Source organism: Terriglobus albidus, from assembly GCF_008000815.1.
GTDB lineage: Bacteria > Acidobacteriota > Terriglobia > Terriglobales > Acidobacteriaceae > Terriglobus > Terriglobus albidus_A.
In genome coordinates, this window is sequence record NZ_CP042806.1 from 4,608,784 (window position 1) to 4,724,126 (window position 115,343).

Annotated in this window: 99 protein-coding genes, 2 tRNA genes and 1 pseudogene (1 of these 102 running past the window's edge); 45 read left to right on the forward strand and 57 right to left on the reverse strand. The window is 58.0% G+C overall.

Annotated elements, in window-relative coordinates:
- Positions 1-376: 376 nt before the first annotated feature.
- The 4 genes from FTW19_RS18395 (at position 377) to FTW19_RS18410 (ending at position 2,943) form a co-directional block, all read left to right on the forward strand.
- Positions 377-1,006, forward strand: a complete 630-nt coding sequence (locus FTW19_RS18395) for a phospholipase D-like domain-containing protein (RefSeq protein WP_147649050.1) — start codon at positions 377-379, stop codon at positions 1,004-1,006.
- Between the two features lie 85 nt (positions 1,007-1,091).
- Positions 1,092-1,694, forward strand: a complete 603-nt coding sequence (locus FTW19_RS18400) for a cytochrome P460 family protein (RefSeq protein WP_147649051.1) — start codon at positions 1,092-1,094, stop codon at positions 1,692-1,694.
- A 13-nt stretch (positions 1,695-1,707) separates the two neighbouring features.
- Positions 1,708-2,160, forward strand: coding sequence for a tRNA adenosine(34) deaminase TadA (tadA, locus tag FTW19_RS18405; protein ID WP_147649052.1), 453 nt, complete (start codon positions 1,708-1,710; stop codon positions 2,158-2,160).
- Between the two features lie 15 nt (positions 2,161-2,175).
- The gene (locus FTW19_RS18410) at positions 2,176-2,943 is read left to right on the forward strand and encodes an SDR family NAD(P)-dependent oxidoreductase (RefSeq protein WP_147649053.1); all 768 of its coding nucleotides are present in this window, start codon (positions 2,176-2,178) and stop codon (positions 2,941-2,943) included.
- A gap of 258 nt (positions 2,944-3,201) precedes the next feature.
- Here the strand turns inward: FTW19_RS18410 and FTW19_RS18415 are convergent, their stop codons facing one another.
- The 6 genes from FTW19_RS18415 to lnt form a co-directional block, all read right to left on the reverse strand.
- Entirely contained in the window at positions 3,202-3,591 is a 390-nt protein-coding gene (locus tag FTW19_RS18415) for a YybH family protein (RefSeq protein ID WP_147649054.1), read from the reverse strand.
- Entirely contained in the window at positions 3,588-5,702 is a 2,115-nt protein-coding gene (locus FTW19_RS18420; RefSeq protein ID WP_246153381.1) for a protein-disulfide reductase DsbD family protein, read from the reverse strand. Before FTW19_RS18420 ends, FTW19_RS18415 begins: the two co-directional genes overlap by 4 nt.
- 30 nt (positions 5,703-5,732) lie before the next feature.
- Positions 5,733-6,143 carry a CoA-binding protein gene (locus tag FTW19_RS18425; protein ID WP_147649055.1) on the reverse strand — a complete coding sequence of 137 codons (411 nt, stop codon included), beginning with the start codon at positions 6,141-6,143 and terminating at the stop codon, positions 5,733-5,735.
- A 13-nt stretch (positions 6,144-6,156) separates the two neighbouring features.
- The gene (locus FTW19_RS18430; protein WP_147649056.1) at positions 6,157-6,642 is read right to left on the reverse strand and encodes a DinB family protein; all 486 of its coding nucleotides are present in this window, start codon (positions 6,640-6,642) and stop codon (positions 6,157-6,159) included.
- Between the two features lie 99 nt (positions 6,643-6,741).
- A protein-coding gene (gene prfB / locus FTW19_RS18435; RefSeq protein ID WP_147649057.1) for a peptide chain release factor 2 occupies positions 6,742-7,882 on the reverse strand; the annotation gives its coding sequence in 2 pieces (ribosomal slippage) (positions 6,742-7,812 and positions 7,814-7,882; 1,140 coding nt in all).
- A gap of 4 nt (positions 7,883-7,886) precedes the next feature.
- A complete protein-coding gene (gene lnt / locus FTW19_RS18440; protein WP_147649058.1) occupies positions 7,887-9,485 on the reverse strand; it encodes an apolipoprotein N-acyltransferase in 1,599 nt (532 codons plus the stop codon).
- A 43-nt stretch (positions 9,486-9,528) separates the two neighbouring features.
- On the opposite strand from lnt, the gene FTW19_RS25885 reads away from it, so the two are divergent.
- The 3 genes from FTW19_RS25885 (at position 9,529) to FTW19_RS18450 (ending at position 12,562) form a co-directional block, all read left to right on the forward strand.
- The gene (locus FTW19_RS25885; protein ID WP_187143052.1) at positions 9,529-9,693 is read left to right on the forward strand and encodes a hypothetical protein; all 165 of its coding nucleotides are present in this window, start codon (positions 9,529-9,531) and stop codon (positions 9,691-9,693) included.
- 111 nt (positions 9,694-9,804) lie between these two features.
- Complete coding sequence (locus FTW19_RS18445) at positions 9,805-12,165, forward strand: APC family permease (RefSeq protein ID WP_246153382.1); 2,361 nt, start codon at positions 9,805-9,807, stop codon at positions 12,163-12,165.
- 145 nt (positions 12,166-12,310) lie between these two features.
- Positions 12,311-12,562, forward strand: a complete 252-nt coding sequence (locus FTW19_RS18450; protein ID WP_147649059.1) for a hypothetical protein — start codon at positions 12,311-12,313, stop codon at positions 12,560-12,562.
- Positions 12,563-12,613: 51 nt separating this feature from the next.
- On the opposite strand, the gene FTW19_RS18455 is transcribed toward FTW19_RS18450, so the two are convergent.
- From FTW19_RS18455 to FTW19_RS18465, 3 genes are all read right to left on the reverse strand, one after another.
- Positions 12,614-13,330 (reverse strand): metal-dependent hydrolase, encoded by a 717-nt coding sequence (locus FTW19_RS18455; RefSeq protein ID WP_147649060.1) that lies wholly within the window; start codon positions 13,328-13,330, stop codon positions 12,614-12,616.
- Between the two features lie 67 nt (positions 13,331-13,397).
- Positions 13,398-14,030 carry a class I SAM-dependent methyltransferase gene (locus FTW19_RS18460; RefSeq protein ID WP_147649061.1) on the reverse strand — a complete coding sequence of 211 codons (633 nt, stop codon included), beginning with the start codon at positions 14,028-14,030 and terminating at the stop codon, positions 13,398-13,400.
- Positions 14,031-14,051: 21 nt separating this feature from the next.
- Positions 14,052-14,444, reverse strand: coding sequence for a bactofilin family protein (locus FTW19_RS18465; RefSeq protein WP_147649062.1), 393 nt, complete (start codon positions 14,442-14,444; stop codon positions 14,052-14,054).
- Between the two features lie 114 nt (positions 14,445-14,558).
- Here FTW19_RS18465 and FTW19_RS18470 point away from each other — a divergent pair, with 114 nt between their 5' ends.
- Entirely contained in the window at positions 14,559-15,398 is an 840-nt protein-coding gene (locus FTW19_RS18470) for a hypothetical protein (protein ID WP_147649063.1), read from the forward strand.
- 238 nt (positions 15,399-15,636) lie between these two features.
- On the opposite strand, the gene menC is transcribed toward FTW19_RS18470, so the two are convergent.
- From menC to mazG, 3 genes are read right to left on the reverse strand one after another with little or no spacing between them, the layout of a single operon-like run.
- A complete protein-coding gene (menC, locus tag FTW19_RS18475) occupies positions 15,637-16,746 on the reverse strand; it encodes an o-succinylbenzoate synthase (protein WP_147649064.1) in 1,110 nt (369 codons plus the stop codon).
- A 17-nt stretch (positions 16,747-16,763) separates the two neighbouring features.
- Positions 16,764-17,519 carry a GNAT family N-acetyltransferase gene (locus FTW19_RS18480; RefSeq protein ID WP_147649065.1) on the reverse strand — a complete coding sequence of 252 codons (756 nt, stop codon included), beginning with the start codon at positions 17,517-17,519 and terminating at the stop codon, positions 16,764-16,766.
- Positions 17,516-18,310, reverse strand: a complete 795-nt coding sequence (gene mazG, locus FTW19_RS18485) for a nucleoside triphosphate pyrophosphohydrolase (RefSeq protein ID WP_147649066.1) — start codon at positions 18,308-18,310, stop codon at positions 17,516-17,518. Before mazG ends, FTW19_RS18480 begins: the two co-directional genes overlap by 4 nt.
- Before the next feature lie 66 nt (positions 18,311-18,376).
- On the opposite strand from mazG, the gene FTW19_RS18490 reads away from it, so the two are divergent.
- Complete coding sequence (locus FTW19_RS18490) at positions 18,377-18,577, forward strand: DUF3311 domain-containing protein (protein ID WP_246153383.1); 201 nt, start codon at positions 18,377-18,379, stop codon at positions 18,575-18,577.
- A 10-nt stretch (positions 18,578-18,587) separates the two neighbouring features.
- Positions 18,588-19,838, forward strand: coding sequence for a mechanosensitive ion channel family protein (locus FTW19_RS18495; RefSeq protein ID WP_147649067.1), 1,251 nt, complete (start codon positions 18,588-18,590; stop codon positions 19,836-19,838).
- A 215-nt stretch (positions 19,839-20,053) separates the two neighbouring features.
- Here the strand turns inward: FTW19_RS18495 and FTW19_RS18500 are convergent, their stop codons facing one another.
- Positions 20,054-20,806, reverse strand: coding sequence for an OmpA family protein (locus FTW19_RS18500; RefSeq protein ID WP_147649068.1), 753 nt, complete (start codon positions 20,804-20,806; stop codon positions 20,054-20,056).
- A gap of 216 nt (positions 20,807-21,022) precedes the next feature.
- Here FTW19_RS18500 and uvrC point away from each other — a divergent pair, with 216 nt between their 5' ends.
- Complete coding sequence (gene uvrC / locus FTW19_RS18505; RefSeq protein ID WP_147649069.1) at positions 21,023-22,975, forward strand: excinuclease ABC subunit UvrC; 1,953 nt, start codon at positions 21,023-21,025, stop codon at positions 22,973-22,975.
- A 54-nt stretch (positions 22,976-23,029) separates the two neighbouring features.
- Positions 23,030-23,842, forward strand: a complete 813-nt coding sequence (locus FTW19_RS18510; RefSeq protein ID WP_147649070.1) for a metallophosphoesterase — start codon at positions 23,030-23,032, stop codon at positions 23,840-23,842.
- A 299-nt stretch (positions 23,843-24,141) separates the two neighbouring features.
- Here FTW19_RS18510 and FTW19_RS18515 read toward each other — a convergent pair whose 3' ends face one another.
- Together FTW19_RS18515 and ypfJ are read right to left on the reverse strand one after the other, a co-directional pair.
- Complete coding sequence (locus FTW19_RS18515; protein WP_147649071.1) at positions 24,142-24,981, reverse strand: SGNH/GDSL hydrolase family protein; 840 nt, start codon at positions 24,979-24,981, stop codon at positions 24,142-24,144.
- A gap of 142 nt (positions 24,982-25,123) precedes the next feature.
- The gene (ypfJ, locus tag FTW19_RS18520) at positions 25,124-26,026 is read right to left on the reverse strand and encodes a KPN_02809 family neutral zinc metallopeptidase (RefSeq protein WP_147649072.1); all 903 of its coding nucleotides are present in this window, start codon (positions 26,024-26,026) and stop codon (positions 25,124-25,126) included.
- An 83-nt stretch (positions 26,027-26,109) separates the two neighbouring features.
- Between ypfJ and FTW19_RS18525 the strand changes: the two genes are divergently transcribed.
- The 3 genes from FTW19_RS18525 to FTW19_RS18535 all read left to right on the forward strand — a co-directional run bounded on the left by FTW19_RS18525 (position 26,110) and on the right by FTW19_RS18535 (position 29,127).
- Positions 26,110-27,702: an ArnT family glycosyltransferase gene (locus tag FTW19_RS18525; protein WP_147649073.1), complete on the forward strand. Its 1,593-nt coding sequence runs from the start codon at positions 26,110-26,112 to the stop codon at positions 27,700-27,702.
- Between the two features lie 135 nt (positions 27,703-27,837).
- The gene (locus tag FTW19_RS18530; protein ID WP_147649074.1) at positions 27,838-28,473 is read left to right on the forward strand and encodes a LysE family transporter; all 636 of its coding nucleotides are present in this window, start codon (positions 27,838-27,840) and stop codon (positions 28,471-28,473) included.
- Between the two features lie 18 nt (positions 28,474-28,491).
- The gene (locus FTW19_RS18535; protein ID WP_147649075.1) at positions 28,492-29,127 is read left to right on the forward strand and encodes a LysE family translocator; all 636 of its coding nucleotides are present in this window, start codon (positions 28,492-28,494) and stop codon (positions 29,125-29,127) included.
- A gap of 88 nt (positions 29,128-29,215) precedes the next feature.
- Here FTW19_RS18535 and FTW19_RS18540 read toward each other — a convergent pair whose 3' ends face one another.
- On the reverse strand, positions 29,216-30,244 hold the full coding sequence (locus tag FTW19_RS18540) for a metallophosphoesterase (protein ID WP_147649076.1): 1,029 nt from the start codon (positions 30,242-30,244) through the stop codon (positions 29,216-29,218).
- Positions 30,245-30,408: 164 nt separating this feature from the next.
- On the opposite strand from FTW19_RS18540, the pseudogene FTW19_RS18545 reads away from it, so the two are divergent.
- Positions 30,409-31,812: pseudogene (locus FTW19_RS18545) on the forward strand (APC family permease).
- Positions 31,813-31,906: 94 nt separating this feature from the next.
- Here FTW19_RS18545 and lysA read toward each other — a convergent pair.
- From lysA to FTW19_RS18565, 4 genes are all read right to left on the reverse strand, one after another.
- The gene (gene lysA, locus FTW19_RS18550; protein ID WP_147650730.1) at positions 31,907-33,223 is read right to left on the reverse strand and encodes a diaminopimelate decarboxylase; all 1,317 of its coding nucleotides are present in this window, start codon (positions 33,221-33,223) and stop codon (positions 31,907-31,909) included.
- Between the two features lie 5 nt (positions 33,224-33,228).
- Positions 33,229-33,561: a PspC domain-containing protein gene (locus tag FTW19_RS18555; protein ID WP_147650731.1), complete on the reverse strand. Its 333-nt coding sequence runs from the start codon at positions 33,559-33,561 to the stop codon at positions 33,229-33,231.
- A 123-nt stretch (positions 33,562-33,684) separates the two neighbouring features.
- Positions 33,685-35,067, reverse strand: coding sequence for a polymer-forming cytoskeletal protein (locus FTW19_RS18560; RefSeq protein ID WP_147649077.1), 1,383 nt, complete (start codon positions 35,065-35,067; stop codon positions 33,685-33,687).
- Between the two features lie 139 nt (positions 35,068-35,206).
- Entirely contained in the window at positions 35,207-35,737 is a 531-nt protein-coding gene (locus tag FTW19_RS18565; RefSeq protein WP_147649078.1) for a hypothetical protein, read from the reverse strand.
- Positions 35,738-35,870: 133 nt separating this feature from the next.
- Between FTW19_RS18565 and FTW19_RS18570 the strand changes: the two genes are divergently transcribed.
- Positions 35,871-35,947 (forward strand) — tRNA-Met (locus tag FTW19_RS18570).
- A gap of 209 nt (positions 35,948-36,156) precedes the next feature.
- Here FTW19_RS18570 and FTW19_RS18575 read toward each other — a convergent pair.
- Positions 36,157-36,630 carry a DinB family protein gene (locus FTW19_RS18575; protein WP_147649079.1) on the reverse strand — a complete coding sequence of 158 codons (474 nt, stop codon included), beginning with the start codon at positions 36,628-36,630 and terminating at the stop codon, positions 36,157-36,159.
- A gap of 84 nt (positions 36,631-36,714) precedes the next feature.
- Positions 36,715-37,659 (reverse strand): carboxypeptidase-like regulatory domain-containing protein, encoded by a 945-nt coding sequence (locus FTW19_RS18580; RefSeq protein ID WP_246153384.1) that lies wholly within the window; start codon positions 37,657-37,659, stop codon positions 36,715-36,717.
- A gap of 317 nt (positions 37,660-37,976) precedes the next feature.
- Here FTW19_RS18580 and agaR point away from each other — a divergent pair, with 317 nt between their 5' ends.
- Positions 37,977-38,768 carry a transcriptional repressor AgaR gene (gene agaR, locus FTW19_RS18585; protein WP_246153385.1) on the forward strand — a complete coding sequence of 264 codons (792 nt, stop codon included), beginning with the start codon at positions 37,977-37,979 and terminating at the stop codon, positions 38,766-38,768.
- Between the two features lie 110 nt (positions 38,769-38,878).
- Here the strand turns inward: agaR and FTW19_RS18590 are convergent, their stop codons facing one another.
- The 3 genes from FTW19_RS18590 to FTW19_RS18600 are packed head-to-tail and all read right to left on the reverse strand — an operon-like array spanning position 38,879 to position 41,928.
- Positions 38,879-39,925, reverse strand: coding sequence for an amidohydrolase family protein (locus tag FTW19_RS18590; RefSeq protein WP_147649081.1), 1,047 nt, complete (start codon positions 39,923-39,925; stop codon positions 38,879-38,881).
- A gap of 15 nt (positions 39,926-39,940) precedes the next feature.
- Complete coding sequence (locus FTW19_RS18595) at positions 39,941-40,879, reverse strand: carbohydrate kinase family protein (RefSeq protein WP_147649082.1); 939 nt, start codon at positions 40,877-40,879, stop codon at positions 39,941-39,943.
- 2 nt (positions 40,880-40,881) lie between these two features.
- On the reverse strand, positions 40,882-41,928 hold the full coding sequence (locus tag FTW19_RS18600) for an SIS domain-containing protein (protein ID WP_147649083.1): 1,047 nt from the start codon (positions 41,926-41,928) through the stop codon (positions 40,882-40,884).
- Positions 41,929-42,118: 190 nt separating this feature from the next.
- Here FTW19_RS18600 and FTW19_RS18605 point away from each other — a divergent pair, with 190 nt between their 5' ends.
- Both FTW19_RS18605 and FTW19_RS18610 read left to right on the forward strand, forming a co-directional pair.
- On the forward strand, positions 42,119-43,816 hold the full coding sequence (locus FTW19_RS18605; protein ID WP_147649084.1) for an MFS transporter: 1,698 nt from the start codon (positions 42,119-42,121) through the stop codon (positions 43,814-43,816).
- Between the two features lie 533 nt (positions 43,817-44,349).
- On the forward strand, positions 44,350-45,468 hold the full coding sequence (locus FTW19_RS18610; protein WP_147649085.1) for a hypothetical protein: 1,119 nt from the start codon (positions 44,350-44,352) through the stop codon (positions 45,466-45,468).
- Positions 45,469-45,528: 60 nt separating this feature from the next.
- Here the strand turns inward: FTW19_RS18610 and FTW19_RS18615 are convergent, their stop codons facing one another.
- Both FTW19_RS18615 and FTW19_RS18620 read right to left on the reverse strand, forming a co-directional pair.
- Complete coding sequence (locus tag FTW19_RS18615; RefSeq protein ID WP_246153386.1) at positions 45,529-46,296, reverse strand: glycerophosphodiester phosphodiesterase; 768 nt, start codon at positions 46,294-46,296, stop codon at positions 45,529-45,531.
- Positions 46,297-46,390: 94 nt separating this feature from the next.
- Positions 46,391-49,777, reverse strand: a complete 3,387-nt coding sequence (locus FTW19_RS18620; RefSeq protein ID WP_246153387.1) for a carboxypeptidase regulatory-like domain-containing protein — start codon at positions 49,775-49,777, stop codon at positions 46,391-46,393.
- A 350-nt stretch (positions 49,778-50,127) separates the two neighbouring features.
- On the opposite strand from FTW19_RS18620, the gene FTW19_RS18625 reads away from it, so the two are divergent.
- From FTW19_RS18625 to FTW19_RS18640, 4 genes are all read left to right on the forward strand, one after another.
- A complete protein-coding gene (locus FTW19_RS18625; protein ID WP_147649088.1) occupies positions 50,128-50,892 on the forward strand; it encodes a DeoR/GlpR family DNA-binding transcription regulator in 765 nt (254 codons plus the stop codon).
- Positions 50,893-50,934: 42 nt separating this feature from the next.
- The gene (locus FTW19_RS18630; protein ID WP_147649089.1) at positions 50,935-52,395 is read left to right on the forward strand and encodes a galactokinase; all 1,461 of its coding nucleotides are present in this window, start codon (positions 50,935-50,937) and stop codon (positions 52,393-52,395) included.
- A 74-nt stretch (positions 52,396-52,469) separates the two neighbouring features.
- A complete protein-coding gene (locus FTW19_RS18635; protein WP_147649090.1) occupies positions 52,470-53,432 on the forward strand; it encodes a DMT family transporter in 963 nt (320 codons plus the stop codon).
- Between the two features lie 139 nt (positions 53,433-53,571).
- Entirely contained in the window at positions 53,572-54,036 is a 465-nt protein-coding gene (locus FTW19_RS18640; RefSeq protein WP_147649091.1) for a GNAT family N-acetyltransferase, read from the forward strand.
- Between the two features lie 3 nt (positions 54,037-54,039).
- On the opposite strand, the gene FTW19_RS18645 is transcribed toward FTW19_RS18640, so the two are convergent.
- The 3 genes from FTW19_RS18645 to FTW19_RS18655 form a co-directional block, all read right to left on the reverse strand.
- A complete protein-coding gene (locus FTW19_RS18645; RefSeq protein WP_147649092.1) occupies positions 54,040-55,374 on the reverse strand; it encodes an APC family permease in 1,335 nt (444 codons plus the stop codon).
- Between the two features lie 89 nt (positions 55,375-55,463).
- A complete protein-coding gene (locus FTW19_RS18650; protein WP_147649093.1) occupies positions 55,464-56,912 on the reverse strand; it encodes a sulfatase-like hydrolase/transferase in 1,449 nt (482 codons plus the stop codon).
- A 16-nt stretch (positions 56,913-56,928) separates the two neighbouring features.
- A complete protein-coding gene (locus FTW19_RS18655) occupies positions 56,929-60,552 on the reverse strand; it encodes a TonB-dependent receptor (protein ID WP_147649094.1) in 3,624 nt (1,207 codons plus the stop codon).
- Positions 60,553-60,914: 362 nt separating this feature from the next.
- On the opposite strand from FTW19_RS18655, the gene FTW19_RS18660 reads away from it, so the two are divergent.
- Positions 60,915-62,072: a ComEC/Rec2 family competence protein gene (locus tag FTW19_RS18660; RefSeq protein ID WP_246153389.1), complete on the forward strand. Its 1,158-nt coding sequence runs from the start codon at positions 60,915-60,917 to the stop codon at positions 62,070-62,072.
- Positions 62,073-62,129: 57 nt separating this feature from the next.
- On the opposite strand, the gene FTW19_RS18665 is transcribed toward FTW19_RS18660, so the two are convergent.
- Positions 62,130-63,005: a TIM barrel protein gene (locus tag FTW19_RS18665; protein WP_187143053.1), complete on the reverse strand. Its 876-nt coding sequence runs from the start codon at positions 63,003-63,005 to the stop codon at positions 62,130-62,132.
- A gap of 52 nt (positions 63,006-63,057) precedes the next feature.
- On the opposite strand from FTW19_RS18665, the gene FTW19_RS18670 reads away from it, so the two are divergent.
- The 3 genes from FTW19_RS18670 to FTW19_RS18680 all read left to right on the forward strand — a co-directional run bounded on the left by FTW19_RS18670 (position 63,058) and on the right by FTW19_RS18680 (position 66,357).
- A complete protein-coding gene (locus FTW19_RS18670; protein ID WP_147649096.1) occupies positions 63,058-63,840 on the forward strand; it encodes a c-type cytochrome in 783 nt (260 codons plus the stop codon).
- Complete coding sequence (locus FTW19_RS18675; RefSeq protein ID WP_147649097.1) at positions 63,837-65,414, forward strand: acido-empty-quinoprotein group A; 1,578 nt, start codon at positions 63,837-63,839, stop codon at positions 65,412-65,414. Before FTW19_RS18670 ends, FTW19_RS18675 begins: the two co-directional genes overlap by 4 nt.
- A 142-nt stretch (positions 65,415-65,556) precedes the next feature.
- Entirely contained in the window at positions 65,557-66,357 is an 801-nt protein-coding gene (locus FTW19_RS18680) for a 3-keto-disaccharide hydrolase (protein ID WP_147649098.1), read from the forward strand.
- Between the two features lie 15 nt (positions 66,358-66,372).
- Here FTW19_RS18680 and FTW19_RS18685 read toward each other — a convergent pair whose 3' ends face one another.
- The 6 genes from FTW19_RS18685 to FTW19_RS18710 all read right to left on the reverse strand — a co-directional run bounded on the left by FTW19_RS18685 (position 66,373) and on the right by FTW19_RS18710 (position 71,829).
- A complete protein-coding gene (locus FTW19_RS18685) occupies positions 66,373-66,828 on the reverse strand; it encodes a hypothetical protein (protein ID WP_147649099.1) in 456 nt (151 codons plus the stop codon).
- Between the two features lie 201 nt (positions 66,829-67,029).
- Positions 67,030-68,577, reverse strand: a complete 1,548-nt coding sequence (locus FTW19_RS18690; RefSeq protein ID WP_147649100.1) for a sensor domain-containing diguanylate cyclase — start codon at positions 68,575-68,577, stop codon at positions 67,030-67,032.
- Positions 68,578-68,698: 121 nt separating this feature from the next.
- The gene (locus FTW19_RS18695; protein ID WP_147649101.1) at positions 68,699-69,460 is read right to left on the reverse strand and encodes a hypothetical protein; all 762 of its coding nucleotides are present in this window, start codon (positions 69,458-69,460) and stop codon (positions 68,699-68,701) included.
- Between the two features lie 28 nt (positions 69,461-69,488).
- Positions 69,489-70,073, reverse strand: coding sequence for a hypothetical protein (locus FTW19_RS18700; RefSeq protein ID WP_147649102.1), 585 nt, complete (start codon positions 70,071-70,073; stop codon positions 69,489-69,491).
- Positions 70,070-70,669, reverse strand: a complete 600-nt coding sequence (locus FTW19_RS18705) for an RNA polymerase sigma factor (protein ID WP_147649103.1) — start codon at positions 70,667-70,669, stop codon at positions 70,070-70,072. Before FTW19_RS18705 ends, FTW19_RS18700 begins: the two co-directional genes overlap by 4 nt.
- A 188-nt stretch (positions 70,670-70,857) precedes the next feature.
- Positions 70,858-71,829, reverse strand: coding sequence for a helix-turn-helix transcriptional regulator (locus FTW19_RS18710; protein ID WP_147649104.1), 972 nt, complete (start codon positions 71,827-71,829; stop codon positions 70,858-70,860).
- A 95-nt stretch (positions 71,830-71,924) separates the two neighbouring features.
- Here FTW19_RS18710 and FTW19_RS18715 point away from each other — a divergent pair, with 95 nt between their 5' ends.
- Together FTW19_RS18715 and FTW19_RS18720 are read left to right on the forward strand one after the other, a co-directional pair.
- Complete coding sequence (locus tag FTW19_RS18715; RefSeq protein WP_147649105.1) at positions 71,925-72,410, forward strand: DinB family protein; 486 nt, start codon at positions 71,925-71,927, stop codon at positions 72,408-72,410.
- Between the two features lie 158 nt (positions 72,411-72,568).
- Entirely contained in the window at positions 72,569-73,540 is a 972-nt protein-coding gene (locus tag FTW19_RS18720; RefSeq protein WP_187143054.1) for a quinone oxidoreductase family protein, read from the forward strand.
- Positions 73,541-73,811: 271 nt separating this feature from the next.
- Here FTW19_RS18720 and FTW19_RS18725 read toward each other — a convergent pair whose 3' ends face one another.
- Positions 73,812-74,261 (reverse strand): hypothetical protein, encoded by a 450-nt coding sequence (locus tag FTW19_RS18725; RefSeq protein WP_147649106.1) that lies wholly within the window; start codon positions 74,259-74,261, stop codon positions 73,812-73,814.
- A 203-nt stretch (positions 74,262-74,464) separates the two neighbouring features.
- Between FTW19_RS18725 and FTW19_RS18730 the strand changes: the two genes are divergently transcribed.
- The gene (locus FTW19_RS18730) at positions 74,465-75,274 is read left to right on the forward strand and encodes a C1 family peptidase (RefSeq protein WP_147649107.1); all 810 of its coding nucleotides are present in this window, start codon (positions 74,465-74,467) and stop codon (positions 75,272-75,274) included.
- Between the two features lie 118 nt (positions 75,275-75,392).
- Here FTW19_RS18730 and FTW19_RS18735 read toward each other — a convergent pair whose 3' ends face one another.
- Both FTW19_RS18735 and FTW19_RS18740 read right to left on the reverse strand, forming a co-directional pair.
- Positions 75,393-77,927, reverse strand: coding sequence for a hypothetical protein (locus FTW19_RS18735; protein WP_246153390.1), 2,535 nt, complete (start codon positions 77,925-77,927; stop codon positions 75,393-75,395).
- Complete coding sequence (locus tag FTW19_RS18740) at positions 77,924-79,801, reverse strand: GMC family oxidoreductase (protein WP_147649108.1); 1,878 nt, start codon at positions 79,799-79,801, stop codon at positions 77,924-77,926. The genes FTW19_RS18735 and FTW19_RS18740 overlap by 4 nt, the downstream gene beginning before the upstream one ends.
- A 153-nt stretch (positions 79,802-79,954) precedes the next feature.
- On the opposite strand from FTW19_RS18740, the gene FTW19_RS18745 reads away from it, so the two are divergent.
- Positions 79,955-81,241 carry a hypothetical protein gene (locus FTW19_RS18745; protein WP_147649109.1) on the forward strand — a complete coding sequence of 429 codons (1,287 nt, stop codon included), beginning with the start codon at positions 79,955-79,957 and terminating at the stop codon, positions 81,239-81,241.
- Between the two features lie 16 nt (positions 81,242-81,257).
- On the opposite strand, the gene FTW19_RS18750 is transcribed toward FTW19_RS18745, so the two are convergent.
- The 3 genes from FTW19_RS18750 to FTW19_RS18760 form a co-directional block, all read right to left on the reverse strand.
- Positions 81,258-83,243 (reverse strand): ATP-binding response regulator, encoded by a 1,986-nt coding sequence (locus tag FTW19_RS18750; RefSeq protein ID WP_147649110.1) that lies wholly within the window; start codon positions 83,241-83,243, stop codon positions 81,258-81,260.
- Positions 83,240-85,195, reverse strand: coding sequence for a PAS domain-containing protein (locus tag FTW19_RS18755; protein ID WP_147649111.1), 1,956 nt, complete (start codon positions 85,193-85,195; stop codon positions 83,240-83,242). The genes FTW19_RS18750 and FTW19_RS18755 overlap by 4 nt, the downstream gene beginning before the upstream one ends.
- 208 nt (positions 85,196-85,403) lie before the next feature.
- On the reverse strand, positions 85,404-86,546 hold the full coding sequence (locus FTW19_RS18760; protein ID WP_147649112.1) for a phosphatidylinositol-specific phospholipase C1-like protein: 1,143 nt from the start codon (positions 86,544-86,546) through the stop codon (positions 85,404-85,406).
- Positions 86,547-86,738: 192 nt separating this feature from the next.
- Between FTW19_RS18760 and FTW19_RS18765 the strand changes: the two genes are divergently transcribed.
- From FTW19_RS18765 to FTW19_RS18795, 7 genes are all read left to right on the forward strand, one after another.
- Positions 86,739-86,823, forward strand: a tRNA-Leu gene (locus FTW19_RS18765).
- Between the two features lie 26 nt (positions 86,824-86,849).
- Positions 86,850-87,161, forward strand: coding sequence for a DUF3467 domain-containing protein (locus FTW19_RS18770; RefSeq protein ID WP_147649113.1), 312 nt, complete (start codon positions 86,850-86,852; stop codon positions 87,159-87,161).
- Entirely contained in the window at positions 87,162-88,748 is a 1,587-nt protein-coding gene (locus tag FTW19_RS18775) for an ArnT family glycosyltransferase (RefSeq protein ID WP_246153392.1), read from the forward strand.
- 92 nt (positions 88,749-88,840) lie between these two features.
- Positions 88,841-90,433, forward strand: coding sequence for a tetratricopeptide repeat protein (locus tag FTW19_RS18780; protein ID WP_246153393.1), 1,593 nt, complete (start codon positions 88,841-88,843; stop codon positions 90,431-90,433).
- Positions 90,433-90,864, forward strand: coding sequence for a hypothetical protein (locus tag FTW19_RS18785; protein WP_147649114.1), 432 nt, complete (start codon positions 90,433-90,435; stop codon positions 90,862-90,864). The genes FTW19_RS18780 and FTW19_RS18785 overlap by 1 nt, the downstream gene beginning before the upstream one ends.
- A 34-nt stretch (positions 90,865-90,898) precedes the next feature.
- Complete coding sequence (locus tag FTW19_RS18790; RefSeq protein ID WP_147649115.1) at positions 90,899-91,555, forward strand: hypothetical protein; 657 nt, start codon at positions 90,899-90,901, stop codon at positions 91,553-91,555.
- A 97-nt stretch (positions 91,556-91,652) separates the two neighbouring features.
- Positions 91,653-92,390, forward strand: coding sequence for an SPOR domain-containing protein (locus FTW19_RS18795; RefSeq protein WP_187143055.1), 738 nt, complete (start codon positions 91,653-91,655; stop codon positions 92,388-92,390).
- Between the two features lie 85 nt (positions 92,391-92,475).
- Here FTW19_RS18795 and mpl read toward each other — a convergent pair whose 3' ends face one another.
- From mpl to FTW19_RS18830, 7 genes are read right to left on the reverse strand one after another with little or no spacing between them, the layout of a single operon-like run.
- Complete coding sequence (mpl, locus tag FTW19_RS18800; RefSeq protein WP_147649117.1) at positions 92,476-93,915, reverse strand: UDP-N-acetylmuramate:L-alanyl-gamma-D-glutamyl-meso-diaminopimelate ligase; 1,440 nt, start codon at positions 93,913-93,915, stop codon at positions 92,476-92,478.
- On the reverse strand, positions 93,916-94,839 hold the full coding sequence (locus tag FTW19_RS18805; protein ID WP_147649118.1) for a S66 peptidase family protein: 924 nt from the start codon (positions 94,837-94,839) through the stop codon (positions 93,916-93,918).
- The gene (gene dapF, locus FTW19_RS18810) at positions 94,836-95,636 is read right to left on the reverse strand and encodes a diaminopimelate epimerase (protein WP_147649119.1); all 801 of its coding nucleotides are present in this window, start codon (positions 95,634-95,636) and stop codon (positions 94,836-94,838) included. Before dapF ends, FTW19_RS18805 begins: the two co-directional genes overlap by 4 nt.
- 9 nt (positions 95,637-95,645) lie before the next feature.
- Entirely contained in the window at positions 95,646-97,331 is a 1,686-nt protein-coding gene (locus tag FTW19_RS18815; protein WP_246153394.1) for an ArnT family glycosyltransferase, read from the reverse strand.
- Positions 97,315-98,256 carry a PfkB family carbohydrate kinase gene (locus FTW19_RS18820; RefSeq protein WP_147649120.1) on the reverse strand — a complete coding sequence of 314 codons (942 nt, stop codon included), beginning with the start codon at positions 98,254-98,256 and terminating at the stop codon, positions 97,315-97,317. The genes FTW19_RS18815 and FTW19_RS18820 overlap by 17 nt, the downstream gene beginning before the upstream one ends.
- A gap of 48 nt (positions 98,257-98,304) precedes the next feature.
- Positions 98,305-99,168: an S-methyl-5'-thioadenosine phosphorylase gene (mtnP, locus tag FTW19_RS18825; protein WP_147650739.1), complete on the reverse strand. Its 864-nt coding sequence runs from the start codon at positions 99,166-99,168 to the stop codon at positions 98,305-98,307.
- A 5-nt stretch (positions 99,169-99,173) separates the two neighbouring features.
- On the reverse strand, positions 99,174-100,712 hold the full coding sequence (locus FTW19_RS18830; RefSeq protein ID WP_147649121.1) for a hypothetical protein: 1,539 nt from the start codon (positions 100,710-100,712) through the stop codon (positions 99,174-99,176).
- 56 nt (positions 100,713-100,768) lie between these two features.
- On the opposite strand from FTW19_RS18830, the gene FTW19_RS18835 reads away from it, so the two are divergent.
- The 6 genes from FTW19_RS18835 to FTW19_RS18860 all read left to right on the forward strand — a co-directional run bounded on the left by FTW19_RS18835 (position 100,769) and on the right by FTW19_RS18860 (position 106,831).
- On the forward strand, positions 100,769-101,749 hold the full coding sequence (locus FTW19_RS18835) for a YgfZ/GcvT domain-containing protein (RefSeq protein ID WP_147649122.1): 981 nt from the start codon (positions 100,769-100,771) through the stop codon (positions 101,747-101,749).
- Between the two features lie 13 nt (positions 101,750-101,762).
- Positions 101,763-102,398, forward strand: a complete 636-nt coding sequence (locus FTW19_RS18840) for a DUF1844 domain-containing protein (RefSeq protein ID WP_147649123.1) — start codon at positions 101,763-101,765, stop codon at positions 102,396-102,398.
- A gap of 3 nt (positions 102,399-102,401) precedes the next feature.
- A complete protein-coding gene (locus FTW19_RS18845) occupies positions 102,402-103,220 on the forward strand; it encodes an MBL fold metallo-hydrolase (RefSeq protein ID WP_147649124.1) in 819 nt (272 codons plus the stop codon).
- The gene (locus tag FTW19_RS18850) at positions 103,217-104,170 is read left to right on the forward strand and encodes a bifunctional riboflavin kinase/FAD synthetase (protein WP_147649125.1); all 954 of its coding nucleotides are present in this window, start codon (positions 103,217-103,219) and stop codon (positions 104,168-104,170) included. Before FTW19_RS18845 ends, FTW19_RS18850 begins: the two co-directional genes overlap by 4 nt.
- Before the next feature lie 305 nt (positions 104,171-104,475).
- On the forward strand, positions 104,476-105,558 hold the full coding sequence (locus FTW19_RS18855; protein ID WP_222705456.1) for an IS110 family transposase: 1,083 nt from the start codon (positions 104,476-104,478) through the stop codon (positions 105,556-105,558).
- A gap of 349 nt (positions 105,559-105,907) precedes the next feature.
- Positions 105,908-106,831 (forward strand): hypothetical protein, encoded by a 924-nt coding sequence (locus FTW19_RS18860; protein ID WP_147649126.1) that lies wholly within the window; start codon positions 105,908-105,910, stop codon positions 106,829-106,831.
- Between the two features lie 187 nt (positions 106,832-107,018).
- Here FTW19_RS18860 and FTW19_RS18865 read toward each other — a convergent pair whose 3' ends face one another.
- The 7 genes from FTW19_RS18865 to FTW19_RS18890 all read right to left on the reverse strand — a co-directional run.
- Positions 107,019-109,544 carry a penicillin-binding protein 1A gene (locus FTW19_RS18865; RefSeq protein WP_348641827.1) on the reverse strand — a complete coding sequence of 842 codons (2,526 nt, stop codon included), beginning with the start codon at positions 109,542-109,544 and terminating at the stop codon, positions 107,019-107,021.
- Between the two features lie 92 nt (positions 109,545-109,636).
- A complete protein-coding gene (locus tag FTW19_RS18870; RefSeq protein ID WP_147649127.1) occupies positions 109,637-110,839 on the reverse strand; it encodes a S41 family peptidase in 1,203 nt (400 codons plus the stop codon).
- A 379-nt stretch (positions 110,840-111,218) separates the two neighbouring features.
- Positions 111,219-111,371, reverse strand: a complete 153-nt coding sequence (locus FTW19_RS25890) for a hypothetical protein (protein ID WP_187143056.1) — start codon at positions 111,369-111,371, stop codon at positions 111,219-111,221.
- A 245-nt stretch (positions 111,372-111,616) separates the two neighbouring features.
- Positions 111,617-111,817 carry a hypothetical protein gene (locus FTW19_RS18875; RefSeq protein WP_147649128.1) on the reverse strand — a complete coding sequence of 67 codons (201 nt, stop codon included), beginning with the start codon at positions 111,815-111,817 and terminating at the stop codon, positions 111,617-111,619.
- Positions 111,818-111,945: 128 nt separating this feature from the next.
- On the reverse strand, positions 111,946-112,260 hold the full coding sequence (locus tag FTW19_RS18880) for an L-rhamnose mutarotase (RefSeq protein WP_147649129.1): 315 nt from the start codon (positions 112,258-112,260) through the stop codon (positions 111,946-111,948).
- A gap of 106 nt (positions 112,261-112,366) precedes the next feature.
- Positions 112,367-113,863, reverse strand: a complete 1,497-nt coding sequence (locus FTW19_RS18885; protein ID WP_147649130.1) for a GH39 family glycosyl hydrolase — start codon at positions 113,861-113,863, stop codon at positions 112,367-112,369.
- 76 nt (positions 113,864-113,939) lie between these two features.
- Positions 113,940-115,343: the 3' portion of an arabinose isomerase gene (locus FTW19_RS18890; protein ID WP_246153395.1), read on the reverse strand. It continues 33 nt past the right edge of the window; only the last 1,404 of its 1,437 coding nucleotides appear in the window; its start codon lies off the right edge, out of view — the gene reads right to left on this strand; the stop codon is at positions 113,940-113,942.

Consider the following 115,343-nt stretch of genomic DNA (forward strand, 5'->3'; position numbering starts at 1 on the left):
CATCCGATGTGAGCATCAGGAAGAATCAGAGAGGCGTTACCTCAGCGGCTGAAGCCGCATTCCTTTTGCCTTCGGTACGGCATGGCTAAAGCCATGCCCTTAAGCAAAACGGATCGAGCCGAGCTCGATATTCCATCTCACGTTATGCGTAACTCTGTAGAGAAGAGTCGTCGACTTCGGTTGCATCCGACTTGTCTCCCGGTTCGCGCGTAGCGCGAATGTCTTGCTTAAGGGGACGGCTTCAGCCGTCCCATATTACGGTCTCAAAAATGCGGCTTCAGCCGCTGAGGGCAAGACTGATGACAGCACAACGCCCAAACCCAGCTCCACTTTTCCTCAGTTCATTCCTGCCGCAAAGCAATACACTCGTCGAAGCATGAATGCCCGTTGCACGCTATTTCTCCCACTCGTTCTTCTCACAGGCTGCACGCAACTCTCCGGGGTCACGCCAACCCCGACGAACATCCCCGCTGAGATTCACTACTCCCCCGCCGAGAACCTCGAGCACCTCGATGTCGATCTGATTGGTCAGGCACGCAAGAGCATCGACATGAATGCCTATGCCCTCACCGATCTCGCAATTGCGGATGCTCTGGTAGCTGCCGCGAACCGTGGCGTACGGATCCGCATCTATCGCGACAACACCCAGACCGACGGGGAGCTCGCCCGCGCGAACAAGGTCAAGAACTCTCGCGCTCGCAATACCGACAATGATGAGGACAGCGACGACACCGGCGATGCCAACTCTGCCCTGCTGCGGCTGGCGCATACGTCGAACGTACAGGTGCTGGTGAAGCATTCACGGACGCTCATGCACCTGAAGGCTTACTGCGTGGACGGCCGGTTTGTCCGTACCGGTTCCGCCAACTTCTCCCCTACAGGTGAGAAGCGCCAGGACAACGACCTCATCATCCTTCGCGACGGCGCCAGCATCCAGCACTTCCAGAACAACTTCAATACGTTGTGGGCGCGGCCAGATAACGAGTCTCTTCCGGCACAGCCCTAGCCCGAGAAAATCTGGAACAAATCTGCGGTATGTCCCGTATCATCCCGGCATACCGCAATCATTTTTTTGTTCTGGAGACCGTGCCATGCTTCGCCGTGCTGTTCTCGCTTCCAGCCTTCTGCTCACCGCAGGCGCCCAGACCACTGCTCCCACAGACGTGCCCACCTATACCGCGGAAGGCAAGCTGGTTATGCCGGTTAACTACCGTGAATGGATCTACCTGACCTCCGGCATTGACATGACCTATACGCAGCCCACCAGCGCTACCGCGGCGCCGGCGGCGCACTCCATCTTCGATAACGTCTTCGTCAATCCGAGCGCCTATCGCAGCTTCCTGCAGACCGGCACGTGGCCTGACAAGACCATGCTCGTCCTCGAGGTGCGCACCGCGGAGAACCCCGTCTCCATTAACAAAACTGGGCACACGCAAAGCACCGGCGTGCGGAACGTCGAGGTTCACTTGAAGGACAAGAACGAGTGGGCGTTTTATGTCGGCGGCAAGCCGGGCGGGACACCGGCGTCACGCGTTCCGCAGACAGCGAGTTGCTACACCTGCCATCAAGCCCACGGAGCCGTAGACACGACCTTCGTGCAGTTCTATCCCACCCTTCTGCCCCTCGCCACCGAGAAGAAGACTCTGAGCAAGGAGTATCTGAGCGAAACGCCGGCTCCGGAAGCGACGAAGTAGTACAACAGAAGCTGTGCCAGAGGATCTCGAATACCTGAATGCAGCCATCGAAGAGGCCCGCGCTGCGGAACTGGGCGGCGAAGTCCCCATTGGCTGCGTTGTCGTTTCCTCAACGGGAGAGATCGTCGGACGCGGGCAGAATCGTGTATTGCGCGACCAGGACCCCACTGCTCATGCTGAGATCGTCGCCTTGCGGGAAGCGGGTAGAACGCTAGCCAACTATCGCCTGAGCGGATGCACGCTCTACGTCACTCTGGAACCCTGTGCCATGTGCGCCGGCGCTATTTTGCACGCCCGCATCGCCCGACTGGTCTACGCCGCACCCGATCCGAAGGCAGGCGCATGCGGTTCTGTTCTCTCGGTCATGAACCACCCTCAGCTCAATCACCGTGTGGATGTGGTATCGGGCCAGTTGGCGGCGGAGTGTGGCGAAATTTTGCGCAGCTTCTTCAAAGCGAGAAGATAGCATCCAAGGCAGGTAATGCGTCTTCAGGACAAAGTCGCCATCGTTACCGGTTCCTCCTCGGGCATCGGGCAGGATATCGCCATCCGCCTGGCCGCGGAAGGAGCGGCGGTCGTTATCAACTACAGCGGAAATGCCGAAGGCGCCGAAGCAACACAGTTCCAGATCGAGCAGGCCGGCGGCCGTGCGTTCATCGTCCATGCCGATATGTCGAAGGTATCCGACACCCAATCTCTGATCGAAGAAACCTGGGCGCACTTTGGCGGATGCGACATTCTGGTGAATAACGCCGGTGTTGAAAAGGGCGCCGACTTCTGGAATGTCACCGAGGAAGACTACGACAAGGTGCTCGACGTCAATCTCAAGGGAGTCTTTTTTACGACCCAGGCCTTCGTGCGCCGCCTGAGGGACGCAAAAAGGCCCGGACGGATCATCAACATCTCCTCCGTCCATGAAGACATGGCCTTTCCTCATTTCTCGACATACTGCGCCAGTAAAGGCGGTTTGCGCATGCTCACCCGCAATCTTGCCGTAGAGCTCGGCCCGCTCAATATCACGATCAACAACATTGCACCTGGAGCGATCGTCACGCCGATCAATCGTTCCCTGCTCGCAGACAAACCCAAGCTGGACGCACTGTTGCGGAATATCCCCCTCAACCGCCTTGGGGCGACCGACGATGTCGCAGCTCTGGCTGCTTTTCTGGCTTCAGACGAAGCAGGCTATATCACCGGCAGTACGTATGTGGTCGACGGCGGCCTGATGGTGAACTATCACGAGCAGTAGGACACCGGCGATTTCGCGGATCTTCCTTTTGTCATTTCGTAGCGAAGCGGAGAAATCTGCTTCTCTACGAAAATGCCCTGGCACTTGTAATGAGGATAGAAAGGCGCGTCGCGCTCCGCGCGATATCTTCATTCTTCGCTGTCAGCGAAGAATGAAGTAACAAGCAGATTTCTCCGCTTCCCTTCACCCCAGCCAGCGAAGCTGGCCGGGGACCCCGGTCGCTGCGAAATGACAAAAAGTAAGCTCTACCTGCCGCGGCTACGGCATCATGTTCGCGTCACGCATCAGACGCCACTTGCCATCCTCGCATTTGCGATAGATTCCCATCGTCCTGCCCTTCATGACGACCGGCTCTTTTCCTTCCATGACGACGTTCACAGTCAGCTCCTGCCATAACCAGCCGAAATCTCCCTCAACCTGGACCTCCTTGATCTCAGCCTGAGGAACAATCCGCGCCTTACCGACCATCTCGCGGGTTCCCTTCTCGAACTCGGCTTTGGTCATTGGCGGAAACTTCGTTGTCAGAAAGAGCATGTCGTCGGTCATCAGGTCCATCAGCTCATCGACCCGCTCTTCCACGGTGAATTGGATCCAATCGGCGACCACCTGCCGTATCGCCAGCTCATCTGCGCTCTTGTTTGGGCTCATTTCAGGTCCTTATCCAGTGCGTCGATCACAATGCTCTTGCTCAACAGCTCCGGCAAAACATCAGGCTTTGCCGTGCCGCCCGCAGGATAGATCACATACGTTGGAACACCGCTGCGTCCCACCGCATGCAATGCTTCCGTAATGGCGGGATCGTATTTGGTCCAGTCTGCCTTCATCAGGACCACATTGCCCTTCTTGAAGCGAGCCTGCACTTCGTCAGAGTTCAATGCAACGCGCTCATTCACCTGGCAGCTAAGGCACCAGGCGGCGGTGTAGTCCACAAAGACCGCCTTGCCTTCAGTATGAGCCTGCTGTACGGCCGCCTCGCTCCAGGGAGCCCAGCGAGCCTTCTCTTCCTCCGCGGCCTTCTGACCTGTGAGAGGAATCGCTACACCCCCAATAATCAGCAGCACGGCAATAGCGACACCGAGCCACTTGCCCTGCCAGCGGCGCATGGCCCAGCCGGCGACTGCAATCAACAAAAGCCCGGCGAGCAGACGCACGGCGCGATCTACGCCATCCTCACCGAAGAGCCGGCCGAAGACCCAAACCAGCCACACCACGGTGCCGAAGAGAAGGAGGGAGGTGAACTCTTTCAGGGTCTCCATCCATGCCCCTGGCCGCGGCAGAATGCGCGTCCAGGCGGGCTGCAGGCACAGCAGCATGTACGGCAGTGCCAGTCCCAGCGCTACCGCGGTAAAGATCGCGAAGGTGATCCAGGCAGGCTGCGCCAGGGCAAATCCGATGGCCGCGCCCATCAAGGGAGCCGTGCACGGCGTAGCTACAACCGTTGCCAGAACGCCTGTGAAGAAGCTTCCAGCGTATCCCTGTTTTGCCGCCAGTCCTCCACCGACGCTCGTCAGCGACAAGCCGATGTCGAACATCCCTGCCAGCGACAGGCCAAAGAGGAAGAGGAAGGCCGCCAGTACCGCGACGAACACTGGCGACTGCAACTGGAAGCCCCAGCCGAGCTGACTTCCGCCCTCGCGCAGCAATAGCAGGATCGCCACGATCGCCCAGAAGGAAACAACGATGCCGGCGGTATACGCCACACCGTGTGAGCGCTGACGCTTCCGCTCTTCGCCGGCGCTCTGCACCAGGGCCAAAGCCTTCAGGAACAGTACCGGGAAGACACACGGCATCAGATTCAGGACGATGCCGCCCAGAAACGCGAGGCCGAGAAAGCCCCAGATCTCCGCAGTAGCTCCGCCATTCGCCGTGGAACCCGCCGCCCCCGGAATCGCCGCCGCGGCTGCCGTGCTTACCGGCACGCGGAACTCGTAGCCCCATCCGTCATCAAGCTTGATGAGGCCATGCAGCTCCGCCGGATTCTTCGTGAGTTCCTCAGCCTTTGCCAGATGAATGCGTACGCCACCGGGGAAACTCTCAACCCGCTGCGTTGCGGCGTTCTTGATCTGCTCCTGGTCGAAGGGATAGAACTCCCAAACCTCGCCTTTGTCGGGCGAATGCAGCGTGACCAGGAACTCCGTTGGTGTCGCATTCACGGAGACCTTCGCGCCATCCGGCAATGGCGTCGGCAGGCTCTTCAGCGCCGAACCAATCGCTCCCACCGGCTCCTCGCCAGTCTTCTCCTCGGCAGGCTTAGCCGGCAGAACGTCCAGATCCATGCCCAGAACGGCCTTCCCAGGAAGGCAGACCTGTGCGCAGACCAGCCAGTCCACCTTTGCTTCGATGTGGGTCTTACCAGGCTTCGCTTTCTCGGTCGCTTTCAGCGTGAAGGGGAAGGTCACGCCCTCCTCGTATCCGAAGTCCATCAGCGGGCCCAGAGGCAACCGCTGCGGAACCGGGAACTTCAGATCGGTGGCGGTAATACCGGCCGGCATGGTCCATTTCGCATGAGGAGGCTCGCCGGAGTCGCCGGCGTTCAGCCAGTAGACATGCCAGCCCTCTTCAAGAGTGAAGACCAGACCGGCGTTGAACTCACCGCTCGGATAGACATAGGGGTGCTGGGTGACCAGCTCCACCGTAAGATGCTGTGCTTTCAACGGCCCAGGGGTCTTACCATCGCCCACGGGCTCAATCTGCGCGTATCCAGACGCGCACACTACTGCCCATAGGGCGAGCAACCGGCCGAGCCATTTCATATCCATCTATTGTAGGACTCCCTCAGGCGAGAAGGGTTACGCAACTCGTCGCCTGTGCTCCACCATGATGCAGCGATCCATGACTACCCGGACGCCGCCTTCCTCGGCCTTTCCTGCGGCATCGAGATGCACGATTCCCTGCTGCACCCACAGATTCGTCAATCCGAGCTCCAGCATCTCGTCGACGATACCGGGAATGAAGCTGGGGACACGAAAGACGTTCACGACGTCCGGTTTGCCCTCGGACGCCACCAGGTCTGTCAGGCTGGGGTAGCTTTTCTCTCCGAGAACAGATTGAATACCGGGGTTCACCGGCAGAATCCGGAAACCGGCTCGCTGCATGTATTCGGAGACATAGTGGCTGGGCTTCGCCGGATTGTCACTCAAGCCGACGACAGCGATCGTCTTTGCATCCAGCATTCCGCGCAGGACCTCTGGCTCGTTCATCCCCGATCTCCTGTTACTTCCAGATTCCCAGCAGCCGCCGCAGCATAATCAGCTCACCCACATGGTATGCGGAGTGATCTGCGACCAGCAGCACCTCCCGCAGAAGGTTCTGTCCCTGCCCCCAGGGAAACGGAGTGTGCAGATCGCCTTTTTCGACCAGCTTCTCGAACTCGCCCAGATCTTCTTTGATCGCGGTGATGCTCTCATCCCAGGCCTTCGCGGTAGAAGGCTCGGCCTCTTTCGGCCAGTAGCCCTCCGGCCACTTCAGCTCCTCGTAATGACCATCCTCATTGGTGCTGAACTCGAGGATGTCCCGCTGCGCAATCCGCAGGTGTTCCAGTAATTGCCAGGCGGAGTACGGCAGCCCTTCCGGAACGACACCGCGTTTCGCCGCAGGAAAGTCCGCAATGGCATCGTCAAAGGTTGCGTGTGCCTGTGCTTCTTTCAGCAGCGCCAGAAGCTGTTTCCGAAGGTCCTTCTCTGCATTCACAGTCGCCATGGTGAGTGTTGGATGCGTGAAATCTTACCCAGTTGCTCCAGATTTACCCCACCAAAGCAAAGAGCCTGCGTAACGCAGGCTCTTCTGCCAGGGTGCGCCCTACAGATCGTCGTCGTCCGTAATCGGCACCGGGACGCCACCCTCGCGCCGCATCTTCAGGTAGCCCGCGATAAAGATCTCCAGGTCGCCATCCAGCACGGAGTCCACGTCGCCGGTTTCCACGCGTGTACGCAGATCCTTGGCAATGCGATACGGCTGCAACACATAGTTGCGGATTTGCGAGCCGAAGTTGATATCCAGCTTCGAGTCTTCGAGCTTCTTGCTCGCGGCCTTCTTCTTTTCCAGCTCGAACTCGTATAACCGCGAACGCAACATCTTCATCGCTTTTTCGCGGTTCTTATGCTGCGAACGCTCGTTCTGACAGGCCGCCACGATTCCAGTGGGAATGTGCGTGATGCGCACAGCCGAATCTGTCGTGTTGACGTGCTGGCCGCCCTTACCACCGGAGCGGTAGGTATCCGTCCGGATCTCGTCGGGCTTGATCTCGATGACGATGGAGTCATCGATCTCTGGAGAGACGAAGACGCTGGCGAACGAGGTATGGCGGCGCTTTGCGGAGTCGAAGGGAGAGATACGCACCAGGCGATGGACGCCCGTCTCTCCGCTCAGCAGGCCGAAGGCGTATTCGCCCGTCACGGTAAAGGTCGCGGACTTGATGCCGGCCTCGTCACCATCCTGCAGTTCGTTGATCTCGGTCTTGAAACCCTGGCGCTCTGCCCAGCGCAGATACATGCGCAGCAGCATCTCTGCCCAGTCCTGGCTCTCGGTACCGCCGGCCCCCGGATGGACAGTGACGATCGCATTCAGAGGATCGGTCTCGCCACCCAGCAGGGTCTTGGTCTCGAGCTTTTCGGCAAATTCGCTCAGACTGTCGACCTCGCGCTTCAGGTCGGCGAGCAGTGACTCCTCGTCGCCGCCTTCCCTGGCCAGCTCGAAGTAAGCTCCGATGTCGTCCGACCGGCGCGCCAGCTCCTCATCATCGGCCAGCAACCCCTCAAGCCGCTTGCGCTCGCGCATCAGCGGCTGTGACTTCGCCGCATCGGCCCATACCGCCGGATCGGCTACTTTTTCTTCAATGTCAGACAGTTCCCGCCGCAGACGGGCGGCGTCAAAGATACTCCCGCAGGTCGCGCACCTTCTCACGCACCGGGGAGTAAGCAAACTCTAGATCAGCAAGCATGCCGTTATTCTAATGCGCCAGGGGCGGTTGCGCCGGAGGCAGTCTGTCTCTCTCGAAACGCACCATATCCGAGCAAAGTAATCACCACCAGAGAGCATCCGTAGGCGAATAGATCGCCGAACTGCGTATAGAAGGTCATCTCGTCCGAAAAGTCGAAGCCTACCGCAATCGCGGTTCGGATATGCCGCGAGGCCTGTTCGCGAAGGTGGCCGTAGGGATCAATGGCGCCTGTTACGCCAGTGTTGGTATCGCGCAAGACCCATCTGCGATTCTCGATGGCCCGCATCCGCGCCATGTTCAGGTGCTGCCACGGCGCGCTGGTGTCTCCATACCATCCGTCGTTGGAGATATTGACCAGCACCTCGGCGCCTCCCTTCACAAACTGGCGCACTTCATCCGCGAAGATCGACTCGTAACAGATAAACGTGCCATAGCCATGGCCATCGGGACGAAAGACCGTACGGAAGTGACCAGGATCAGATCGCCCAACCTCAGCGACAAGTCCACCGGCAAACTGAAAGAGCGACGGAAACGGAAGATACTCACCGAACGGAACAAGATGAACCTTGTCGTAATGACCGCGATAGCTTCCATCGGTGGCGAAGAGCGCCGCGGAGTTATAGGCCTTATAGCCGCCGGGCGCAGCACTATCGAGCTCGATCCCTTCCGCACCGATGATGGAAGCACTATTCACTTCTTGTGTCATCGTTCCGATCGTTTGCCGAAACTTAGGATCGCTGGTGGTGAATGGAGCAGGTGATTCGGGCCAGATGATGACCTGCGGACGCAAATCGGCCTTACCAAGCGACAGTTGCACAAACGCAGTCAGCAGCGAGTCGGCATCGCCGTTCCGTGGAGCCTCCGGACCAGATTCTGCCAGGTTTCCCTGCAACAACACGGCGTGTTGCTTCGGCAGCGGAAGAGAGCGCAGATGACCTTCATCGCGCCTCTCTTTCGCCCATCCACCGACCTGTACCGCGGTTGCAACACACACACCTGCTACGACCGGCTTCCACGAATGTTTCTCCAATACCCACCAGGAGGCCACCAGGGCATTCACTGCCGCGATGACGAAGCTCATCGCATACACCCCTCCCCACGGTGCGAGCAGTGTCAGCAGAGGATTGTCTACCTGTGCAACACCTAACTGGTCCCAGGGAAAACTTGTAATGCGGGCTCGCGCCAGTTCTACCGCTACCCAGACAAATGGTGAGGCAAGAAGTACGTAGCCGGCACTCCAGAAACGGCGCAGAAGGCCGATCAGTACGCTGAAGAGCGCGTGATATAGCCCCAGGTAAAGTGCAAAGAGAAGCAGGATGCCAAAGCCGGCAGGTTTACTCATGCCACCGTAGAGATACATCGTCGGCATGACCCAGTAACAGCTTCCCAGGTACCAAAGGACGCCGCAGCCATATCCAAGGACACCAAACTCTCGCATCTTCAGCGGCTTGGCGTCGAGCAACGCTACCAGTAGTGGAGCCAGCGCCAGCCAGCACAACACAGCTCGCCACGCAGGCACCGGACCCGCCATCGGAAAGATGAGCACCTGTAATACCCCCGACACAAGCGTGAGCGCCCATCTCTTTCCCGAAACTGCCTGCATGCATCCTCCGCTCGGGAAAGTCTAACAACCATACAGGCGTACAATGGTGTTCGTGGTCGACCTGTTCATGCACGGACTTTCGCATCTGCTGGTGCCGATGTTCTTCTTCGGCCTTGTCGGTTCTGCTTTCGTTGTCGTCATCAGTACGGCGCATGATCTGCTGGAAGTCTTCACTCCAGATGAAGAGCCGAACGAGGCAGAGCTATAGTGATACTGTTCCACCCATTGACCTTGCCCAATCACAGGTCTAGACTCTTCGATGGGCGTCAGTTTCGTTGAAGGACGGATTGTAAAGTCCTCAAAAGGCGCTACCATTAAGATGGCCTCTAAACCCACGGTCACCGTTCCGCAATCGAACCGAGTTCGGCTCGTCGTAGCCTCCTCGGTTATGCTCACCTTCATTTCCTTCTGGCGAGCCGCCGCCATCGTTCTGAACGACCTTGGCTCGTCGGCCTTCTACGCTGGAGGCATCTCAGAAGAGGCTGTCGGTAAATCTGCGCCCTGGTTCATCATCGGCGTGATGCTCTTTTCCTATGCGGTGCGCTCGGTCTATGTCGAGAGTTGTTCGATGTTTACCCGAGGCGGCGTTTACCGCATCGTGAAGGAAGCGCTCGGCTCCACCTTCGCCAAGGTTTCGGTCTCAGCGCTGATGTTCGACTATGTGCTGACCGGACCAATCTCAGGCGTCTCTGCCGGGCAATACATCGTCGGCATGATGAATGACCTGGCGAGGCTGTGTGTCGAAAAGTATCACTGGCCTGCATGGGCGGCGCCGCAGTTGAACGTCAACTATGCATCTGCCGTCTTTGCCATTGTCATCACCATCTATTTCTGGTGGCAGAACATCAAGGGCATCGAAGAGTCCAGCGAAAAAGCCCTGACCATCATGAAGATCACCACGGTCATGGTGATCCTTCTTCTGACCTGGGGCACACTGACCGCAGTCCATCGCGGAGCTCATCTTCCACCGCTGCCCACGCCGTCGAATCTTCATTTCTCTGACTCCGCGCTCGGCTTCCTCAAGGGTACCCACTTCGCCCAAACTCTCGGCCTCTTCGGCATCCTGATGGCCTTCGGCCACTCCGTGCTGGCTATGTCCGGCGAGGAGTCCCTGGCACAGGTCAACCGCGAGATCGAGCACCCCAAGCTCAAGAACCTGAAGCGCGCCGCGATGGTTATCGCCATCTACAGCCTGCTCTTCACGGGCATTGGATCGATGCTGGCAGTCATGATCATTCCGGATGACGTTCGCGTCTCCGTCTATCGTGACAACCTTATTGCCGGTATGGCGATGTATATGGTCGGCCCTGAGTTTTTACGGCTGGCCTTCCGCGCCTTTGTCGTGATCGTCGGCTTCCTGATCCTCGGCGGAGCGGTCAACACAGCTATCGTAGGCTCCACCGGCGTGCTGATGCGCGTTGCCGAAGACGGAGTTCTCACGGATTGGTTCCGCAGGCCGCATAGAAAGTTCGGCACCAGCCACCGCATCGTGAATCTGGTTACCGGCATGCAATTGCTGGTGATTGTCATCACGCGCGGCGACGTCATACTGATTGGTGAAGCGTATGCCTTCGGCGTGATCTGGTCGTTCACCTTCAATGCCCTGGCCATGCTGGTGCTGCGCTATCGTTTCCGTGGGGAACGCGGCGCGAAGGTGCCGCTGAATCTGCATATTGGCCGCACTGAGATCCCGGTGGGCCTGATCAGCGTCTTCTGTGTATTGCTGACCACGGCGGTAGTAAATCTCTTTACCAAATCGGTCGCGACTGTCTCCGGCGTTATCTTCGCCGTCGCCTTCTTCATCATCTTTTCGCTTTCAGAGCGGGATAATAAGCGCCGTCATGCACTGGCTGAGCGGCAGATGAAAGAGCACTTCCAACTCGAACACTCCGATGACATTGGCGCGGAAGAGTTGAAGATCCGTCCCGGCTGCGTTCTGGTTACCATGCGCGATGCGGCGAACCCTTTCGCCTTAAAGTGGGCGCTGGCGCGCACCGATACCGATGAACAAGATGTCGTCGTACTCGCCGCCCGCATGATGGGCGTGGGCGGCCCAGAGTATGTCGACGCCAGTGAACAACTCTTCTCTGAGCATGAGCAGATGCTGTTTACCAAGGCAGTCTCCGTCGCAGAAGGCTTTGGCAAACATATCTCACTGCTTGTTGTTCCGGCCGGTGACATCTTTGCCGCGATCGTCAAAACGGCTACCTCATTGGAAGCCGCTGCTGTAGTCTCCGGCCTCTCCAGCAAGCTCACTGCGCAGGAGCAGGCCTATCACGTCGGCCAGGCGTGGGAGACACTTCCGGAACCGAAGCGGCAGTTCACGTTCTACGTTGTACCGCAGCAGGGCGAGGCCGAAAGCTTCCATATCGGACCGCATGCACCCACAATTCCCGCGGAGGATGTCCAGTTGGTTCATCGCCTCTGGTTGAATCTCCGCCGCAATCCCAATATGCAGCATCTGCATCACAGCGACATCGTGACTTATGCGTTAACACGGCTATCCTCGGAATATTCCAAGGATCGCGATGCAGTCGTGCATGGCCTGCAGGAATGCATCGCACATACACAGCATCATCAGGCTCTTGGGTCTCCTGCTCGTTACGACTCGGTGGAAGGGGCCGGGCCGGGACTGTCTTTACAGGCTCCTAAACCAACTCCTGCTACAACCACCAAGTAACTGCGGTATAATTTCAAGAATTTGCAGGTATATTATCTGCTGGGTATCCTTGTTACTTAGAAGATTTCATTGATCCGCGGATCCTTGCACGCTCAGAGTTATTCTGGATCCCCCAACCGCGGACATATTCAACGGAGGCAATTTCGTGGAAGTTTCTCGCATTATCGCCGAAATCGATGCACAGATCTCCAAATTACAGCAGGCACGCGCCCTGCTCGCGGGTGCGGCAGCTGTAGGCGGCCGTCGTCCAGGCCGCCCCAAAGGCACAACTGCTGCAGCAAAAACCAGCGTCTCTCGCAAACGCGCCAAACGGGTTCTTTCGCCCGACGCGCGCAAGAGAATCGCCGATGCGCAGAAGCGCCGCTGGGCCGCACACCGCAAGGAAAGCGACAAGTAAATAAAAAAGCCCCGATCCACTCCGGGGCTTTTTTCGTATTCTGCAAAACTTCTATGCCGTCGGTTCTCCAATCGTAAGTTCCAACACATCAATCCCTTTTCCTTCCAATGCCTCTCGCAGAGTATCGGGCCTGCCGCGTAGAACGGGGAAGGTACCGAAGTGAATCGGGATCACCGTCTTCGCGCCAATCCATTCGGCGGCGATTGCGGCGTGTTTCGGCCCCATCGTGTAGAAGTCGCCAATCGGCAGAACGGCAACCTCAGGGGCATAGAGCGCCTTGATGAGCTTCATGTCGCCAAAAAGCGAAGTGTCTCCGGCGAAATAAATCACCGGGCCATTCGCAGGTTTAACAATAAGACCTGCCGGCGGGCCGGCATAAACGGGCTTGCCGTCGATCATATAGCTGGACGAATGGCGCGCTTCCACCATCGAGATTTCGAGGTCTTCGACATGTGTCGTTCCTCCAAGGTTCATCGCAACAAGCTTCCTGCTTTTCAAGCCCTGAGCTTCGAGTAGATCACCGAGTTCCACCATGCAGACCACTGCGGGATTATGCTGCTCTGCAACGTCCAGGGCAGAGCCCGTGTGATCCGAATGCCCGTGGGTCAGCAGCATGACATCGACTTTGTCGAATTTCTTTTTATCGGCGGGATAGACAGGATTTCCGTCAATCCATGGGTCAATCAGAATGGATGTCCCTGCGGCTGTCTCCAGATGCAGGGTTGCATGTCCGAGCCACGTCAACGTGATCCCGCCAAGTCTGCTCATCGTAACCTTCCTTTTTCTGTTGCGGTTGTGCGATTCGGGCGAATTTACCTGTAGGTAAGACGCCGCACTAGCGCGTAATGACCACTTCCCGAAGGTTATCTTTTGCCAGGAAGAACTTATAGGAGCTGTAGCTCTCAAACATGCGCTCCACCTGGCGGTTGGTCCACACCTGCAGCAACTTGCGGTCGGCGACACGCTGCATATTGATCATTTCGTTTTCCGTTAGGTGATATCGATAGAAACTGGTGTCGCTATCTTCCTTTTTCGTGTGGAAAAACGCCAAGATCAACCCACCGGGGTTGAGCACTTCGTGCAGACGGGCAATCACTGCCTTTAGCAGCGGCTCAGGAAGATAATCCGCAACATCCCAGAGCAGCACGATATCGAAGGTACGTCCGGCGAAATCGAAGTTCTCTGCCATGAAGCGATCCACATCGAAGCGCTCGCCTTCACTTTCAGTGGCGGGCAGTGTCCAATGAGGCTTCGCGGCCTCTTCGGCGAGATCGGCCATATAAACGCCATGTCCAAGACCGGTAAGGAAATTGATGTTTCCCGATGAGGTAGCGCCTATATCCAGGACACGCAGCCCCTCGCTCGCTTTCAACTGTTTCACAACATGAGTCCAACCACTGGAATGACGCGGAATCACTCCGCGCGATCCACTCGCCTGCTCGCTTCCACCGAAGAAACCTCGTAACACAGCGCTGATCCCTACTCCTGGTTACTTATGCTGAAACAGCGAGGACTCTTCTACAACAGGAGCGGCATCTTCTGCCTTCTCCTCAGGTCCACGCAGGTCTACATGGCCACGTAAGACGGCGCCCTCTTCCACCGCCAGGCGGATGGCAAGAATATCGCCCCTCATAGTCGATTTGTCCCGTAGCTCTACTTTCCCCTCAGAGCGCAGATTGCCATTAAGTTCACCCATCACAGCGACTTCGGGCGCCTGCACGTCCGCCGTGAGCCTGGCGTTTGGCCCAACCGTCAACCGGCCTGCGGCCAGGGTGACCGTTCCTTCGATGGATCCATCCACGTACAGATCTTCGCTTCCGCTGACTTCGCCGCGAATGACCAGAGAACGGCCAATCAGCGTACCGGCACCCAAAAGGCTCATATCCGGAATCTCTCTCCTTTTGCAACATGTGGGACTTGCCCGAAGTCTATCCGACCAAAGGTTATCCGGCAAACGGCAAAACTTTCCTGATAAGCTGAGCGTCTACTTCAAAAGGTGCGCGCTCTCCTCTTTACGCTTTTGACAGCCATCACACTGCCGGCCTCCGCGCAGACGGCAGACCTTTCGCAGTCGCCACGGGACTGGGTCGTCGCCACCGTCAAGACCGAACTTCCGGTCGTCACCCGCGACAACTTATACCTGCGATATCTTTCACGCCGCGTTGATGAACGCGGCGACGTGGTACGCGACACCATTGAAGCCAAAGAAGGCGCGGTCGCACGTCTTGTCAGCAAGGAAGGCCGTGCCCTCACCAAGGAAGAGAACGAGGCTGAGTGTGCACGTCTCAATGCCACATTGGAAGACCCGAGCGGCTTTTTGAAACACCACAAACGGGACCGATCGAATATTTCGTTGACCGCGGAACTGATCAAGCTCATGCCGGATGCAATGCTCTGGACCTACGTCCCAGGTCAACCGCAACTGGCAGGGCGGTCGCCGCAGCAAGTCGTTTTGGACTTCCACCCGAACCCGGCTTTTCATCCGTCCGGCATGGCCCAGGGCGCCCTCGGCTCCCTTGAGGGTCGCATCTGGATCGATGCGCAGAGCCATCACATGATGCGCATGGAGGGCCATATCTTTCGCGATGCCAACCTCGGGTGGGGCCTGATCGCAAAGATCTATGCGGGCGGCAACCTCGAACTCGATCAGCGCGATTTTGGCAACGGGCTCTGGACCTACAGCCGGCTCACCATGGACATCACCGTCCGTGAGGTGCTGGTGCATACCGTCAAAGTGAAATCGCTGTTCGAGGCAACGAATGTAACGCCGATGCCCGCCGCACTTTCCTGGCAAGACGCCATCAAAGTGCTTCTTACTGCCCCCCTGCGGCCATAGAGCACGCCTTCAGAGCTTACCTGCCCGGGTGCCCCGCCCTCGCAACGCTAGGGCGGGTAGGGAATACCCCAAATTCATGACAAGCTCAAATCATTTTTTGGATATGCCCTAGTGTGGTGAGTCTAAAGTTCGCGACATAAATCATGAATAGCGTTGCCATCCGAAGCGTTGGAAAGCAGGTCCTTCACCACCTTGGATGACAACATTTACGACAAGAACTTCAGACTCAGGACACTGGCTACTTCGTGATTCGTTCTTCGCGGACGGTAAGCTTCTGGATGAGACCGGTCTTCACCTCAAAGCCGCGTCCCGGTGTTGTCGGCACCGTGATCTCACCGGTGCTGCTTACTTCGACCGCCGGCTCGATGATGTCCTCTGCCCAATAGCGCTTCGAGGCGCTAACGTCACCCGGCAGCCGGAAGTTCTCCAACGACGACAAGGCGATGTTCTGTGCACGACCAATGCCGGTCTCAAGCATGCCGCCGCACCACACCGGAATCCCTCGCTCTGCGGCGACGTTGTGGACCGCAATCGCTTCGCTGAAACCGCCCACACGCCCGACCTTGATGTTGATGATGCCGCAGCTTCCCATATCGATGGCCGCCAGGGCATCGCGCCGGTTGCGGATGGACTCGTCCAGGCAGATGCGTGTCTTCAGGCGTGACTGCAGCTTTGAGTGGAAGTAAAAATCGTCGTACCAGAGAGGCTGCTCGATCATGAGCAGGTTGAAACGGTCCCATGACGCGATGTGATCGGAGTCTTTCACCCGGTAAGCCGAGTTTGCGTCGCAGCTCAGAAGAATCTGCGGCCAGCGCTTGCGGACCATCTCGAAGATCTCAATATCCCAGCCCGGCTTACATTTCAGTTTGATGCGCTGATAGCCTGCGGCGAGCTCCGTCTCGATCTTTTCCATCAGCTTCTCAGGAGTAGGCTGAATGCCGATGGAGACACCGCAAGGAATCGAGTCACGGACGCCGCCAAGCAACTGGGCAAGAGGAACCTTCTTCAGAATCGATTCCAGCTCCCAAACGGCATTTTCCAGAGATGCCTTCGCCATGCGGTGCCCGCGCACCTGTTTCAGCAGATCGGGGACTTTGCCGCCATTCTCGATCTCGACACCTACCAGGCGAGGCGCCAGCTCCGTCTTCGCGATGATCCAGGCGGTATCGATCATCTCGTCGGAGAAGTAAGGATGCTCTCCAGCGACACACTCACCCCAGGCCGTCGTTCCCTCGGCCTGCAGTTCTACGAGCATGATGCGGCGCATCGTGGTCAGCCCGAAGCTGGTTTCAAACGGGTGAGCCAGAGGCATCTGGATCTCGCGCAACACTATGGCATCAATCTTCATTCGTCTCTCTTTTCCTTCTAAACCAACAGATCTTCATCCCAACGGCCCAGCAGGAATCTGCCAGTCCCATCCGCATCGCGCTCATAGCCGATCACCGAGAGCCCCTGGGCAAACGCCGCCTCCAGGGCTTCGCGATTCGAGGCCTGCAGGGCGGCTGCTTTGTCGCGGTCCGCTTCGTTTGCCTTCCACTCATAAATAGCAGCAGGCACCTCTACGGAGCGTTCTATCTCCATCCGAGGCTTCCCGCCGGCGAGAGCTGTCTTGACGCGATCGCTCTTGAGCCACCATTCGGCATACAGACGGTCGGTGGGGAGGCCTCCCTGCAACGGCGAGGTGGAGGAGCCGTAGAAGTCAGCCTTGTACCGTCTGGAGATGGCGCCGAGCTTCGTGATGTTGAGGTAGGCGTTTTTGATCTCCAGCGGATCGTAGGTCCATTCCATCAGGTCGAAGCCTTTGGCGAGCGCGCCGTCGCGCTGTGCGAGCTTAAGACGGCGTCCGACACCGCCGTTACGGTACTCGGGCAGAACCGCCAGCATGTGCGAATGCAGATAGCTGTGCCCGTTACGGAAGCCTGGCAGGCCCATGGCGAAGCCGATCATGCGGTCCCCATCATAGGCTCCGAGAACCTGCCCTCCGATGCGGTAAGCGACGAGGAAGACGCGGCGCGGAATCAGGTCCTGCTGCGAGTAATTCCATACCGTCAACTGCAGATCGACACACAGGTCGAACTCACTGAGCTCTGACAGCTCACGGATCACGATCTCCGTACTCAAGCCTTCTTTGCCTCCGACCACAGCTCTTCGAGCCGGGTTGCGGAGAGACCCTCCAGGGAGCCTCCCGCTAACTGTTCCATCGCGGCAAACCGCCCGCGGAACTTTGCATTTGCCAGACGCAACGCCTGCTCGGCATCTACCTTCAAATGCCGAGAGAGGTTGACTGCAGTAAACATCAAGTCGCCAAACTCTTCTTCTACCTTCGCACGATTCCCTGCGGCTACCTCTGCGGCGAGTTCTTTTGACTCCTCCTCGATCTTGCCGACAAGACCCTGTATGTCCGGCCAGTCGAAGCCGACCTTGGCGGCCTTCGAGCCCAGCTTTGCTGCTTCGACAACAGCCGGCATGCTGCGAGGTACCTCGCCCAGCAAACCACCCTCACGAGCCTTTCCGGCCTTCTCTTCCTTCTTGATGGCCTCCCAGTTGCGGAGGACAGTATCCGCATCGTCGGCGGTGACCTCTCCGAAGATGTGAGGGTGCCGCCGGATGAGCTTGGAGTTCAGACCATCCACAACCTCAGTGATGGAGAAGTAACCGGCCTCTTCCGCCATCTGAGCGTAGAAAAGCACCTGCAGCAGAAGATCGCCGAGCTCATCTTTGAGCTCCGGCCAGGCGCGTCGTTCGATAGCGTCGAAGACCTCGTAGGTCTCCTCCAGCGTATGCCGCTTGATCGTGTCGAAGGTCTGCTCACGGTCCCAGGGACAGCCATCCGGGGCTCGCAACCGCGCCATGATGCCCACCGCCTCAGCGAACCGTTCGGCCGCCAGGTCCGGGGTCTTCTTCGAATCCATGGGTTAAGCATAACGAACGAGATGGGCAGGGTACGACCCTAAGGTCGTGCTACCATCAACCCCATCGTGCCCACACCGACCAAGACGCGCATTTCGCCCTGGGCTTTGCTTCTGGTTCTGCCCTATCTGGCGCTCTGCTTTCCGAGCCTGTACAACCGGATGACGCCGGATCTGATAGGCTTTCCGTTCTTTTACTGGTACCAGTTGGCGTGGGTAATCATCGCGTCGGCCATCATGCTGTTCGTTTATAGGAAGCTGAAGTCCTGATTCGCACACCATGCACGTTCTTCCCGCACTGCTCGCTGAGATCCCTTTCTGGAAGAATCCCGATTACCTGAAGCGCGCCGCGATCACGCTGCTGATCCTGGTAACTGCATTCCTCCTCTGGCGCCTGCTGCGCCGCGGACGAGCCCGTCTGGATGATCTGCTGCAGAGCAAGCGGCGCACCGTACCGCCGCTGCATATTCGCGGTCTGCAGCTTCTGACCGGTTCACAGATCGTGTCTGCACTGAGCCTGCTAAGCCTCACCCTTTTCTACGGGCTCGCCCTGCTGAACGTGATCGTCGCCCTGCTGCTGACCTTCAGCCAGTTCCCCGCCACCGAGCGTTATGTCAACCTGGTGCTCGGCTGGGTCCTCACCCCTCTGCACGACCTCTACTACGGCTTCCTTGCGTCGTTACCGAACCTCATCACCATCCTGGTCATCGCCATACTCACGCGCTTCATTCTGAAGGCGGTGAGCTTTCTGTTCACCAAGGCAGATGAGGGCGCCATCAACCTCTCGCCGTGGGTGCACCGTGATGTAGCGCTGCCTACCGGCCAGATCGTCCGGGCTGTGATTATCTTGATCGCGCTGTTCCTGATCGCACCACGGATTCCAGGCACAGGATCGGAGGCTGCGAAGGGCCTGTCGGTCGTCATCGGCCTAATGGTCTCGTTTGGCTCAAGCTCAACCGTAGGCAATGTCATCGCCGGCATCGTGCTGACCTACATGCGTCCATTTCGCGTTGGAGATCGGGTACAGATCCAGGGAACAACCGGTGACGTTATGGAGCGGACGTTCCTCTACACCAAGCTGCTGACGCCGAAAAATGAAGAGGTGCTGATTCCCTCCACCAAAGCGCTGGATGGCAACATCACCAACTACTCGGCACAGGCACGTTCCGGAAACCTGATCCTCTATACAACGGTCACGATCGGCTATGACACGCCGTGGCAGACAATACATCAGCTTCTGATCGATGCGGCGTTGAAGACGGAGATGGTCGAGCCGAATCCGCAACCATTCGTGCTGCAGACTGCGCTCGACGATTTCTATATTCACTATCAAGTGAACGCCTTTACGGCGCATGCCGAGGCCATGCCGCGCATCTACAGCGAACTCCACAGGAATATTCAGGACGCGTTCAATGCGGCGGGCATGGAGATCATGTCACCGCATTACACGCAGCTTCGGGATGGGAACCAGTCGACAGTCCAGGGGCCGTTGAAACCAAAAGCTACACGGTTTCGAGTAGCGATGGACTGACACTTCCCTAAACGGGTGCCTCGCCCTCGCGGAGTGTGGGCAAGCAGCCCCAAATTATTTCAAGAGAAAAAGGCGGTTGAAAAGAAGCTGGCGGAGCCACATAGAGTGCTGGGCTCCGCCGCCTTTTGGGGGTGAGTAGTGAGACTGGCAGCACACCGGTCTCACTACTGGAGGGTGGGTACTTCACTTGCAGTGACTACTGAGGAAGGAAACCTCTACTTGGTACCGCTCGGAGCGGACGTGTCGGCCTCATCCTTCATGTTCGACATCAGGCGAACAGCGACGCGACGGTTCTGCTTGCGACCGGCGGCCGTCTTGTTGGACGCGACTTCCTGATCCTTACCGATACCGATGAGATAGAACTTATGAGGAGCAACGTTGTACTTGGTCTGTAAATAATTTACGACCGCATCTGCACGACGCTGACTGAGGTCGTAGTTGTACTGCGGATCGCCGGTGGAGTCAGTGCCTCCGGTGACCTCGAGAATGTAGTGACGGGCGCCGTCAAGCTTGGCGGCGAACGAGTCGAGGTCCTTCTTGTCGCTGGCAGTCAGCGTAGCTTTGTCGAAGCCGAAGGTCACGGTCACATCCGCGAGCGGCGTGTAGTGATCCAGGTTGGCGACGACACCCGTCAGCGAGTCGACACGATTGTAGGCTTCCTGGGCGCTCTTACCGGCCGAGTCCGCAGCGGTTCCGGCGGCCATAGCATGTTGATCAGCCGTATCGGCAGCACCCTGGGCGCGGGCAATACCGGCCTGAGCGCGCTGATCCGTATCAAGAATCGTGCGATGGTCCTGTGCCGTCTTCGCATCCAGATCGTTCGTATTCTGGATGAGCGGAGCAGTCTGCGAGCGAACATAGTTCTTTGTGGAGCAACCCACCGTCAGGAAAAGAATGCCAGCCGCAGCCACCGTGGTAGCAATAGCGGCTCCAAGATTCTTGCGTGCAAGGCGGAAATCGTTCGTCATGGTGACTCTCCTATTGTTTGGCCCGGCAAACAGGGCCTCTGTTACGCCTTATCAGATGCAAGCTACGCACCAAATGTAAACCTCCAATGTTTTCAATATTTTGCGAGATCTTCCAGGCTTAAATAGGGAAAAATTTTCCTACCATCTCTTCCGACGATGTCCGGCTGTAGAGCGGAGTAATCTAATAATTTGCGCTCTGAAAAGGCGCCTCCTCTGATGGATCTGCTTGCGAAAATCCGGACACTGCCGACGAAACCCGGCTGTTACCTCTACAAGAACGCCGAGGGAGAGGTGATCTATGTCGGGAAGGCGAAGAATCTGCGGGCACGGGTTCGCAGCTACTTCCTCGCCGCCAGCCAGGCGAATGCCAAGACCGGCTCCCTGATGCGCGAGGCGGTCGACATCGATTACATCCAGGTCGCGAACGAGCACGAAGCTCTGGCGCTGGAAAACAACCTGATCAAACAGCGGAAGCCGCGGTTCAACATCCTGCTGCGGGATGACAAGACCTACCCGTATATCAAGCTGACCCTGGGCGACCGCTATCCGAAAGTCTTTGTCACGCGACGACTGAAGAAAGACGGGTCAGCTTACTTCGGGCCGTACTTTCCCGGCAATCTGGCATACCGCCTGGTAGATCTGATTCATCGCAGCTTTCTGATTCCGTCGTGCAAGGTTGATCTCTCCCGCTATCACTCACGCGCCTGCCTGCAGTACTACATCAAGCGCTGCCTTGGACCGTGCGTCGAAGGTTTCACAACACCGGAGGCCTATCGCGAGGCTGTACGCGACGTGCAGCTCTTCCTCGACGGAAAAGAAAGCGAGTTAGAAGGACGTCTGCGAGAGCGCATGGCCGAAGCCGCTGCCGCAGAACAGTATGAGCTTGCCGCACGGATGCGTGACCAGCTCATCACCGTGCAGCAATTGCAGGAGAAACAGCGCATTGCCAGTACGGAAAACGAGGACGCGGACGTCTTCGGCTTCCACTTCGAGAAAGAGATGCTGGCGGTCAACCTCTTCCATATGCGGTCGGGCAAGATCGTGGATAAGCGCGACTTCTTCTGGGAAGACCTGCCTGACTTCAGTTTTCTGGCGGAAGACCCGGAGGAGAGTGACGAGACGGAGGACATGGAAGCGCTCGGCCCCGGAGGCGCTCCAGAAGCAGCTGTGGAGGCAACGATCGAACGGCCCGCGTTCTCTCCGTCAGCCTTCTTCTCTGCCCTATTGAAGCAGGTGTATCTCGATCAACCGTATGTTCCCAAGCATATCTACGTCCCGGTCGATTTCCCTGACCGCACGGCGCTGGCCTCCCTGCTCTCAGAGCGGACTGGGCACAAGATTGAGCTGGCCGCACCGCAACGCGGAGACAAGCGTTCATTGGTCGATCTGGTATGCCAGAACGCCAAGCAGGCTTATGATCAACGGTTCCGCACGCTGCAGCCGACCAACAAGGCCATTGCGGAAGCATTGCAGGATGCACTGAGCCTGGAGGAACCACCGCGGCGTATCGAGTGCTTCGACATCTCCCACATCCAGGGAGCGGAGACGGTTGCCAGCATGGTGGTGTGGGAAGACGGCGCGATGAAGAAGTCGGACTACCGCAAGTTCAAGGTTAAGACCGTGAGCGGTGTCGACGACTTCGCCTCCATGCGCGAGATTGTGCATCGCCGGTACTCACGCCTGCTGGAAGAGAAGAAAGACCTTCCATCGCTAATCCTGATCGACGGCGGCCTGGGACAGCTTCACGCAGCCTATGCCGCACTGGAACAGCTCGGGCTAACGCTGCAGCCGCTGGCCTCCATCGCGAAGCGCGAAGAGATTGTCTATGTCTATGGTCAGGAGGATGAGCCAGTGGTGCTGGACCGGCGTTCTCCAGTTCTGCATCTGATCCAGAAGATCCGCGATGAATCGCACCGGTTTGCGATTACCTACCACCGCAAACGCCGCGAGATGCGTGACCGCGATTCGGAGCTGCTGGCAATCCCGGGTGTTGGTCCACGGACACGCCAGCGGCTGCTGGAGCACTTTGGATCGCTGCGCGGCATCAAGCAGGCCGGCCCGGATGCCTTGTCGGCCGTCGTGAGTCCAGCGACTGCGGAGAAGATCCGGAATTACTTCCAAGCGGAGAACGAAGCAGCTGTCGATACGGCGCTGCGGGTCATTCAGTAAAACTGCCTCTCTGGGCCACGTACCTGAGCCGCCCAAAATCGATATTCTTAGAGTGTGAGTACTGCTGCTGAGCTTCATGCCGAATCGATCTCCTTTCAGGATCACTCCGAGAACTCCGGCCCCTTCGATATCGTGGGCGATGTTCACGGATGTATCGATGAGCTGAGGGAGTTATTGGGAACGCTTGGATACCAGGTGGGCGATGATCTCTCCATCACATCCCCGGACAAGCGCAGGCTGATCTTTGTCGGCGACCTCGCGGATCGCGGCCCGGGAATCCCGGAGGTCTTTCGTCTGGTATCCACGGCGATGGCACAGGGCAAGGCCTTCTCTGTCGCCGGAAACCACGATGTGCGGCTCGCGACAGCTCTGTGCGGCAAGACGCTGCCTTTGACCTTCGGGCTGGCCGATTCGCTGGAACAATTCGGCCGGCAGTCGCCGGAGTTCACAAAGCAGATGGCGATCTTCATCAAGCGGCTGCCGGGGCATCTGATCTTCGACCATGCCAGGCTTCTGGTCGCTCACGCCGGCCTGAAGGAATCCATGCATCGCGCCGCCACCATCCAGGCGCGGGAGCTGGCAATTCATGGAGAGAAGACCGGAGTCCGCGATCAGTGGGGCGAAATCCGTTATCCGTGGGCGGCAGAGTACAAAGGGGACCCGCTAATCGTCTTCGGGCATACTCCAGTGGAGAGCCCTGTGATCCTGAACAACACCATCAACATCGACACCGGGTGTGTCTTCGGCGGCAGATTAACGGCGCTGCGTTATCCGGAGTGTGAGTTTGTCTCGGTTCCGGCGAAGCGTAAGTACTACGAACCGACGCGACCATTTCTTCCGGACGATCCCCGGCTGCTGGTTGGGTAAAGACTGGTGGGAGCAGCGGGCTTCAGCCCGCTGATAAAGTGTGAAAAGAAGATGGGCTTCAGCCCTGGGCTCTCTTCCTTGATTGAGGAAAAGCCCCAGGGCTGAAGCCCTTTTCGTGTGTTGAGCCGATAGACCGTGGGCTAAAAGCCCACGTCTATACCCAGCCAGTGAAGCTGGCCGGGGACCCCGATGCTTCCACCGGATTCGAGCGAAGCTCGAATGTCCCACTCACGCTACGCGTGAATGGGGCACCCAGTGAGTTGGCACATCGACTTGCACGCCAACATTCAACTTGCAGCTCAACGAGCCGAAACCTTCTTCGCCTCTTCCGCCAGCATGCCTCCTGCAACCTCGTGAGCCCGTGTCGACGGATGCCCTTCGTGATAGAAGAAGTACTTCTCCGGGCTCGCGCACGGTGTGGGGTCTTCGTTACGGAGCACGCGGCCGGCGCAGCGGTCCGTCGTATTCGTAATGCCGTACTTCGCGGGGTTTGTAATCACCTCATCAAGAAATGCGCCCCAGTTGCTGGTGGCAATCTCGATGTCGGCATGGCGACGCTTCATCTCATCCGGGATACCGCGCAGTGCCGGGTTGACGCGGATACCCTGCTGCGCGAACTGCGGAATCTTCTCCGGAAGAATCGCCACCGTGAAGCGTCGTGCGCCCAGACCATAGAGCGTCTCGATCTCATCCTCAATGTCCTGTGCGCTGGTATCGATGGGCAAGGTCCTATCATTCAAACCGCCTGCGAAGAAGAACATCGTCCGCTTCGGATCGAAGGTGACGAGACCAGCTTGCATCAATTCGCGGAACTGCCCCACCTGGAGTTGCATGCCGTAGCCGATGATCTCGCCGTGCTTATCGATACGGCCGAGTCCGCCATCGGTACGGGCGCCACTGACGGCAAAGTTCACGCTTGCCCCGGCCCACGACTTGAGCGGTATCACCAGGTCGATACCGAGATCTTTGGCCATGTACCAGACCGCCGTGGGGCCGTTGCCGTCAACATATCCGGCTCCGGTATCGGAGTAGCTGTCACCGAAGACAAAGAGCTGGTCATACGGGCGAGACGCCTTTTGCGCCTGAAGCGCAACGGGGCCAAGACAGAGCAGGAGAGCAAGCTTCCGGAGTGCATGCATGCGGCCATGCTACGACAGCAGCGTGTCAGTAGAACATTTTCCCTGTAGGTGTAGTGTAGGGCTTCCACATCTATGGGCGTTTTCCGCAATGAAAACGCCACTGCGCCCCTCTTCCGGCATACCCAGTAACAGGGAAAATGCTCTAGTCCTGGTTGTCCGCGTCGCTGAGATTTTTGAAGGTATTGCAGGCGCCTATAGCGCCATCCTGCAGGCCGCGCTCTAACCACTGCTGCCGCTGCGCGGAAGAACCGTGCGTGAACCGCTCAGGGCTGACGGCCCGGCCGGCCATCTTCTGGAGATGATCGTCGCCTACCGCTGCCGCGGCCTTCATGCCGTCCGCAATATCACTCGTATGAACGTGGCCGCGCTGTTCGGCGGAGTGCGCCCACACGCCGGCGAAGCAGTCCGCCTGTAGCTCCAGCGCGACGGAAAGTTGGCTCCGCTGCTCCGGACGCGCATACATCAGGCGCTGCACATTGCTCTCAATTCCCAGCAACCGCTGTATATGGTGGCCGATCTCGTGCGTGACAACGTAAGCCTCCGCGAACTCGCCGGTGCCACCGCCGAAGCGCTGGAGCTCATCCCAGAAGCTGAGATCGATATAGACCTTCTGATCGACCGGGCAGTAAAAGGGGCCGGTGGCTGCCTGCGCCGTGCCGCAGCCGGAGTAGGTGGTATCGCGGAAGAGGACAAGCTTCGCATGCCGGTAGGTCTTGCCGTTCTGCTGGAAAATCTGCTCCCAGGTCTTCTGCGCATCGTCCAGGGTCCAACTGATGAGCTGCACACTGTGCTTCTCCGCCTGAGTCTCCTCGATCGGCCCTGCGGAACGCCTCTCGGAGGGCTGCGAGGGAGCATGACCGCCGCCGAAGAAACCACCAAGGAAGTTACGGCCTGTGACCAGGCTGAGGATCAGCAGCAGGACAAAGCCGCCAATGCCGAGACCTCCCCCCATGCCTCCGAAACCGAAGCCGCCTCCGCCGCCGCCCGAGTCATCGCCTCGCCGGTCTTCGATATCGTCACTGGTGCCGCCAGGTGTCCAGTCCATGATCGTCCCCTATTCCGTAATCTTAGATGCTGAGGGTGTGTCGCAAGGAACCGCAACACGATTCCTTGCGTATCCTTAGGCGCATGGCAGCATCCGTGATCGTCCGCCCCGCTGACCCTACACTCTTGCAGGCCATAAGGCTTGCAACGATCTTCGCCCTCATCAAGCTGGCCATCCACGTCGGCACTAACCTGCTGGAGCCAGCGATAGGCTACGGCTACTTCCGCGACGAGTTTTATTACCTGATCTGCGGCCGGCATCTCGCGTGGGGATATGTGGACCATGGGCCCGTAGTCGCGGTACAGGCGCGGCTGGCGGAGTTGCTCTTCGGGCATTCCCTGGCGGGCATCCGCATGTTCTCAGCCCTGGCGGGAGCGGCTCGTGTTTTTCTGACGGGCCTGCTGGCCTGGGCGCTTGGCGGACGCCGGCCGGCGCAGGGCCTGGCGATGCTGTGCGTGTTGTGTGCGCCACAGTACCTGGGCCTCGACAGCTTTCTCTCGATGAATTCTTTCGAGTCGATGTTCTGGATGACCTGCCTGCTGGCGCTGATCCTGCTGCAGCGGAATCTCTGGCCACCGCAACGGGCGTGGATCGTCCTCGGCGTCTCGGCAGGGCTGGGGCTCCTGAACAAACCCTCGATGATGTTCTTCCTGATCGCTGTCGGGCTGGCACTGCTGTGCACACCGCAGCGGAAGCTGCTGTTCACGCGTCATGCGGCGATGGGCATTGCCCTGCTGCTTCTGATCGCGAGCCCGAACGTCATCTGGCAGGCAGTTCATCACTGGCCAACATTGGAGTTTCTGGAGAATGGACGCAAGGGTGGCAAGAATATCTCACTCGGCTTTCTGGCCTTCTTCCTGGCGCAGTTCAAAAACGTGAATCCAGTGGCTGCTTTCGTATGGATTCCCGGAGTCGTTTTTCTACTGCGCCGCGCACAGTGGCGCTGGCTGGGGCTGACCTGGGTCTTTACCTACGCCATGATGTTTGTCCTGCATGCGAAGGACTACTACCTGGTGCCGGTCTATCCCATCGCCTTTGCCGCCGGTGGTCTGGCATGGGAGGCACGCTTTGCGACACGCAAGGCAGTCCACTGGGACTATCCCATCGCCTTCCCCATACTGTCAGGCTTGATTGCGCTGATCGCCATCATCTCGTTGCCGATGGCGATCCCGGTGCTTCCGGTGGAATCATGGCTGCGCTATATGAAGGCGACGCATCTCTACGACAGTTCCACCAATACTGAGACGGACAGTTCCGGAATGCTGCCGCAGTTTTATGCAGACCGTTTTGGATGGGACGAGCTCTCCGCGAAGATACGAGCTGCCTATCAGTCATTGCCTCCGGAAGACCAACGGAAGGCTGTGGTAACTGCTGGCAACTACGGCGAGGCGAGTTCCCTGCTCTTTCTCAATAAACCAGGTGAGATTCCTCCTGTAGTCAGCGGCCACAACACCCATTTCCTGTGGGGGCCACAGGGCGCTACCGGAGAGGTAGTCTTTTCCATCAATGCAGCAAAGCTTCCGGCCATGCTGGAGTACTACCAAAGCTGCACCGTGGTCGGACATCTGGATCATCCGTACGCGATGCCATTTGAGAACCGGCGAAACATCTACCTCTGCCGGAACAGGAAGAAAAACCTGACGGAGGATTGGGCAAGCTTCAAGCTCTACTACTAAAACAGTTAAAAAGTTGAAAGTTAAAAGTTGAAGAGGTATGGCAGTGGTTAGATGAAATGCTTGCCTGCCTTATAACAAGAGCTGGCTGGCGCTTGCCAATCGTTGGTGGAACTCTGTAGCGTCCTTGCTGTCCCCATGTCTTACATCTTTGCGCTTGCCGCGTTTGCGGGAATCCATTTTCTCGGTATGGCCTCGCCCGGGGCTTCATTTGTGAATACACTGCGGGCCTCGACGCAGTACTCGCGCGGAGTCGCTCTGTTTCATGCTCTGGGGTTGGCCGGCGCTGCCTTCGTCTGGGCGCTCGCGGCCGTGCTGGGTTTGCAGAGTGTTTTGACGACCGTGCCCGGACTCTTTCGCGGGCTGCAACTCTTTGGCGGCGTCTACCTCATGTGGCTGGCGGTGAATGCGTGGCGTCATGCCAACGTTCCCGCACACCAACGTGCCTCGCTCGAGCTGGGTTCAACCACCACCGGATTTGCTCTGTTCCGGAGAGGTCTGCTGACCAACCTGGGAAATCCGAAGGTGATGATCTTCTTTGCCAGCGTCTTTGCCGCTGTGTTGCATCCCGAATGGCCGATGTGGATACGGTTTGCGGCAGCACTACTGGTCTTTGTCGATGAGTTCACCTACTACACGAGCCTGACACTGCTGCTCTCCACACGTCGTGCGCAGCAGGCCTACCGGCATGCCAAGCCCGTCATCGACCGCGTCGCGGGAACGGCCCTGCTGCTCTTCGCGATGCGGCTCTTCTATCGAGCGCTCGAAAGCTGATTCCGTACACTGGAACACATGCATTATGCTGCCGCACTGCTTGCACTGGCCGGCGTTCATCTGCTCGCCGTCGCCTCGCCCGGACCCGCCTTTGTCGCCACCATGCGCGTCTCCATGCAACACCGCCGGCCGGTGGCCGCTGCACATGGCTTTGGATTAGGCTTTGCCGCGTTTCTATGGGGCGCGGCTGCTGTCTTCGGCGTGCAGATCATTCTGGCCAAAGCGGAGTGGCTCTACCGCATCATGCAGTTCGCCGGCGGAATATATCTCTGCTACATCGGCGTACAGTCGTGGCGTCACGCAAAGTCGAAAACATCGAATGGCGCCATCTCGGCTGCCCCCGATATGTCAGCCGGTACTGCCTTTCTACGCGGGCTTACGTTGAACCTTGCCAACCCGAAGGTCATTGTCTTCTTTGCCAGTATCTTCACGGCGGTGCTGCAGCCTTCGTGGCCACTGTGGCTGCGCGGCATCGTGCTGGCGATCGTCTTTGTAGACGAAGCCGGATACTACATCGGGTTGTCGCTGCTGCTCTCCACCCAGAAGGCACAGGCAGCATACCGGCGCGCCAAGACCGGCATTGAACGCACTGCCGGTACGGCGATGTTTATGTTCGGCGGGAAGCTGATCTACTCGGCAACGAGCAAAGGTTGAAAGTTGCAAGTTGAAGGTTGAAGACGTACGGCATGGGTAGGTGAAGCAATTGCCTACCCATTGCCTTTGTGCCGAAAAGCAAGTGTGTTCAACCTGCGAACGGAGTCAGCACTTCGACCGCTCCGCCGACATGGCGGCGGAAGCTGTGCAGCTCTTTTGCGTTCTGGTCGAGGAGGCGAACGATAATGGCGTCGTCCTTCGCTTCAAAGTCCGTAAAGCCGAGAACCTTGCTGCCCCACGGACCGCGCTTCTTTGGATCGGTCGTCCAATCAACGAGCTCAGCTCCACCGCCTCCCGAGATGACAAACGATGTTGGATGTCCGGCAAACTCCAGGTGTTGCAGGTCGTGGTCGTGGCCGGTGAGGTAAAAATCGACTTTGGCGTCGCGTAGCAGGTCGTCCCAGCGCTTGATCAGCAGATGGTTGTCCTTATGGATACCATTGCTGAAAAGTGGATGATGCGCGACGACGGCGACGAAGGGTGTGGTGCGCGGTTTGGCGAGCTCCTGTTTGAACCATGCCTCCTGCTCGTCCCGGTGCTCGCGTTTCATCGTGAAAGACCATGGCCATGGATCGCTCTTCGTTCCCGGCAGGTTTGAGTCCAGGCAGATGAAGGTCACGATCGGCTTCTCCTGGGGCCAGGTAAAGGTGTACCAGCGCGACGGCATGTACCATCGGGTTCCCTCGTGGCGCGAGGCGTAGCGGAGCTCCATCTCAACCTTGTTGCCGATCTTGTACTCGTAGTCGTGGTTGCCCAGCACAGCGTAGGCAGGCCCTGGAAAATGCGACTTGGGATACATCTGCTCGAACTGGCTCTGCCAGCGGGGCGAATCGTCACTGAGCGTACCGTACCAGTTATCGCCCAGCATAAACAGGCTCTCCGGGTGAATCTGACGGACGTCGACGTAGCTCTTCATCCCGTTGGCCGTGGCCACCTGCTGTTCGAGATACTTATCAGTACCCCAATCGCCGAGCATCAGCATGTGGGCGGCATTGCGATCCGGAGCGGGTGACGGAAGCTGGCCAAAGACGGCGCGCGGCTGGATCGCCGCCAATGCGGAGAAGGCCACCGTCTGCTTTAAAAACGATCGCCGGGATATGGAACCAGTCTTGCCCATCACTTCCTCATCAGACGCAGAAAACGGCCGGCGCGTCACCTTTAAATTGCCGGTTGGCCCATCTCACCATTGGAAGAGAAAGGCCTTAAGTGCCACTTAAGGCGGAGGGAGAACTGAGGCGATCCGATAACCTCCGGGAGGGCGTGCTACCCTCACTTCAACCCATGCCATCGCAGACCGCACCGCCAGCCGTCCACGCCGAATTGCCTCGTGTACTTGAAGCATCGCATGCCACAGCGCTGGTGATCGGCATCATCATCGGCTCAGGTATCTTTCTTGTACCGTCCGAGATGATGCGGGCCGTGGGCTCCTCGGCGATGGTGTACGTAGTCTGGATCGTCGGCGGCATCCTCTCACTCTTCGGAGCCATGACCTACGCGGAGATCTCCGCGACCCGCCCGCGCTACGGCGGCGAATACGCCTATCTGCGCGAGGCCTACGGCGACCTGACCGGCTTCGTCTTCATGTGGACGCAGGTGACAATCGCAAAGCCCTCGTCGATCGCATCGATTGCAAGCGGCGTTGTACGTGTGCTGGGAAACTTTGCCGTCTTCCACTTCTTCACCCAGCCGGTCTTTCCACACGTGGTTTGGGGACAGCTTGCCGCCATTGCCTTCACCTGGCTGATTACCGGCTTGAACATTCTTGGCACGCGCAAAGCGGGAAATACGCAGCGGCTGCTGCTCATCATGAAGGTCTTCCTGGTGCTTGGAGTTGTCGGCATCTGCTTCTTTGGCGGCCACGGCAGCGTTGCCAACTTCCATACTTCGTTCAGCGGAGCGCGCGGCGGCTTCTCCGGCTTCATGGTCGCTTTGATTGCGGCGTTGTGGGCCTATGACGGGTGGTCCGATGTCACGCACACCGCGGGCGAGATCAAGAATCCGAGCCGTTCACTGCCCTTCGCTCTTATCGCCGGAGTTGCCATCGTCGGCGTGCTGTACATGCTGACCAACGCAGCAATCCAATTCGTGCTGCCTGCGCTGGCGATTGCTCATGCCGATCGTCCTGCTGTAGCCGCCATGCTTACCAGCGCTCCGCCGATCGCGGCGACAATCTTCTCTGCCGTGCTGGCCGTCGGATACGGAAGCACCTTTATCGGATCATAATTGACCGGCGCACGTATCCCCTTCGCGGCGGCGCGCGATGGCCTGTTCTTCCGCTGGCTGGCATGGGTGCATCCGCGATTCAAAACGCCGGCCGCTGCGCTGATCTTGCAGGCGGTGCTGTGCAGCATTCTTCTGCTGCTGATCAACACCTTCCAGGGATTGTTTTCGCTGGCTATCTTTTCGGAGTGGCTGTTCTACGCGGCAGTGACGGCTTCAGTCTTTGTCTTCCGCAAGCGAGAACCGGATGCCCCGCGGCCCTATTCGGTAAACGGATACCCAGTGGTACCGGCGGTCTTTGTACTATGCGCGATTGTGCTGCTGGTGTTTTCAATCGTCGATCAGCCACGGAACTCTGGCATCGGAGCGGTGATTATCGCCTGCGGTGTTCCGCTGTATTACCTGCTCAAGCGTTTGGGCGTGTTGCGGCCTGCGGGAATCTCGCCATCAAGTGAAACGCTATAAATTCTGTAAAATCCGAGATCGGTATTTAGGGTGTATCAACAAATTCGTGGGTGCCCACCTCCATTGGGGACATGAACACCCAGATACGACTGTTCTACAACACTTCCTGCGCCAGCATCTCGTCCACCGTCTCGCGGCGGCGGATACGCTTTGCTTTACCGTTACGGACCAGCACTTCGGCGACGCGAGAGCGGGTGTTGTAGTTCGAGGCCAGCGACATGCCGTACGCTCCGGCATCGAGTAGGGCGACCAAATCTCCAGACTTGACCGCGGGCAGCTCACGATCACGGGCGAAGAAGTCTCCCGACTCACAGACCGGGCCAACGATGTCGGCAACAATGGTCTTCTTCGAACTCGACTGTTTCACCGGCACGATCTCGTGGTGTGCCTGGTAAAGCGCCGGACGGATCAGATCATTCATCGCGGCATCCGTAATCACGAAGGTTTTGGTGCCGTTGACCTTGGTATAGAGCACACGCGAAAGCAGTGTTCCTGCCTGGGCGACGAAGAAGCGGCCGGGTTCGAGCAGCAGATGCACATCGAGACCACCCATAGCCTTCTTCAGCGCATTCGCATACTCGTGCACCTTGGCCGCAGGATCGAAGTTGCCGGTGCCGTACTCAATGCCGAGGCCGCCGCCCGCATCGACGTAGCGGATATTGAGACCATCCTTTCGGAGCTGCTTCACCAGGTCCACGACACGGGCAAGGGCTGCGCCAAATGGCTCCGTCGAACGAATCTGCGACCCGATGTGAACAGACACACCCACCGGTTCAAGCCATTGCTCCTTTGCAGCACGGCGATAGACCTTGCGGGCGATACGGATGTCAATGCCGAACTTGTGTTCGCGCAGACCGGTGGAGATGTAGGGATGCGTCTCTGCAAAAACATCCGGATTCACGCGCAGAGCGATCCGCGCCTTCTTCTTCAGCTTCGCGGCTCGTTCCGCCAGCAGCTCAAGCTCGGCCTCGCTCTCGACGTTGAACATCAAGATGCCGGCCTTGAGAGCAAGATCCATCTCGGCGGCCTGCTTCCCAACACCGGAGAAGACCACGCGCTTGGCGGCATCGTTCGAGACACGCAAAACGCGCTCCAGCTCTCCGCCGGAGACGATATCGAAGCCTGTGCCGGACTGTGCCAGCAGCTTGAGAATCGCCAACGAAGAGTTCGCCTTTACCGCATAGCAGACCGTATGATCGACGCCGGCAAACTCACGGGCGAAGAGGTTCCGGCGCTCCAGGATCTGGTCGCCGGAGTAGACATAGAGCGGCGTTCCAAACTTCTGGGCGAGACCCTCCAGGGCGACGCCGCTGCAGGCGAGCGAACGCCCCTGGTAGGCAAAGGGACGGGCTTGATTCGTGGATTGTGTGTTGGTCGACTTCGGGGAGACAGCGTTTACCTTGGCCTTCACTTCGCTCACGGAACTCTCGTCGGCGGCCCTGCGGGCAGCGCGTAACTTTCTTCTGGAATTGCTATCCACAGGATGATGTACGCCACAACGCCAGTGCCACAGAGGACGACGGCAAGCAGCCAGGCCACGCGGACCATGCTGACATCCCAACCATAGCGGCGGGCGATGCCGAGACAGACACCGGCGACAACGCGGTTGGCACGCGGACGGGTAATGCCGTCAAAGTTGACGGGCGGGTTCGCGGCCGCAACATCACCGAAAGAGGCGACAGACGCACCGCAGGCAGAACAGAAGCTGGCCCCGGCGTTTACTTGCTTTCCGCATCGAGAACAGTACATGGTTACACTCCCATGGAAGAATTCCATTGTTTCATACGCTGCACGCTCTCTCTTCGTTCCATCAAAGCAGAAGGCCCGGCATTAGCCGGGCCTTCTGCTTTGTGAATCAGGGGAGGGCATCCTTTAGTAGCGGTAGTAACCGCGATAGTACGGACGGTAGTACGGGCGGTAATAGCCGCCGCCGTAGTAGTACGGTCCAGGTCCGCCAACAACCACCGCTCCGTAGGGATACGCATACGGATAGGGGTAGGGGTAACCATAAGGACGTGGCCCCATGGTCGGCGGTCCGCCGGCGGGTCCGGCTCCGTAGGCCAGGCGGTTGAGTTCCTGCTGGTCAACGGTCGCGACCGTTACTGGCTGCGAGACGCGGAAGCTGAGTACAGCCTCTCCAGGAACCCAGACGTTTCCGCTGGGGGTTGCGGCTGCCGCTCCCAGGCCAACGCCGCCCCCGACGCCGGCTCCGATAGCTGCTCCGGCTCCGCCGCCGGCAACGCCACCGATAATGGCACCGATAGCTGCTCCGCCAAGGGTGCTGTTCACGCTGGTGACGGCCTTGTCGCCACCGTTACGTGTCCACGGTTCGGAGGCGAGTGCGAACTCCTGTCCGCCAAGCGAGACTCCGGTAAGTTGCAGCGAGAGCGATCCGCGGCCCTTGAGGGTTCCGGCATTCGACACATTCGCAACCTGACCGTGGACGGTGGCTCCGCGCGGGATAGCAATCGCCCCATCGGCGACGATGTCCGCGACAACCGTTCCGTCAAAGCTCATGCCCGGCTGGGCATTGTGGCTGTCGAGCGGCTGGTTGATACGGACGGAGAGAACGGTTCCCGCAGGCACTGTGACCATACGGCCTGCCTGCTGGCCTCCACCCTGATAAGGCTGCTGCTGGTTAGGGTAGTTGCCCTGGGCCTGCTGCGGCGGAGCTCCAGGATACGGATACGGACCGTAGACACGGCGCTGGTACGGTCCGCGGGGAGCTGGATATCCCGGCTGTGCCTGGGGATACTGGGGCTGCTGGTCCGGCTGGGCTTGCTGATTCGGCTGGGCCGGGGGGGCGGCCTGCGGATCCATTGGCTGCTGGTTCTGAGCCTGCTGGTCAGCAGTAACGGGGGGATACTGCTGCGGCTGGGCCTGACCTGGCTCGTTCTGCGCTTCAGCAATAGCCGCCACGCCGGCATCTTCTGGATTCGGAGCTGCGGCCGTGTTGGCCGGAACCGCTCCGAGGGCGAGTTCGTCCACAACCTTGGTGACGCCGCTGGTCTGTGCCGCGGCCTGTTCGGCAGCGTGGCGGGCGTTATCATCGGTCACCGTACCGGTGAGTGTGACCGTCCCAAAAGCAACTGAGGCCTGGATGTCCTGATTCTGCAGCGAAGCGTCTGCTGCAAGCCGTTTCAACACATCCGCCTGGATCTGCGCGTCAGAGACGGTGCTCTTCTTCGCCTGGGCAGATGCACTCGCAACCAGGGCGGCAGCGAGGACTGCGTGAGTAAAAGTCTTCCAATACATATGCTTCCCTATCCCCCGTCAGTGCCAAAGATCATCGACACTAACCCTGCTGGATCAGACGCGAATTCCGGGGGAAAGTTCTGGTGTCTGACGGGCGCGCTGGCCGAAATCCCAAGGCCTCTGCCCTTACCTACAGTTTCTAGTGGGCGTCTTTGTAGTCGGCAGTCAGTTTGTAGCTCCCGTCTTCCGCACGACGAAGGAAATACTCCTGACGCCAGGAATGGGAGGCCAGTGAGGCTTCACCGACAAACATAATCTCAGCGGATTCCGCGTCCTTGCTCACCAGGCGTATCGATACGACTTTCCTGCACTGGACGGGAATTGCTTCATCCAGGCTGCCATCAAGAAAATACGCGGCCCCCCGTGCAGGTACAACGTAGATACCGCAGGTATGCCGCGTAACTCCAGCGTTGGGATTGGGTACATCAAAGTCGACCGCTGCGAGCGTCAGTTCTTCCGTATCATGTGGCCCGACCAATTTGAATATCTGTTTGGGGTCGATATTCCTGTGGCTGGCGCCGGTCGGCATAAGTGCAGGATCAAGCTTCTTTTCAAGAACCGCACGTTCGGCTTCCGATGGGGACACCAGATGGCGTCGCGGCTCCGCGTGCCCCACCGCGCCGCTTAAAAAAATCAACGCCAGAGCCGTGATTCGGTTATCTGCCCGCATGCCCCATAGACCTTATCCAGGCCAGAGTCAAAGCCCTCCTGTGATGGACATAGATGCTTGCTATCTCAAAGGAGATGTTAGAGACACAACTGAGATGAGTTGACCTGATGGCTCCCAGATGGCATCATATGAATGCGGGGTGGAGCAGCCCGGTAGCTCGTTGGGCTCATAACCCAAAGGTCGCAGGTTCAAATCCTGCCCCCGCAACCAATCGACAATCACGCGAACGTTGAAGCAGTAACATTCGTTTACGTTTGCAAGAGCCTCCCGTCCACGCACCGGAGGCTCTTGTCATTTCTGCTTACAATTTCGGAAAGCTATCCGTTAGCTTACTCACCGCTCCAGACGCAGGAAAAAGTATAGGCGTAAATGACATCATTGATGTCATTTACGCCACATCAAGAAACTCTCCGAAAGCTCTACTTCACCAGTACTACTTGCCCTGCATGAAACGCTACGTGGTTGGTGCGGCTGAGAAAAACGGCAAGCCGGTTCCGTGTTGGTTCTTTGGCGAAGTCTTCGTCGGTGACTGCGGTGTGCTTCTTCAACCAGTCGTCAGCGGAAAACTTCTCGACCGCGGAGATTAGCGCAGTGTTCACCTCTCCCCACGCCTTTTTCAGGTCCGCCGCAGGAAGCGGATCGGCAACCGAGCGATCGGGATTAGTGATGTAGACCTCATCGAGCGCAGGGTACAGTCTGTCCCCAATGCCAAGGAGCGGCAGCATGCGGTCATGAACGGCCGTGAGATGGCCGAGCAGATAAAAGAGACGGTTTCTGTCCGGGGCAACCTGCTTCTGAAGCTGTTCGTCATTAAGTGGCGCAAAGCGTTGGTCCACACGGCTGACAACCTGTTTCCACGAAGCTATGACAACCTTGATAAAAAGTTCGTCCATCGTTCCTCATCCTTTTTGCGGAGTTACCCATTGGATGTCTTCATCATCATGACGATGCGAAACGATGGAGCTACTCGTTGTCTTTTAGTTTTTGTCGTGATTCCCCGAGGTGAGCTTCTTCAGGATGAACTCCTGGGCGAGAGCGTTGATCATGCGGCCCCCGGCAGCCGTCAGTGCGGTGTTGAAGACAAGATTGGGACCGCGATTGGATTCGGGATAGTAGAGGTTTGAAATCGCGCCCGAGGCGAGATCGCCTCCGATGGAGGAGTAGTTGAACTGCCACTTCCCGTTGTCGCCCTTGCAGATGAATGGGCTGGAGAGCGCATGCAGCACGCGGGACTTCCTTGTTCCTGTTCCCTGATAGAAATAGCGGGGATCCTGATGCAGCAGCGACGGCAGGACAGCGCCGCCGATAAGAATGTCAGTTACGCCGTCGGCATAAATAGCACCATATCGCTGACCGTATCCCTTGGCGCCCTGCTGAAAATCAGGACGGTCTGCAGCCTGATAGATGCCAGAGATAAATCCAACTCCGGCAAAGGTAACAACGTCGGTAGAAGCCTTCATCGCCAGGCGGAATTTCAGCGCACTCGTCATTGGAACCGCATTGTGGTCATAGACGACGTAGAAGTTCGGGATCACGCCCAGTACGCGCTGCTTTTCTTCTTCTTTGACCTGCTCCTTCGCCAGCTCTTCCGGAAAGATCGCAGTAACCTCGGTAGCAATCGCTGCGACCGCAAGCTTGATCTCGGGCAGTTCCATATACTGCCCCGGCGTCAGAGTCACAGACGCCGATGTCCAGGGAGAAAATCCATTGACCGATACGCTGAACGTCACCGCAGTTCCCGAAGGCACACGCGGCAGTGAAAAGACACCGTCTCCTCCTGAGACGGTAGAAACGCCATCAACCATCGAACCGTTGCGGACAACGGTGATCTTCGCTCCCGGAATGGCCGCGCCATCGGTATCCATAACCACACCGGCCACGGTGCCGGGCTGGGGCGCCGGCCCCTCTGGAACAGCAATCATTTGCTGAGCGCGTGCGATTACCGCAGCGAAACAGAAAAACAAGACGAGCAATTGTCGCGAACAGGGCATAAAGGTCTTAGCAGTAGATGAGGGAAAAGAGCTGAAAGACGCGGACTTAAGCGCAGTTTTATGCAATTTCGCGGGTTATTTCACCATATGGCTCTTTAAAATAATTTGCATCCAATCTCACATCTCCTGAACGGCAAAACCTGGAGTGGGGATAAGAGTTGCGGTCGCCTGACCTAATTACATGCCAAAACAAGGGTTTCCCCTCATAATTGAGAGTTGAAGAAGATTCATTGCCCGAGAAGAAAAGAATGAGGCCTACCAGTCCCGACGGAAATGAAATGCTCATCGATGAGCGCCGTCATCACATCCTCAGCAAGATGCAGCAAGAGGGGCGGGTCCTGGTCTCAGAGCTCTCTGACACTCTGGGCATCTCGCGGATTACGATTCGCAAAGATCTGGACTATCTGGAATCCAAGGGCATGGTGCGCCGCACCCACGGCGGTGCCATTCCTCCGCAGGGCAGCATCCTGCAGGATCTCTCCTTCCGCGAGAAAGAAAAAAAACAGTTCAAGGAAAAGCAGCGGATCGCCAAAGCGGCCGCCGCGCTTGTGGAAGAAGGCACCTGTGTCCTGCTGGACTCGGGCACCACAACCACCGCCATCGCGCAGGAGTTGAAGCGGTTCTCACACCTGACGGTGATCACCAACGCGGTCAACATCGCCGCCGAACTCTCCGGGACGGACTTCGAGGTCATCATCACTGGTGGCACCTTGCGGAAAAACTCTTTCTCGCTCGTGGGCCCGCAGGCAGAGGACATGTTCCGCGAAGTTCACGCCGACATTCTCTTCCTCGGTGTGGACGGCTTCGACACGGCCATCGGCGTGATGACACCGAACATGCTTGAGTCACGTGTGAATCGCGCTATGGTCAAATGCGCCACGCGTGTCGTCGCTGTCTGCGACTCCACCAAGTTCGGGCACCGCAGCCTGGCGCTGATCGTTCCTCCCACAGCTATCCACACCCTGATTACAGACGATCAGATCCGTGATGAAGATGTGGAAGCGCTGAAAGCATTAGGCATTGAAGTCATCATCGCCTAAGCCGAGAGCATTTTCCCTGTTGCTGGGTATCCCGGAAGGGGTGTGCAGCGGCGTTTTCATTGAGATACCGAATCCCTACACTACACCTACAGGGAAAATGCTCGAATCGCCTATTGCGGAAACAGCTTGAGCGCGTTGTCGCGATAGATCTTCTTCAGCACATCGTCTGGCAGATAGAGCCCATAGATGTTCCACCGTCCCTGCCGTGACGCATGCGAGGGATACTCGAAGTACTCATCGTCCGTCTCCAGGAAGCGGTAGTACAGCCGGTACATCTCGATCTCCGGCAGCAGATCGGTGCCGAACAGAATGCGATCGGCATACTTCAGAAAAAATTTGCGGGCCGTATACGGCTGACGGCCCAGCTCCGGTGTGCGGGCGCTGATATCGATCATCAGGTTCGGCAGCGCCTCCATCTGCTCTGCGAGGTAGGCAAGATCTTCGCCGGACTCAGCACAGTGTGCTCCCACAAAGGTGATCGAAGGGTGACGCGCAATTACACGGTTCCTCTGTTCGAGCAGCTCTCGCTTGCTGAACCGTGAGTTGCTGAAGCCCCAGTCGGGGTGTGCAGCCAGCTCTTCATAACGCTCGTTCTTCGCATCGATGGGATTGAAGAAAGCACTTGGATCAGAGGTGTGGAACATGACCGGCAGGCAGAGCTTTCCACACTCCTCGAAGATGGGGATCAGACGTTCGTCATCGATCCGCAGCAGCTCGCCTTCGCGGTCACGTACGGAGAGTCCAAGGTCTTTCCAGAACTTGATACCGATGGCTCCGTGCTCCACGAGGCGGTGCAAACGAGCAATGGCTATCCGGGCAAAGTCGTCGCGTTCGACACCTTGCCAGTCCATCCACCCTATGCTTGCAAATCGATCCGGAGCTGCCCGATGAAACTTGTCGAGCATGGCGATCGCACGATCGCCGACCTGCATGGTGATGTTGACGACGCGTTCTACGCCGCAGGCATCCATGATGCGCAATACCTCGGCAGGTTCCATGGAGTCGAGGTGATTGTGATAATCGATGACCGGAAACTTCGGCTTCAACGGCGTCCGCACCGGCGTCACCAGAGACGATCGCGGCTGAAACTCACCCAGTGGAAGATCGACACGCGCCACCGCGCTCACCATATCGACGAACTTGTCGCTGCCTGCCATGCTTCCTCCGATTTCTCACGCTCTGGAAATATGCTGCGCCAGAAATGCCTTCCGAAACTCCGTGTCGCGAAAGGCCTCAGTTCCACCGGGACGCTGCGTCGAGAGCGCTGCGGCGACATTCCCCATCGCCGCACAGATCGGCAACGGTTCCTCTGCCAGAAAGGCTTTCAGAAAACCTGCATTGAAGCTGTCCCCTGCACCGATCGTATCCACCGCGGCTACGGATATCGCCGGAATGTGCCAACACTGACTTCCCTGCCGCACGACCGAGCCTGAGCGCCCCTGCTTGACGGCAACCACTGGCACGCGCCGCGCGAGGCGGTCGATCGCCTCATCGAGATTGTCGCAGCGGGTCATGCGGAGAGCCTCATCGTCGTTCGGCAACAGCAAATCGATGGCGTCGAGCATACTGTCCAGAATGCTGCCCCATTGATCATCCGGGTCGTCGTTAGTATCGAGCGAAACCGTGCAACCCGAGGCGCGCAGATCGCGGCAAAGCTCGGGCAGCCCGGCATGCAGACCGCGCTGCAGAAACAGAGAAGAGATGTGCAGGTGTTTCGCCTGGCGAAGATACTCCCGATCAATCTCCGCAACCGTAAGCTCCGCCATCACTCCGGGATAGGTAAGGATGCGCCGCGTGGCGCCATGATGCAGCAGAATCGTCACTCCCGTCTGCGATTGCGCATGCACGACACCGAGTGGCAGGTCGACACCAACTTCATGTAGCCGTTCGAGCGCGATGGCGCCCAGCGGATCACCTCCGACCTTGGTGATAAAGCCCACCCGGCAGCCCAGCGCGGCGAGGTTATGCGCCAGGATGGAGGAAGAGCCACCAAGAGTCATACGGAAGTCTTTCGCCAGTACCTCCCGCTCGATAGGCAGCTCTTCCTCGAGACCATACAGAATCAGGTCGAGGTTGGTTTCACCGAGAACGACGAGGTCGAGCGCAGGCATCTTTAAAGAGTCACGACACGGCTGAGGTTGCGTGGGTTATCGGGATTCAGGCCCTTTGCCAGGCCGCGATAGCTGCCCAGCAACTGTCCCCACACCACATACACGATAATGCGTGCCAGCTCGGGCACGGGCAGATCGAGTTCTATGACCAGGTCGGCAAACTGCCGCAGATCCGGCGTGGCCAGGTTTGCAATCGCCAGTGTGCGGCTGCCAAGCTCCTTCATCTCACGAAGCACGGCAACTTCTGCATCGAAGGCCGACTCAGAGAGCAGGGCAGTAACAACTGTGTCTGGCCCGACAATGGACTTCGGTCCGTGGCGGAACTCGAGTGAATGGAAGAACTGGGCGTAGCTGGACGAGGACTCCATCACCTTCAACGCAGTCTCCTGGGCAATGGCATAAAGCGGCCCCTGCCCCAGGAAGGCAAAGTCTTCAACCGGAGCCTTGGCGAAGGCCTCCACCTGCGGCCCATAGACCTCCAGAAGGCGCTCGAGGTGATCAGGTAGCGCACGGAGAGCAAAGAGAAAGGCTTCGTCCCCTGCCAGGACCGCGGCCAGATATTGAAGGCCGAGCACCATGGAGGTGAACGATGCGGTCATCACCGTGCTCTCTTCCACGACCGGAAACTTCAGCACGCGCGGTGTCATCTGCTCCAGCTCGCGACCGTCGCAGGTTACAGCAAGAAAATCGACAGCTTTGCTCTGTAACAGAGCAGCAACCTGCAATACTTCAGAGGTATGTCCCGAGCGTGAGATCAGAATGGGGAAATAACGGGAGGCATCCTGCGGCAACGTCAGCGCTGGAAAGAGCAGAATCTCAGAAGCCGGCACCGCCCGAGCCGGGACACCGAGCAGCGAGGTCACACTCGCGGCCGCCGCCTGGGCGAGATAGAAACTGGTTCCGCAGCCGACAAAGACCCATTCCTTCTTCTCAGGCTCGCACCCTTGCACCAACGCACGCAGATCAGCAGCGGCCAGGGCCTGCAGGCAGTCGCGCCACACTTTTGGCTGGCCATAGATTTCAGTAAGTGTTTGAATCTTGAACGGCATGCAAAGGAACTCCTTCAGAACAACGGGCCAGTGCCTAAGATACGGCGAGGCTGGCCAGACACTCCAACGATGCTAGCATCAAAAGAAACATTAAGTAATAAAACGAAACACGCGACTTGCCACCCGGAGATTCAGGAAGGCAGCGCAGCCAGACAACATTCTTTGTTCAATTACGTCAGCCGGAGAGTCTATGGGTCGTTCTAATTCCACGACAGCTTTTTACACCTATCTTTTGTTGTCCGTTGCCGGCCTTGGCGGGCTTTTGTACGGCATTGATGTTGGCATCATCTCGGGCGCGTTGCTGTACCTGGAAAAGACAGTAGATCTCACCGTTAGCCAAACTTCCATCCTGGTAGCTGCCGTCCTTGGCGGAAGCACGTTGTCCTCGCTGATCGCCGGCTTCATGGCCGACTGGTTCGGCCGTAAAAAGATGATCATCGTCAGCGGCGTGCTCTTTGTTCTGAGCATCGTGCTCATCGTTTTGTCGCAGGGGTTCTGGCCGCTGCTCTTCGGCCGCATTCTGCAGGGCCTCAGTGGCGGCATTATCGGCGTCGTCATTCCGCTGCACCTGGCTGAGAGCCTTCCTCCCTCCACGCGCGGACGTGGTTCAGCCATCTTTCAATTCCTGCTGACTCTCGGGATCGTCGTCGCGGCCGGCATCGGCGTGTATTACAGTCGTGGCGCTGAGCAACTTATCGCCGCCGCCAATGGCAACTCCTCCATCATTCGCGCGGCACAGGACCATGCCTGGCGCGGCATGTTCCTGTCCGTCATTTATCCCGGGACCCTCTACCTGCTGAGCACTTTCTTTGTCAGCGAGTCGCCGCGGTGGCTGCACCGCCGCGGCCGCCGCGAAGAGGCACGAACCGCGCTGGAAAAGATCGTCTCTCCCGCAGAAGCGGAGCGCGAACTGCTCGAGATGGACTCGGTGGTAGCGCCGCAGTCCGGGTCGTCGTCCAAACCCGCCTTCGCGGGGTCTCTGCTCCAGCGCAGGTACATCGTTCCCTTCGTTCTTGCCTGCGTCATCCTTGGCTGCAATCAGGGAACCGGCATCAACTCCGTGCTTGGATATCTCTCCGTCATCCTGAAGCAGGCAGGGATGACAGCCACCGAAGCTACGCGTGGCGATTTCGCTGTAAAGCTGCTTAACTGTCTGACGACCGTGATCGCCGTAGCGCTGGTAGACCGGAAGGGCCGCAAATTCCTCCTGATGCTCGGAACCGGTTGCATCGTACTGGCACTCGGAATTGGCGGATCGCTGTTCCGGATTTCTGAGGCGAAGCGTATTGAAGTCGCCGATCAGGTGCGCACGCTCGTGCAGGGCAACCATCTCAGCGTCACCCCTGAGTTCGTCCGCGATCAAGGCGGAGACAGCAGTCTGACGGTGCTCTACAACTACGGCGACGGCGAGAAGATCGCCACCCTGAGCGCAAACGACAAGGAAGCGCTGCAGGTCGCACCCGAAAAAGCTAAGCCCAACGCACCGCTGAAGATCACCCGCGCCTTCGTCGCTCCCCTGCCCTCGCGCCAGACTGCGTGGCTGATCGCTCTTAGTCTGGCCTTCTTTATCGCCGGCTATGCCGTCGGTCCAGGAGTCGTCGTTTGGCTGGCTCTCTCCGAATTGATGCCGACCCGCATTCGCTCTGTTGGGATGGGCATTGCGCTGCTCATCAATCAGGGCGTTTCCACTACGATCGCCGGCGTCTTCCTGCCGGTCGTCTCTTCACACGGCTACGCGGCCATGTTCTACTTCTGGGCCGCCTGCAGCCTGGTCTACTTCCTGACTGCCACGTTCTTCCTGCCGGAAACCAAAGGAAGAACCCTCGAAGAGATAGAGGCCATCTTCGCCAGAGAGAAGCATTCCGAGATGCCTGAGACAGCCAGATAACCCACAGCAGCGTCTCAGAACACAGAAGGGCCGGCAAGATGCCGGCCCTTCTTGATTGGCAAACAGTTGTGACCCGCATCACAGATCGAAGTACCAGAACTCGATACAGTACCGCTATCGATGGTCGAAAAGGGATTGCGGGTGCAACACCTCAGCGACCCCGAAATAGACCGAGTGAACCGCCGGCCGGGGTAACCCGGAGGACGCCCAGACCCGAAAAAATCGACCGCGTCCTCGAGATGCTGTCGAGGCCTGGGACTATGAGAATAGTGCTCACCCAAGGGCTGCGATGGCAGTGATCCACCTTGACTGACTCGGTGAACACAAGCCAACCAAACGGATGACTGCCTTCCGTCGCAGCCCTTTTCTCTTGTGGCTTTGTCTCACACATTGCAGCCGATCAAACCTGCTATGCACCTCACAAGCAATCCTGCTTTGGCAGCGCTATGCTATCTTCTCGAAGCCGCTGTGCAATCTCGAGGCACAGCCCTGTGCCATCTCGATCACAGGCTAGCTGGAAGGGGTCGAGCCGCATGTCTGAAATCAGCACGCAAAACGCGCCAGAGCTGGATCCATCACTGACGGGCACGCTGCTGCTGGTGGTTCAGTTCGACGTCTGCGAAGAGATTCAGATCGACCAGTTAGCCCAGGCTCTTGGCATTCCTACGGTTTCTCAGTCCGGCACGCGGCCATCTGCACCCGTCTATGGGAGATATGAAAGGCCGCCTCTGGTTGAACCGTTCGAAGACGTGCTGTTCCCGGGCGAAGGAAAGCTTAGCGGTGAGGTCAAATACTACGATTACGGCGTCCTCAGTGTCCTGATACACCTGCCGTTCCGTGGTGACTGGTCCTCACTCATCAGGCAGACTGCCCACTGGATGTGGGAAGTAGACCTCGCGGCCCATGCCGAGCGCATTGTGCATGAGAAGGTCGCACGAGCGACAACCTGCATGATCAAGCCATACAAGCGTTACCTGAGTGAAGAGTATGTCATCTTCCACACCCGGAACGTCTCCGGAGTCTGGAACGCGGCGCAGATGCTCTCCCAGCATGGTCCTCGGATCGCCCAGGTCGTACGCGGTGATAGTGGTGAGCTCTCCGAGGGCGAGGTCACAGAGGTGTTACGGTCGCAGATCTCCTACTACACCACCGACCTGGCGGTGGTTGGCTGGAACGCTGCATTCCTGTACGACACGACAGCAGGAGCGAAGGACGCGGTTCAACTGTTGGAGTATGCCAATTCCCAGTTACTGGAGCTTCGCTACTACGATGAGTTGCTCACGCAGGAACTGGCAGGGGTTTACAAGCAGCTCGAGAAAAAGACCGGAACCTTCGCTCGATGGAGACTGGCTGGTTCCGCCACCCGGCTGCAGACAACGCTGCTGGAAGTCTCTGAGCTGACCGAACGGGTCGATAACGCCATCAAGTTCCTAAGCGATATGTTTGCCGCACGTCTGTATCGACTGGCTGCTACGAGGGTCGGTGTATCGGATTACCGGAATATCGTCACGGCGAAGGTCCATGTCGCCGAAGATCTCTACCGATACATGGTCGATCAATTCAATCAGAGCCGCGCCTTCCTGCTCGAACTGACCGTTGTCATCATCCTGGTTGTGGAGCTGATCTTCCTCTTCCGCGGAAAAGGCTTCTAACTCCTGTTATTTCTTGCTGGAAGGCGCGTGCTCTCGCACGCGCCTATCCTTTCAACCGCGTTAGTGCGTAGCGAGTTTATGTTGGCGCAGCCAGTCGGCCAGCTCCGCCGGACGATTTGTCTGGATACCCGCTGCCCCCAGATCGAGAGCTTTCTGCCAGACCTCAGGCGTATCCGCATCGCCCAAGCGGTCCACGAAGATGCTGGCGTGTGCGGCCTTTGCGCAGTCGATCACAGGGTCCTTGAAGTCATTGGCGTCGAAGGCAATGACCTGCGGTTGCAGACCGCGGACAAGGAATTTGCAGATATCCGATGTAATAGCCTCCGGCATGACCTTCAGCGAGGGGCGGATCTTGCGCACGTCATACAGAAAAAACGGATTGCCATAGATCACGACGTGATCCTGCATGTCGTGTTTCACGATCGTATCCACCAGTTGCTGCGGATCGGCGTACTTTGTATCGACGTAGATGTTGATCTTTCCATGGGCAAGATCAAGGGCCTCCTCGAACGTTGGAACCTTGGTTCCCGCAAACGCAGGTGAGAACTTCGAGCCCGCATCCAGTGCGCGGATCTCGTCGAAGGTATGCTTGTGCACCTCTCCTGTTCCATTCGTCGTACGGTCAAGCGTGCTGTCGTGCATGAGTACCAGCTTGCCGTCCGAGGTGGTACGGACATCCAGCTCAAAGTAGTCCGCACCCACATCGATGGCAGCCTGAAACGCAGCCAGGGTATTTTCGGGATGATGCAGGTGTTCCCCGCGATGAGCGATCACCCGGATCTTGCCGTCACTCTCCAGTGGCTGCCATGCCGTTTGAGCCGCAGCCATTCCACTAAGGGAGATACAGCAAAGAAGAAGTTTTCCCAATGATGTATGCATCGTTCTTACACAATCCTTTTTCATAACTGATGATTTGTCTTCTTCAAAAGCGCAGGCGGCCGACGATCAGCAGCGAACGCGGATCCTGTGCTCCCGTTACCTGACCGAAGTTCGCGTTGCTGATGTTAGTGCCAAGTCCAGAGAACTGCGGATGATTGAAGGCGTTATGCGCGTCTACACGAAGTGCGAACACGACACGTTCTCGTAGAGGTATCTCCCGCATCACGCTCAGGTCCCATACATTCTGGCCCGGACCATAGAGCGCCGCACGCGGCGAGTTACCCAGCGTATTCGGCGGAGTGAGGGCAAAGGCGGAGGTATTGAACCACTTCTGAACGGTGCGCGAACCTCGCGAGATGTTCGGATCGCCAACCTTGGTGACATACTGGGCGCCGGAGAAGATGCCCAACTGGTTTGCCTGCGTAATGAAGTACGGATAGCCCTTCTGGAACTGAGCCACCGTGCTTACCTTCCAATGACCGATCACCTGTGAAAGTACCGGGACATTCTGCAGGTACTTGCCTCCCGCGCCAAACGGAGGTGCATAGACCGTCGACAGCGAGAAGCGCTGAGGGATATTGTTCATTGCCGTTCCCCACTGCGCCCGCAGATTGTAATAGTTCTGTACTCCCACGGCATTCGCACGCGAAGGTCCATCCACGTCGTCCAGCGAACGCGCCCAGGTGTAGGCAGCGCGCACAGAGACACCGTTGCTCCAGCGATGGCTCAGCGTCGCATACATGGCGGCATAGGAGGTAGCGCCTCCGTTTTTCAGCGCTGTTACCGTCAGGAACTGCGGGTAAGGACGCAGACTTTGCGCCGTGCTCAATCCGAAGCAGCAGTTTGCGGACGGCTGAATCTGATTGATGGGCACGCTGATCGGCAGATGCACGCCGTGATTGCCGGCGTAGTCGACCTCTGCGATCCAGTCATGACCCAGGTCATGCTCGACGCCGAACTGCCACTCCTGCAGATAGGGCAGCACAGCGGTCTGAGGTAGTTGTGTCGGACTGAACGAAGGCTTGGTCAGGCTGGTTGGAATCAACGGGTTTCCATTCGCATCAGCGTTCGGGCTATAGGGAGGAACACCCTGGCTCAATTGGAAGGGTGCGGTCACGCCCGGATTGGAGCTCTGGAAGCTGACTGCGACCGTCGAAGCCGAGGTAAGCCCTGCCGTGCCAAAACCAATGCTGGGCAGTTGATAGATACCGTATCCGCCACGAACCACGGTCTTGCGGAAGAGCCGGTAGTTGAAGCCTGCGCGCGGCAGAATGCCCGTATAAATATTCGGGATCAGGCTATGAGGAGCACCGTTATATCCCGCAAACTGGATACCGCCAAGCTTGTTGGTGGTGGGATCGGTGATGTTTGGATTGAACGTGTACATGTTGTTGTGCTTCTCAGAGAACGGACCGTCAAACTCATAGCGAAGGCCGAGGTTGATGGTCAGCTTCTCTGAGAGCCGGTAGTCGTCCTGGATATAGCCGGTGAAGTAGTTGAGATTCTCGTGGAAGATCGTGTTGGTTGTGCTGATGCTTGCGCTTGCAGGCAGACCGAGTTCGAGATCGGTAATCCCCAGACCGGACTGGCCATTCGCCGTGCTAAAGGTTCCCGTGAACCCATAGCTGCCGGACAGGACTCCGGGTGTGTAGTAGCTATAGGCGTAACGCATGACCTCGCCGCCGATCGAGAGGGTGTGACGGCCAAGCTGCAGCGCCACAGCATCGTTCACAATGATGTGACCGTCCCTCGTCTTGGCGTAAGAACCCGCGCCAAAGCTGGCGAACTGCGTCGTGGAGATGCTGGGAAACTGCGTCAGCGGCACACCCTTCAGACCAATCTCAGCGGGGGCCGGCTGAGGCCGGCTGAAGTTCTCTTCCGAGACGTAGCCGATACGAGCCTCGTTCGAGATACGCGGAGAGAAGATGTGGCTCCAGGACATCTCATAGTGATCGTCAACCCAACCGTTTACTGCTGAAGTATTCGCCGCATTTGGAATGAACTGGACCGGCTGGTTGGTCGGGCCGTCACGCGAGAACTTTGCCCAGATGTGGTCATAGTCCGAGGCGTTGAAGTCGACACGATCGGCGTTGTAGAGATAGCTGCTGTGCGCCACCGGATTGACGCAGTAGTTGTTGGTCACGGCACCGACGGTATAGCTGCAGTTTGGCTGGGGAAAGAAGGAGAGGATGCTCATACCCACGGGATCAAGCCGATTGGTGGGAATGATATTGCCCTTGAACGCGGTCCTGCTGATCTTGCCGTTCGTAACCACTGTCGTGTTCGGATCGTAGACAGTAGGTGTAGCGCCGCCCAGTGCGGAAGGTCCGGAGAAATCACCACTACGCTCTTCCACGGTGGGCACATTGGTGTTCAACGTGCTGGCTGAGTTATTCAACGTATTTTCCCAGTCCGTAAAGAAGTAGAGGCGATGCTTGCGTCCGTCAAAGATCCGCGGAATCCATACCGGTCCGCCCAGCGAGCCGCCAAAGTAGTTGAACGATTGCGCCGGAATCACCGCGTTTGGAGCCGTAAAGTAGCCGCGCGCATTCAGCGCCTGCGAGCTATAGGACTCAAAGGCCGAACCATGGAACTTGTCCGTTCCGGACTTCGTGGTCGTAAGAATAGCGCCGCCGCCCGTCTGACCGTATTGCGCTGAGAACGGCGACGTCAGTACCTGCAACTCTTCTGTTGAGTCGGGCGTAGGAATCAGACCATAGGTGCCATCGACGCCCATGTTGCTGGGCAGGCCATCGATGATGATGGGATTCGAGACCGGCCTGCCACCACCCAGCGAAAGGTTATTCACATTGGAGTAGTCCTGGCTGGTACTGGAGGCGCCCGCGAAGGTCTTGGTAATCAGAAACTCATTCGCGCCCTTGCTTCCAGTCGTCTCCGGCAGATCGACCAGTTCCTGCCCGCTGAGCTCGCCGCCGATCTGCGCGTTCACGGTATTCAGCGTGTTGGAATCGCCGGTGACCGTGACAACTTCAGAGGTGGCACCGGGCTTGAGCACCGTGTCGACGACAAGTTCCTGGTTCAACACCAGGTTTTGAGCGTTCGTCACGTACTGGGCAAAGCCGCTCCTCTCAAAGCGGACCGTATAGCTGCCCGGCTTCAAGAAGGAGACACGATAGGCTCCGGACTTGTTCGTTACCGTCTTGTAGTCCGTTGCCGTGCTGTTCTCATGCACAGTGACGGCGACGTCGGGAATCACGGCTCCATCCGCATCCTTAACAAGGCCGCTGATCGAGGCATAGAAGGTCTGCGCGAAGACAGGCCCACTCGACAACAGCGTGCAACACAGCACGACTGCGGCGAAGAGCAGCCCTGATCTCCTGCCGTCTCCTCTGGAGCGGCGCAGGCTGGCGAGAGTATTTTTCCTGTAAGTGTGAAGTAGGGCTTCCGCGTCTATGGGCGTTTTCCGCAATGAAAACGCCGCTGCACGCCCCTTCCGGGATACCCAGCAACAGGGAAAATGCTCTAGTACATGGGAGAAAGAGATGGTGCGGTTCATAAAGTCTCCAGAAACTTTCGGTGTTCGTCATCGCAGGCGAAACGTGGAGAAGGCCCGCTGCTCTCGAAGAGGCGGGAAGATTCAGGCTCGATGGGTGAACAGTAACGGACGGATGTTAATAGGTGACAAAACAATCCCGAATTATGTGAATTATTTTCATTACCCGGAAACACTTTCACCGCGGGAACACCTGTTCTCTTTGCATTGCATCTTCAGGGAACACGCTATAATCGTGCGGACGCCCATAGGATTGCCAGACCGGAATGAGTGAAACTGCTGAACATTCAAGACTTGATTCGATCGTGCAGTTGTTAAAAATGAACACATCGGCATCCATTGCCGAGATCGCCGAGAGCGTTCACGTCTCGCAGATGACCGTACGCCGCGATCTGCAAAAGCTGGTCGAAGCCGGACAGGTCATCCGCATTCCGGGCGGAGCCCGCATCGAGCACTGGCGCGGAGCCGAGCGCAGCTTCTTCGAGCGCCTGGAGAAGATGTCGCACGCCAAACGCAGCATCGGTGCGGCAGCCGCGGCCCTGGTGAACGACGGAGAGTCCGTGGTGCTGGATTCCGGCACCACCACGCTCCATGTCGCGCGAGAGTTACGCGCCCGCCGAAATGTTGTGGTGTTCACCTTTTCCCTGGCGGCGCTGGAAGAACTCACCTCCGCCGAAGGCATCCGGGTTGAGCTCACCGGCGGTGTTTACCGTTCCAGCAGCCATGACCTTATCGGGCACTCAGTCGCCAAGAGCCTGACCTCGATCTTTGCCGACACGGTGATCTTCGGCGCCGCGGCGGTCTCGTTCAGCCGGGGCGTCATGGTCCACGATCCCGATGCGCAGCATGAGCTGCTGCAGGCCGGCAAGCGCAAAGTCCTGGTGGTCGACAGCAGCAAAATTGGAACGGAGGCTACCTATCGCCTCTGCGGTATCGAGGACTGCGATCTGATTCTTACAGACAAGGGCATCTCGCCGGAGGACCTGGCTCGCCTGGGACAGATGACGAAGGTTCAGGTCGCAACGCACTAATATTAACGTTCCTTGTACAGCGGTTCGGTAGCCTGAGGCAGAATGCCATCGCTACGGACCAGCGAACTGGAATCACACGGCGTTGAGGAACATGTCGCGGCGGCGCTTGCGAAAACGCACGACTTTTTCACGCCCGATATCCCAGTGTTGCTTGCGCGCGCCCCTGGACGGCTGGATGTGATGGGCGGCAACGTCGACTATACCGGCGGCGCGGTCCTGCAGGGTCTGCTGCAGGAGGCAGTATGGGCAGCCTGCCAGTTTCGCTCTGACGAGACCGTGCGGGTGCTCAATCCCGGCGCTGCTCGTTATGGCTGGAAGACACGTTTCGAGCTCAACCTGAGCGAGTTATCCGATGCAAGTGCCATACAGGCAATGTGCAACGCAGAGGAAGGCAGCTTCTGGGGACGCTATGTCCTGGGAGCCGTTTACTTTCTCAAGAGTCACTTCGAAGGCACTGGAGCACTGGATACACCAGGCGGCCTCAACCTTTTCCTCCACTCCGACCTTCCGCCTAACAAGGGAGTCAGTTCCTCGGCTGCGCTGACCATCGCCGCACTCAAAGCCATCTCTGCCGCCTGGGGCATTCCACTCAGCGCCGTGGCCCTGGCAACCGCGGGGCAATGGGTTGAGAACGTTGTCGCCGGAGCCGCGTGCGGCATCATGGATCAGGCCGCGATTGTGCTGGGCAGAGACAGCCATCTCCTTCCCATACTCTGCCAACCATGTCTTCCCTCCCCTGCCATCGCTCTGTCCGACGGTCTTCGGATATGGGGCATCGACTCGATGGCCCCGCGCTCCACCACCGGCACTGCCTATGAAACTGCGCGTGCAGCGGCGTTCATGGGATACCGCATGATCTGCGAGAAGGAAGGACTTGCAGTCAGCCCCGATGCAAGCTCAGACATTCCACGCTGGGTTGATACACGCTGGAATGGTTATCTTTCCAATGTGCCTCACCCAGTGTTCCGCACGTACCACGAGCATTGGCTTCCCAAGTCTCTCTCGGGCCATGAGTTCCTTGAGCGTTACGAAGAACACATCGACCCCTTCACGGCGATTGAGCCTACGCGCGAGTATCCAGTGCGTGCAGCAGTCCGCTACGCCGTCGAAGAGAATTTCCGGGTGCGGATGGCAAGTTCGTTGCTCGAAGCCACCGCATGGGATGTATCGGAGAGCTCTCTGCAGTTGATCGGCAAGGTCCTCTGCCAGTCACACCATGCCTATTCCGAGTGCGGGCTCGGATCGAAGGAGTGCGATGACCTGGTAGACCGGGCGTTGAAGGCAGGCTTTCCAGGGGCAAAGATGACCGGTGGGGGCGCCGGAGGCGTCGTCGCCATTCTTGGCCGCACGGAGGACCGTAGAAAATTCCTCAGACTCGCGGAAGAATACGCTCGCGACCGCGGCGCAACTCCGCACATCTTTGAAGGCAGTTCCGATGGGACCGATGCCTTCGGTCTACGTACGCTGCAGTTCAAAACCGGCAAGGGATGGGTGTGTTGCTAGAGCATTTCTCCTGTTGCTGGGTATCCCGAAAGGGGAGTGCAGCGGCGTTTTCATTGCGGAAAACGCCCAAAGATATGGAATCCCCACACTACACCTACAGGAGAAATGCTCCAGCACGCGCTTTCGGCCGAGGCCAATTTCTCGGCGCCATTCTGATGCTGCTGACCGCAAATCTTTTGTGGGCCGGCCAGGGAGTTGCTGTAAAGCTACTCTCGGGCAGTCTTGGACCATTGGCGATCGCTCTTTTCCCGCTCTACTGCATCACTCTTCTCGGACTAGGAACGCTTGCCATCCATCGCAACCTCGCGGAACGATTTCGCGCTGCGTGGAGATACCGCCGCGACTTCTTTCTTGCCGGTATCTGCGGACAGCTTATGGCTCAGGTCGGCATGACACTCGGCGTCAGTTGGTCCACCGCCTCTAATGGCGCGATCCTAAGCCTTTTGATTCCCATCTTTGGCGCCATCATTGCTGTCTGGCTGCTGCGTGAACGGCTTTCCCTGCTTCGTGTAAGCGCTCTGCTGATGGGATTTGCCGGAGTCATCCTGCTGTCACCGATTCATCGGGCCACCAGCCCCGGCACCCGCATCCACGAGATCGCCGGCAACTGGCTTATCGCCATCGGGTGCTTCGGCTCTGCGTTTTACAACGTGTATTCCAAGCGTCTTCTCGAATACTTCAACGGACTTGAGACCCTCTTCTTCAGTTACCTGTCCACGACGGTCTTCAGCCTTCCCGTACTCTTTCTGCTGGAGCCGAACTGCGTGCGTAACCTGTCTCACCTGACCATGACACAGTGGAGCGCATTCGGCTATCTCGCCATCTTCCTCTACGGCGTTTCGATGGTGCTCTTCCTCCGCGCTCTCGAATCGGTGGACACCATCCTCGCATCGGCCTCGCTCTATCTGATGCCGATCTTTGGTGTAGCCCTGGCCTTCGGCATCTTGAGAGAACGCATCGCTCCGCACGCCCTGCTCGGCTCAGGAATCGTGCTCTTTGCGACTCTCATCCTCTTCCGCTACGACTACGCAATCTAGGACCTTCTGATTTAGCTCAATTGTTAATAATTAACATCCTTCCACCCAAGAGGCGGACAGACGACTATGCTCTTATTTTGTGAAGGCTAACCGGCCATACCCCGAAATCGAAAGCCTCCCTTCTCCCCGGAAGGAAGGCGTGGAGAGTGTTAATTATTTTCGGAGGGAGAAGGGCCGTTTTGTCATCTCCACCGATCCCAGCTCACTGGATTCGGAGGCCGTCTACGGATTTCTCTCCGAAGCCAAATGGTGGGGGGCTGATCTCACACCGGAATCACTGCATCGCGCTCTGCGTCATTCGATCTGCTTTTCACTCCTGGAAGAAGATCGTCAGATCGGTATTGCGCGCATCATCACGGATTATGTGACCTACGCCTATCTCTGCGACGTATTTATCATCGAAGAGCGCCGCCGGCAGGGCCTTGGAACCTGGCTGATCCGTTCTGTCCTTGAGCATCCGGATCTGAAATCGCTGAAGCGGGTCTCGCTCATCACCCACGATGCCCAGAGCTTCTATCTCGGCCTCGACTTCCACTTCGCGGCTCATCCCGACTGGTATATGGAACGGTATCTGGACAAGGTCTATCAGCCGTTCAATCTCTGAAATTCAGGCCTCGATCGTGATACCCGGCCGTCTCTGAATGACCCAGAGCAGGATGCCTGCCAGAGCCCATGCCGTGCCGGCAGTCAGTGCGAGACGTCCGAGGTTTCCCCAGAGAAACATGCAGGTGACGAGTCCACCCAACGACAGCAGCATGGGAAACCATTGATGCAACCGGCCGTGACGCCAGCCATAAAGGATGGAGGAAAGATTCACTCCGGCGAAGGCAAGCAGCGCTCCGTAGTTCAGAAGTTCGGTACCAAGCTGATAGCTGAAGCAGAGCGCTCCGACGAAGCAGATCGCGCCAATGAGCAGCACGTTATTTCTTGGAATGCGGTTGCGAGAGTCGACTGCGGCGAAGAATCGGCGCGGCAGCGCTCCATCCTGTCCCATCGCGTAGAGAAGCCGCGCGGCGCCAAGCTGTGAGGCCATACCGGACCCCATATTGGCGAGGAGCAAAGCTCCATTCACGATGAGGAAGAGCACCGGTCCACCGGCCCGGCCGGAGACGTAAACATACGCCGTATCGATATCAGGAAACGCCTGACCGTGTGGCCAGATGATCTGCGCGGCGTAGACCTCGATGGCAGCGAGGATCCCGGTGATGAAACAGGTAAAGACAATGGCTCGAGGAATACTGCGGGCCGGGTCCTTGGCTTCGTCCGTCAGAGTTGAGATGCCGTCAAAACCGATATATGTCAGCACCGCAATCGATGTACCGCGCAACAGACCGTCCATACGGAAGGTTCCAGGATCGTAGAAAGGCTGAAGGAATGCACTCATCCCCATGTGCGTTTGCATGGCGATCCAACGAACAGCAGCAGCCAGGACAAGCACAATCACCGCACCCAGCAACGCTGCGACCAGTGCATTGATGCGAGCGGAGGTCTCCACGCCATTGCAGTTGAGCGCGGTGAAGAGGATGGCAAAGAAGACAACAAAGACGACGTAAGGAACGCCGTGAATGAAGTTCATCGCCGCGCGGCTGCACCAGATGACACAGATCAGCGGATTCAGGATGTAGTCCATCACCAGGCACCAGCCGGTCAGATAACCAAGGCTGGGATGGATCTCCTTACCGACATACAGAAATGCCGAACCGCCGTGCGGATGAACGCGGGCCATGCGGCCATAGCTGATCGAGGTGAACAGCATGGCGACCATGGCGAGCAGTACAGCAGTAACCACATGGCCACGCGCCTGCTGGTAGATGATGCCGAAGGACGGCATCGGAGCTGTCGGCTGAATAAGAACAATGCCGTAAAGCACCAGGTCGCGGAAACGCAGGGCGCGTTTGAGTCCGGGTGCAGGGGCCTGGTTGGCAAGGAGCGTGTCTGCCATGTGCTCTCAGTATCCAGCATCCGCAGTGACAGGTTCGATAGGGCGAATGGCCTACCCAGAACTCTCTGGATCGGCCATCGCTATAGTCTTTACGGATAGAGCGTTGCCGGCTTGATCTCCGGTGAGCCTTCCCCGGCGTACTCAAGCAGCTTTTGCAGCCCCGTTCTGAGCTCCTTCGCCTTCTCTACATACTCCTTGCGGCCCGCAAGATTAGTGAGCTCGTGAGGGTCATTGCGCTGGTCATAGAGCTGCCACTCAAGGTAGGTTGGGCTTTCAGACTTCTTCGCTCCGGAGATATCGGCAACGCAGTAGGTCCACTCCGGCGTGCGGATCGCGCGGGCGGTCATGGACTCGCTGATCTGGACCAGTTCCTTATTCGGCCAGGCCTCGCGTGCCGCCGTGTCGTTCAACAGCGGCAAGAAGCTGCGTCCCTTCCAGGTAGAGGGCACCGGCACGCCCACAGCCTCAAGCAGCGTGGGAGCGATGTTGATGATGCCAGTGAGCTCAGGAATCTGTTGCGCGCCGTTGAACCCCGGGCCGTCAATAATGAGCGGAATGCGGATCGAGCTGTTGTGTGTGGAGCGCTTGTACTCCTGATTGCGGGTCATGAAGTGGCAACCGTGGTCGCTCATAAAGACGAAGATGGTGTCGTCCGCCTGGTTCGTCTCCTGCAGTACCTTGCGCAGGCGGCCGACCGAAGCATCAATGCTCTCGCAGGCGCCGTAATAGTCGGGCAGTTGCTGGTGCCAGTCTCCCGGAAAAGCGCGAAGATCCGGCGGAACGTGAGCATTGATAAACCGCTCTGCCGACCCCTTGGGGCCGACCATGCGGTTCTCATCGTTCTGCTGGTGAGGCTCTAGCTGCGAGACGAAAAGGAAGAATGGTTTGTCATGCTTCTGGCGAAGGAAGCGCTCGGCACGATCTGTCAGGAAGTCGACGCGGTACTGGTTCTCGAACTTAATCTCCTTCCCGTCGCCGTCGAAGAGTGAGCCGTAGTACGGATGCGAAGTGTGTTCGAGAGCATTGGCGCCCTCCCACAGGTCGAGGAAGCCGCCACGATACTCCGGCGGAACGTAGCCGGGACCGCCGCCCTGTGCCGCGGCTGCAGGCGAGAGATGCCACTTCCCGATCAGGTTGGAGGTATAGCCTGCCTTACGAAGCTCGCCTGCGAGGGTGGGCAGCTCCGACTTCAGGCCGGGGCCGTTGTGCCAGACGCCAGTCTCTGTAGCGTAGCGGCTGGTCATCAGCACAGATCGGGCCGGAGCGCAGACAGGCTGATTGGTCACAGCATGGGTGAAGTTTTTGCCGCGGCGCGCCATGGCGTCGAGATTCGGTGTGCGGGTAGAGCTGTTGGCTCCATTGACGCCAACGAAGTCCCAGCGAAACTGGTCAGAGAGATAGATGATGATGTTCGGTTTCGCCTTCGGAGCCGAACTCGTAGTGCGCTGCCCCTGTGCTTCCGCGGCAGACGCAGCCGAACCGAGGACCGCCCCACCGGCGGCAGCAGAGGTGTTACGGAGGAATTGGCGACGATTCATGCGACTTTCTTTCTCCTTAGAAGTAGAACTTGAGGCTCGCCTGCAGCTCACGCGGATCGTTCGGATTGTCGCGCGTGGCGCTGATCTGCGCAAAGGTGCTGGGCGAGGTAAAGTTCAGCGATCCGGGTTGGGCAAAGTTGGGAGTATTGGTGAGGTTGAAGCTCTCCGCACGGAACTCAAAATAACGGACGTCTGACAGACTAAACCTGCGGAAGACAGAGAAGTCCAATCGGCGGAACGGCGGGCCGGAGACCTGGGCAGGAGCTCCGCCGAGGCTACCCACAGCCGGGTTCGCAAATGCCGCCGGGTTGAGGAACTGCTTCACGTTGTGCGAGCCCGCGTAAGGATCCTGCCCCGGAACCTTCAGAGCAAAGCAGCCGAGACCGGCGGCCGTCGTCGTGGTGCAGGCTACGGACAACGGCTGCCCATCTTGAGCGGTAAAGATCCAGTTGGCGGACCATCCGCCTGCGAGTGCCCGTGCAACCCCTGTGGTGGCGTAGCGCTTGCCTTTGCCGAAGGGCAGCTCATAGGTTCCGCTGGTGTGAAAGATGCGGCGGACATCGATATCACAGGCGGCGTAGTCTGCTCCAATGCCGTAGCCGGAGACATATGGTGCGCGATAGCCGCCGACACCGTTGTCCAGCAGATCACGCGCCGTTCCCAGGCACTTGGAGTAGGTGAAGTTGGCCAGAAGGCTGAAGCCGCGGCTCAGGCGATGCTCGACGCCGGCCTGCAATGAGTTGTAGTTCTGCGACGCATTGCGAGCGTTATAGTTGCCGCCCACAGCGAAGTCCTTGAAGAAGGAGTTCGACTTGGTGTTCGCAGTCGGCGCAAGGATCGTGCTGACAGTATTGGTGGAGAAGCTCGACTGAATGTGCTTCGCGTTGCTACCTACGTAGCCAAGAAAGACGATAGTCCGCGGCGTGAGCTGGTATTGGAGCTGCAGGTTGAATGCCTGGCTATAGGTGGTCTTGGGGTTGCGCGGCTCACCGAAGAGCGAGATGGAACCGAGCGTTGCCGAAGCAGGATTAAGCGGGACATTCTGCAGGCCCTGCGAGAGTGGACCTACGGAGTTGTCGGCCGTAACCGGTGTCACCGAGCTGCCGGCCGTATAGCTGGTAGTGACCTGGAAGGGGAAGTTTACCCAGGGGCTGATGCTGAGACCGTGGTTCTCATAGCCCTGGAAGAAGAGTCCATAGCCGCCGCGAATCACCAACCGCTCGAGGGCCTGGTAGGAGAAGCCCACGCGTGGGGCAAAGTTTTTGTTTGATGCATACCCCATGACCTTGTCAGGAATGGGTGTGAAGGCAATGCCATCTGTTGCCAGCAGGTTCTGGAAAGCAGACGGGACATTTGCGACCTGCGATTGCGGGATATAGAAGCGAGAGACGCCATCGCTGGTATCGCCAGTCTGTGCCGGAACGAAGTTCGCGAAGCGTCCGCCCGTCTCCGTCGGTATACCAAGGAACTCCCAGCGCAGACCGAAGTTGAGAGTGAGCTTATCGGTAGTCTTCCAACTGTCCTGCACATAGGCACCGACATACTGGCGTACCAGATTGAAGATCGGCGAGAAGCTGGAGGCCGAAACAGTATTCGATCCGCCAAGACTGCGCAGCGTTCCCGGTGTGGACGTCAGCGGAGCCAGAAGGAATTGCGCACGGTCAGTCGAGCCATCCGTATTGGCGACGACCGAGGTATAGCTGCCGTTGTTAGCGAAGCTGCCGCGCGAAGTGCTGGGTGTCAGTGTGGGAAAGGCAATGTGCTGGTACTCGACGCCAGTGCGAATCTGGTGCCGAGCCTTATCGAGCGTGAGGTTTTCGGTAAACTGTGCGATCTTGCTGGATTTGTCGCTGGGCAGTGTGCCAGGCGCACCCAGTGATGAGAGTTGGCCGAAGGTAAACTGCGGCAGACCTCCATTGCCCTGCACCTGCGGGATACCGGGAATACCGTACTGTGCGGGGATATCGAGCGTATCAGCACCAAGCTGCAACCGGACATCACGTACGCGGCTGTAGCCGACACGGGCTTCGTTCACGATATGCGGGCTGAAGATATGCGTCTCGCTCAGCGCGATGTTCTGTGACTGGGTGTTGCCATTGCTGGGACGTGAGGCCGAGCCATCGGCTACTCCGGGAAATGGACTAGGGATCGTCTGCTGTGTCTTGACGATGCTGTATCGCACAAAGGTCGTGTCTGCAGAACTGAAGGCCTCATCGAAACGAATATCTCCGCTGTCGGTCGTCGTGCGATTGATGGGGCTGGTGACGTAATTGTTCTGCAGGCCTGTGCTCGTCGGCTGTGGATAGAGATTGAGCAGCGCAATGGCGTTGTCCGCAAGACGGCTACGTGGGATCTGATTCAAACGGGCTTTGTTTGCTGCTGTCGTGAAGTTGGTCACGCCAACAAGGGATCCGCTATAGAAGGGATCACGCACATAGCCGCTGGGCGTGCCGGTAAGACCTGTAACCGGATCAACACCGCTTGCCGGAAGCTGACGTGTCGTCGAGGGATCGAAGACGGTGCCTACCGGAAAGCTGCGGTTCAACGCATCGCTACGCGAACCCGACTGCAGCGCAATGAGGTCCTGCAGATTGGTGTAGCTGCTATTGTGCTCCGCCAGTGTGGGAACCGTCTGCGTGTAGGTTCTGCCCTGGGCGATGCGGCTTCCCTGGTAGTCAAGGAAGAAGAAGGTGCGGTTATGGCCATCGTAGAGATGCGGAATTACGACCGGCCCACCGAGCGTTCCACCGAACTGGTTCTGACGGAATGCCGGCTTATCCTGGGTCGGCAGTACGAAATAGTCCTTCGCATCGAGCGCACTGTTACGCAGATACTCCCACACATTGCCGTGCAACGTATTTGCGCCGGACTTGGTACTGACGTTCAGCACCGCTCCGGCTGAGTGACCAAACTCCGCCGAGTACGTGCTGGTCTGCACCGTAAACTCGCGAATGGCATCCGGCGGCGGAAGCACCACATACTGCGCCTGGTTGACCAAGTCGGCAATGGCGGCGTTGTCGTCCATGCCATCGAGCAGATAGTTGTTCTGGGTACGGCGGGCTCCATTGGCAGTGAATGAGCCACTGGCCTGCAGGTTGCGGCTGTCATTCTGTGCAAAGGTCACGCCCGGCGAAAGCTGCGCCAGAAAAGTCGCATTGCGGCCATTGAGAGGCAGCGCGTTGATGCTGTGCTCACTGACTAGTTGCTGCACGCTGGAAGAACGCGTATCGAGCAACGGATTCTCCGTTATGACCTCGACAACCTCAGAGGTCGAGCCGGCTTCAAGGCACGGACGAACCTCAAGTCTGGACTGAATCGTGACCTCGAGGTGTTCCGTGACGCTCTGTTTGAAGCCCTGCTGCGAGACGGTGAGAGTATAGATTCCCAGCTTCACGGGGCTGAAGTTGAAGTAACCGTCCTGTCCTGAGTGAAGATGCAGGACTATGCCGGTCTTCTCTTCTCGCAGAATGAGGTCGGCATCAGGAATTACGGCTCCCGTCGAATCGCTGACCACACCGCTGATGGAGCCGGTATCAACCTGGGCATACAGCTCATTCGGCAGCAGGGAAAGCCAGGTCAATGACGACAAGAGAGCCGCGTACAGACGATATCCGCGCAAAGCGGGTGTGCGGGGGGACATAGACACAGGTGCTCCTATGGCATGAGCAGGCACGTGCCGAGACTGGAGCTCTTACACGCGTCTCATTGTGTTGATTTCAGTTGTAAGGAAGAAGCGTAACCGCGAGAGGGACACGAAACGTGTTTCCTGCAAGGCGAGTGCAGCAGCGATCAACGACAACAACAAAGGCAACAATCCTGCCGGAACAGACGAGCCAGTTCTACGGGTGAAAGTCGCATGCGCTGATGATAACGAGAACAGATGAATGCGTCCAGTAAGCGACATTGTCTGCCTGCGCAATCTTTTGACAGGCCGGAAGTGGTTCTAGTATCTAGGTAACGCGTTTGACTTCCTTTAATCTCCACGTTGAAAAGAGAGCCTAGATGACCCTGTTCTCCAACCTCCGCTTCCGTATGCAACATACTCTTGCCCGCACGGCCGGCGTGCTGTTGGCCGGCGCCATAGCGACCGGAGCGGCACTGCATGCGCAGAAGGCTGCGCCGATGCGCATCTACTTCATCGACGTAGAAGGCGGACAGTCGACGCTGTTCGTCATGCCGGACCACACCTCACTGCTGGTAGATACCGGCTTCCCCAGCAATGGCGGGCGCGACTCGCAACGCATCGTAGATACAGCGAAAAAAGCAGGGGTCTCTCGCATCGACTATGTGTTGCTCACGCACTATCACCTGGATCATCTGGGCGGCGTGCCGGAGCTGGTCGCGAAGATCCCGGTCGGTACCTTCATTGACCACGGTGACAATCGCGAGACGGTCGTTCCTGGCACCGTGCGGAACTATGAGAACTACCAGGCGATGTTGCAGTCCGGAAAGTACAAGCACATCATCGTCAAGCCAGGCGACAAGCTGCCGATTCCAGGTGTAGACCTGACCTTCTTAAGCGCGGCCGGCGAGGTTTTGGATAAACCTCTTCCAGGAGCAGGACAGGCGAATGCGACCTGCTCCGCTCCGGACAACATGCCGGAAGGGATCAATACGCCCGATCAGGCGGAGAACGCACAGTCGGCTGGCTTCGAGATGAACTTCGGCAAGCTGCGTATCCTCGATCTCGGCGACTTGACCTGGGACAAGGAGCGTCTGCTGATGTGCCCTGCCAACAAGATCGGCCACATCAACCTGCTGATCGTTTCGCACCACGGCTCAAAGCCCAGCTCGAGCCCGGCATTGATTGATGGCATCACTCCTCAGGTAGCAATCATGGATAACGGCGAGCGCAAGGGTGGATATGTGCCAGTGCTGGATACGATCCGCACAACCCTCAGCAAACCTGATCTCTGGCAATTGCACTATGCGCTGGAGGGTGGAGATCAGCACAACACCGGTAAAGCGATGATCGCGAATCCGCTGTCGCCTGAGGGTGAGGCGGCCGCCAAAGAACTCGCAGAGGGCAAGCCGTTACCTCCACCGGCACCGCACGCCAACGATGCGGGCAATAGCATCACTGTTGAGGCCTATGCAACTGGGCGCTTTACCGTGACCAATGGACGCAATGGCTTCGCGAAAACCTATCAGGCAAAGTAGGTAAACTCCGAACAAAAGCCGCGCATTTGCATGCGCGGCTTTTTGCTGTCTTCAGGTCTACGCCTGTTGAAATGCCTTCAAGACCTCTTCCTTTGCGGTCTTTAACTCGGCTACGGGATCGCCCTGCGCGTAGAACTCCATCGCGATGTAGCGGTTGTAGCCCAGGGCTGCAAGGCGGCGATAGATGTTGTTGTAGTTCATCTCGCCGGTGCCGGGGCGATGGCGGCCGGGAACGTCGGCCACGTGGATCAGGCCGATCTGGTCGAAGTTGTTTTCCAGCTTTTCGATCAGGTTTCCGGCGCCGCGCTGCTCATGGTAGAAGTCGTACAACACTTTGATTGATGGGCTGCCGACCGCGCGTGTGATCGTAAATGCCTCGGTGACGGAGTTGACTGCCGCGCGCTTATTTTCGAGCAGGTCGATGGGCTCCAGCAGCAGCTCCATCTTTTCCTTCTCCATGATCTCGGCGGCGACCTTCAGGTTCTCCGTAATATTGGCGATCTGTTGCTCAGGCGACTGACCGGGGATACGGGGGCCGGAGGCGTAGCCCAACTGCGGGCAGCCGAGCTCACGCGCCACAGGAATTGCCTTGGCGAGTTGCTCCCGGATGATATCTCGCGATGCGAGATCGGCGAGCGGCACCTGGCCGGGGAACATCAGGTCGATGGTGATGCCGAGCGATTTGGCCAGTGCGGCGACGCGGCGGCGCTCTTCAGGCGACCAGGCCATCCACTCCGTCACCAGTTCCGCGCCGGTATAACCAGCTTTCGCAACGGTTTCCAGCCGTTGATCGATGGTCATGGGCTTGGGAAAAGCCCAGATCATGTACGAAAACTTCGGCAGAGCAGCGGGAGGAGCGGCAAACAAGCCGCGCGAGGCCAGGGACAGTGCGGTACCGGCCATTGCGAGATGACAAAAGTGTCGGCGATTCATAGTCCGAATCTCAATTTCTGTTCGTCGTGCGAACAAAGTATAAATAGGAACGATGAGATTTCGCCTCTTCGCTCGTTCCGAAATGCTGTTTGCCCTGGGCCTCAGCATAGCAACTCCGGCCCTGGCGCAGTTTCCACGGTCGATCACAGACCCAGCCGCAGTCGAACGCGGTAAGGCTATCTACGGGCAGCAATGCGGACGCTGCCATGGTGACGATGTGCGAGGGACGCAGACAGCGCCCGATCTGCTGCGCTCACTGAAGGTACTGCACGACCGCCGCGAGAACCTGAAAGGCAAGGAGCTTGCCCCTTACTTGAAGGACGCTCCTCACAAGATCGAGCTCGACGCCAAACAGGCTGCCGACCTCTCGAACTTTCTCTCGTTCTCGATCAACAAGATCCTGCGCAGCGGCTACGACGCCGAGCCCAAGAACCTGCTGAGCGGTGATGCCAAGGCAGGCGAGGCGTACTTCAACGGAGCGGGCGGATGCGACAAGTGCCACTCGCCCAGCGGCGACCTTGCCGGCATCTCCAAGCGCCTGAGCGTCGCTTCCCTGCAGCAGCGCTTCCTCTTCCCCAATACAGGTTTCGGATCCAAGCGCAAAACACAGGTTGAAGTAACGACGGGCGGGAAAACGATTACCGGCGACCTGGTGCATATCGATGACTTCACCGTCTCCCTGAAGGACAAGGATGGCCGTGTGCAGTCGTTCAATCGCACCGCCGCCCTCAAGGTAAAGACGACCGATCCCTATGCAGGCCACGTGGAGCTGCTGAACCGCTACACCGATGCCGATATCCACAACCTGACCGCATACCTGGTGACGATTCCATGAAGCATCTGTTTTCTCTGGCCGCCCTGGCCGTATTCTCTCTCCCCCTGTCCGCGCAGACGGCTGCCGTCAAAAAGCCCATGCCGTCGCAGGCATCGCAGGCTGACTGGCCGACATACAACGGCGACTACAGCGGACGCCGCTTCAGCAAGCTGAGCAAGCTGAATACCACCAACGTTGGCAAGCTGCAGCTTGCCTGGACCTATCGCATCACCACCACCACCGGCGGCGGACAGCGCATCTCAGCCACACCACTAATGGTCGACGGCGTGATGTATTTCACCGTACCCAGCCATGCCTGGGCAGTGGATGCACGCACCGGCCAGAAGCTGTGGCAGTTCGACTGGGCCAGCAAGGGTGGCGAGACCATCGGCAACCGCGGCGCTGCCATCAAGGGCGATACGCTCTACTTCGAGACCGAAGACTGCAACCTGGTGGCGATCGATATCCACACGGGTAAAGAGAAGTGGCACTCCTCCATCGGCAATCCTGACCAGTTCTACTTCGGCAGTGTCGCTCCGGTGATCGTCAAGAATCACGTGATGGTCGGCATCAGCGGCGATGACTTCGATATTCCTGGCTACGTAGAAGCGCATAACGCGGACACCGGAGCGCTGGAGTGGCGCTGGTACACGCATCCGGAACCCGGAACCCCTGAAGCCAAGACCTGGCCGAACGATGAGGCCATGACACACAGTGGCGGCATGACCTGGGTTGCCGGCACCTATGACCCGGATCTGAACCTCTACTACTTCGGTACCGGCAACGCCCAGCCCGTCATCAACGGCGCAGCGCGGCCTGGTGACAATCTCTTCACCTCGACCATCTGCGCCCTGAACCCGGATACCGGCAAGCTGGTGTGGTATTTCCAGCCGAATCCGCATGACACCCACGATTGGGATGCCGTGCAGACACCGGTTCTAATCGACGGCACCGTCGAAGGCAAGCCGCGCAAGCTTCTCGCTCAGGCCAGCCGTAACGGATGGTACTTCCTCCTGGATCGCACGAATGGCAAGGCGATCACTACCACTCCCTTCGCCAAGCAGAACTGGGCTAAGGGAGTAAATGATAAGGGCCAGCCGATTCCCGACCTCGCAGTGACCGCGAAACAAAATGGCACCCTGACCGCTCCAAATCAGGCCGGCGCCGCCAACTGGTATCCGCCGAGCTTCAGCCCGCTGACCGGCCTCTTCTACGTCCCTGCGTATGACGCCTACAGCGTCTACTACATCTACGACAACAATAAGAAGCCCGAGGGCTGGGCCGGCAACGATCGCGGCGGCTGGTCATCCGCGTCCCTGCGCGCTATGGACTACCGTACCGGCAAGGTCCGGTGGAACCACGAGTGGCCCACCTCCGGCGCCCGCTCCGGCATTCTGACGACAGCCGGCAACCTGCTATTCACCGGAGATCCATCCGCGAACCTCATTGGCTTCAATTCCACCACCGGCGAGATCCTGTGGCATGCAGGGTTGAACGCACCTGTCTCCAACGGACCAACAACGTTTGAGCTCGACGGCTTGCAGTACATCACCGCGGCCGCAGGCGATACGTTGTATGCCTGGGTACTGCGGTAGCAACGATAGGTAAACAACAAACGGAGCGCCTTTGGCGCTCCGTTTGTTGTTTAAGACCTTGTGTATTCCAGCGCGGGCTCTTCTCAAGCTTCGTCACAGCCCTGTACAGTAAATTCGCTTCCAAAACCCTACAGAGGTCGTGATGAAACGCGCGCTCGCCGTCACCTGTCTCGCTGTCTCCACCGCGCTTCTTTCGCAGCAATCGCAGACGGCGGCTACGCGTGGGCCGGTACGCGTCCTTCCGGTCGATGTGGACCCCAACGACCACGAAGGATTTACGCAGATCTTTGATGGCGTCAGCCTGAAAGGCTGGGATGTTAATCCCGCCGTTTGGACGGTGAAAGATGGCGCATTGGTTGGCGAGTACACCTCGCAGGAAGGCACGCGCAATCCACAAACCTTCGCCATCTATCGCGGAGCTGAGCCTTCTGACTTTGAGCTCAAACTGGAAGTAAAGCTTGAAGGAGAGCAGGCAGACAGCGGCATCCAGTATCACAGCTACCCTCCTCCGCTAGTCAAGCCACGCCCGGGCGCGCCTGTATTTCCCCAAGACCCGAAGTGGAATCTCGCCGGCTTGCAGTTTGACCTGAGCCTACAGCGCGACGGAAACAATATTGGCATTCTGGCCGAAGGCGGTGGACGCGGAATCATCGGAGAACGCGGCCAGATCGTTCACACTCAGACCGGCAAGACACCGCAACTTCTGGGAGAGCTCGCCTCAACCAAAGATCTAGCCAGCTTCTTCAAGCCGCACGACTGGAACACCGTTCACCTGATCGTGCGCGGACATACCGTTATCCAGCGAATCAACGGGCTCACTGTCGCCATCCTGATCGATGACGATACGACGAAATGGAAACCCAGCGGGGTAATTGGACTCCAGTGCGCAGGACCGGGCTCAGTGAAGATTTCGTTTCGAAATGTCTGGCTGAAAACAAGCTAGGTGGAGACCCACCAGCTAGACAATTGCCTGTTTTGTGAGCCCCGCAAAGCCAGGAAGTTTTCCTTCACCTGATGCTGGAGAGATCATCGCCACATTCGGCGTCAAACTCAGGATCATCCCCTGCTGTGTGTGCCGCACTGCGATCCGGATCTGGCAAAGAAAGAAACCGAAGCAGGAGGTTTGCCGAATCTCTATGAGTTCCGCCATATTTCTCGATGCAGGTACCGCGGCCAGAGCACTTCGCAACGCCTGACGGAACGCGACATCGCGGCTGCCTCTGACACTCCACTTCCCAACCTGATTCGTAAGCCGGAAGAGATGCCAGCCGCTTCGGTTCACCTGCTGTTCGATAGCTTCCGGACTCCTCGCAAGCTGGAGCCATTTGGCATTCCATGAGACCGCATCGCGCATAGTCTCTGATGGGACCTTGGTCCCCTGTCTTAGAAAAAGCTGCCCTTCGATAACTTGCATACGCGACCCTCCGTACGGGATATATGCCAAGCCACTTCGCATCATGGAGCGGTCCCGTGAGAGCTCAGGATCGAACTCGTCAGCCTGACAGGACCTTTAGCAAAGGAAGCTTAGATCGGTATATCGGCGGAACTGGAAACATCTGGACTGCAATTTAGTTGCGGGCGATATATTTTCGCCAGGCAAGGATTGCTCGATCTCTCAACCGATGAAGGTGTCCATGCCGGTGGCCTGATCGAGCACCGATGGAAGGGGAGAGAGATCGCTGCGAAGAGCTTCGAGACTGGTTCCCAGGATGACCTGATTCCGTCCAGAGCGTTTCGCTCGATGAAGACTCGCGTCGGCAATTTCAATCAACGTATTCCCTGACATCTCGGGAGTCCAGGGAGTAACACCGATGCTCACCGTCATGCCCTGCAGCATGCCTGACTGCTGCGAAATAGTACGACAGATATTCTCTGCCAGTGCGAGCGCCTCTTTCGCCGTAGTATCCGGAAGCAGAATGGCGAACTCTTCCCCTCCGAGGCGGCTGACGTGATCGAATGGACTGACAAGTGTCGGCAGAACTCTGCCGAGTTCGGCCAGCATCGCATCTCCTGCAAGATGGCCCTTGATGTCATTGATCACGTTGAAGTGATCGACATCGATCATCATCATCGACAGCGGACGTTTGCTGCGTGAAGCGCTGGAGACACACTGATCGAGCCAGCGATGGAAGCCCCGGCGATTCGGGAGACCGGTAAGCAGATCGGTTACGGTCATGCGGCGAAGCTCTGCCGACGTCGCAGCCAACTCATCTTTGACGGTCTCCAATTCGGCTTCCCGGCACTTCTCGCGTGTCACATCGATCGCGATACCGGCGATAAACCGCCGGCCGTTTGCATCGATAAAGGGAAACTTGTAGGACTTCCAGTAGAGATGGCTGCCGTTGGGGCCAGGGGTCTGTTCTTCGACTTCTACCACCCCAGTCTGTGCGAGCACCGCCAGATCCGTAGCACGGTACTCATCTGCCAGCTCCGAAGGCCATATCTCGTGATCGGATTTCCCGATCCAATCGTGCTGGGAGATGCGGAACGTTTCAGCCACCTTGCGGTTATAGAAGCGCATGCGGCCATCGTAGTCCTTGATATATGCGGCAACCGGGCTGTGTTCCATGAAGGCGCAGAAGCGCTCGTTGCTGGAGAGCAGATCTTTTGCGAGGGAATCTGCTGTCCGGGCTAGTTCGTCGACCTGCACGGTCCGTTGTCGCAAGGCAATCTGCACCTCGACCTGTCGAGCGAGCATCTTGAGGATCTCGATCTGCTCCTCTGTAAACGACCGCACAACGAGATCAACGACACACAGTGTCCCCAGCGGATATCCGTTCACATCGCGAACCGGGACACCCGCATATGACTTAAAGCCTGATTCACCATGGATGGAAGGAATGCTGGCAAAGCGTTCGTCGGCCGCGAGATCAGAGACAACCAAAGGGGTGCGTTGCAGCAGCGTGTAGTGACAGATCGAATCCCTACGAGGAGTTGATGTGCAGGTCACACCCTCCGCCGACTTCAGCCACACGCGAACATCGTCGATGAATGACACGGACGCAATGGGCACCTGCAGCAGCTTCGCAGCAAGCCGCCGTATGTCATCAAAGGCATCTTCCGGCTCCGAATCCAACAATCCGGTCGCGTGTAGCGCACGAAGACGAGCTACTTCAAAGAGCTGCTGCGTCAGTGCTGCCTGAGAACCACGAATCGCCGGCATAGTAGGAACCTTGAACTATATGTCGGCAGAAGTTTTTGCGACTTTAGTAACCCAGATAAAAGTAAAAGCCCGGCAAGCTGACTGGACTTCAGCTCGCCGGGCTTCTCACGAATATTGACGACTATTGCCTCGGCTGCTCCAGGCGATAGCCTGATGGGACCTGGAATAGCGAGGTCGCTTGTTCGCCAAGCTGAATGTTGTGCAACTGATACCGTGTCTCACCGAACCTCGGATCATTCGTGGACGATTGCACGATGGTATCGATGCCCGCAGCGGTCCAGGTCTCGGTGACGATGGCGATGGGCCGTTCGTTGCCTACCTGCCCGACAGGAATCGTGATGGTCTGCTGACGTCCGTTGCAGAGAACCCCTTCGATTGTTTTGGAGCCGAGATCCTGCTGCGTGATGCTGCGCGCCTCATCGAGCGGAGGAAGCTTGCGTAACGGCGGATTGCTCTCGGCCTCACGCTCATCGAGGAACTTGCGAGACCGTGGTAGCTGCAATGCTTCTTTCTGACCTGGGTCCAAAACGTAAGCCGTATTGCTTACCGGGTCATCGATAAAGACCTTCACTTCATGAGGGCCTGGGTTAGCAGGGTCAATGTTGCCAAACGTCTGCTCTCGCCGCGTTCTGCCGAGGCTGTCACGATAGAACCTGCTGACCGTATGGCGCACGATGCGGTTGCCATCGGGCAATGTCTGAACCGTTTCGGTAGTGGAATCAGCTACGTACGGTTTACCTTTGATCAGCTTGCTGTCAATGGAAAGCACTTCAACAGCGCGATCCTGTTCATGCCGCTCAGGTTGCTGAGCCATATTGATGGATGGCAGGAGCGAGATGGTTAGCGAGGTAAGAACGGTATACACGGTGCGGTGGTATTTCATAGGAAGCAGTCCTTTCTAAGCTGGAAGATCAACGAACAAGCCGAACAGCGCGCGACAGGCCGTCCTGGCCCACAACAAACTCCGCCAGAACCATCTCTGAAGCGACGGCCGGAGAAACATCGAAGCCATACTGCCGAAGTTCGTCTCGGCGAATCTGCATGCGGACGAGAGTTGCCATCGATGGCGGAGGCAGCCCCTCACTCGATGGCAGCGTGATGAAGGGATTCATCGTGCCGTTGAATTCCGGTGCAGTTGTCGCTCTCTTCCCCGTTCTCGTATGTACAACCGGAGACTTCCCCGCGGAAGCAGCTGGCGTTAGACGCTCTTGAGGAGTAGTAGCAACAAGCGACATATCTGGCACGCTCGCGACAGTTAGTGGCGGCACCGGCAACGCGGAAGTCGCGTGATATCGATAGAACACGCCAACCGCAGCGCATGCTGCCAGTGCGGCACCCAAAGCTGCCACTCGAAACCATGAACGTTGCGGAGATCTACTAGAGACAACGCCTGCCTCCACCAGCGCTACCAGACCCTGTTTCACTGAATCGGGAGCGGCAATCTCCCGGTGCTCCTGACGTAAAGATGAGAGAGCTTCCTGCAATGAACGATTCATGGACGTATTCCTTTTTCCGCGCATGCCGGAACTGCGGACAACAATGTGGCGAGCCTGGCTTTAGCGCGATGTAATCGCGAACGAACGGTGCCTACCGGTACGGCGAGGATGAGCGAGGCCTGCGGATAGGTCATCTCTTCCAACTCGCAGAGAATGACAACCTCCTTCAGCAGTAACGGCAGTTCCTCAATTCCCTTACGGACCATCTCGACAGCCTCTTTGCGGCTGAGCCATTGATCCGGAGCATCCGAAGACGGCGCTTCAATAGGCTCCTCCACGTCGTCCAGCTCGACAAAACGCTCACCCCGCTCCAGGCGCTTCCATAACTGCCTGCGGGCAACACCGCAAAGCCAGGTAGAGAATGCGCTCCGTTCTGCCTCGAAGTGATGAGGGTGGCGAAGAAACGCAAGAAAAGCCTCCTGCGTAATCTCTTCGGCCATAGACGCATCACTGCACATGCGAAGAGTGAACCGGTAGACGATGGCCCCATGTCGCTGATACAGCTCCGCGATCGCATCTCCGTTGCCGAGACAGGCAGCTCGAACCAGTGCAGCATCGGATTCACGATCACGAGAAACTCTGTATCGCTTGAACATGGCTATTCATGATTACCGCGAGCAGGCAAAAGAGTTCCCTCAGCACCAGAAAAATCGGATTCAGGCGAAAAAGTAGTGCGCTGCGCGGCCGCTTTGTTTGTCATTTCGTAGCGACCAACGGGAGCGGAGAAATCTGGTCTCACTTCGCGAGATATCCACCTAATTCCGTGGTTGGTTGTCGATATGCCTTATTGAGATCCCGACGGCCCCGTATCCTCCGCAGCCTGCAATGCCTGTTGCGCCAAACGGCGAAAGACCTCACGCAACGCCGTGGGACTACGGACGACGATCCGGCGTTCCAGGCTGAGCAGCATCGCAGCAACCATCTCCAGACGGTCACGGCCGCAGCGCAGGCGGGTCCCGCCGTCCTGCTCCTCCGTCGCAATCCGCCATGGAGAAAACGCCCGCTCCGCCTCCTCGATTGGCATATCGATCCAGACATCGATCTGGTAGTCCGACTGCACAAATGGCATGTGCTCCCGCATATGCTGCTTCGCATCGAAGCGCGCCGGAGGATTGAAGCTGGTGGAGGACACCTCCAGCTCCGCAACCCGATCCAGCCGGAAGGTACGCAGGGCTTTGCGCGACAGGCAATGGCCGATCAAGTACCATCGGCCGTCGGTATGGAGCACCGCATAGGGCTGGATCTTCCGGCGCGACGCGGCCCCGTCGTGAGATCGATACGAGAAGCGAATCTCACGATGGGTTCGAATAGCAGAGGCGGCACGGATCAGGGAGTCCACAGATGTAGAAACCACCCACGGCCCCGGTTCGATAGCCACCACATCTTCCACCGTCCGGACACTGTCTCGCAGCGAGTGCGGCATGACACGCTCAAGCTTGGCAAGCGCACCCTCAGTTGCCGGTGCAAACGCCGACAAACCCATCTGGCTGAGCGAACGCAACCCCAGGGAGAGAGCAAAGGCCTCCTCATTGGTCAGCAGGAGCGGCGGCAAACGATAGCCCGGCCGAAGACGGTAAGCCCCACCCACTCCACGGGAAGACTCGATCGGAATGCTCAGGTCCTTCAACCGGACGATATAACGCTGCACGGTACGCAGGTCGACCTCCAGACGCTCGGCAAGCTCTGCCCCGGTGACATGGTCGCGCGCCTGCAGAATCTCCAGAACCGTCAGGACGCGCATGATGGGGTCGTACATACGATTTTCAGTCTGGCATTAATTTACGACAGAGGTTGTCGGGAATTCGGTCTAATCTTCTCCTGGACCTAAACAGGCCACCTGGAGGAATCGACATGGCAACCGAGACAGCAACCGTGAACGTAGTGACGGCAGACGCCCTGCTGAAGAGCTGGCAAGGACATCGGCGGCTCACGCGTCGCGTGATTGACGCATTTCCGGAAGAGAAGCTCTTTCAGTTTTCAGTGGGCGGTATGAGGCCCTTTTCCGAGATGGCGTGGGAGTTCATCCGTATGGCCGTTCCGATCGTGGATGGAGTCGCCACCGGAAAATGGGAGGAATTCAACAAGGGAGAGAAGCCCACAACCAAGAGCGAGATTCTGCGCCTGTGGGATGAGCAGACCGCTGCCCTGGACAAAAAGTTCCCCGAGATTCCTCCGCATCGCTTCTACGAAGTCGACAAGGCATTCGGCCAATGGGAGATGCCTGGGATCATCACCATCCAGTACGCCATCGACAACGAGATCCATCATCGCGGCCAGGGGTATGTCTATCTGCGTGCCCTCGGCATCGAGCCGCCGCCGTTCTGGGAGCGGGACTAATCTAGAGCTTCTCTTATCCGAAGGGCTGCCGAAGAATCGCGTTTGTCTGCGACCGGCAGCCTTCTCTCCATTTTTTTAAAGATCTCCTCCGACCGAGCCGGCGTCAAAGTGGCATGCGGCTGTGATACCTGCCGCCAAATAGGATGGAGATTTCACGCATGCACGTCATGGTCGCTGAGGGGTTCGAGGGTTACGGCTCGTTAAAACTCACTGAGAGGGACAAGCCTGTCCCCGGTGAAAACGAAGTGCTGGTGCGCATGGCTGCGGCCGGTGTCACTCCTTTGGATTACACAATCCTGAGCGGTCATTATCCGAAAGCCAAAGCACCGCTTGTGCTGGGTAATGAAGGCTCCGGAGTGGTTGCATCCACTGGTGATGCTGCATTCCCAGAGGGGACACCGGTGATGTTCTTTGGACCGTACGGAGTGCTTCGCGATGGCACATACAGTGAGTGGGCGACGGTACATCGCGATCACCTGCGCCGCGTGCCAGAAGGCGTTGATCTGGTTGCTGCCGCCGGTTTGCCGGTTGCGTATCTGACGGCGCAACTTGCCCTGGAGAAGGCAGGATTTGCTCCCGGGAAAAACGTGTTGGCGCCTGGAATTGGGGGCTCAGTAGGAAACGCCGTCACGCAATTGGCACGAGCCCGTGGAGCCTCTCATGCGATTTCTACCAGCTCTTCCTCTTCAAAAGCCCGTGAGGCTGGCGAACTTGGCTTTTCAGAAGTGATCGACCTGTCGCGGGAAACGCTCCGGGATGGAGTCAGACGCATTACTGACGGAAAAGGTGTGGACGTCATTATCGATGGCGTTGGCGGCACCGTTCTGAGTGAAGCTCTGGGAACCCTTGCCCTATCGGGAACAGCAGTCACCCTTGGTTACTCAGGTGGCCAGAAGAGCACCATCGACGTCACAGACTTGATCTGGAAGAGAGCTTCCCTGCTCAGTCTCTCATTGATGTCGTATTCCCCCGAAGCCTGGCAGCAGGCCTGGGACACGATGGAACCGCTATTTGCCGCGGGCAAGCTGGTTCCGATGGTCAAGCGGACCTTCCCCTTGCAGGAGGCGGCCGAAGCTCTACGCTTCCTGATCGAAGATCGCCCCTTCGGCCGCGTCCTTTTGGAAGCATAGACACGCTAGCGATCCTGAAGACCTCTAGAAGGTCTTGAGGAACTCGATCAACGCACGCTTGTCATCATCGGATGGCCAGGGATATATCTATCTGCATGCGGTTGGCATCGAGACGGCGCCGTTCTGAGCGCGAATAGACTTTACCAGAGGGCTCCGGAGGTTGTGCTACCGTAGGGAGCGCGTTCCTAACGCCTCTCTTCATATCTTCGGATGTTCCGTTACGAAATCGATACAAGGTGGCGTGCCGTAATCCACGCCACCTTGTTCATCTTCAGCCGAGGTTCGTCACACCGTAGTCGTTGGTCTGGTTGTCCTGGCTGAGCCAATGTCCATTAAAGGAACTCATCGCCTGGATGCCATCAGAATAGGTGACAATCAGCGTCACGTTGAAATCCCATGTGTCATTTCCGTTTGTATCGATGTGCACTTCCAAAGTGCAGTTGCCGTTCAGTTGCGAACGGAGGCGCTGAGCGGTGATGAAGAGATTGACATATGACGTACTGTCGTTGTCCCAGTGACCAGTGACATTGTCAACATTAGCAAATACGGTGCCTGAGGGGTCCTTCAGCGTGACGCGGACACGCGTATCGCCATCTTTGTCATCGCTCGTCGTGTCAAAGCGCGCAACAACACCGACGACATATGCATTCGGCGGGAGCGCCTCAACGCCTGAGGTGGTCAGGTGAAGTACAGGGGGTTTGGACTCTTTCAGTGCTGGCATTCGATCTTCTCCTTGTATTGCAGCCTCCCGGTAGGACATTGGCTTCTCCACTTATCCATGCCATCTGGAGATCTGCTTCTCATACAAGCGCGCTTCCAGCCCCAACTAGGCCATGTCCCAGCCTTAATTTTTTGTGTCCCACATGAGTGTCGCTTCTCGCCTTTACAGGCAGCGCTCCTTCGCGCACAAGAAAGGAACCCTGCATGCCCAGGACAATTCAACGATTCGGCTGGAAACCAGATCTACCGGACCACCGCGATCAATTCTTCTCGGCGTCACGCGACGTCATGCAATCACTCCCACCGAAGTTCGATCTGACCGTTGAGGATCCATGTATCAACTTTCCGATCTACGACCAGAAGCAGGTGGGTTCCTGCACGGCCAACGCATTGGCAGCTGCCGTGCAGTTCGACCGTAGAAAAGCCGGGCAAAACCCGGACTTTGTTCCTTCAAGACTGTTTCTCTATTACAACGAGCGGACCATCGAACACTCTGTCGCAAACGATAGTGGCGCTTCTCTGCGCGATGGAATGAAAACTTTGCAGAAAACAGGTATCTGCCCGGAAGCCGACTGGCCCTATGACGGAACGCCGGCGGAATATGATGGCGGTCCATTTCCCGTAGGAGCTAAAGCTGCTACTCGGCCGACGCAGAAGGCATATGATGACGCGGCAAACTATACCATCACCAGCTATCAGGCTTTGCAACAGAGTTTGAGTCAGTTGCAGGCAGCTTTGGTCTCGGGGTTCCCCTTCGCTTTCGGATTTTCGGTTTATGAAAGCTGGACCAGGAATGACGCAACTGTCATTCCCATGCCCTCTGATGCTGAATCGCAAATGGGCGGTCACGCTGTTCTGGCGGTTGGTTATGACAATCAGACAGCACTCTTCAAGTTCCGTAACTCGTGGGGAGACCTGGTAGGCGAGGACGGCTATTTCTACATTCCATACGCGTATGTCCTCGATCGCAAGAGAGCCGGCGATTTCTGGGTTATCAACGGAATGAAAGACTAAATTGCCACGCAAACCAGAGATAGCGCCATCCAATGTTCGCGGCGCATATGTTGGTCATGCACCCCGTAGCCACCTCTCCGATAGGGTGTATCTACCGGAGAGATGGCTACGATCGTCTCTAGAAGGTCTTGAGGAACTCGATCAGCGCGCGCTTGTCATCATCGGATAGCCCTGGCTCGCCCTCGCCCGTCAACATATCCGTGCCGAAGTAGTGGCCCTTGTTCACAACAAAGTCAGGGCACTTGTTGAGCCTGATCAGATCCGGCTCAACGTTGGCGAAGATGTGATTGATCTCTGCATCGCTGGCGCCGTCGCCGATCTTCTTCAGGTCTGACTTGATCTTGAGTACCAACCGGATCGCCTGGAGATTGTGTTCAAAACGACCCCAGCTGCTGCTGCTGTCACTCATCAGGTTCAGGTTTGCGAGCAGGCTGACAGGCGTCCCCGCAGGGATGGGACCTAGCTGAATGCCGTCCTTACCAAAGAGCCATGGCGCCAGCGCATGCGCGACCTCTGGATGGCTGGAGAACGGTTCCGGCAGATAACCCGCGCCTGCTGTCAGATACGAGCGCTGCGTCGTGCGGTCGACAGTCCCTGCAAGCTTGTCTGGAAGGACGCTGTCCTTCTCCCTTGTCTCAGGCCATAGGAGCTGATGAATCGCATCGTTGAACTCCTTCATGCGCTCATCGACTCCTGGATCGGGGCTTGGCCCAATGCGATAGTAGTTTGAGTTGTTCCCGACCGTGTTGTTCAGCAGGAATGGCGCCGTTGACCAGACGCTGATCAAGCTTGGGACGCGCGTGTACCCTCGGCCACCCGCCGGCATCTGATAACTCGATGTTTTGCCGGTGTAGGGATCCTGCACATCGATCGAACCAACTGAAGGCAGATCCTTGTAACTCTGCGACGTGAAGTTGTCCCAGATATTGCCACCAAGACCGTTTGTTGCCAGGGGACTGCACGCGTTGGTCTTCAGCAAAGTGACCGGTATCCGGGCGTCCGTCGAAAGGAAGTTGTTGTCCAGGAAGTCATCCCGCAGCACAATATCCCGCATTGCCTTCTTGAACTCCGGCGTCTTCGTCCACGCCCAGTATTTATTCCAGCAATCGAGGTAGTTCTTCCCTGCGCATCCCTGCAGGCTCACGGCGTTCGGAGTCTCCGGCAGCTTGCTGGAGTGGCACCGCGCGCAGCGTTCCGCAAAGACCTCCTTACCGCGTGTCAGCACCGCCTTATCTTTAGTCAGGTAGACTGCGCCGCCAGGAGCATCCGCAAGATGGTGCGCATCGGAGCTCTTCAACATAAATAACGCCAGATAGGGCGTCTGCTGCTCATTGGCCACCCAGTAGCTTGAGTTCTTCCGGGCCACCGCGATCTCGATCGGAGTAACTTTTTTGCCGCCGATCAATGCATTGAAGTGCTGCAGCCACTCCTCGCTGAACATGCCGATGTTCAGGTACACGCGATTCAACGCGCCCAGAGCTCCTACGGAGTCCGCGCCGTCTTTCAACACGTGCGGCGTATAGACGATGTCCGGAGCCTGGAAGAACTTCGTCAGCTCATTGCCGGGCGGAAGAACGTCGTTGAACTGTTTGTTGTTCAGTCCGCCGCCGGCCAGCGTCTCTTTCCCCCAGCGGCTACCCTGCTCGAGGCGCGCCTTCAGGCCATAGACCGCATTCATCGTCCGCGGATTGTTGATGTTGTCCGTGGAAACCAGTGAGGTATCCAGCGAACCAGGCCGCGATGTATGGAAGAGTTGATAGACAAAACTCGTGTGGTCGCCATCCCAGCGGAAGATACGATCGATCCAGAAGTACTGCGCACCAACCAGCGAGCTGAGGTTCTCCCACTTCGGATTGTTCGTGTCAGCAGGCGGCTTCAGCGGATTAGGGCCTACGTGGCAGAACCCGCACGACATGCCAACGCGATATGGCCGGACCAACTTTGGATCGTTGTAGTAGCTCGGGTCGGTGTAATAGCGGTTGGCATCCCAATGCCGCTTTGCCTCTTCGTCGAAAGCGGGATTCGGAAACAAACGTAGACCGACAATGCCGGTCGGGTACCCATAGTACGACCCCACCTCAACGGTCTTTCCGCGCGCTCCGATCTGCACGCCTGGATACTTTTTCTCATCGGCATAGGGATCCGCCGGGCAGTTTGGATCTCTCACATCCAGCCACAAGCCAAATCTGTTCGGATCCGGTCCCGTGGCCTTCTGGAAACACGGCTCGTTGATCAGACCGAAATACGCCCAACGGTTATCGCGAGTTCCTTTCAACGCAGGATGGTCTGAGATGGTCTTCAGGAAGTCGAGCGCACCGAAGCTCTTGACCGAGATCACGTCCCAGAAGCGATCGTTTCCGCCGCTCCATACGATCCAGTTGTTGCGGCCCTTGATCTCTTCGGCGCTGAGCTTGATGCCTCCATCCATGTCATGGAAGTAGTCATCGTCCGCGGCCTTGAAACTCTCCGGTGCTCTTCCTGCCTGAGCGGCTTCGTCTTTTAATTTTCCTGTTTTGGAACGCGTAAAGGCAAAGAAGGCGGAGACAACAACCACCAGCGCAATCGCCACGAGAGCGACGAGGGACAAAAGAATCGTGCGCCAGATGCTTCTGCGCGGTTCCATATCTTCCATATCGCGATCAAAATCGCTCATCTCGAAACTCCTCCTGAGGGCTGGCTTGCCTTTGCATCTTCCAGAATGACGTCGCTTGCTTTCTCGGCAATCATGTACACCGCGCTCACGATGAAATATCCGGGAATACGGGAAAATACGGAAGCGTCTACAACGCGCAGACCTTGTGTGCCATGGACGCGGAAGCGGTTATCAAGAACGGCCATAGGATCGCTTGCCGGGCCAATCTTGTTGGTGCATGAAGCATGATGTCCCCACGCTTCATGCTGTACGAACTCCGCAATCTGCTGCTCTGAGTTGACGGCTGCACCGGGCCACTCCTCTGTCATACCGACAAGTTTCCGGATCTCCTCGTTAATCTCCCGCACAAACTGCACACCCTTCACGACGGCTTGCAGATCTTCCTGCTTTGTATCGTTTCCTTCACCGAAGTAGCGGAAGTTGATCTCTGGAACATCACGCGGATCCGCGCTGCGCAGCTTCACATAGCCGGCGGTATTCCTGGTATGCGCTTTCAACACGGCCCAGGTGAAGCGATTCTGGTATTGCCTGAGTGCATTTGAGTAGCCCGGGACATATCCTTCGAAGGACGACGGCAGGCCAAAGATAAACAGGTCAGGATCGGGCTTGTCTGGCGTGGAGCGCTTCGTGATCGCGATCGCCGCGCCATTCGACGTATAAACCCCTGTGCCCTTGCTCCAGGCTTGAAAAGCCTCGTCCCCTTGTTCGCCATCGACCGGCGCCTTGAACGAGGCTCCATGCAGCAGGGCGAACGGCTTCTCCATCTGGGAGACAATTCCAACTTCGTAGCGGTCCTGGAGGTTTTGTCCCACCCCGGGCAGATGCTTCACGACACCGATACTCAAGTCGCGAAGCTCATTCTCATTCCCAATGCCCGAAAGCATCAGCAGTTGTGGACTGTTGAATGCACCGCCCGAAAGAATGACTTCATGCCGCGCACGAACAATCCTCGTCTCAGGCTGATCGCCCTGTGCGGTCTCCCGCGATGCCCGATATAAGCCCTTTCCGGCGAGATATTCCACACCAACAGCGCGCGTTCCTTCAAATACGACACGCGAAGCCAGGGCGTTCAACTGGATCTGTAAGCGACCCTGGCTACGGCCGGCTGCATCGAGCAGACGTTCCCGCGTACTATTGCGGCAACCGGACCTCGTCGCCAGCGGCGTCAGTATTACACCTTCACGACTTGTACTTGTGACCGCACGCCAGTCATTTGGATCAAAGAGAGTCTCCAGCGCAAGCCCAACATTGTCGATATGGTTGGCAAGGCCTTTTACCGCCGCCAGCGTTACCAGCTTCAGCAGCTCTTCATCCTTGAAGACCATCTTCGGATTTGCGACCTGCGTGTGCAGCCAACCGCTGAAACCGTGGCGGGAAGGGTTCGATCCTTTGCCCAGCAATATCCCCAGGATCGCCTCCTTCAAGCGCCGAAAGGAAGAGACGTAGTCGCAATGCTCGATCCGTTCGAAATACCGCCTCATGTTCTCAGGCGCCCATGAACTGTCACCGGTCAGTGCCTGCAGGTACTCCCAGTCACTGTTCTGCGGGTAGACGGTGATCATTGCATTATGAGCGGTACAGCCGCCGAGCGTTCCAGCGCGCGGATAAAAGATGCCGTTCTGTTCGGCAACAAACTTCGTATCCTTCTGCTGCATCGCCTGGTCGCCATAGTGACGCACAAAGAAATCCCAGCTCATTGCCGGGTCTTCACTCGCGAAGGGATGAAAACAAGGGATTCGGTAGTTATATCCGCTGTTGTCGCCGCCGGCTTCAAGAACCAGCACCGAATAACCAGCTAATGCTAGGTTGGCCGCGACGGGACCGCCGCCCGCACCGGAGCCTACCACTACAAAGTCAAAGATGTCATCTGCCACTGCAGCCTCGACGCAAACGGGGGAGTCAACTCGGAAGCCTGGGTGCTACGGGGAGAAGAGAAAAAATAAGACGAATGAAACAGACGTATTATAGTCACCTAACAAAAACAGGGAACGCTTCTATCTGTCAAGTGGAATTTCATCATCTCGACCATGACGACCAAACGTGCTCTCAGACTTCACTTCGCGATCGGTGTGCTCTCGACGTTGGCCCTGTTGACAGGCTGCGTGCCCAACCGGATCTATCGTCCCGGCCCGGCAGCAATCGAGACCTCTCCCACAATCGATGGAATCCCTGGAGGATCGCACTTCAAGCTTGCAGCCATCGAATTCGACGACATGGGTGAGGCATGGGAAAAGTGCGCCTCGATGGCCGAGGTCGATAGCTGCCAGTTGTCCCGCACCGTTGACCTTATCCGAACGGAGAAACAACGCGCCGGCGACGTTGTGGTTGTTGTCTTTATCCACGGGTGGAAGAACAACGCCTCGAAACAGAATGAGGAGAAGAAGAACCTGCACGATTTCAAAGTCGTGATGGAGAGACTCTCGCACGCGGAAGCCATGAGTGTCCAAGGCGTCCATCACTCGCCCGCCTACGTCGGCGTGTATATGGCGTGGCGAGGCCAGGTCGTAGCCGGGGATCTCTTCGCAACCTTCTGGAATCGACGGGACGCGGCACTACGGGTGGGCAGCACCGACTTTGCCGAATCGCTTTACCGCATTATGGGTGCAACCAAAGAAAACAGCCCGAACTCCCGCATCGTAATCGTAGGACACTCCTTCGGAGCGCGCGTGCTTGAAACCGCACTCACCAATACGTTCGTGAGCCTGTTGATCCCTCGTCCGGGAAGTGACGATCAGAGCGGACAGCTCTCCCCCGCCGATCTCGTGGTGTACGTCAATCCTGCGACTGATAGCTTTCGCACGAAACAGATGATTGAGCTAATGCAGCGGACGGGCTTCGATGTGGCAAGAGGGCAGACCGCCGGCAAGAGCCCATTGTTTCTTTCGGTCACATCCGTCGGAGACACAGCTACGGGTGTGGCATTTCCATTGGGACAAGGCTTGTCTGCGACAAGCAAGAGCTTCCGCTCCCACTACGAGGGCACACCACAGGCGCCGCCACAGAAAACGTTCTTTACGCATACCCCAGGCCACATTCCTTACCTGTTCAGCCATGAGGTGCACAACGCGTCAGGGCCTTGTATCAGCGAACAGGATATGGTCCGCTTTCACGCGTCGGGAACATGCTTCGAGCTGGCTCCGAGGTCGTCTCGATGGAACAACACCGCTTTCTGGGTAACGACAGTTCCCAAACAAGTCATTCGAGACCATACCGACATCTTCAACGATGGATTCGCAACCATGATTATTGAATTGATGAAGCACTATCAGGTGCTTAACAGTCCCCAGGCAACGACGATGTTGCATCGCCAATAGCTAAGGTCATGCCATCCTAGTGCACCGTCGAGAAGAGGTCATTGATCTTTTGCAGCAGATCATTCCTCTTGAACGGCTTGCTCAGGAATTCCAGTTGCCCCTTGTGAAAGCCCTCACGGGCTTCCTTGTCGTTGGTATAGCCGGAAAGGAAGAGCGTCTTCAGCGCGGGACGTTTCTTTTTGAGCTTCTCCGCAAGCTCTCGGCCTCCCAGGTTCGGCATCACGACATCGGTAAGCAGCAGATCGATCTCTCCATCGTGGGCGGCCGCCACCCTAAGCCCATCGATTCCATCGCATGCTTCCAGCACCGTATATCCCTCGCGTTTCAATACGGCTGCGGTGTAGGCACGAATAGCCGGCTCATCCTCGACAATGAGGACAGTTCTTCTCGTTACCGGCCCGTCTTCGATAGCTGGACTCTCCACCGGTAAAGGGAATGCGTTCTCTCCGGAAGACTTGAGCGCGGGAAAAAGCACGTCGAAGCGAGTTCCCTTACCTACCTTGCTGGATACGGAGATATAACCCTGAGCCTGCTTCACAATGCCATAGACCATGGCAAGGCCGAGACCGGTGCCCTTGCCACTCGATTTGGTAGTAAAGAAGGGTTCGAAGATATTGCGTTGAACTTCCTCGCTGAAACCTATTCCGGTGTCGGAGACGATAAGTTGCGCGTAGGTGCCGGGCTTGAGTCCAGGAGATAGTCGTGCGGCAGCTTCCGATATGCGTGTCAGCCTGGATTCGAGACGAAGTATTCCACCCAAAGGCATCGCATCCCGTGCGTTGGTGGCAAGATTCATCACCACCTGCTCAACCTGTGTGGGGTCCGCGAAGATCTCACTCACCTTCTCTGACAACACAAGATCGATGCGGATGTCTTCTCCAATAATCCGGCGCAGAAGATTGTGTGTCTGGGAGAGCACATCATTCAGACGAATGCGTTCAGCGCGGATAAGCTGGCCTTTTCCGAAAGCCAGGAGCTGCTGCGTCAGTTTCGCCGCGCGGTCGCCTGCATCCAGAATTGCGCCAACCAGCTCACGCTGCGTTGCATCCAGCGGATGCTCTGTGAGCAGAAGCTGCGAATAACCGTTGATGATCGTCAGAAGATTATTGAAATCATGAGCGATGCCGCCGGCCAGCCGGCCCAGGCTTTCAAGCCTTTGGGAGCGATTGAGCTGATCGGTCGCGATGCGAAGCGCATTTTCTGAAAGACGGCGTTGCCTGGCATCACGAAAAGCGAGGACGGCTCCTACGATATGGCCGTCGTCGTCCCTGATGGGAGCCGACGAGTCATCAATCGGGATAAGCTGCCGGTTCCGCGTCATGAGAGACGTCTCCCCCTTGAGATAACGCGTCTCGCCCTCACGCAGAGCCCGCTGCAGCGGATTCTCCAGCACAGTATTGGCGACGTCATCAATAAACGTCAGGACCTGTTCGACAGGGACACCCGATGCTTCGGCGAGCGTCCATCCGGTAAGCTCTTCCGCGATTGGATTAAGAAACGTGACCATCCCGTTTACATCGGTCGCAACGACTCCGTCGCCAATGGAGGCGAGAGTTGCCGCATATCGGCGCTCACCGTCGCGAAGTCGTTGTTCCAGCCGAGACCGTTGTGTCGCAACCTCGATCGCAATCAGCAGCTCCCGCTCATCGAGAGGTTTCAGCAGGTATCCAAAGGGAGAGGTCTGTTTGGCCCTGCTCACCGTAGCGGCATCGGAGTGCGCAGTCAGATAGATGATGGGAACCTCTCCATCCTTGTTGATCGCGCTTGCTGCTTCAATGCCGCTCATGTCGCCCTTGAGATGGATGTCCATCAGCACGAGGTGGGGTTTCTCAATCCTGGCAAGTTCAATCGCATCCCTACCCGTGTCTGCGACGCCGACAACGCGATGCCCCAGCCTGCTAAGCCGGGCCCGCAGCTCCATGGCGATGAGGGCTTCATCCTCGACGACAAGAACATTGAGAGGAAGGCCTGCGGTATCCGTGCATGAGATGTGTTCTCTCATCGGAGCGGCACCACGATTTCTGCACAAGTGCCGGAGTGGAGAGGGTTCATCTGAAATTCGCCATTCACCTGTTTCACGAGCGACCGGACCAGATTCAACCCCGTGTTTTCGGTTAAGTAGGGAGCGCCGTCCGGGGACAACGCCTGGAATGCTCCAACTCCATCGTCGACAACAGAAACGCGCATGAAGTTTTCCGGCTTGACCGTCACCGAAACGGTAACTGTGCCACGCGTTCTTCCCTTGAAGGCGTGTTTGAACGCGTTGGTCAGCAGTTCATTCATAATCAGACCGACCGGGACGGCGCGATCGATCGATATCTCTACCGGTTCCACATGCGTGATCAGTTGAATATGAGCGCCGGCGCTGTGATTGATATGGACGTTTTCCGCCAGCTCTCTGGTATAGGTACCGAACTCAACCGCGTTGAGGTCGCTGGAACGATAGAGGGACTCATGGACAAGAGCCATGGATCTCACGCGGCTGCGGCTCTGCTCCAGTGCCTGCCGGGCTGCCGGGTCACTTGCATCAAGAGACTGAAGATAAAGCAGGCTGGAGATGGCCGCCAGGTTGTTCTTCACCCGATGATGAATCTCGCGCAGAAGCACTTCTTTCTCGTTCAGCGAACGCGCGAGGTGATATTCCTGCTCTCGGTGTGGGGTGATGTTCATGGCAACGCCGGCGAGATAAATTTCTCCATTTGAACCGGCGAGAGGAAACTTATGGGTCCTCCAATATTCCAGACCTTCCCCCAGACCAGGCGTCGTCTCTTCCACTTCGACGGGAGTGCCGGTCGCAAGCACGCGCAAATCTACCTCGCGATAAGAATCCGCTGCTTTTCGAGGCCATAACTCATGGTCAGTCTTCCCAATCCACTCGCTCCGTGAAATGCCAAAGAGCTCGGCAAATGCCCGGTTGTAATACTGCATGCGCCCCTCCGCGTCCTTGATGAACGCCAGAAAGGGACTGCTGTCCATAAACGCATCGAAGCGACGCCTGCTGGTCTCTGCGGCGCTGGCGAAAGCGCTTGCTTCGTTGCGAAGCTCATCCATGTGCCGCGCGGTTCTGACCTTATCGGGGATCTCCACCGAGATGCCCGCCACCATGCGGTCATCTGCCGATCCCTCAAGAGGCACCTTGATCGCGCGCCAGTACATTGGGGCGCCCGATGCATCCAAGGTCTCCACGTATTGATCGAGCATGCTGCCGGAACGCAGGATCTGTTCATCTTCCCGAGCAATCGTGCGAGCCACCGCGTCCGGCCACAGATCTACACTGCTGCGGCCAAGCCACTCTGTCTGCGAGATACCGAAGCGCTCCGCGAGTTTCTTGTTATAGAAAAGAATCTGCCCCTGGTGGTCTTTAAGATGTGCTTCAATCGGCAGCGCATCAAGAAAACAGCGAAAGATACGATCTCTCCGCTGAATCTCACCCATGGCCTGGTCCAGAGCCGCTTCATCCATCAATTGCCGGAGCTGCAGGGCAAGTTGCCGGCCGAGCGCACGCAAAGAACGGATCTGGACAGCTCCAAGTTCGCGAGGGCGGGTATCCAGAAGACACAAGGCGCCGAGGATTTCCCCATTGGGTGCCTTAAACGGAATCCCCGTATAGAAACGGACTCCGTTTCCAACCTGCCGCGCATTCTCGCGAGAATGTGGGTCCAGCTCTGTGTCGTTGACGACGAGCAGGTCGCCTTGTTCCAGAACGTGTGTCCAGATCGGCTGATAACGAACCAGCTCACTGGTCTCGATCCCAATCTTCGATCTGCAGATGACACCATCTTCTTCGACAAGCGTGATTGCGCCCATCGGGGCTTCACATATCTCGCCGGCGAGGGCCAACACTTCCTCAAATTCCCTCGATATCTCAAATAGCAGGAGAGACCGCACAGCCTTAAGGCGCGCGGACTCGTCTGCGTGCAACTCGTCTGGCCGCACGTCACGTCCTGGAAGCATTGTTGTTAACCACCCACTACTCGGTACTACGTTCGGAGATCTTGATTCTGATCGTATCCGGGGCAGGGATACTCCCCAAATGGCCCTGAGGTCACCCGACCGTGGTTACTTCCCGAAATGGGAAGCCCGGCGGCCAGTGATCTGGCCTGCCGGGCTTTTGAGAGGTTTGGATTGTTATGCAGTGTACAGATGTGAAACAGATTTAGTTTTAGCGACGCGCCGGAAGAACACCGTCGAGCGCCTTGCTGTCACAAGAAGCTGTGGCATCGATCGGGTTGCATCGTGCGACCAGTCCACCGGGGAAGCCGACGAAGAATCCCGTCCAGCTTGCCGGCTCTGACGGCGGATAGTCTGTGCTGACCAACTGCGCCCCGCTGGCAAGAACCTCTTCACGCCGCTTGGTGTCGTTGGTGCGTGCCGCCGTCGTGCCATCGTCAGTGCGTGCGCGAACGAGATATCCCTGCTTTACCAAAGCATCGATCTCTTCTTTCGATCCGCTGTTCATCTCGGTGAAGGCAGCATCGTCACGTCCTGGAACGGCGTTAGTAAACATCACCCTGCCCTTCAGCGAAGGATGTCCTGCAACATAGGTCTCTTCTTTGGGGCGCTGATCGATCAGGAAAACCACCTTGCCACGAGCCTTATCAAGCGTCGGCCAGTTCCCCGCTTTCACTGCTTCAGGCAGAGTCGCGTACTTGCCACGCACCATATCTGGCGTGATCATCTCGTCCTCGGAGAAGACGCTGCGGATTTCGGCATCGACGGCATCAAATGTCTCCGAAGTAAACGGCAGGGGCACCTCGGCATTGGGCAGGTTACGCACCGCGCCTTCCTTGGTCTCAATCAGAAGAAAGACCGGCAGCGCCTTGGGATGCGCTTTGGACCATCCCTTAACCTGCTGCAAGCACTTCACAAAGGTGTGGCACTGGCTGCGCTCATCGAGGTCCTGAACGTGCATGACCTTGAAGCCCGGCTTGTCCATCTCGTGATCCGGATCGAAGTCCGGGTCAGCCGGCAGGCCCGCAGCTTTGACCCATTCCACGACCTTGGGATGCGCAAACTTGCCCCCCTTCGGGTCGGCAAAGATATCGATCTCCAACTGGCGTACACCGCCGTCGAGCTGATCGGTCAGAGGCGCATGGCGATAGTCCAGGCTGCGGAAGGCATCGGGATTCCGCTGCTCCAGCCACTTCGCTTCACCAGGGGCAAAGCCCTTGTGATAGCTGTTATGCGAACCGATCACCTGGATCTGGTTCATGTGAATCTGTTTGTCCTGGTTGACGAGGGAGTGCTGCGCTAAGGCAGCCGGTACAGCCGTAACGGCGAGCAGAGTTACGAAAAAAGACCGCATGAATACCTTGTAAAGCGACGATGTTGCCGCAGGATGAATCGCCTCATCTGCAGCAGCAAAGAAGTATATGCAAAAGAGGTTTGCGCTTCCAAGAACGTGCCGGAGCCGTCAAACCGCCCGGCGAAAAGATCGCCGGGAGCCCGGGACATGGAGCACCCGGTCATTTAGAATCTGTATATAGCGTCTCCACGTGCGAAAGTGGCGAAATTGGCAGACGCACCAGACTTAGGATCTGGCGGGGCAACCCGTGGGGGTTCAAGTCCCCCCTTTCGCACCAACTTTTCTTCACTCCTGAAAGGCATCATGAGCCAGCAGAACAAACCCGCGGAAAACAGCACCACGCTTCACCTGGAAAAGACCGAAGACTATCGTGACAGCTACGCCAACAGCGTGCAGGTGCGGATGTCGGTGTGGGACTTCCAGCTGATTTTCGGCACGATGCATCCGCAGGCAGCTGATGAGGTGACGGTGCGTAATTTCCAGGGCGTGTACCTTAGCCCGCAGCAGGCAAAAGCCCTGTTGGGCGTGCTGGGCGAGAATGTGCAGCAGTATGAGCGAGCCTTTGGACAGATCGCTCTGGAGCCGAACTTCAATCCTCCGGGACCAGTCCACTAAGTGCTGCCAAATCGCAACGCGGAGCTGCCGCTCTGGGTGATCTATCCGCTGCTCTTCGCGGGTATTTACCTGTCGCACGTCACGCTATTGCGCCTGCCTTATTTCTGGGACGAAGCCGGATACTACGTTCCGGCCGCGCTGGATTTCTTCCGCACCGGGACGCTGATTCCCTTCACCACGGTCACCAATGCGCATCCTCCCCTGCCGTCGATTCTGATGGCAAGCTGGTGGCACATTGCCCGCTTCGTTCCCTCGGCAACGCGCACGCTGGTGGTCATGGTCAGCGCTGCTGCGCTGCTGGGCGTCTTCCGCATGGCGCGCTTGCTGGCGGGCACCGCGGTTGCGGCCACAACCGTCCTTCTGACTGCCGCTTTCTCCATCTGGTTCGCGCAGAGCACCTTGGCGCACGCCGATATCTTCGCCGCGGCCCTTACCCTGTGGGGTCTCTCGTTCTACTTCGAAAGCCTCGTCCGGACGAGCCCCACCCGGAATGCCATCTGGGCGGCTACGCTCTTTGCACTGGCAGCTCTTGCGAAAGAGACAGCCATTGTCACACCTGTGGCTCTGGCAGGTTGGGAACTGGTGACCGGCGCTCGCGCTCGCAAGGTGCGGTGGACCTGGGTATCGGTACTGGCGTTTCCCCTGCTGCCCCTCATCGCCTGGTACCTCTATCACCTGCACAAGACCGGATACATGTTCGGCAACCCGGAGTTTGTGCGCTACAACGCCACCGCAACGCTCGACGCCAAGCGAGTCGCGCTCTCGTTCTATCACCGCATCCTGCACCTGGTGGTGCATATGAACATGTGGGTAGCTACGGTGCTGACAACCGGAGCCCTGTTGCTGACACCATATGCCCCGGAACGCACCCAGCGCATCGCCAAGCCGGCCATGACGGCAATTGCCGTCGTCCTTCTTGCTAACCTGCTTGAGTTCTCTGTCCTTGGCGGAGCGCTACTGACCCGCTACCTCCTGCCCTGCTTTCCGCTGCTGCTGCTTCTGTATGTCAGCCTCTGGCGGCATCACTTCCGGCAGTGGTGGCTGCTGGCAGCTATTAGCTTCGGGGGATTTGTTGCAGCCATTACCGTCAATCCTCCCTACGCCTTTGCTCCCGAGGACAACCTGACCTACCGCGACTTCGTGATGCTGCATCAGCAGGCCATCAACATCATTACGCAGCGTTATCCCCAGGCAACGGTCCTTACGGCATGGCCTGCATGGACAGAGCTGATGCATCCAGACCTGGGCTATGTGAAGCACCCCCTCAAGGTCGCACCCATCCAGAACTTCTCAGTCGAAGAGGTACAGGCCGCAGCCCGGCATCCTGAGAAATACGACACGGCGTTGATCTTCAGCACCAAGTACGAGCCCGCAGCAGGCAGGCTTAACCTCGGCCGGCCGCTGGAAGGCGAGGCCACCCGGTACTTCGACTTCCATCGTGATCTGCTCCCCGCCGAGGCCGCCGCCGTGCTGCATGGTGAGGTCGTGTGGCAGGCACAGCGGAACGGTGAGTGGGCTGCGGTGATCCGTTTTCCGAGAGCAGTGGACGCTGCCATCGCGGCTCCAGAGAAGTCCAAACACCTATAATCAGGCCGGTGATGATGTTTTCGAAACGCCGCATTCTAGAGCATTTTTCCTGTTGCTGGGTATCCCGGAAACCGCATGCAGCGGCGTTTTCATTGAGGAAAACGCCCATAAATTCAAAAGCCCTGCACTACACCTACAGGAAAATTGCTCTATCGGGTCTTCTCTCGGTTGCAGGCGCCGTGGCGGCCTATGCCGCACCCGCCTCCCATGGGCACGTTGTGCTGGTGTTACCGTTCGACAACCGCTCAGGGCAGACGGGCCTGAACTGGATCGGCGATTCCTTTCCGGAGATGCTGAACCAGCGTCTCTCTTCTTCCGGTTTTCTGACCATCAGCCGCGACGATCGGATGTATGCCCTCGATCATCTCGGTTATCCCCTGGATCTGAAACCCAGCCGCGCCACCGCATTGCGGATTGCACAGACGCTGGATGCCGATCTCATCGTCATTGGCAGCTTTACCATGCAGGGTGACCATCTGGCCGCGCAGGCGCAGGTGCTGGACGTCAACAAGCTCTCGATGTCCAAACCTATCGAGGAGTCGGTAGACAAAAACCGGTTCTTCGATCTCGAGAACGCGGTCGCCTGGAAGATTGTGAAAGAAGTGGACCCTTCCTTTCCCGTGGCGGAGCAGACCTTTCTGGCGCAGAGCGCCTATGACAAGCTGGAAGCCTTTGAGAGCTATGTCCGCGGCGTCTCGGCACAGACGCCCTCAGAGCGCCTTAGGCGTCTGAAGACCGCCGTCTCGCTCTCGCCTGACTATGCCGCCGCAATTTTGGCGCTGGGAAAGGCGCAATACGCGCAGGGACAGTTTGAAGAGGCTGCGGCTACGCTGACCAAGCTGCCACAGAACAATCGCCTGGCGCTGGAAGCGAACTTCTACCTCGGCCTGGCCAACTTCAACTCCGGCCAGTATGCAGCGGCAGAGACTGCGTTCGGTTTTGTCGCCAGCCGTCTGCCTCTTCCTGAAGTCGTCAACAACCAGGGAGTCGCGGCCAGCCGCCAGGGGAAAGACGCCGGAGCGCTGTTTCAGCGCGCCTCCATGGCTGATCCCAAAGATGCCGATTACCACTACAATACCGCGACTGCGCTTTTTCAGCGCCGCGACTTTCCCGGAGCGAAGGCCGAGTTGCAGAAGACCCTCAGCCTGAAACCGGCTGACGCTGAAGCTCCCTTGCTGCTGCAGAAGGTCGATAATCCATCCGTCGATTTCGAGGCCCTGCCACGTGTCCGCCGGACCTACTCGGAGTCCGGATTCCGTCAGGCCGCCTTCGAACTTGAACAGATGCGGGCCATGCAGACAGCGACCCTGCCGCCAGCCAAACAGTCAGAAGCGCTTGTCCAGCAGGGACAGGACTACCTGCAGCAGGGTCTGGTGCTTGAGGCTGAGCGTGAGTTTCAGTCGGCGCTGCAGATGGACTCGACCTCAGCCGCCGCACACATCGGCCTGGCGCAGGTACGCGAACGCAGCGGTACTACCGCGGAAGCCCGGAGCGAGGCCGAAGCCTCTCTCAAACTGAAACCCAACGCCGCAGCCTACCTGGTTCTGGCCCGAATCGAACTGGGCGCCGGAGAGCTTCCCCAGGCGGCGAACGACGTGAGCAATGCCATGCGCATTGAGCCAAGTAACGCGGCAGCCATCGCTCTGAAACAGACCATCATCAGCCGGGGACAGCCGGTGCAGTAATGTCGATCGTGCTTGCTTCTCATCCGACGATCCTCTTCGCTACGATCTTCGCCGGCGTGCTGCTGATCTATGCGGAGGCCAATCGGCCGGGTAGCATCGTTCCCGGCTGCTTCGGTCTTCTGCTGGTGCTGGCTCCTCTACCTGCCCTGCTCACTCCTCCCGTACGTCTCGCTTCGGCCGGGCTTCTCTCAACAGGCTTCGCCTTATGTGTCCTGCAGGCGTGGTTTCCCGTCCGCTGGCTGGCTACAACCGCAGGGGTAGCGGGCATGGCAGCCGGGATTGCACGGTTCTATGTCGGATCAGCGGACGGATCAGCCCAGCCGAACCCGGTCGCTGGAGTTCTGCTCAGCGGGATTCTGGGCGTCACCACCAGCTATCTGGCCACAGTTGCACTACGAGCGCGCCGCGCCAAGCGCCTCACGGTACACTAGAAATATCGTTTTCGGTAAGGAGTCACCGCTGTTCATGTCGAAGTTGTGCCGCGCGTTTCTGATCGCAGGTTTAGGTCTCGCCTCCGTCGTCTCCACCTCCGCACACGCGCAGACGTCCACCACCAAGCGGCTGGCGAAGCACCTTGACCGCATGGACTTCGCCCTTCAGGGCGCGTACGTCAGCCACTCCAGTGTCAATGGCACAAACTATCTGAACCAGAAGGTCGATCAGAGCGCGAGCACCACCTTCGGCGCCCTGGTACAGCTTCGCTACACGAAGAGCCCTCTGGTGGGCTTTGAGTTTAACTGGAACTACAGCCGCTCGACCCAGACCTACGTACGCTCCAACAACCCCACCCTGACAGTTCAGACAACACCGAACGAGTTCACTCTCGGCTATGTCTATCATGGGCCGGAGATTGCCGGGATCAAGACATTCGCTTCGGCCGGAGCCGGCGCGACCGAGTTCAAGCCGACCCGTTTTGGCGGTGTCGGTCTACAGCCGCAGGCGCGCGCCACCTACTACTATGCATTCGGCGGCGAGATGCCGGTATTTACCCCGAACATCGGCGTCCGTGTTCAGTTCCGCCAGGCCTTCCATAAGGCGCCTGACTTCGGACAGAACTACCTGACGCTCCAGAAGCAGAACTCGACCATCGAGCCCGCCTTCGGGTTCTACGTACACTTCTAGGTAACTTTAGGGGGATATCCACCGCGCCATAGTTGGCCTATCATCGCGGTTGTAGGCTATGGCTGACGCCGTGGCCCGGTGGATACCATCTCCTGTTATGAGCACCGTGGTCGACGACCTGGATCTGCAACCCGCGCGGAAAGATCGCGAAATTCATCTCAGCACCGGCTCGGTGCTGGGCATTTTCTTTGCTGCCGCTTTAATCTGTGCCCTGTTCTTCGGCTTCGGCTATACCGCCGGCCGTCGCTCCGCGATTGCCACGCCCGCCGAACAGAGTGAAACCGGCAGCAACTTCAGTAATTTCAAGCCGGCGCCCGGAGCGGTTGCGATTCAGCCGGTCCCCGGTTATCTCTCGGCAAAGCAAGCGGCAGACGCCAACGCGAATACCGGCACACAGCAGTATTACGGCGCTGCCGGCAATACCACTGCGCAGACACAGCCTGCCGTTACCGTCGCGAATGCTGATACCACGCAGAAGCCATCTCAGCCTGTAAAGACGTCGGCTCCCACACCGGAGACCGTACCAGCGCCCGCACCCGCACCGCGTGTGGCTGCCACCGTCGCTCAACCCCAGGTACCGGCAGTACAGCCAGTGTCACTGCCGACGACGCAGTCTCAGGGACCGGCCATCGTGCAAGTTGCCGCAGTCTCGCACCAGGAAGATGCGGAGGTGCTGCTGAGTGCATTGAAGCGGCGCGGCTACGCGGTCTTTACGACCTCGGCTCCGACAGATCACCTGATCCACGTGCAGCTCGGGCCGTTTTCCAACCGCAAGGACGCAGAAGCAATGCGTCAGCGTCTGCTCTCAGACGGCTATAACGCCATCGTCAAATAGAGCATTTTCCCTGTTGCCAGGTATATTCCGGAAAAGGAGTGCAACGGCGTTTTCATTGCGGAAAACGCCCATAGATGCGGAAGCCCTACAGGGAAAGTGCTCCAGCAGCCGCGTCGATGGCCGCGGGCAGCTTCTCGTAGATACCACCGAAGCCACCGTTAGACAGAATGGCGACGACGTCGCCCGGCTGCATCTCCTTCACAATCTTCGCGACGATCGCATCCACATCCGGCAGCAGCTCCGCGGGCTTACCAGCAGACTTCAAACCAGCGACGACACTCTCCGGGTGCAGCCGTTCTTCCACTGGAATGCTCTCGCTCTTGAAGACAGAGGCCAGGATTACGGAGTCGGCCAGCGCCAGCGAGTCGACCAGCTCCTTCTCAAAGACATTGCGGCGTAGCGTATTCGAGCGTGGCTCCAGTACAGCGATCAGACGCCGCGATGGATACTTTGCGCGTAATGCACGTAGCGTCTCGCGGATAGCAGTCGGGTGATGGGCGAAGTCATCAATGATGGTGACGCCACGGGTCTCGGCAATCACCTCCAGGCGGCGCTTCACGGAGCGGAAGCTGGCGAGGGCCTCGACAATGCTGGCGGCATCGATGCCCTGCGTCGCAGCCAGGGCCGCGGCTGCAGTTGCATTGAGGGCATTGTGTTCGCCCGCCATCGGCAGATAGAGCTCGGCAAAGGGCTCGCCACCGCGAAGCAGCGACCAGCGTGAACCTTCGTCCTCATGACGCAGGTTGGTCACCCGCCAGTGGGAGCTTTCTGCCAGTCCGTAGCGCTCTACGCGGCAGAAGGCGCGGGCGACGCATTCGGTGACATTCGCACTGCCGTCAAACGCGACAACGACTCCATTGCGTGGCACCAGGTTCACAAACCGTTTGAACGCAGTCTTCACGCTGGCAAGATCTGCATAGATATCGGCGTGGTCGAACTCGACGTGCGTCAGAATCGCCGCCTGCGGGAAGTAGTGCAGGAACTTTGGTCCTTTATCGAAGAAAGCGGTGTCATACTCGTCGCCTTCGAGGATAAAGGGCTTGGTGCCGCGTACGCGAAAGCTGGTGCCGAAGTTCTCGGCAACACCGCCGATCAGAAAGCTGGGCGAAAGCTCCGGCCTGCGGCGCGAGGCTACCTCGAAGATCCAGGCGAGCATGCTGGTGGTTGTGGTCTTGCCATGGGTCCCGGCGACGACGAGCGAGTCGCGGCCGCGCAGAAACTCATCATGGATCAGCGCTGCCATCGAGATAAATGGCAGACGATGCTCCATTACATACTCCAACTCGACATTGCCGCGCGAGATCGCATTGCCGACAACCACAAGATCAGGATTGGGCTGCAGGTTCTTCTCGGCATAGGGCTCGGAGATCGGAATACCAAGCGATACCAGAAGATCCGACATCGGTGGATATGCTGCTGCGTCTGAGCCCGTGACCTTGTGTCCCTGTGCCTGCAGCATGCCGGCCAGCGAGGCCATCGCCGTGCCGCAGATACCGATGAGATGGATGTGTTTGAGTCCCTGCATCTAGACGACAGCGCTTTCCAGAAAATTGAGTTGAGGCTCGCTGGAACAGTCGAGCATACACGACACGCCCAGCGGCAGGCTGATATTCGGCTCCGAGACGTGCCCCGAACGCAGCCCGATCGCCACCGGCCCAGCGAAGTCACGCAGCGAGTGCTGGATGGCGTCTTCAAGTAGTTCCATATCTTCCGGAATAACGCACTGCTTCATGTCTCCAAAGACAATGCCCTGCACTGTATCCAGCCGGCCCGCCCAGCGCAGGTGCAGCAGAATACGGTCCCACTGGTAAGGCTTGGTGCCGATATCTTCCAGGAAGAGAATGCTGTTGCCAGTCTCCGCCGCCCAGGGCGTCCCCAGCGACTGCGCAAGGATCGAGATGCAACCTCCGCGGAGAACTCCGGTGGCTTTGCCGGGCCGCAGCATGCGCAGACCGTCCGCAGCAGTCAGGCTCCATTCCGATGCACCTTCGAAGACCGAGCACCAACTTGACCAGTCCACACCATTCTCGCGGGCAAAGTCCGCAGCCACCATCGGGGCGTAGAAGGTGTTCAGGTCGCAGTGTGTCTGGAAGTAGGTATGCAGCGAGGTGTGGTCGCTGTAGCCAATAAAGACCTTCGGATTAGCGCGAATCAGTTCGGTGTCCAGCAACGGCAGCAGCTCCGCCGTCCCCCAGCCCCCACGCGCGGCAATGATGCCATCGATGGTCTTATCTGCAAAGGCTGCATGCAGATCGTTGACTCGCTCTTCGGCTGTGCCAGCGTAGTAGAGGGGACCTCCGCCGAAGACATGCGGATACAGCACCGGCTCATAGCCCAGCTCGCGAAGAGCAACTGCGCCCTTCTCTACCAGCCCACGCTGAGGCGTGCTCGCCGGTGAGACAACTGCCAAGCGAGCGCCCTTGCGCAGCGCCTTCGGCTTGGTGCTCACAGGCTGACCTTTCCAACGCAGATGATCTCAGCGGGGCCGGTCAAGCGCATCTCGTCTGCCGGCGTAGGCCAGATCACGCGCTGGGTTCCGCCCTCGGCCGTCGCTTCGAGGGTGGTGCTACAGTCGCGCAACGCGATCGCTGCCGTCGAGGAGGCACAAGTACCTGTACCGGAAGAGGTGGTTGGCCCTACGCCACGTTCATAGATGCGGAAGGCGATATGTCCCGGCGCCAGCACGCGGACAAACTCGACATTGGTCTGCTTCGGGAAGTCAGGATGGAAGCAGATCTTCTCACCCAGCGCCTGCCAGGCAAGCCCATGGGAGGAGAAGTCATCGGTGTCCACGAAGATGACGAAGTGCGGATTGCCGACGTTGACGTTGGCTCCCTCCACAGCACCGACGCCCTCGACCTGGACCGCCTGCGGATGCACCTGAGGCACGCCCATGCCGGTCTCGATCAGGAAGCTCGTATCTTCACAGGAGACGGTTGTGCACGCGCGTGGGCCACCGTGCGTCCCAAGCGTTACCTGCTTCAGGCCCTCGCTATAGGCCAGCCATGCAGCCACACAGCGGGTGCCGTTACCTGAGAGCTCTGCTTCGGAACCATCGGCATTGAAGAGGCGAAGGAAGTAGCTGCCATCGTCGCGGCGTTCGAGGAACTCAACACCGTCGGCGCCGACGCTGGTGTTGCGGGCGCACAGCTTACGGGCGATCTCTGCATGCTTGTCATGAGCCAGCGTTTCTTCTACCACGAGGAAATCATTGCCACAGGCATGTGCTTTTACAAAAGGAATCATGTTCTTTCTCTACTTCTTTGCCGGTTGATAGATCTCGGACTCGTAGATGCGGGCGCAGGGCTGTCCTGTCGTACACAGCACGGTCAGCTCTTTCAGGTTGCTGGAGTTCTTTTTGACCGCATCCGAGACCGGATCCTTGTCGATGGCGACGACATAGGCAGCATACTTCGCGGGCTCAGCCAGGGCGCGATGGAAGCTGTCGTAATCGGACTCCGAAATAAACTGCTTCAGCGGAATTCCGGTCTGCTGAATGGCTCCAACGTGGTCTGAGGTGTACATCATCACCGGCAGTCCCTGCGGCATAGCCAGAAGCTCGCGGGCAATGGAGGTCTCAAACGGAACGCGTGTGCGCGAGTTCACAATGCCTTCCTTCAAGACAAGCGGCGTAAACCATGTCATGGCGACGCAGTTCGCGATCGCGAGCACCATCACTGCGGGCTGCAGGAAGACCGCCTGCACGGGCCGGGTACGGATGATACGGTTCTCGAACCAGGCGACTACGACAAAGGCAAAGACGACCAACGCCGGAAGCAACTCCATGCCGTAACGCGCGTTGTAGTACGAGTGCGGATAGAGCTGCGGGATGAAGATCGGCACCGATCCGAATGAGACCGAATAGATATAGAAGGGCAGCGGCATCCACAGAAGGACCGATGCACGCGCCAGGCCACGTTTCCACAGCATCCAGGTACCGGCAATTGCTGCCGCCATCAACAGGAAGCCCGTCTCCCAGGCAGCGGCATTCACCTGCGCGGTCCGCGTATAGAAGAGCAGCGCCCAGGCGGGGTTATGCCAGCCGCGATAGTGTTGCCCCGGAGGAGCTGTCTTGCGCTCAATGGCGGCGGCGGAGTACGGTCCGCGCATGAAGTCCAGCGGGTCGCCGGTATAGCGCCAGTTGTGCGCCATCCAGCCGATGGGAGCCAGTACTGTAAGGACGGTGAGAATGACGAACGCGAAACGCACCTTCTCGAAGACGCGCTTGTTCTTCACCAGCGAGATGGTCAGCATCAGCCAGACGCAGGCAGCGAGGACCCAGCCGTCGTAGCGCGTGTAGACCGAGAGTACAGACAGGATGCCGGCGACAATGAGCCTGGCCTTGACCACGCGGATCTGCTCGTCGCGAATAGCGTCGATGCACTCCATCACAACGACGGTCGACCAGACGAAGATCGCCAGGAACAGCGGCTCCGTCATAGCAGTAGTTGCCAGGTAGAGAAGGTTCGGATTCAGCGCATAAAACAGCGTCGCGCCGAAGGCCCAATGAACCGGCAGCATGCGGCGGGCAAGACGATAGAAGCCGACATTGCCAAGGATGTAGAAGGCAAAAGACGGCCAGGTTCCACCGGTGCCTGTCTGCCACCACTGTATCTTGGAGACGAACGGCACCAGCAACAAATGCGGCAGCGGCAGCCAGACGCTGCCGATCTGCGGCAGCCCCGGGTTCACCGAGTCGATGATGCGACGCGCAATGGCGAGATGAGCTACCGCGTCGCCGTAGAGCAGAAGGTATCCACGCGAAGCCGAGATGAGCACGGCCAGAAAGGCCAGGATCATCGACGCAAGCGCAATAGGAAACATCTCCTCACGCTTCGCCGGCTTGATAGCCATGCGCGCGGCAATGGTCCCCTCGTCGTTGGGGATAGCGTCACGATTCTCCTGACGCGGCCGTTCGTTGTCCTTACGCCTCAAGCTCAAGGTGAGAGATCTCCTGGAAGAGACGGAAGCGCTCCTCCACCTCGTCCTTCGTCGTGTGCTGCAAACGCTCAGTGCCGAAGCGCTCTACGGCGAACGATCCCATCACGCCTCCATAGAACATCGCCTTGCGGAAGACCGCGGGCGTGAGCTTCGGCTGCGATGCGACGTAACCATAGAAGCCGCCGGCAAAGGAGTCACCCGCGCCGGTCGGATCCACTACCTCCTCCAGCGGCATAGCTGGAGCGCGGAACGGCAGCGTGATGTGCGTTGTATCCGCAAAGCTGCGATCGCAGAAGAAGGCAGAGGCGCCATACTCTCCGTGCTTCACCACCAGGGCCTTTGGCCCCATCTCCATCACCTTGCGTGCGGCCCGCAGAAGGTTCGGCTCACCGGCCAGCATACGCGCCTCGCCGTCGTTGATGAGCAGGACGTCGAGCTCCTTCAGGACCTTCTCCAGGTTGGCGCGATGATCGGCGATCCAGTAGTTCATCGTGTCGCCGGCAACCATCTTCACCTTCGGCAGCTGCTTACGAACCTGTAACTGCAAGACCGGATCGATGTTCGCCAGGAAGAGATACTCGCTGTCGAGATAGCTGTCAGGAATCTTGGGAGCGAAGGTGCCGAAGACATTCAGATCGGTCGCCAGCGTCTTCGCCTCGTTCAGGTTCTCGACGTAGGAGCCGGTCCAGTGGAAGCTCTTCCCCGCGGCGTGCTCAATGCCGGCCACGTCGATGCCTTTCGAAGTGAGCACGGCTTCGTGCTCGGGAAGGAAGTCCTCGCCGACGACACCGACCACCCGTACCGGGGTAAAGAAGCTGGCGGCCAGCGAGAAGTGCGTCGCCGCGCCACCCAGAACGTTTTCGCGCTTACCGCTGGGAGTTTCAAGGTTGTCGAAGGCGACGGAGCCTACTACCAGAATTGCCAATGTTCTTGTTCCTCTTTAGATCTGGGATCTTATTTACAGCAAGGGATCTTATTCGTACTTATCGAGCAGCAGGGCCAGTTTGGCGCGTGTGGCCGGGGGAATAACCTTCTTGTCAGTCATGACGGCATACTTCAGAGCTGAGGCGCAGGCACAGGTACGCTCGCCGGTGGGCATAGCCGCAACCGCAGCCTTGACCACCTTGGCCGCATTCGCCGAATTGGTGTGCATGACCGCAATGATCTGATCGACGGTGACATCGTCGTGTCCTTCAAACCAGCAGTCGTAGTCAGTGACCATGGCCAGGGTGGAGTAGCAGATCTCCGCCTCGCGGGCGAGCTTCGCTTCCTGCAGGTTGGTCATGCCGATAACATCCGCTCCCCAGGAGCGATACAGATTGGACTCCGCGCGGGTGGAGAACTGCGGGCCTTCCATGCAGACGTAGGTTCCGCCACGCTTGCCCACCACACCCACTTCCTTGCAGGCCGCCTCAAAGGCCTTCGTCACCGTCGCGCAGACGGGGTCACCGAAGGCGACGTGGCCAACGATGCCGTCGCCGAAGAAGGTAGACGTACGGGCAAACGTGCGGTCGATGAACTGGTCAGGAATCACGAAGTCCGTTGGCTTGTGCTCTTCCTTGAGCGAGCCGACCGCAGAAACGGAGAGGATGCGCTCCACACCGAGCTGCTTCATCGCATAGATATTGGCGCGGAAGTTCAGTTCGGTCGGCAGAATGCGGTGCCCTTTCCCGTGGCGGGCCAGGAAGGCGACCTTTCTGCCTTCAAGTTCACCCAGCACCAGCGGATCGCTTGGATCGCCGAAGGGCGTGGTGATCTTCTCTTCGCGGATGTTGGTGAAGCCGGGCATGGAGTACAGTCCACTGCCGCCGATAATGCCAATCTCTGCCTGCTGCAACGCGTTCATTCTCCTGTTGGGGCCAAACTCTGAGTATATCGTTCAGCAGCGTGGATTCCTGCCTTCATCGCTCCCAGACGGGCGAACCCCGTGATCAGAGGAGCCGAGAGCGGCTGCAACGCCAGCCGCGTGGGTCCCTCTCCCTGGTTGGAGGTGATCTGATCCCGCAGCTTACGGGCCATCTCCAGCGGGAACCCTTCGCTGGTAAAGACACCAGAGCCCATGGTCGAGACCAGGACATCCCCCTCGCTGGTCGAGTAGATCTCCTCGCCTTCTTTCTCGTCGTCCTTGCGGCGCTGCAGACCGGAGTACTTGCGCGCCAGTTGCGCAGTGTAGAGCTTCTGGAAGCTCTCCGCGGAGTCGGTATTCTTCCAGCGCGAGTAGTAGAGCAGGCCCAGATTGCCGGTCGTTGCCGGGACATTCTTCTTGAGCGCGGCGTAGTACACGCCTCCAGCCCAGGCCGGGGCCAGAGCGTCAGCCATCTGCGGTCCCGCGAAGAGTTCGGCGAGCATGTGGACGTCAAACTCCCCCAGCACACCGACGTCGTACGGGGTATAGTCCTTCTCGATCAACGGATGGATATCCGCCAGATGGATGAGCGGCTGCGGAACCTTTGTCACGTAGCTCTCCGGATGCATGATCTGCGACGTGTTCACCGGTGGATCGTCGAGAACGCCGGTGAAGGCCTTCTGAACACCGGAGCGGCGCAGGATGGACTGCTCGAAGGTCAGGCCATTTGCATACGGAAAGAGCAGGCTCTGCTGCAGGATAAGCGGAGCACGCGCCAGCACCGGCGAGCTCTCCGTCCCGCTAAGCATGTCCTTCATGCGCCCCATCAGCTCCTCGGGAACATCAGCCAGCGTGCGGCCGGTGTCCTTCATCGAGTAGTCGACAAAGACAACCATCGCCTGGCCTTCGAGAACGGCCTCGCGTGTCGTATCGACCTCATCATTCTTGATGTGAGCGTTGTCCTGCTGCGCATTCTTTGCGATGTCCTTCAGCCCCTGGTCGCCCCACTTGGTGAGGTCGACGTGCTGGTCCTGCAACGCGTGCGTCAGTTCATGCGCCATCACCGGCTTCTGGGTCTCGGCATCCACCCAGTCCAGCAGGTTGATGGTCTTGGTCTTGTTGTCGTAGTAACCGGCAATCTGCTCGGTCAGAAGGCTGAGCAGAAAGGGCTTGAGATCGAAGTCACGGTCGAGCAGGCCGAACTTTTTCAGGACGATCTCGCTGCGCTCCATGCGCTTGGCGCCCTCATCCTCGTCGAACTTCTGTTTCAGATATTTCGTGACCGCATCGCGGGTGATGAGTACCTTCTTCACCGGGCGGCTGGAGCGCAGACCGGAGTCTTTGGCGGCAAACCCCTGAATCTCGTCCACGCTCTTAAAGAGCGCCTCAGCTTCTTTGGGGGTGATATGGACTTCCGGTTTTTTCCCGGCATCGGAGCTCCCCGGAGGAGGCCCGGGCGCCTGGGTCTGGGCAAACGCAGCCAGCGGCAGAAGTGAAAGGGTAACAGCAACAACAGCGCGATAAGGGTGGCGCATCAAACGGGGGTCTCCCATCATCCAACGAAACGTATACTTAGGATAGACGCCGTTTTATGAGCACACTTGCACACAACGAAGCTCCGGCGCTTTCAGTGGACCATCATCTCGCCCTGAAAGCACTCCTGTCCACGGCGGCTATCTATCCCTTGGACGCCGAAGGATGGATCGCGGTTCGCGGCGAAGACCGTGTTCGCTGGCTGAATGGCATGTTGACGAACAACATTCGCGATCTGAATCCCGGAGAAGGCTGCTACAACTTCCTGCTTTCTGCCCAGGGGCGTATTCAGCATGATGCCACGGCATTTCTGCTGGAAGAGCAGATCCTGCTGGAGACCACCCGCGAGCGCGTTCCGGCGCTTATGGCGGCTTTCGACCACTTCATCATCATGGACGACGTGGAGCTGGAAGATGTCTCCGCAAAACACCAGGGGCTGGGCATTGCCGGCCCCAAAGCCGTAGAGGCCCTGGCCTCAATCGGCCTGGACGTGGCCGGAATGGCGCCTGTCTCAACCCGTGCCTTCGAATGGCGCGGCGCAACCGTCTGGGTTGTCGCTCAGTACAGCCCACTCACGCCTCGCTTTGAGCTGTGGGCGGAGAATGTCGCACAGCTGACAGAGGCTCTCAAAACTCTTCCGCAGGCCGACGACAAGACCATCGAATCCCTCCGGATTCTGGAAGGTATTCCGGCCATTGGCCGCGATCTCCGGGAAAAGGAGCTGCCGCAGGAGACCGGACAGACCCGCGCCCTGCACTTCACCAAAGGCTGCTACCTGGGGCAGGAGATCGTGGAGCGCATACGGTCACGCGGCAACGTACATCGCACCTTTGCCGGCTTCCGTTTCAGCGGCTCTGTCCCCGCACCCGGAACAGCCATCCTGGCCGGCGGCGCATCGGTTGGCGAGCTGACCAGCGTAGACTCCGATCTGAATATCGCTCTTGGATTTATTCGCCGCGAGGCCGTGGAACGCGGTCAGGCGCTTACCTACGAAGGGGGAGCTCTGACGTCGTCACCGCTTCCCTTCCGCATCGAATAGAAGGCATTTATTTATGGCAGATAAAGTTACCCCGTTTGTTGTCAACGATCGCCGCAAGTTCACCACAGAAGGAGAGCTGCGGCCCGAGTCCGAACGTCCTCGCGATGAAGAGCAGGTGGAAGAGGCCTCGAAGGCCACTGTCACGGCAATGCCGGAGCCTCCCCAGTCTGAGCCGGCGACGGAACCTGAGGCCGCGGAGGCCGCAGAAGCCGCCGAGCAGGAGCTGCCGAAGCTTACGGAAGAGCAGGCAGAACGCTCGAAGGCAGCCTATGAGGCGACCGCCGAGCGTCTGGATACGGCTATCCGCGCCGCAAACCCAGGCATGGAACAGCTGCCGCCCGTGAACTTCGACCGTCTGGTGCAATCCATCTATATGACCGCGATCATGCAGCTCGGCGGCGGAACACCCGAAGGCGAGCAGGCACGGGTCGACATTCTGGGCGCGCGCCAGTCGATCGACATGCTGAACGTGCTGCAGGAAAAGAGCAAGGGCAACCTGACCGAGGCGGAATCACGGATGCTCGAAAACGCTCTTTTCGAGGTACGTATGGCTTTCCTGGAGATCACGCAGGCTTTGGCCCGCCAGGCTCGGCAGCCTGAGTCTCCTCTACCTCCACCGCCGGGCGGAGGTCCGCGCATCGTTCGCTAGCACATGGAGGCGACGCTTACATTTCTCGGCACAGGCACATCCATGGGCGTGCCGACGCTTGGCTGCGGCTGCGCTGTGTGCACGTCTGCGATGGATGGCACACGGCCGCACAACCGCCGCACACGAGCCTCCGTGCGCCTGGACTATAACGGTCGAACGGTGCTGATCGACACCGGCCAGGACTTTCACTTCCAGGCGATACGCGAGAAGGTCACCCACGTCGACGCCGTGCTCTACACCCATGGCCACGCCGACCATGTTCTCGGCATGGATGACCTGCGTCCACTCTCATTTGCGAATCCCATCCCCCTCTACGCCGACGATGAGACAGCAAGCGTCATCGAGCGCATCTTCGAGTACACCTTCCGCACACAGGATCGCTACATGACCTCTGCGCGTGTGGAGATGCATCGCATCAGCACCGAGCCCGGCACCACGGTCAAGCTCTTCGGTGCGGCCTTTCAACGTATTCCGGTGCAGCATGGCAGTCAGGTCATCACTGGCTGGCGTTTCGGAAGAGCGGCGTATCTGACCGACCTGTCTTCCCTGCCCGAGGAGAGCTTTCCGTTGCTCGAAGACCTCGACATTCTGATTGTGGATGCCCTGCGCCGCGCGCCGCATCCCTCGCACTCGAACCTTGAAAACTCCATCGCGTTGGTGGAACGCATCAAGCCGCGGCGGGCTTTCTTTACCCACATCTCGCACGACCTGGACCACGACGCCATCAACGCCGAACTGCCGCCACACATCCTCATGTCCCATGACGGCATGTGCCTCGATTTCGAGATTGCCGCAGCCAAAACTACGGAGGGCACGGAATGAAGATCTTCCGCTCCATTGCCGAGGTTCCGGAGAACTTCGGACCTTCGATCATTAGCATCGGCAACTTTGACGGAGTCCATCGTGGCCATCGCTGGGTGATCTCGGAGATTATTGCGCGCGCCCGGGAATCCGGCACGAAGTCGATTGCAGTCACCTTCGATCCTCATCCCGTGCGCATCCTGCGTCCCGACTCGCCGACGAAGATGATCTCGCCGACAGAAGAAAAGCTTCGTTTGCTCGCCGCCACAGGCTTGGATGCGACCCTCGTTCTGCCGTTTACGCAGGAGCTGGCCCAGACCTCTGCCGAAGACTTTATCTCTAAGATCATCTGCGACTGTCTGGGTGCGACCGAAGTTCATGTTGGCAGCAACTTCCGCTTCGGTTATCAGGCACAGGCCGACGTCATGCGCCTGGCAGAGTTGGGGAACAAACTCGACTTCTCGGCAAGGATCTACGAACCGGTGCCTCTGCGTGGCGGCATTATTTCCTCAAGCCGCATTCGCCAGCTCATCCTTGCAGGGAACCTCTCCTCCGCGCGCGTGCTTCTGGGAAGGCCTTACAGCATCTGCAGCACACCGGCCAGGGGCCGCGGATATGGCACGAAGTATGCCGTACCGACCATCAACCTGGCGCCATACAGCGAGTTGCTCCCCGCCAACGGCGTATATGTCACAACGCTGCAGATCGGCGACGATGGTCCAATCTTCGAAGGCGTAACCAACGCCGGCAACCGCCCAACCTTTGGCCCGGACAGCTATGCGGTCGAGACCCATCTCTTCAACTTCCATCCCGTGGACATGACGGAAGAGACACCATTGCGGCTTACCTTCCTGACGCATCTTCGGCCTGAGATGAAGTGGGATTCCCCCGAAGCCCTGAAGGCTCAGATCGGCAAAGACATCGCCCGCGCGCAGCGCTTTTTGCGCGGCTATCGGCGATTGATTCAGTAGTACCGGTATCCCAATTCACTCAACGTTGTCATCCTGAGTATCCGGGCTCCCCGGCGAACTTGTTCGCTGGGGGGTGGTTAGCAAAGGACCTGCTTTATGCAGGTCCTTTGTTTGTCATCCCGTAGGGATCTGCTTCTCGTCCCCAGATTACCGTCTCACTTCAGGGGTGCATTCCACCCGTCTGTTTGGATGTATAGGCGGTGAGGGGGCGTGGGCGGAAATGCAACAGGGTTCTCCTGGAGATTACGCTGCTGAGACTGGCTGTATCGAGCAGCCGGCTCAGAAATCCCAAACAGGAGAACCCCATGGATGTCCTTCACTATATCGGATTAGATGTGCACAAGAGGAGCATCAGCTACTGCATCAAGACGGTAGCTGGGCAGATCGTGCAAGAAGGCAAGCTACAGGCAAGCCGGCAGGAGCTGCGACGTTGGGCAGAGGAACTCCAGAGATGGAGCGGAGCGATGGAAGCGACGCTGTTCAGTGCCTGGATCTACGATACGTTGAAGCCGTACGCGGAGCGGCTGGTGATGGGACATCCTGCGAAAATGCGAGCCGTCACTGCTGGCAAGAAGAAGAGCGATACGATCGATGCGCGAACGATCGCCGATCTGTTGCGATGCGATCTGTTACCGGAGTGCTATGTGATGCCGCCGCAGATGCGCGATCTGAGACGGCTGCTGCGTTATCGCAGCATGGTGGTCCAGCAATCGGTGCGGATGCAGAACAAGATGGCTGGGCTGCTGATGGAAAGCGGGACTGTCTTCCACAAGGAAAAGCTGCACGGCAAGAAATACTTCTCCGCTCTGATCGAGACACTGGAAGAAGTGCCGGAGTCAGTGAAGGATCTGCTGCGGATGAGCCGCAGTTCGATGGAGCTGTTCCAGTCGGCACAGAAGCAGATCGCCCAGAGGCTGTTATCGGAGCCGGCCTTAGAGCAGCGGATCGAGCGTCTGATGAGCATCCCCGGAGTGGGTCCGATCACGGCGTTGACCTGGGCCTTGGAGGTTGGCGATCCGTATCGCTTCTCCTCCATCGGGGACGCGGTGAGTTACTGCGGTCTGACGGCTGCGTTCCGGTCCTCTGCCGGCAAGCAGCAACGAGGACCCATTTCCAAACAGCGCAATGCGTGGCTGCAGACGGTGCTGATCGAAGCAGCCAAACTGGCGCCACGCTGGAACCCGCAACTGGCGGCGCTGCATGCCAAACAACTGGAGCTCGGACATCGCAATCGGGCCACGCTGCAACTAGCACGCAAGCTGGTGGCTTATCTGCTGGCGGTGGACAAGAGCGGCCAGCCCTTCCGGATCGTGACTTCGCCACCGGAAACAAAAGACGCCATGAAGACAAAAACGAAAAAGCAGCCTCTGCTCACTCAAGCTGCCTAATACCAGTTCGACCTGTCAGCGATCCACCGGCCGGTCCTTGCTCGCTTGGGGACTGTGCAACGGAGCAGCAGCTCCGGATACACTTTACCGTCTGTTTCGAGGCCGGCCGGTCAACTCTCACTCAATCTTCGCCGACGCCGTTCCACCAATGGTGTTCCCGCAAATGGATGTCTGGCCACGCTGCCTATGCGTTGGTCTTATCTAAGGATCGAGAACAGTTCGACTTCACTCATAACCAAGCGCCGGGAGAATACCTTCCGCCTCGCCATGGGAAATCTCCGTTTTCCCTTGACTCTTACCTATCATGGATGTCCCCAGGTTTCCGCTGTGGACGGTGGACTGGTAGGCCATGAAAAACTACTTGATGATCGCATCCATGGGCGGCATACTCGTATTCTCCTGCCTAGCATCGGCACAGTCTGGCGACCTCTATCCACCCCCGATTCAGGAATTTCATCCTGGGCACATTACTTCGACAACCGCACGATGGAAGGACCGCCGAATCCGCGTACTCGGAAGCTCCAGGTTGTTGAAACTCGAGATTAAGAGCAACACGAAGAGAACAACTGTCCCTCTTCCAGAGGAGCTTGCTGAAGTAGACGAACTCGCGGTATCTCCTCAAGGCAGGGTTCTTGTTCGCGGTATGTTGGATGGAGCATCTTCCATGGTTGTCATCGTGGATGCGGTCACCGGTAAGGTCGTTGATAGCATCTGGTGCTATCTCCCGGCCATATCCCCGGACGCCAATAACATAGCTTTTATCAAGTTCTACCCAACCCACGGAGCTGCCGCCACAGACCGCTACATGCTCTATCGGGTGGATCAGAGCCCTTCAGAGAATCGCTCCCCTGATGTTCCTCGTACAGATTCAGTCAATGTCGGCAGGGCCATCCTTCCGCTCAACGGCATGAGCCGACCTTACGATAACCTTGGTAAGTTCGATGTTACTGGCAAGATAGAATCTCGATCAAGGCTCTTATGGTCAAAGGACAGCCACGAACTGGCGTTCGCCGTGAGTGTCGACAATGCCCTGTTGATGGAGAGGTTCACCCTGCCAGGGAGAGGCACCGGGCGTCATCGGGTAGCCTCTCTGGATACACATGATGTTTGCGCTGAAGGGGAATTGGACACAAAGGGAACATGCCCTGTCCTGATCACGGATCTCGCCTGGAGTCCTACTGGCTTGGCTCTTCGCTTGACTCAGGTCGGCAGAGCGACGAAAACGCTCACTCTCACCGACAATCAGTTTCTCCTTCTCGAGAAGGAGAAATAGTAGTCGACGTCCGAATCTCCCGTTTGCAGATTTGCGACTCTATCCGACAGAGAAACTATCCGAGAATGCATTTGTCGGTGAAGACGCAGCGAAACCTTGGAGGCGGAGATGAGTCTCCCACGTGGGAGCAAAAACGAAGATACTGCTCGTGCAACGTGGTTAGACAAAGGCGCATGAATCAAAAATCTCACGGCTCCGCAGGCTTCGCCGGAGCAGGCGCCGCAGGAACTGCTGACGGCGATTGCGACGGCGTGCCCGGGACCGGAACCGGTTTCGGCACATTGTTCTGTGCCGGTGGATTCGGCGAAGCAGGCTGCTGCTGGTTCGGCGTCTCAGCCGGCTTCTCCGCTGGCTTCTGTGCCGGTGGCGGAGACAGAATCTTCGGAGCCGGCGCACGATCCACAGGCTTGATCGTCTCCGAGGTCCGGTCCTCGTCGCTGTCTTCGTCCGCTTCTTTCTTCTTCTGCTCCTCGGTCACCGAGCGGGCGTCGGAGTTCACCGTCACCTCAAGCTGCTTCTTCTCGCCGCCGGTGGCGAACTGTTCGTCCGGTTTGCCGGCGATGGCCAGCTTCATGAACTCCATCCAGATGGGCAGCGCTGCACGGGCTCCAGTCTCTTTTTCGCCGAGCGACTGGCGATCGTCGTATCCGATCCACACGCCGCAGGTCACCGACGGAGAGAAGCCGATGAACCAGGCGTCCGTATAGTTGTTCGTTGTGCCGGTCTTGCCGCCGAGAGCGTGATGCAGTTGTGAAGCCGCGGCTCCCGTACCGGAGATGGTGACCTGTCTGAGTAGCGTCATCATGGTGCGAGCTGTCTCCACCGAGGTGACCTCGCTCACCTTTGGCGCGGGATCGTCCATCGGCAGACCATCGGAAGCCGTAACCCGGCGAATGTAGTGTGGCTCAACGCGGATGCCATCATTCGGAAAGACGGCGTAGGCGCCCACCTGGTCAAAGAGCTTCATATCCGCCGCGCCGATCGCAACCGGGAGAAACGCCGGGATCTTCGAGGTGACGCCGAAACGCTGGGCAACATCGATGACCTTCTGGATGCCAACCTGGTGCGCCAGCCGGAGCGCCGGAATATTACGGCTCTCCGCAAAGGCCTCCAACACGGTCATTGAGCCTTTGTAGTCAGGCTCGTAGTTGTGCGGGGTATACGGTCCGCTGGGAGTGGAGAAGGTTGTCGGCACATCCAGAACATGGTCCGTTGGCTTGGTGCCGGCTTCCACCGCTGCGGTATAGACATACGGCTTGAACGAAGAACCCACCTGGCGCTCCGCCTGAGTCGCGCGATTGAACTGCGACAAGGAGAAGTCGCGGCCGCCAACCATGGCAAGCACCTCGCCGTTCGAGTTGTCCATCGCCATCAGCGAAGCCTGTGCTCCTGAATCCTGTTCCAGCGCAGCGTGGATTCCCTTCTCTCCCTCAGTCGCCAGGATGCGGACATAAGCGATATCCCCCTTCTTCAGCAGAGCGTCGCCGGTCTTCAGCTGCGTCCATGCCCAGTCCGCCGGCTCGATATAGGCTTCACGCTGGCCGATCCGTACCCGGATCTCCTTCTCGCTCACATCCGTTACCAAAGCATGGAAGTACGTGTCCTTCTCGATGGGCATGGTCCAGTCAGGATGCACATAGGTTGCAGGATCCTGGCCGGCAAGAATGATGTTCTGTACGCGGTTCTTCCAACCGTGGCGTCGTTCGTAGGAAGCCGCACCGTTCAGCACGGCGTGATTCGCCGCCACCTGCAGGTCATAATCGAGCGTCGTGTAGACACGCAGGCCGGCTCCATGCACTTCTTCCGCTCCGAACTGCTGTTCGAGCTGGCGGCGGACCTCTTCCACAAAGTATGGAGCGACGGAGTTTGCGGGAGGCTCAATCTTCAGACCCAGCGGAGCATCTTTGGCCCTGGCCTCTTCGGCCTCGGTAATCCATCCATCCTGCTGCATCTCGCTCAGCACCAGGTTGCGGCGTTTCAGTGCTCGGTCAGGATGCCGCACCGGCGAGTAATACTCCGGCCCCTTAGGTAGAGCCGCGAGCAACGCTGCCTCGGACAGGGTGAGCTCATGGACGTGTTTGGAGAAGTAGTACTGCGCGCCCGCCTCGAATCCATAGGTACCGCGGCCGAGATAAATCTGATTCGCATACAGCGCGAAGATCTGTTCCTTGGTAAAGTGGCGCTCGATCTGCAGCGTCAGGAGAACCTCCTGCGCTTTACGGCTGAAGGTCTTCTCCGGCGAGAGGAAGAGGTTACGCGCCAGTTGCATGGTCAGCGTACTTGCGCCCTGTGCGCGGCCCTTGCTATGAAGGTCGCGGTAGGCGGCGCCGATGGCACGGAACAGGTTCACGCCCCAATTGCGCTCGAAGCTCTTATCTTCGATCGAGAGAATCGCCTTACGCAGGATAGGCGGGAATTCGCTGTACGGCACAACTACACGCCGCTCCAGCGAAAAGGAGCCAAACTGCTTGCCGTGAATATCGTAGAGCTCCGTCGTCGTGTTGGGACGATACCGCTCGAGGTCCTGCATCTGCGGCAGATCTACGGAGTAGACCAGCATCAGACCGCAAAGAGATCCGAACAGGGCGGAGATGCCCAATAGACCGATAAAGGCGCCGCGCCGCATAACAGCACGCGTGCGCGCGGCGACACGGCGCGTCCGCAGGTTCGGACGGTGTGTCTGCCGCGGATCTTCAGTAAAGATGGAGTTCACGGACGTAGCACTGCCTATGGAAGATCATCCCACAGAATTGGGATGCGGCCCGTGATACCAGGCACTCATCTAAGCGGCTTTATTCTTCCCGCCTAGGCTGCTTTGTTCTTAAGGATCTCCAACGCCTTCGAGAGCTGATCGTCCACCTGGTCCTTACGTGCCGGAGCCGCGGCATTGTCGTCGTCACCATCATCGATGGCTCCGGCAACCAGGACACCGGGAACCACCCCGTCATCCTCAATCTTCTTACCCGCAGGCGTGGCGTACTTGGCTACGGAGAGGATGAGAGCGCCGCCATCCGGCAGGTCAAAGGTCTTCTGCTGACTGCCGATACCGAAAGTCTTCTCACCGACAACCTCAGCACGCTTGTTGTCCTGCAGCGCCGCCGTTACCAGCTCGGCCGCACCAGCAGTACCGCGGTTGACCAGAAGCACTACAGGCGCCTTCTCGGCGACAGTCTTCGAAGGATCCGCCGTCACAGTCTGCTTGGCGAACTTCTGCCCTTCCAGCACGCTGATGGTTCCGGACTTCAACAACATATTCGCCAGGCGCTGCGCCTCGACCATGTCGCCGTCGGCAACGTTGCGCAAATCCAGGAGCAGCTTCTTGTTGCCACCCTTGTTCAGTCCCTTCAGCTTGCCCTCGATCTGCGAGACATGATCGTGGTCCAGGATGCCGGGCTTGAGGTACAGAATCGTCGAGTTCTCGTAGAGAGTCTCCGCGACCGGAGCCAGCGGCGTGATGGCGCGGGTCAGATCAATCTTGTCCGGAGCCGCCTTACGAGGACGGACGACAGCGATGGTCACGGTCGTGCCAGGCTCACCACGCAACATCATCTCGATGGAAGCCAGGGAGAGGTCGTGGGTCGACTTGTCGCTAATGGACTCGATAATGTCGCCGTCGTTCAGATTGGCCTTGTCCGCCGGGCTGTTCGGCACCACGCTGACGATGGTGGCATAACCGTAGCGCTTGGAGACGTTGATCCCAACCTGGGCCTTGCCTCCTTTTAATGTCTTGTAGGACTTGTTCTCCTCCGGCGAGAGGTAGCCGGACTCCGAGTCGAGCGACTCCGCCAGTCCACGCAGCGCGCCGTTGGTCACCGACGGAATGTTCGGCTCTTCCACATAGTCGGACTGAATATGGCTCAAGACTTCGCTGTAAACATTGATCTGCCGGTAAGCGTTCTCCTGCGGATCGCTGGCCGCGCTTACGCCGGTGGCGTTAGCACCCAGGAAAACAGTCAGCACCAGTGCGACTGAAGCAAGGAGGAGCAAAATCTTAGGGATACGGGGCATTTGGGAACCATCTCCGGCAAAAAACGATACGAGCTGACCGCGCGCTTGGCTGTTAGACGCGGCGGGGTAGAAATAGCATACTCCCGCTTGATGGCCGCGTGGAAACCAGAATTTTGTCCATTCGATCTGCTGAATGGTTTAAGCCTCACTACGCAAGTGACTGGAAATAATAGGCTTGCGATTCTCGAAGCCCCGAAATGGAACCAACAATATTATTGTGCCGGTTTCACCGAAGCCGGAAGGTGATCGCTTTCACCCTCAGCAACTCATTGTCGTTCTCACTGGCAGCTTCAGCCGTAAACGAACCCACATTCCGAGAAACACACACAGGACACGGTGTGCGCGATCCATTGGTCCTCTCAAATTAATCGATTACGCTTTAAGCTTCGCGCCAGATGCGAACGGCCTTTACATCTTTCATCTCGCGGTGAAGCCGGGCGAGGTCCCGCAGGCACTCCGCCTCTTCCTCGCTGGAAGAAAAGCTTTCCGCCTCGGCTTCAAGCAGTGAGGCAATATATTCCCCCACCGTCATTCGTATCTCGTACCCAGCCGCCATCCACGTAAGGTAAATGCAGTCCAAAAAAGTACAAAACGTTTTTCACGGTCAAATTACCGTTAACGTTTACCTACTAGATGCGGATTTACCTGACTAGCGGATTTTTCCTATTGCTGGATATTCCGGAGGGCGTGCAGCGGCGTTTTCATTGCGGAAAACGCCCATAGAATGCGGAAACCCTACATCACACCCACAGGAAAAATGCTCTAACCAGGAATTCATCAGGCATTATCGAGAGGTAGTCGCAAGGACGCCGGCAGTGAGGCCGCAGTGAGCACCTCACCATGAGGAGTCCACATCTCTACATGGTCAAATCGCTGATGGCAGTGAGGGCACTCCTTCGGCATGCTGCCGGCACTGTAACCGCACTCACATGTAAGCACCTGAACGGAGCCTGCGAATTCGATTGTCAGTTTCGCCATGGGGCCTACCTCCATCGGGTTCTTTATTATGCACCCCGAGGACCAAACAATGTTGAATTTATGTGAAAAGGATAAGCTTCCGTAAGTAAGTACGGGCGATTCGCTTCCCTTCTCCACTGGTGAGATAACTAATCGAGATGGAAGATTTCCACAAGGGGGCGCATCGCGTCGTCCGCCTTGCCATCTGACTCAAAGAACGGCAGCATCTCAACCTGCCAGCGTTCATTCACCTCAAAGGCCTTCATCCCTTCTACGGCCTTTCCGAAGTCTTCGACTTCAACGTAGCCGATCAGGGTTGCTCCCGGTCCAAGGAAGAGTGAGTAATTCTTCCATCCCGTTGCGCGCAGAGCATCCTGCATCTCCGGCCAGACATGCTTGTGCCGCTCAACATACTCGTCCAACCTATCGGCGCGAAGCTTCAGTGTGAAACAGACTCGCTGCATTTACTTAGGTCACCTTCTCGTGATCGTCAGTGCTCAAGGCACCTGACGAGGCAAATTGTATCTTGTGGGCGGCTACTCCCTGGCAGAGGCAGCCGCCCGAAATGCCCTACTGCACGGTGATAACCGCAACCTCGAAGGGCTCTAGAGAAACCGCATTCCCTTGCGGCCTTCCCGTCGCAGCTGCATGATCGCCGGTTGACGGAGCTGTGTAGGTGATCGCCTGCGCTGTCGTTCCTGCTGGAAGTTCGACAGTTGTTGCCTTCTGACGCTTATTGACCAACAGGATCTTTTTGCCGATCGACGTCTGAATCGCCTGAATGGCAATATCGCTGTTCCCTCCAGAGGTCGCTACAAAGCGGTCGCCGGGACCGAAGTTATCTTTGAGCAGCTTGAGTGTCCAGAAACGGGCATTTGGTTCCGAGGTGTTGTAGTTCATCATCGAAACACTCGGAAACTGCGTCGGATACCCTACCAGTTGAGATTCCCCAACAACATCAACACCTAACTGGACTGCCTCGATGTAAAGGTAGGCATACATCGCGCTTGTCAGGTTCCAATACAACGCCGGCTCCTCCGGTGTCTTCTTGCCATGATTACTGTCATCATCTTCCGGCAAAATGGCCCCCAGTTCGTCCCAATCTGTCTTGGTGCCGGGCGACAGCTCGTGCTTGATCTGCTCCACATACCTCGCGGTATTCAAAAAACCGTCGGCCTGGTCAAAGAAGGTGTACTGCATCGCTTCGAAAGGTTCCCCTTTGGACGGTGAGGCATAAAAGTGATAGCTCAGGAAATCGATCGGTGTTCCCGGCGCGTGGTTCTTCGGATCGAGAAAGTAGCGAAACATCTCTCCGTGCTTCGCCGGAATAGCCGACGCACACGCGACAAACTTCAGATCAGGATCCACCTTCCGCATCGCAGTGGTTACGACATCAAAGAAACGCGTGTACTCCTGCGGTGTCCAGTGATGCTCAAAGTCGATCTCATTGAGCAATTCCCAATACTCGAACTTATAGTGATGGTCGCTCTTGTGGAACTTTCCGTTCTCATCGGTAAAGCCACCCTTCTCATACCAGGAGAGCAGACGCACATAATAGTCAGCGGCTTCTTTATAGGTGGGGTCCTTGATGTCAGTGCCCCGCGTATACGTCCAGTAGACCTGATTCGGATCGGCAGGATATGTCACCGGCTTCTCTGTCTTCCATAGCCAGGCCGGCATGGTACTGAAGTTCATGATGACCGAATGTCCGGCCGTCGCTTTCATCAGGTCTTCCACCATCGGATCGATCAGGGAGAAATCCCAAGAGGTCTTCTCTGGCGTCGGCGGCTCAAGCTCCGCGACAGCAAGCTTCGGATACGGCAGCCACGGGACATAGCGGACGTAATCCGCACCGATCGTAGCAATTGCTTTGAAACTGCCATCGTGCATCTTCGCCCCTCGCTCCAGCATGGGGTTCACCACAACCTGATACGCAGGCGTGGCGTTCGATGTGACATCAGTCTTTGTCCAGTCAACTTTAATGCCGGAGACCGCAGCCTGTTGCGCGTGCAGCAGGCCACAGCCAAAGGCAGTTGTCAGGGCGGCGGCCGCAAGAGCGTTCTTCATGATTCCTCCTGTTCGTGACTCTCGTTATTAAGGAAGTGCCAGGGCGTGTCATCAAACTCCTGACGTCTGGCACGCCCTAGCAGACCTGATGAAAACCAAGGTTCATCAGGGCTGCAAGTTTTCGAAGTTGATTTCCTAAATTGCCGATACCGATCGCGCAGTGATGTGCAGGTCCCTGGGCATTCCACGCCTCAGAGAATCCACGGGCGCCAATCGGGAATCGGTAGCGGCTGTTGGTATTGCCGATCTCGAGAATGGGACCGGGCACACTCTCGCCTTCCGCAACCAGAAGGCGAAAGCCATGCTGCTTGTCCTCCACGATAGAGAGCAGCGTGACCGGCCCGTGCTTCACCGCCATCTCTACAGAGAGACCGCGTCCCACCTTGCCGTGGTACACAGGCAACGGACGCACGCGGATCTTTTCCTGGGCGATGCGCGGATGTCCGGGGCCATCATGCCCCATCAGAACAAGATCGTCCGTGAAGTCCATGGCATAGTACTCGGTAAACGATCCTCCGGCGCCAAGCTCATCCAGGATCTTCATGGCGAGGACATTCTTCACCTCGTACTCACCGGCAACCGGCACCCCCCTGCCCGTCAACATGGACGTGCCGAGGATGATAGAGCTCATGGTGTTCTCGTTTTCGGGTATTCCGGAACCGCTGTAGTAGTACGCCAGCATGTCGATTCCCTTGCGGCGCACAAGCTGATCCAGTGCGGCAGCGGTGGTTGCGGCGCGGGTCAACTCCTCCGGGGGACACTCGTCGTCAAGTGCGAAGAAGTCATGGAAATCACTGAGCTTCTTCTCAACCTCCGGTGGTGTTACTGCACGACGGATCGCGCTTAGCTCATCGACCTCGAAGATATGAATCAGTGTCCCAAACCGGCCGCTCACCTGCACCAGGTCCGTTGCGATGTCGAGCATACCGCTGTAATAGTGCCCCATCAGTCCCAGGCGGCAATGATTCATGGTCTTCACCACGTCGGCTGCCTTCAACCATCCTTCAAGATCGGCCCAACACTGCGGATCGTTCTCGAGCATGCCTGTTACCTGCTGAAACGGAATATCGAGGCGACGCAGGACATTGGCTATCTCAGGCACGGGACAGGCCGAACAAAAGGCCAGCCACTCCCCGGTCATCGCTGTGCGATCACCAAGGCGGTTGAACTTTACATAGTCAATCGCCGCCGCGGGAACAAGGTTGAGCAGAATAACGGGAACCTTCGCCCGCTGGATGACCGGCAACACCGTCGAAGACAGCGCGTACGTGGTGACATAGACCAGCAGGATGTCGATATCTTCTGTCCTGCAGGCATGGCCCGCGTCCACTGCCTTCTCCGGTGTATCGACCAGGCCCATCAAAATCGACCTGCGGCCGCTCTCCTCTACCTTTCTGGAAACCAGCTCAAGATAACCTTCCAGGCGTTGCTTCAGACCTTCGAATTGCGGCCAGTAGCTTTCCAGGCCAAGACCGATCAA

Coding starts and splice junctions, on each gene's coding strand:
- FTW19_RS18395 (WP_147649050.1), top strand. CDS start 377: ATGAATGCCCGTTGCACGCTATTTCTCCCACTCGTTCTTCTCACAGGC.
- FTW19_RS18400 (WP_147649051.1), top strand. CDS start 1,092: ATGCTTCGCCGTGCTGTTCTCGCTTCCAGCCTTCTGCTCACCGCAGGC.
- FTW19_RS18410 (WP_147649053.1), top strand. CDS start 2,176: ATGCGTCTTCAGGACAAAGTCGCCATCGTTACCGGTTCCTCCTCGGGC.
- FTW19_RS18415 (WP_147649054.1), bottom strand. CDS start 3,591: ATGAGCCCAAACAAGAGCGCAGATGAGCTGGCGATACGGCAGGTGGTC.
- FTW19_RS18420 (WP_246153381.1), bottom strand. CDS start 5,702: ATGGATATGAAATGGCTCGGCCGGTTGCTCGCCCTATGGGCAGTAGTG.
- FTW19_RS18425 (WP_147649055.1), bottom strand. CDS start 6,143: ATGAACGAGCCAGAGGTCCTGCGCGGAATGCTGGATGCAAAGACGATC.
- FTW19_RS18430 (WP_147649056.1), bottom strand. CDS start 6,642: ATGGCGACTGTGAATGCAGAGAAGGACCTTCGGAAACAGCTTCTGGCG.
- lnt (WP_147649058.1), bottom strand. CDS start 9,485: ATGCAGGCAGTTTCGGGAAAGAGATGGGCGCTCACGCTTGTGTCGGGG.
- FTW19_RS25885 (WP_187143052.1), top strand. CDS start 9,529: ATGGTGTTCGTGGTCGACCTGTTCATGCACGGACTTTCGCATCTGCTG.
- FTW19_RS18445 (WP_246153382.1), top strand. CDS start 9,805: ATGGCCTCTAAACCCACGGTCACCGTTCCGCAATCGAACCGAGTTCGG.
- FTW19_RS18455 (WP_147649060.1), bottom strand. CDS start 13,330: ATGAGCAGACTTGGCGGGATCACGTTGACGTGGCTCGGACATGCAACC.
- FTW19_RS18465 (WP_147649062.1), bottom strand. CDS start 14,444: ATGAGCCTTTTGGGTGCCGGTACGCTGATTGGCCGTTCTCTGGTCATT.
- menC (WP_147649064.1), bottom strand. CDS start 16,746: ATGAAGATTGATGCCATAGTGTTGCGCGAGATCCAGATGCCTCTGGCT.
- mazG (WP_147649066.1), bottom strand. CDS start 18,310: ATGGATTCGAAGAAGACCCCGGACCTGGCGGCCGAACGGTTCGCTGAG.
- FTW19_RS18495 (WP_147649067.1), top strand. CDS start 18,588: ATGCACGTTCTTCCCGCACTGCTCGCTGAGATCCCTTTCTGGAAGAAT.
- FTW19_RS18500 (WP_147649068.1), bottom strand. CDS start 20,806: ATGACGAACGATTTCCGCCTTGCACGCAAGAATCTTGGAGCCGCTATT.
- uvrC (WP_147649069.1), top strand. CDS start 21,023: ATGGATCTGCTTGCGAAAATCCGGACACTGCCGACGAAACCCGGCTGT.
- FTW19_RS18515 (WP_147649071.1), bottom strand. CDS start 24,981: ATGCATGCACTCCGGAAGCTTGCTCTCCTGCTCTGTCTTGGCCCCGTT.
- ypfJ (WP_147649072.1), bottom strand. CDS start 26,026: ATGGACTGGACACCTGGCGGCACCAGTGACGATATCGAAGACCGGCGA.
- FTW19_RS18525 (WP_147649073.1), top strand. CDS start 26,110: ATGGCAGCATCCGTGATCGTCCGCCCCGCTGACCCTACACTCTTGCAG.
- FTW19_RS18530 (WP_147649074.1), top strand. CDS start 27,838: ATGTCTTACATCTTTGCGCTTGCCGCGTTTGCGGGAATCCATTTTCTC.
- FTW19_RS18535 (WP_147649075.1), top strand. CDS start 28,492: ATGCATTATGCTGCCGCACTGCTTGCACTGGCCGGCGTTCATCTGCTC.
- FTW19_RS18540 (WP_147649076.1), bottom strand. CDS start 30,244: ATGGGCAAGACTGGTTCCATATCCCGGCGATCGTTTTTAAAGCAGACG.
- FTW19_RS18555 (WP_147650731.1), bottom strand. CDS start 33,561: ATGTACTGTTCTCGATGCGGAAAGCAAGTAAACGCCGGGGCCAGCTTC.
- FTW19_RS18560 (WP_147649077.1), bottom strand. CDS start 35,067: ATGTATTGGAAGACTTTTACTCACGCAGTCCTCGCTGCCGCCCTGGTT.
- FTW19_RS18565 (WP_147649078.1), bottom strand. CDS start 35,737: ATGCGGGCAGATAACCGAATCACGGCTCTGGCGTTGATTTTTTTAAGC.
- FTW19_RS18575 (WP_147649079.1), bottom strand. CDS start 36,630: ATGGACGAACTTTTTATCAAGGTTGTCATAGCTTCGTGGAAACAGGTT.
- FTW19_RS18580 (WP_246153384.1), bottom strand. CDS start 37,659: ATGATTGCTGTTCCAGAGGGGCCGGCGCCCCAGCCCGGCACCGTGGCC.
- agaR (WP_246153385.1), top strand. CDS start 37,977: ATGAGGCCTACCAGTCCCGACGGAAATGAAATGCTCATCGATGAGCGC.
- FTW19_RS18590 (WP_147649081.1), bottom strand. CDS start 39,925: ATGGCAGGCAGCGACAAGTTCGTCGATATGGTGAGCGCGGTGGCGCGT.
- FTW19_RS18595 (WP_147649082.1), bottom strand. CDS start 40,879: ATGCCTGCGCTCGACCTCGTCGTTCTCGGTGAAACCAACCTCGACCTG.
- FTW19_RS18600 (WP_147649083.1), bottom strand. CDS start 41,928: ATGCCGTTCAAGATTCAAACACTTACTGAAATCTATGGCCAGCCAAAA.
- FTW19_RS18605 (WP_147649084.1), top strand. CDS start 42,119: ATGGGTCGTTCTAATTCCACGACAGCTTTTTACACCTATCTTTTGTTG.
- FTW19_RS18610 (WP_147649085.1), top strand. CDS start 44,350: ATGTCTGAAATCAGCACGCAAAACGCGCCAGAGCTGGATCCATCACTG.
- FTW19_RS18615 (WP_246153386.1), bottom strand. CDS start 46,296: ATGGCTGCGGCTCAAACGGCATGGCAGCCACTGGAGAGTGACGGCAAG.
- FTW19_RS18625 (WP_147649088.1), top strand. CDS start 50,128: ATGAGTGAAACTGCTGAACATTCAAGACTTGATTCGATCGTGCAGTTG.
- FTW19_RS18630 (WP_147649089.1), top strand. CDS start 50,935: ATGCCATCGCTACGGACCAGCGAACTGGAATCACACGGCGTTGAGGAA.
- FTW19_RS18635 (WP_147649090.1), top strand. CDS start 52,470: ATGGAATCCCCACACTACACCTACAGGAGAAATGCTCCAGCACGCGCT.
- FTW19_RS18645 (WP_147649092.1), bottom strand. CDS start 55,374: ATGGCAGACACGCTCCTTGCCAACCAGGCCCCTGCACCCGGACTCAAA.
- FTW19_RS18650 (WP_147649093.1), bottom strand. CDS start 56,912: ATGAATCGTCGCCAATTCCTCCGTAACACCTCTGCTGCCGCCGGTGGG.
- FTW19_RS18655 (WP_147649094.1), bottom strand. CDS start 60,552: ATGTCCCCCCGCACACCCGCTTTGCGCGGATATCGTCTGTACGCGGCT.
- FTW19_RS18660 (WP_246153389.1), top strand. CDS start 60,915: ATGACCCTGTTCTCCAACCTCCGCTTCCGTATGCAACATACTCTTGCC.
- FTW19_RS18665 (WP_187143053.1), bottom strand. CDS start 63,005: ATGAATCGCCGACACTTTTGTCATCTCGCAATGGCCGGTACCGCACTG.
- FTW19_RS18670 (WP_147649096.1), top strand. CDS start 63,058: ATGAGATTTCGCCTCTTCGCTCGTTCCGAAATGCTGTTTGCCCTGGGC.
- FTW19_RS18675 (WP_147649097.1), top strand. CDS start 63,837: ATGAAGCATCTGTTTTCTCTGGCCGCCCTGGCCGTATTCTCTCTCCCC.
- FTW19_RS18680 (WP_147649098.1), top strand. CDS start 65,557: ATGAAACGCGCGCTCGCCGTCACCTGTCTCGCTGTCTCCACCGCGCTT.
- FTW19_RS18685 (WP_147649099.1), bottom strand. CDS start 66,828: ATGCAAGTTATCGAAGGGCAGCTTTTTCTAAGACAGGGGACCAAGGTC.
- FTW19_RS18690 (WP_147649100.1), bottom strand. CDS start 68,577: ATGCCGGCGATTCGTGGTTCTCAGGCAGCACTGACGCAGCAGCTCTTT.
- FTW19_RS18695 (WP_147649101.1), bottom strand. CDS start 69,460: ATGAAATACCACCGCACCGTGTATACCGTTCTTACCTCGCTAACCATC.
- FTW19_RS18700 (WP_147649102.1), bottom strand. CDS start 70,073: ATGAATCGTTCATTGCAGGAAGCTCTCTCATCTTTACGTCAGGAGCAC.
- FTW19_RS18705 (WP_147649103.1), bottom strand. CDS start 70,669: ATGTTCAAGCGATACAGAGTTTCTCGTGATCGTGAATCCGATGCTGCA.
- FTW19_RS18710 (WP_147649104.1), bottom strand. CDS start 71,829: ATGTACGACCCCATCATGCGCGTCCTGACGGTTCTGGAGATTCTGCAG.
- FTW19_RS18715 (WP_147649105.1), top strand. CDS start 71,925: ATGGCAACCGAGACAGCAACCGTGAACGTAGTGACGGCAGACGCCCTG.
- FTW19_RS18720 (WP_187143054.1), top strand. CDS start 72,569: ATGCACGTCATGGTCGCTGAGGGGTTCGAGGGTTACGGCTCGTTAAAA.
- FTW19_RS18725 (WP_147649106.1), bottom strand. CDS start 74,261: ATGCCAGCACTGAAAGAGTCCAAACCCCCTGTACTTCACCTGACCACC.
- FTW19_RS18730 (WP_147649107.1), top strand. CDS start 74,465: ATGCCCAGGACAATTCAACGATTCGGCTGGAAACCAGATCTACCGGAC.
- FTW19_RS18735 (WP_246153390.1), bottom strand. CDS start 77,927: ATGAGCGATTTTGATCGCGATATGGAAGATATGGAACCGCGCAGAAGC.
- FTW19_RS18745 (WP_147649109.1), top strand. CDS start 79,955: ATGACGACCAAACGTGCTCTCAGACTTCACTTCGCGATCGGTGTGCTC.
- FTW19_RS18750 (WP_147649110.1), bottom strand. CDS start 83,243: ATGAGAGAACACATCTCATGCACGGATACCGCAGGCCTTCCTCTCAAT.
- FTW19_RS18755 (WP_147649111.1), bottom strand. CDS start 85,195: ATGCTTCCAGGACGTGACGTGCGGCCAGACGAGTTGCACGCAGACGAG.
- FTW19_RS18760 (WP_147649112.1), bottom strand. CDS start 86,546: ATGCGGTCTTTTTTCGTAACTCTGCTCGCCGTTACGGCTGTACCGGCT.
- FTW19_RS18770 (WP_147649113.1), top strand. CDS start 86,850: ATGAGCCAGCAGAACAAACCCGCGGAAAACAGCACCACGCTTCACCTG.
- FTW19_RS18785 (WP_147649114.1), top strand. CDS start 90,433: ATGTCGATCGTGCTTGCTTCTCATCCGACGATCCTCTTCGCTACGATC.
- FTW19_RS18790 (WP_147649115.1), top strand. CDS start 90,899: ATGTCGAAGTTGTGCCGCGCGTTTCTGATCGCAGGTTTAGGTCTCGCC.
- FTW19_RS18795 (WP_187143055.1), top strand. CDS start 91,653: ATGAGCACCGTGGTCGACGACCTGGATCTGCAACCCGCGCGGAAAGAT.
- mpl (WP_147649117.1), bottom strand. CDS start 93,915: ATGCAGGGACTCAAACACATCCATCTCATCGGTATCTGCGGCACGGCG.
- dapF (WP_147649119.1), bottom strand. CDS start 95,636: ATGATTCCTTTTGTAAAAGCACATGCCTGTGGCAATGATTTCCTCGTG.
- FTW19_RS18830 (WP_147649121.1), bottom strand. CDS start 100,712: ATGCGCCACCCTTATCGCGCTGTTGTTGCTGTTACCCTTTCACTTCTG.
- FTW19_RS18835 (WP_147649122.1), top strand. CDS start 100,769: ATGAGCACACTTGCACACAACGAAGCTCCGGCGCTTTCAGTGGACCAT.
- FTW19_RS18840 (WP_147649123.1), top strand. CDS start 101,763: ATGGCAGATAAAGTTACCCCGTTTGTTGTCAACGATCGCCGCAAGTTC.
- FTW19_RS18845 (WP_147649124.1), top strand. CDS start 102,402: ATGGAGGCGACGCTTACATTTCTCGGCACAGGCACATCCATGGGCGTG.
- FTW19_RS18850 (WP_147649125.1), top strand. CDS start 103,217: ATGAAGATCTTCCGCTCCATTGCCGAGGTTCCGGAGAACTTCGGACCT.
- FTW19_RS18855 (WP_222705456.1), top strand. CDS start 104,476: ATGGATGTCCTTCACTATATCGGATTAGATGTGCACAAGAGGAGCATC.
- FTW19_RS18860 (WP_147649126.1), top strand. CDS start 105,908: ATGAAAAACTACTTGATGATCGCATCCATGGGCGGCATACTCGTATTC.
- FTW19_RS18870 (WP_147649127.1), bottom strand. CDS start 110,839: ATGCCCCGTATCCCTAAGATTTTGCTCCTCCTTGCTTCAGTCGCACTG.
- FTW19_RS25890 (WP_187143056.1), bottom strand. CDS start 111,371: ATGACGGTGGGGGAATATATTGCCTCACTGCTTGAAGCCGAGGCGGAA.
- FTW19_RS18875 (WP_147649128.1), bottom strand. CDS start 111,817: ATGGCGAAACTGACAATCGAATTCGCAGGCTCCGTTCAGGTGCTTACA.
- FTW19_RS18880 (WP_147649129.1), bottom strand. CDS start 112,260: ATGCAGCGAGTCTGTTTCACACTGAAGCTTCGCGCCGATAGGTTGGAC.
- FTW19_RS18885 (WP_147649130.1), bottom strand. CDS start 113,863: ATGAAGAACGCTCTTGCGGCCGCCGCCCTGACAACTGCCTTTGGCTGT.